The 115,343-nt window shown below is 33.5% G+C and carries 108 protein-coding genes, 3 tRNA genes, 1 pseudogene and 1 riboswitch (1 of these 113 running past the window's edge); of the genes and pseudogenes, 65 read left to right on the top strand and 47 right to left on the bottom strand.

The genetic code is table 11. The features are described from left to right. A protein-coding gene (rnhB, locus tag RM538_RS07360) for a ribonuclease HII (protein ID WP_311332766.1) crosses the window boundary here: on the bottom strand, positions 1–456 show its 5' portion. It extends 144 nt beyond the left edge of the window; only the first 456 of its 600 coding nucleotides appear in the window; the start codon lies at positions 454–456; its stop codon lies off the left edge, out of view. Between the two features lie 240 nt (positions 457–696). Between rnhB and RM538_RS07355 the strand changes: the two genes are divergently transcribed. Continuing rightward, complete coding sequence (locus RM538_RS07355) at positions 697–2,592, top strand: putative porin (RefSeq protein WP_311332765.1); 1,896 nt, start codon at positions 697–699, stop codon at positions 2,590–2,592. Positions 2,593–2,788: 196 nt separating this feature from the next. Here the strand turns inward: RM538_RS07355 and RM538_RS07350 are convergent, their stop codons facing one another. From RM538_RS07350 to RM538_RS07325, 6 genes are all read right to left on the bottom strand, one after another. After that, on the bottom strand, positions 2,789–4,456 hold the full coding sequence (locus RM538_RS07350; protein ID WP_311332764.1) for a hypothetical protein: 1,668 nt from the start codon (positions 4,454–4,456) through the stop codon (positions 2,789–2,791). 31 nt (positions 4,457–4,487) lie between these two features. Further along, on the bottom strand, positions 4,488–5,012 hold the full coding sequence (locus tag RM538_RS07345; protein ID WP_311332763.1) for a hypothetical protein: 525 nt from the start codon (positions 5,010–5,012) through the stop codon (positions 4,488–4,490). After that, complete coding sequence (locus RM538_RS07340; protein WP_311332762.1) at positions 5,009–6,259, bottom strand: DUF6638 family protein; 1,251 nt, start codon at positions 6,257–6,259, stop codon at positions 5,009–5,011. The genes RM538_RS07345 and RM538_RS07340 overlap by 4 nt, the downstream gene beginning before the upstream one ends. A 144-nt stretch (positions 6,260–6,403) precedes the next feature. Then, positions 6,404–8,359, bottom strand: coding sequence for an AAA family ATPase (locus tag RM538_RS07335; protein WP_311332761.1), 1,956 nt, complete (start codon positions 8,357–8,359; stop codon positions 6,404–6,406). Positions 8,360–8,361: 2 nt separating this feature from the next. Further along, a complete protein-coding gene (locus RM538_RS07330; RefSeq protein WP_311332760.1) occupies positions 8,362–9,411 on the bottom strand; it encodes a hypothetical protein in 1,050 nt (349 codons plus the stop codon). Between the two features lie 113 nt (positions 9,412–9,524). Then, the gene (locus RM538_RS07325; protein ID WP_311332759.1) at positions 9,525–10,865 is read right to left on the bottom strand and encodes a coiled-coil domain-containing protein; all 1,341 of its coding nucleotides are present in this window, start codon (positions 10,863–10,865) and stop codon (positions 9,525–9,527) included. 234 nt (positions 10,866–11,099) lie between these two features. Between RM538_RS07325 and RM538_RS07320 the strand changes: the two genes are divergently transcribed. Then, on the top strand, positions 11,100–12,650 hold the full coding sequence (locus RM538_RS07320; protein WP_311332758.1) for a M20/M25/M40 family metallo-hydrolase: 1,551 nt from the start codon (positions 11,100–11,102) through the stop codon (positions 12,648–12,650). 31 nt (positions 12,651–12,681) lie between these two features. Here RM538_RS07320 and RM538_RS07315 read toward each other — a convergent pair whose 3' ends face one another. Continuing rightward, complete coding sequence (locus RM538_RS07315) at positions 12,682–14,058, bottom strand: T9SS type A sorting domain-containing protein (protein WP_311332757.1); 1,377 nt, start codon at positions 14,056–14,058, stop codon at positions 12,682–12,684. Between the two features lie 161 nt (positions 14,059–14,219). Next, positions 14,220–15,473 carry a methionine adenosyltransferase gene (metK, locus tag RM538_RS07310; protein ID WP_311332756.1) on the bottom strand — a complete coding sequence of 418 codons (1,254 nt, stop codon included), beginning with the start codon at positions 15,471–15,473 and terminating at the stop codon, positions 14,220–14,222. 384 nt (positions 15,474–15,857) lie between these two features. After that, positions 15,858–15,966: riboswitch (SAM riboswitch) on the top strand. 110 nt (positions 15,967–16,076) lie between these two features. Between metK and RM538_RS13455 the strand changes: the two genes are divergently transcribed. The 12 genes and pseudogenes from RM538_RS13455 to RM538_RS07255 all read left to right on the top strand — a co-directional run bounded on the left by RM538_RS13455 (position 16,077) and on the right by RM538_RS07255 (position 28,549). Then, complete coding sequence (locus RM538_RS13455) at positions 16,077–17,075, top strand: alpha/beta fold hydrolase (protein WP_432279799.1); 999 nt, start codon at positions 16,077–16,079, stop codon at positions 17,073–17,075. Between the two features lie 40 nt (positions 17,076–17,115). Next, positions 17,116–18,198, top strand: a pseudogene (locus tag RM538_RS13450) (homoserine dehydrogenase family protein); the annotation flags it as partial. Between the two features lie 11 nt (positions 18,199–18,209). Then, positions 18,210–18,629, top strand: coding sequence for an OsmC family protein (locus RM538_RS07300; protein ID WP_311332755.1), 420 nt, complete (start codon positions 18,210–18,212; stop codon positions 18,627–18,629). Beyond that, positions 18,626–19,792 (top strand): trans-sulfuration enzyme family protein, encoded by a 1,167-nt coding sequence (locus tag RM538_RS07295; protein WP_311332754.1) that lies wholly within the window; start codon positions 18,626–18,628, stop codon positions 19,790–19,792. Before RM538_RS07300 ends, RM538_RS07295 begins: the two co-directional genes overlap by 4 nt. Beyond that, complete coding sequence (locus RM538_RS07290; RefSeq protein WP_311332753.1) at positions 19,792–20,808, top strand: homocysteine S-methyltransferase family protein; 1,017 nt, start codon at positions 19,792–19,794, stop codon at positions 20,806–20,808. The genes RM538_RS07295 and RM538_RS07290 overlap by 1 nt, the downstream gene beginning before the upstream one ends. Further along, complete coding sequence (gene metH / locus RM538_RS07285) at positions 20,808–23,501, top strand: methionine synthase (protein ID WP_311332752.1); 2,694 nt, start codon at positions 20,808–20,810, stop codon at positions 23,499–23,501. The genes RM538_RS07290 and metH overlap by 1 nt, the downstream gene beginning before the upstream one ends. 45 nt (positions 23,502–23,546) lie before the next feature. Beyond that, positions 23,547–24,503 (top strand): methylenetetrahydrofolate reductase [NAD(P)H], encoded by a 957-nt coding sequence (gene metF / locus RM538_RS07280; RefSeq protein ID WP_311332751.1) that lies wholly within the window; start codon positions 23,547–23,549, stop codon positions 24,501–24,503. A gap of 43 nt (positions 24,504–24,546) precedes the next feature. Then, the gene (locus tag RM538_RS07275) at positions 24,547–24,960 is read left to right on the top strand and encodes an RrF2 family transcriptional regulator (protein WP_311332750.1); all 414 of its coding nucleotides are present in this window, start codon (positions 24,547–24,549) and stop codon (positions 24,958–24,960) included. 70 nt (positions 24,961–25,030) lie between these two features. Next, complete coding sequence (locus RM538_RS07270; RefSeq protein ID WP_311332749.1) at positions 25,031–25,657, top strand: phosphoadenosine phosphosulfate reductase domain-containing protein; 627 nt, start codon at positions 25,031–25,033, stop codon at positions 25,655–25,657. A 52-nt stretch (positions 25,658–25,709) separates the two neighbouring features. Beyond that, positions 25,710–26,654, top strand: a complete 945-nt coding sequence (locus RM538_RS07265; protein WP_311332748.1) for a pyridoxal-phosphate dependent enzyme — start codon at positions 25,710–25,712, stop codon at positions 26,652–26,654. A 36-nt stretch (positions 26,655–26,690) separates the two neighbouring features. Next, positions 26,691–27,800 carry an acyloxyacyl hydrolase gene (locus RM538_RS07260; RefSeq protein WP_311332747.1) on the top strand — a complete coding sequence of 370 codons (1,110 nt, stop codon included), beginning with the start codon at positions 26,691–26,693 and terminating at the stop codon, positions 27,798–27,800. After that, positions 27,800–28,549, top strand: a complete 750-nt coding sequence (locus RM538_RS07255; RefSeq protein WP_311332746.1) for a head GIN domain-containing protein — start codon at positions 27,800–27,802, stop codon at positions 28,547–28,549. The genes RM538_RS07260 and RM538_RS07255 overlap by 1 nt, the downstream gene beginning before the upstream one ends. On the opposite strand, the gene gldA is transcribed toward RM538_RS07255, so the two are convergent. Beyond that, positions 28,536–29,456 (bottom strand): gliding motility-associated ABC transporter ATP-binding subunit GldA, encoded by a 921-nt coding sequence (gldA, locus tag RM538_RS07250; RefSeq protein WP_311332745.1) that lies wholly within the window; start codon positions 29,454–29,456, stop codon positions 28,536–28,538. The genes RM538_RS07255 and gldA overlap by 14 nt on opposite strands. A gap of 247 nt (positions 29,457–29,703) precedes the next feature. Here gldA and RM538_RS07245 point away from each other — a divergent pair, with 247 nt between their 5' ends. Then, a complete protein-coding gene (locus RM538_RS07245; RefSeq protein WP_311332744.1) occupies positions 29,704–30,786 on the top strand; it encodes a chorismate mutase in 1,083 nt (360 codons plus the stop codon). A 215-nt stretch (positions 30,787–31,001) separates the two neighbouring features. Beyond that, positions 31,002–32,381 carry an FG-GAP-like repeat-containing protein gene (locus RM538_RS07240; protein ID WP_311332743.1) on the top strand — a complete coding sequence of 460 codons (1,380 nt, stop codon included), beginning with the start codon at positions 31,002–31,004 and terminating at the stop codon, positions 32,379–32,381. A 35-nt stretch (positions 32,382–32,416) separates the two neighbouring features. Here RM538_RS07240 and RM538_RS07235 read toward each other — a convergent pair whose 3' ends face one another. Then, entirely contained in the window at positions 32,417–32,872 is a 456-nt protein-coding gene (locus tag RM538_RS07235; RefSeq protein ID WP_311332742.1) for a hypothetical protein, read from the bottom strand. 85 nt (positions 32,873–32,957) lie between these two features. Here RM538_RS07235 and rsgA point away from each other — a divergent pair, with 85 nt between their 5' ends. The 10 genes from rsgA (at position 32,958) to rlmN (ending at position 44,134) form a co-directional block, all read left to right on the top strand. Beyond that, complete coding sequence (gene rsgA / locus RM538_RS07230) at positions 32,958–33,905, top strand: ribosome small subunit-dependent GTPase A (protein WP_311332741.1); 948 nt, start codon at positions 32,958–32,960, stop codon at positions 33,903–33,905. Beyond that, a complete protein-coding gene (gene dtd / locus RM538_RS07225) occupies positions 33,905–34,357 on the top strand; it encodes a D-aminoacyl-tRNA deacylase (protein WP_311332740.1) in 453 nt (150 codons plus the stop codon). The genes rsgA and dtd overlap by 1 nt, the downstream gene beginning before the upstream one ends. 38 nt (positions 34,358–34,395) lie before the next feature. Beyond that, positions 34,396–36,294 (top strand): DUF3858 domain-containing protein, encoded by a 1,899-nt coding sequence (locus tag RM538_RS07220; protein WP_311332739.1) that lies wholly within the window; start codon positions 34,396–34,398, stop codon positions 36,292–36,294. A gap of 2 nt (positions 36,295–36,296) precedes the next feature. After that, positions 36,297–38,327 carry a DUF3858 domain-containing protein gene (locus RM538_RS07215; protein ID WP_311332738.1) on the top strand — a complete coding sequence of 677 codons (2,031 nt, stop codon included), beginning with the start codon at positions 36,297–36,299 and terminating at the stop codon, positions 38,325–38,327. A gap of 3 nt (positions 38,328–38,330) precedes the next feature. Next, complete coding sequence (locus RM538_RS07210; protein WP_311332737.1) at positions 38,331–38,657, top strand: nucleotide pyrophosphohydrolase; 327 nt, start codon at positions 38,331–38,333, stop codon at positions 38,655–38,657. Beyond that, positions 38,657–38,899 carry a hypothetical protein gene (locus RM538_RS07205; RefSeq protein WP_311332736.1) on the top strand — a complete coding sequence of 81 codons (243 nt, stop codon included), beginning with the start codon at positions 38,657–38,659 and terminating at the stop codon, positions 38,897–38,899. Before RM538_RS07210 ends, RM538_RS07205 begins: the two co-directional genes overlap by 1 nt. After that, positions 38,896–40,128 carry a 3-phosphoshikimate 1-carboxyvinyltransferase gene (locus RM538_RS07200; RefSeq protein WP_311332735.1) on the top strand — a complete coding sequence of 411 codons (1,233 nt, stop codon included), beginning with the start codon at positions 38,896–38,898 and terminating at the stop codon, positions 40,126–40,128. Before RM538_RS07205 ends, RM538_RS07200 begins: the two co-directional genes overlap by 4 nt. A gap of 78 nt (positions 40,129–40,206) precedes the next feature. Beyond that, entirely contained in the window at positions 40,207–41,256 is a 1,050-nt protein-coding gene (queA, locus tag RM538_RS07195; protein ID WP_311332734.1) for a tRNA preQ1(34) S-adenosylmethionine ribosyltransferase-isomerase QueA, read from the top strand. Between the two features lie 127 nt (positions 41,257–41,383). Continuing rightward, a complete protein-coding gene (locus tag RM538_RS07190; protein WP_311332733.1) occupies positions 41,384–43,036 on the top strand; it encodes a T9SS type A sorting domain-containing protein in 1,653 nt (550 codons plus the stop codon). A 57-nt stretch (positions 43,037–43,093) separates the two neighbouring features. Further along, positions 43,094–44,134 (top strand): dual-specificity RNA methyltransferase RlmN, encoded by a 1,041-nt coding sequence (gene rlmN / locus RM538_RS07185; protein ID WP_311332732.1) that lies wholly within the window; start codon positions 43,094–43,096, stop codon positions 44,132–44,134. A 46-nt stretch (positions 44,135–44,180) separates the two neighbouring features. On the opposite strand, the gene RM538_RS07180 is transcribed toward rlmN, so the two are convergent. Next, positions 44,181–45,041 carry a T9SS type A sorting domain-containing protein gene (locus RM538_RS07180; protein ID WP_311332731.1) on the bottom strand — a complete coding sequence of 287 codons (861 nt, stop codon included), beginning with the start codon at positions 45,039–45,041 and terminating at the stop codon, positions 44,181–44,183. Between the two features lie 102 nt (positions 45,042–45,143). On the opposite strand from RM538_RS07180, the gene RM538_RS07175 reads away from it, so the two are divergent. The 7 genes from RM538_RS07175 (at position 45,144) to dnaG (ending at position 53,527) form a co-directional block, all read left to right on the top strand. Continuing rightward, a complete protein-coding gene (locus RM538_RS07175) occupies positions 45,144–45,290 on the top strand; it encodes a hypothetical protein (protein ID WP_311332730.1) in 147 nt (48 codons plus the stop codon). Further along, positions 45,253–47,823, top strand: a complete 2,571-nt coding sequence (locus tag RM538_RS07170; protein WP_311332729.1) for an alkaline phosphatase family protein — start codon at positions 45,253–45,255, stop codon at positions 47,821–47,823. Before RM538_RS07175 ends, RM538_RS07170 begins: the two co-directional genes overlap by 38 nt. Positions 47,824–47,928: 105 nt before the next feature. Then, positions 47,929–48,906 carry a polyprenyl synthetase family protein gene (locus tag RM538_RS07165; RefSeq protein ID WP_311332728.1) on the top strand — a complete coding sequence of 326 codons (978 nt, stop codon included), beginning with the start codon at positions 47,929–47,931 and terminating at the stop codon, positions 48,904–48,906. Between the two features lie 94 nt (positions 48,907–49,000). Then, positions 49,001–49,564: an RNA polymerase sigma factor gene (locus tag RM538_RS07160; protein ID WP_311332727.1), complete on the top strand. Its 564-nt coding sequence runs from the start codon at positions 49,001–49,003 to the stop codon at positions 49,562–49,564. Then, positions 49,551–50,315: a hypothetical protein gene (locus tag RM538_RS07155; protein WP_311332726.1), complete on the top strand. Its 765-nt coding sequence runs from the start codon at positions 49,551–49,553 to the stop codon at positions 50,313–50,315. Before RM538_RS07160 ends, RM538_RS07155 begins: the two co-directional genes overlap by 14 nt. Before the next feature lie 48 nt (positions 50,316–50,363). Continuing rightward, entirely contained in the window at positions 50,364–51,437 is a 1,074-nt protein-coding gene (locus RM538_RS07150) for a hypothetical protein (protein WP_311332725.1), read from the top strand. A 131-nt stretch (positions 51,438–51,568) separates the two neighbouring features. Beyond that, complete coding sequence (dnaG, locus tag RM538_RS07145; protein WP_311332724.1) at positions 51,569–53,527, top strand: DNA primase; 1,959 nt, start codon at positions 51,569–51,571, stop codon at positions 53,525–53,527. A gap of 6 nt (positions 53,528–53,533) precedes the next feature. Here the strand turns inward: dnaG and RM538_RS07140 are convergent, their stop codons facing one another. Continuing rightward, positions 53,534–54,166, bottom strand: a complete 633-nt coding sequence (locus RM538_RS07140) for a response regulator transcription factor (RefSeq protein WP_311332723.1) — start codon at positions 54,164–54,166, stop codon at positions 53,534–53,536. 152 nt (positions 54,167–54,318) lie between these two features. Further along, entirely contained in the window at positions 54,319–55,107 is a 789-nt protein-coding gene (nadE, locus tag RM538_RS07135) for an NAD(+) synthase (RefSeq protein WP_311332722.1), read from the bottom strand. A 109-nt stretch (positions 55,108–55,216) separates the two neighbouring features. Here nadE and gldB point away from each other — a divergent pair, with 109 nt between their 5' ends. The 3 genes from gldB to RM538_RS07120 are packed head-to-tail and all read left to right on the top strand — an operon-like array spanning position 55,217 to position 56,878. Further along, positions 55,217–56,176 (top strand): gliding motility lipoprotein GldB, encoded by a 960-nt coding sequence (gldB, locus tag RM538_RS07130; RefSeq protein WP_311332721.1) that lies wholly within the window; start codon positions 55,217–55,219, stop codon positions 56,174–56,176. Beyond that, entirely contained in the window at positions 56,176–56,511 is a 336-nt protein-coding gene (gldC, locus tag RM538_RS07125) for a gliding motility protein GldC (protein WP_311332720.1), read from the top strand. Before gldB ends, gldC begins: the two co-directional genes overlap by 1 nt. Positions 56,512–56,515: 4 nt before the next feature. Further along, positions 56,516–56,878: a GTPase gene (locus RM538_RS07120; RefSeq protein ID WP_311332719.1), complete on the top strand. Its 363-nt coding sequence runs from the start codon at positions 56,516–56,518 to the stop codon at positions 56,876–56,878. 5 nt (positions 56,879–56,883) lie between these two features. On the opposite strand, the gene RM538_RS07115 is transcribed toward RM538_RS07120, so the two are convergent. Genes RM538_RS07115 through RM538_RS07105 form a run of 3 tightly spaced genes read right to left on the bottom strand, consistent with a single transcriptional unit; the run spans position 56,884 to position 59,096 of the window. Beyond that, positions 56,884–57,699 (bottom strand): sulfotransferase family protein, encoded by an 816-nt coding sequence (locus RM538_RS07115; protein WP_311332718.1) that lies wholly within the window; start codon positions 57,697–57,699, stop codon positions 56,884–56,886. 12 nt (positions 57,700–57,711) lie between these two features. Further along, complete coding sequence (yihA, locus tag RM538_RS07110) at positions 57,712–58,320, bottom strand: ribosome biogenesis GTP-binding protein YihA/YsxC (protein WP_311332717.1); 609 nt, start codon at positions 58,318–58,320, stop codon at positions 57,712–57,714. Positions 58,321–58,331: 11 nt separating this feature from the next. Next, on the bottom strand, positions 58,332–59,096 hold the full coding sequence (locus RM538_RS07105; protein WP_311332716.1) for an alpha/beta fold hydrolase: 765 nt from the start codon (positions 59,094–59,096) through the stop codon (positions 58,332–58,334). Positions 59,097–59,405: 309 nt separating this feature from the next. On the opposite strand from RM538_RS07105, the gene mraZ reads away from it, so the two are divergent. From mraZ to RM538_RS07035, 14 genes are all read left to right on the top strand, one after another. Then, the gene (gene mraZ, locus RM538_RS07100; RefSeq protein ID WP_311332715.1) at positions 59,406–59,876 is read left to right on the top strand and encodes a division/cell wall cluster transcriptional repressor MraZ; all 471 of its coding nucleotides are present in this window, start codon (positions 59,406–59,408) and stop codon (positions 59,874–59,876) included. Further along, positions 59,863–60,759: a 16S rRNA (cytosine(1402)-N(4))-methyltransferase RsmH gene (gene rsmH / locus RM538_RS07095; protein WP_311332714.1), complete on the top strand. Its 897-nt coding sequence runs from the start codon at positions 59,863–59,865 to the stop codon at positions 60,757–60,759. The genes mraZ and rsmH overlap by 14 nt, the downstream gene beginning before the upstream one ends. A 3-nt stretch (positions 60,760–60,762) precedes the next feature. After that, positions 60,763–61,080 carry an FtsL-like putative cell division protein gene (locus RM538_RS07090; RefSeq protein ID WP_311332713.1) on the top strand — a complete coding sequence of 106 codons (318 nt, stop codon included), beginning with the start codon at positions 60,763–60,765 and terminating at the stop codon, positions 61,078–61,080. Between the two features lie 4 nt (positions 61,081–61,084). After that, positions 61,085–63,088, top strand: a complete 2,004-nt coding sequence (locus tag RM538_RS07085) for a penicillin-binding protein (RefSeq protein WP_311332712.1) — start codon at positions 61,085–61,087, stop codon at positions 63,086–63,088. Beyond that, positions 63,085–64,551, top strand: a complete 1,467-nt coding sequence (locus RM538_RS07080; RefSeq protein WP_311332711.1) for a UDP-N-acetylmuramoyl-L-alanyl-D-glutamate--2,6-diaminopimelate ligase — start codon at positions 63,085–63,087, stop codon at positions 64,549–64,551. The genes RM538_RS07085 and RM538_RS07080 overlap by 4 nt, the downstream gene beginning before the upstream one ends. Before the next feature lie 3 nt (positions 64,552–64,554). Further along, positions 64,555–65,787 carry a phospho-N-acetylmuramoyl-pentapeptide-transferase gene (mraY, locus tag RM538_RS07075; RefSeq protein WP_311332710.1) on the top strand — a complete coding sequence of 411 codons (1,233 nt, stop codon included), beginning with the start codon at positions 64,555–64,557 and terminating at the stop codon, positions 65,785–65,787. Between the two features lie 34 nt (positions 65,788–65,821). Further along, a complete protein-coding gene (murD, locus tag RM538_RS07070; RefSeq protein ID WP_311332709.1) occupies positions 65,822–67,156 on the top strand; it encodes a UDP-N-acetylmuramoyl-L-alanine--D-glutamate ligase in 1,335 nt (444 codons plus the stop codon). Positions 67,157–67,168: 12 nt separating this feature from the next. Next, positions 67,169–68,407 carry an FtsW/RodA/SpoVE family cell cycle protein gene (locus RM538_RS07065; protein ID WP_311332708.1) on the top strand — a complete coding sequence of 413 codons (1,239 nt, stop codon included), beginning with the start codon at positions 67,169–67,171 and terminating at the stop codon, positions 68,405–68,407. Between the two features lie 80 nt (positions 68,408–68,487). Beyond that, positions 68,488–69,516: an undecaprenyldiphospho-muramoylpentapeptide beta-N-acetylglucosaminyltransferase gene (gene murG / locus RM538_RS07060; RefSeq protein WP_432279798.1), complete on the top strand. Its 1,029-nt coding sequence runs from the start codon at positions 68,488–68,490 to the stop codon at positions 69,514–69,516. Further along, on the top strand, positions 69,516–70,865 hold the full coding sequence (murC, locus tag RM538_RS07055) for a UDP-N-acetylmuramate--L-alanine ligase (protein ID WP_311332859.1): 1,350 nt from the start codon (positions 69,516–69,518) through the stop codon (positions 70,863–70,865). Before murG ends, murC begins: the two co-directional genes overlap by 1 nt. Beyond that, the gene (locus RM538_RS07050) at positions 70,858–71,571 is read left to right on the top strand and encodes a cell division protein FtsQ/DivIB (RefSeq protein WP_311332707.1); all 714 of its coding nucleotides are present in this window, start codon (positions 70,858–70,860) and stop codon (positions 71,569–71,571) included. Before murC ends, RM538_RS07050 begins: the two co-directional genes overlap by 8 nt. Before the next feature lie 4 nt (positions 71,572–71,575). Next, positions 71,576–72,901: a cell division protein FtsA gene (ftsA, locus tag RM538_RS07045; RefSeq protein ID WP_311332706.1), complete on the top strand. Its 1,326-nt coding sequence runs from the start codon at positions 71,576–71,578 to the stop codon at positions 72,899–72,901. A gap of 52 nt (positions 72,902–72,953) precedes the next feature. Then, a complete protein-coding gene (gene ftsZ, locus RM538_RS07040) occupies positions 72,954–74,984 on the top strand; it encodes a cell division protein FtsZ (RefSeq protein ID WP_311332705.1) in 2,031 nt (676 codons plus the stop codon). Between the two features lie 105 nt (positions 74,985–75,089). Then, on the top strand, positions 75,090–75,485 hold the full coding sequence (locus RM538_RS07035; protein WP_311332704.1) for a hypothetical protein: 396 nt from the start codon (positions 75,090–75,092) through the stop codon (positions 75,483–75,485). Between the two features lie 49 nt (positions 75,486–75,534). Here the strand turns inward: RM538_RS07035 and RM538_RS07030 are convergent. Both RM538_RS07030 and RM538_RS07025 read right to left on the bottom strand, forming a co-directional pair. Next, positions 75,535–75,608, bottom strand: a tRNA-Arg gene (locus RM538_RS07030). A gap of 30 nt (positions 75,609–75,638) precedes the next feature. Continuing rightward, positions 75,639–76,088, bottom strand: coding sequence for a GatB/YqeY domain-containing protein (locus RM538_RS07025; protein WP_311332703.1), 450 nt, complete (start codon positions 76,086–76,088; stop codon positions 75,639–75,641). Between the two features lie 99 nt (positions 76,089–76,187). On the opposite strand from RM538_RS07025, the gene RM538_RS07020 reads away from it, so the two are divergent. The 3 genes from RM538_RS07020 (at position 76,188) to RM538_RS07010 (ending at position 78,365) form a co-directional block, all read left to right on the top strand. Continuing rightward, positions 76,188–76,718: a DUF8685 domain-containing protein gene (locus tag RM538_RS07020; RefSeq protein WP_311332702.1), complete on the top strand. Its 531-nt coding sequence runs from the start codon at positions 76,188–76,190 to the stop codon at positions 76,716–76,718. An 11-nt stretch (positions 76,719–76,729) separates the two neighbouring features. Further along, positions 76,730–77,440, top strand: coding sequence for a Bax inhibitor-1/YccA family protein (locus RM538_RS07015; RefSeq protein ID WP_311332701.1), 711 nt, complete (start codon positions 76,730–76,732; stop codon positions 77,438–77,440). A 91-nt stretch (positions 77,441–77,531) separates the two neighbouring features. Beyond that, positions 77,532–78,365, top strand: a complete 834-nt coding sequence (locus RM538_RS07010) for a zinc-dependent peptidase (RefSeq protein WP_311332700.1) — start codon at positions 77,532–77,534, stop codon at positions 78,363–78,365. On the opposite strand, the gene RM538_RS07005 is transcribed toward RM538_RS07010, so the two are convergent. From RM538_RS07005 to RM538_RS06975, 7 genes are all read right to left on the bottom strand, one after another. Beyond that, a complete protein-coding gene (locus RM538_RS07005; RefSeq protein WP_311332699.1) occupies positions 78,362–79,324 on the bottom strand; it encodes a YpdA family putative bacillithiol disulfide reductase in 963 nt (320 codons plus the stop codon). The genes RM538_RS07010 and RM538_RS07005 overlap by 4 nt on opposite strands. Positions 79,325–79,387: 63 nt before the next feature. Then, complete coding sequence (gene rpe, locus RM538_RS07000; protein ID WP_311332698.1) at positions 79,388–80,047, bottom strand: ribulose-phosphate 3-epimerase; 660 nt, start codon at positions 80,045–80,047, stop codon at positions 79,388–79,390. Positions 80,048–80,221: 174 nt separating this feature from the next. Continuing rightward, a complete protein-coding gene (locus RM538_RS06995) occupies positions 80,222–81,085 on the bottom strand; it encodes a sigma-70 family RNA polymerase sigma factor (protein WP_311332697.1) in 864 nt (287 codons plus the stop codon). A gap of 183 nt (positions 81,086–81,268) precedes the next feature. Beyond that, entirely contained in the window at positions 81,269–82,468 is a 1,200-nt protein-coding gene (locus RM538_RS06990) for a glutamate-5-semialdehyde dehydrogenase (protein WP_311332696.1), read from the bottom strand. A gap of 16 nt (positions 82,469–82,484) precedes the next feature. Then, positions 82,485–83,255 (bottom strand): glutamate 5-kinase, encoded by a 771-nt coding sequence (gene proB, locus RM538_RS06985; protein WP_311332695.1) that lies wholly within the window; start codon positions 83,253–83,255, stop codon positions 82,485–82,487. Positions 83,256–83,275: 20 nt separating this feature from the next. Next, complete coding sequence (gene proC, locus RM538_RS06980) at positions 83,276–84,076, bottom strand: pyrroline-5-carboxylate reductase (protein ID WP_311332694.1); 801 nt, start codon at positions 84,074–84,076, stop codon at positions 83,276–83,278. A gap of 267 nt (positions 84,077–84,343) precedes the next feature. Continuing rightward, entirely contained in the window at positions 84,344–84,802 is a 459-nt protein-coding gene (locus tag RM538_RS06975; RefSeq protein ID WP_311332693.1) for a hypothetical protein, read from the bottom strand. A gap of 95 nt (positions 84,803–84,897) precedes the next feature. Here RM538_RS06975 and RM538_RS06970 point away from each other — a divergent pair, with 95 nt between their 5' ends. Beyond that, positions 84,898–85,830 (top strand): peptidylprolyl isomerase, encoded by a 933-nt coding sequence (locus tag RM538_RS06970; RefSeq protein ID WP_311332692.1) that lies wholly within the window; start codon positions 84,898–84,900, stop codon positions 85,828–85,830. A gap of 68 nt (positions 85,831–85,898) precedes the next feature. After that, a complete protein-coding gene (locus tag RM538_RS06965) occupies positions 85,899–86,426 on the top strand; it encodes a YfiT family bacillithiol transferase (RefSeq protein ID WP_311332691.1) in 528 nt (175 codons plus the stop codon). 112 nt (positions 86,427–86,538) lie between these two features. Here the strand turns inward: RM538_RS06965 and RM538_RS06960 are convergent, their stop codons facing one another. After that, complete coding sequence (locus RM538_RS06960) at positions 86,539–87,093, bottom strand: thioredoxin family protein (protein WP_311332690.1); 555 nt, start codon at positions 87,091–87,093, stop codon at positions 86,539–86,541. A gap of 104 nt (positions 87,094–87,197) precedes the next feature. On the opposite strand from RM538_RS06960, the gene RM538_RS06955 reads away from it, so the two are divergent. Both RM538_RS06955 and RM538_RS06950 read left to right on the top strand, forming a co-directional pair. Continuing rightward, entirely contained in the window at positions 87,198–87,509 is a 312-nt protein-coding gene (locus tag RM538_RS06955) for a phosphoribosylpyrophosphate synthetase (RefSeq protein ID WP_311332689.1), read from the top strand. After that, entirely contained in the window at positions 87,499–87,837 is a 339-nt protein-coding gene (locus tag RM538_RS06950; protein WP_432279797.1) for a tRNA-binding protein, read from the top strand. The genes RM538_RS06955 and RM538_RS06950 overlap by 11 nt, the downstream gene beginning before the upstream one ends. On the opposite strand, the gene RM538_RS06945 is transcribed toward RM538_RS06950, so the two are convergent. The 9 genes from RM538_RS06945 to RM538_RS06905 form a co-directional block, all read right to left on the bottom strand. Then, the gene (locus RM538_RS06945) at positions 87,838–89,004 is read right to left on the bottom strand and encodes an MFS transporter (RefSeq protein ID WP_311332857.1); all 1,167 of its coding nucleotides are present in this window, start codon (positions 89,002–89,004) and stop codon (positions 87,838–87,840) included. Between the two features lie 78 nt (positions 89,005–89,082). Further along, positions 89,083–90,702 carry a SulP family inorganic anion transporter gene (locus RM538_RS06940; protein ID WP_311332688.1) on the bottom strand — a complete coding sequence of 540 codons (1,620 nt, stop codon included), beginning with the start codon at positions 90,700–90,702 and terminating at the stop codon, positions 89,083–89,085. Positions 90,703–90,770: 68 nt separating this feature from the next. Then, a complete protein-coding gene (locus RM538_RS06935; RefSeq protein WP_311332687.1) occupies positions 90,771–91,463 on the bottom strand; it encodes a lycopene cyclase domain-containing protein in 693 nt (230 codons plus the stop codon). Between the two features lie 6 nt (positions 91,464–91,469). After that, positions 91,470–91,919 carry a sterol desaturase family protein gene (locus RM538_RS06930; RefSeq protein WP_311332686.1) on the bottom strand — a complete coding sequence of 150 codons (450 nt, stop codon included), beginning with the start codon at positions 91,917–91,919 and terminating at the stop codon, positions 91,470–91,472. 3 nt (positions 91,920–91,922) lie between these two features. Further along, a complete protein-coding gene (locus RM538_RS06925) occupies positions 91,923–92,765 on the bottom strand; it encodes a phytoene/squalene synthase family protein (RefSeq protein WP_311332685.1) in 843 nt (280 codons plus the stop codon). A gap of 1 nt (position 92,766) precedes the next feature. Next, a complete protein-coding gene (locus RM538_RS06920; RefSeq protein ID WP_311332684.1) occupies positions 92,767–94,224 on the bottom strand; it encodes a phytoene desaturase family protein in 1,458 nt (485 codons plus the stop codon). 55 nt (positions 94,225–94,279) lie between these two features. Next, complete coding sequence (locus tag RM538_RS06915; RefSeq protein WP_311332683.1) at positions 94,280–95,182, bottom strand: MerR family transcriptional regulator; 903 nt, start codon at positions 95,180–95,182, stop codon at positions 94,280–94,282. A gap of 158 nt (positions 95,183–95,340) precedes the next feature. Continuing rightward, a tRNA-Leu gene (locus RM538_RS06910) sits at positions 95,341–95,424 on the bottom strand. 35 nt (positions 95,425–95,459) lie between these two features. Continuing rightward, positions 95,460–95,532, bottom strand: a tRNA-Lys gene (locus RM538_RS06905). Between the two features lie 151 nt (positions 95,533–95,683). Here RM538_RS06905 and RM538_RS06900 point away from each other — a divergent pair. Next, positions 95,684–96,205 (top strand): shikimate kinase, encoded by a 522-nt coding sequence (locus tag RM538_RS06900; RefSeq protein ID WP_311332682.1) that lies wholly within the window; start codon positions 95,684–95,686, stop codon positions 96,203–96,205. Here the strand turns inward: RM538_RS06900 and RM538_RS06895 are convergent. Both RM538_RS06895 and RM538_RS06890 read right to left on the bottom strand, forming a co-directional pair. Further along, positions 96,197–96,700, bottom strand: coding sequence for a phosphoribosyltransferase family protein (locus RM538_RS06895; protein ID WP_311332681.1), 504 nt, complete (start codon positions 96,698–96,700; stop codon positions 96,197–96,199). The two genes, RM538_RS06900 and RM538_RS06895, sit on opposite strands and share 9 nt — an antisense overlap. Before the next feature lie 26 nt (positions 96,701–96,726). Further along, positions 96,727–97,101, bottom strand: a complete 375-nt coding sequence (locus RM538_RS06890) for an RNA-binding S4 domain-containing protein (protein WP_311332680.1) — start codon at positions 97,099–97,101, stop codon at positions 96,727–96,729. Between the two features lie 80 nt (positions 97,102–97,181). Between RM538_RS06890 and RM538_RS06885 the strand changes: the two genes are divergently transcribed. After that, positions 97,182–98,084, top strand: a complete 903-nt coding sequence (locus RM538_RS06885; protein WP_311332679.1) for an FKBP-type peptidyl-prolyl cis-trans isomerase — start codon at positions 97,182–97,184, stop codon at positions 98,082–98,084. Positions 98,085–98,191: 107 nt separating this feature from the next. Here the strand turns inward: RM538_RS06885 and RM538_RS06880 are convergent, their stop codons facing one another. Next, the gene (locus RM538_RS06880) at positions 98,192–99,145 is read right to left on the bottom strand and encodes a transketolase family protein (protein WP_311332678.1); all 954 of its coding nucleotides are present in this window, start codon (positions 99,143–99,145) and stop codon (positions 98,192–98,194) included. An 84-nt stretch (positions 99,146–99,229) separates the two neighbouring features. Next, positions 99,230–100,075 (bottom strand): transketolase, encoded by an 846-nt coding sequence (locus RM538_RS06875; RefSeq protein ID WP_311332677.1) that lies wholly within the window; start codon positions 100,073–100,075, stop codon positions 99,230–99,232. A 173-nt stretch (positions 100,076–100,248) separates the two neighbouring features. On the opposite strand from RM538_RS06875, the gene tgt reads away from it, so the two are divergent. From tgt to RM538_RS06845, 6 genes are all read left to right on the top strand, one after another. After that, positions 100,249–101,379, top strand: a complete 1,131-nt coding sequence (gene tgt, locus RM538_RS06870; RefSeq protein ID WP_311332676.1) for a tRNA guanosine(34) transglycosylase Tgt — start codon at positions 100,249–100,251, stop codon at positions 101,377–101,379. Then, positions 101,379–102,458 (top strand): LptF/LptG family permease, encoded by a 1,080-nt coding sequence (locus RM538_RS06865; RefSeq protein WP_311332675.1) that lies wholly within the window; start codon positions 101,379–101,381, stop codon positions 102,456–102,458. Before tgt ends, RM538_RS06865 begins: the two co-directional genes overlap by 1 nt. Further along, positions 102,445–103,347: a DMT family transporter gene (locus RM538_RS06860; protein ID WP_311332674.1), complete on the top strand. Its 903-nt coding sequence runs from the start codon at positions 102,445–102,447 to the stop codon at positions 103,345–103,347. Before RM538_RS06865 ends, RM538_RS06860 begins: the two co-directional genes overlap by 14 nt. A gap of 56 nt (positions 103,348–103,403) precedes the next feature. After that, complete coding sequence (locus RM538_RS06855) at positions 103,404–104,357, top strand: acetyl-CoA carboxylase carboxyltransferase subunit alpha (RefSeq protein ID WP_311332673.1); 954 nt, start codon at positions 103,404–103,406, stop codon at positions 104,355–104,357. A 167-nt stretch (positions 104,358–104,524) separates the two neighbouring features. Next, positions 104,525–106,081, top strand: a complete 1,557-nt coding sequence (dnaB, locus tag RM538_RS06850) for a replicative DNA helicase (RefSeq protein WP_311332672.1) — start codon at positions 104,525–104,527, stop codon at positions 106,079–106,081. A gap of 177 nt (positions 106,082–106,258) precedes the next feature. Continuing rightward, on the top strand, positions 106,259–107,446 hold the full coding sequence (locus RM538_RS06845) for an asparagine synthetase B (protein WP_432279800.1): 1,188 nt from the start codon (positions 106,259–106,261) through the stop codon (positions 107,444–107,446). A 6-nt stretch (positions 107,447–107,452) separates the two neighbouring features. Here RM538_RS06845 and RM538_RS06840 read toward each other — a convergent pair whose 3' ends face one another. The 7 genes from RM538_RS06840 to thrS all read right to left on the bottom strand — a co-directional run bounded on the left by RM538_RS06840 (position 107,453) and on the right by thrS (position 114,885). Further along, complete coding sequence (locus RM538_RS06840) at positions 107,453–109,162, bottom strand: caspase family protein (protein ID WP_311332670.1); 1,710 nt, start codon at positions 109,160–109,162, stop codon at positions 107,453–107,455. A 5-nt stretch (positions 109,163–109,167) separates the two neighbouring features. Then, a complete protein-coding gene (locus RM538_RS06835; protein ID WP_311332669.1) occupies positions 109,168–110,505 on the bottom strand; it encodes a hypothetical protein in 1,338 nt (445 codons plus the stop codon). Between the two features lie 64 nt (positions 110,506–110,569). Beyond that, positions 110,570–111,517, bottom strand: coding sequence for an OmpA family protein (locus RM538_RS06830; RefSeq protein ID WP_311332668.1), 948 nt, complete (start codon positions 111,515–111,517; stop codon positions 110,570–110,572). A gap of 116 nt (positions 111,518–111,633) precedes the next feature. After that, on the bottom strand, positions 111,634–111,978 hold the full coding sequence (gene rplT / locus RM538_RS06825; protein WP_311332667.1) for a 50S ribosomal protein L20: 345 nt from the start codon (positions 111,976–111,978) through the stop codon (positions 111,634–111,636). A 118-nt stretch (positions 111,979–112,096) separates the two neighbouring features. Beyond that, on the bottom strand, positions 112,097–112,294 hold the full coding sequence (rpmI, locus tag RM538_RS06820) for a 50S ribosomal protein L35 (RefSeq protein WP_311332666.1): 198 nt from the start codon (positions 112,292–112,294) through the stop codon (positions 112,097–112,099). 71 nt (positions 112,295–112,365) lie between these two features. Further along, positions 112,366–112,878: a translation initiation factor IF-3 gene (gene infC, locus RM538_RS06815; RefSeq protein ID WP_311332856.1), complete on the bottom strand. Its 513-nt coding sequence runs from the start codon at positions 112,876–112,878 to the stop codon at positions 112,366–112,368. A 60-nt stretch (positions 112,879–112,938) separates the two neighbouring features. Continuing rightward, positions 112,939–114,885: a threonine--tRNA ligase gene (thrS, locus tag RM538_RS06810; protein ID WP_311332665.1), complete on the bottom strand. Its 1,947-nt coding sequence runs from the start codon at positions 114,883–114,885 to the stop codon at positions 112,939–112,941. Positions 114,886–115,343 lie beyond the last annotated feature (458 nt).

Raw genomic sequence — 115,343 nt, 5'->3', positions numbered from 1 at the left:
ATCTATTTTTTCCATAAAGGCATCACGCTCTGTCTTTGCTAAGATAGATGCGGCGGCAATATGTAAATACTTACCGTCTCCTTTTATAACTGTTTGGTGAGGAATATTGAGAACTGGTTTAAATCTATTACCATCTACAGCAATATATTGAGGGCTTGGGGTTAATTTTTTGATAGCGCGATGCATTCCCAAAATAGAAGCATTTAAAATATTTATACTGTCAATTTCGCCCATCATTACATGTACAATATAGTAGCTTACTGCTTCGGCTTCGATGATGGTTCTTAGCTCTAGACGCTTTTTTTCGGTGAGTTGTTTGGAATCTGTTAAAAAAGGATGAGTAAAATTATCTGGTAATATTACAGCGGCGGCTGTTACAGGGCCAGCTAGACAGCCACGGCCAGCTTCATCAGTCCCGCACTCTATAAGGTCATTATTTATTTTAAGTTGTAGCATGTTTAGGCAAAGTACAAAAAGTTGTAATTCTTTATTTTAAATGCAAAATAAAAAGTTAGTTCTCACCTTTTGTGTTTTTTATAAATCCATCACTTTGAGTATCCCAAACTAGCTTCTGGTTGTATCGAGAAGCAGAATTTTAGTTGTTAAATATGTTATCTATATAATATATAACAACCGTCACAAATTCTACGTTACAATTAAAACGAAATAAATACCTTTGTAAGGTTACCATAACTTATGATGAAACACATTTTTCTTTCAATTTTACTACTTGGTGTTGTTGCAGAGCTTTTTTCTCAAAACCCAACACCTTCAAAAGAGAGAGAGAAACCTCCCATTGAGTTATATAAAATAATCTCGTCAAAACGTGATACCACTTTTCTAGACACTACACTATCAGCAAAAAAGGCTTATAAATACAATTATTTACGCAAGGATGATTTTGAGTTGCTTCCATTTGCTAATGTGGCACATACATATAATTCTTTAGCCTATAGTTTTTCAGAAACTAACTTGAAACCACTATTTGTAGCAAGAGCAAAAGCTTTTAATTACAAGGATATTGAGGATGTGCAATACTTTAGTGTGCCTACACCTTTATCCGAGCTATATTTTAAAACTGCTTTTAGTCAAGGACAACAACTAGATGCATTTTTTACAACCAACCTTTCTAGAAATTTTAATTTTTCATTGGCTTATAAAGGAGTACGCTCTTTAGGGCAGTATCAAAGCAATTTAACAAGCTCAGGTAATTTACGCTTTACTACAAATTACCAAACAAGAAATGGAAGGTATAACATGCGAGCCCACATTACCGCACAGGATATGACTAATGAGGAATATGGAGGCTTGGACGAAAATTCACTTACGCTATTTATTAATGACGATCCAGATTTTGAAGATAGAGGTAGGCTTGATGTGAATTTTGAAGACGCCGAAAACAGATTAGAAGGAGTGCGCTATTACCTAGAACACGAATATAAACTGGTAAATGCAAAGGACTCATTAAACTATACCTCTCTTGCCATTGGGAATATTTTGAGTTATGAAACTAGTTTTTATAGATATAGACAAGACACCCCTTTTAGTGGTTTTGGCGAATCGTATCAAATAAGTGACTTAAGAGACCGTGTTGACTTAGACGATTTTAATTCTAAGGGTTATGTACGTTTTGATAATGATATTTTAGGAACCATATCAGGTTTTATTGGTTATACAGATTATAATTACGGGTATAATTCGGTTTTAATTTTAGATGAAGGTAGAATAGGGAATAGGCTCTTAGGAAACTTAGTTTCAGCTGGGGCAAGCTATAAAAAGCAATATCGAGGTTTTGAATTGTATGGAGAAGGAGCCATTAATATTTCTGGAGATTTTGATGGTAATTACTTGCTGGGTAGTGCTGCCTTTGCATTGGATAAAGAAAATGCTGCGAAAGCTTCTATTAAAATACACTCTACTGCACCTAACTTTAATTTTTTACTGTATCAAAGTGACTATGTAAATTATAATTGGCAAAATAACTTTGATAATGTAAAAACGCAAGAACTCAAGTTTGAACTAAAATCCAAAAAGTTATTAGATGCCACAGTAAGTTACACAGGGATTGATGATTACACCTATTTTGGACTCACACAAGCAAATGACTCTACTCCAACACCACAGCAGTTTGCTGGTCGTGTAGACTATCTTAAAGTAAAGGCAGAAAAAGAATTTAGATACGGTAAGTTTGGACTAGCAAACACCATTTTATATCAACAAGCCGTAAGTGGGGAAGAAGTGTTTAAAGTGCCACAACTTGTAACTAGAAATACTTTGTTTTATGAAGATGAATGGTTTAAAAAAGCATTGTTTTTACAAACAGGAATCACTTTTAAATACTTTACAGAGTATAACCTAAACGCCTACGACCCAGTCTTAGCAGAGTTTTACGTGCAAAATCAACAAGAACTTGGAGGCTTCCCACTAGTAGATATCTTTTTTAATGCCAAAGTACGCCAGACACGTATCTTTTTTTCTTATGAGCATGTAAATAGCTTATTTACCAGTAAAAACGAATACTTCTCTGCACCGGGTTATCCCTACCGTGATGGGGTAATACGTTTTGGACTAGTTTGGAACTTCTTTTTGTAGGGCGCTAGAAATTTTTATAATTTAATACTATCCTTATCTTTTTCTAAGGTAATTACAGGAGTAATTTTTTTCTTATTTGTATTGAATTTCTCATAACCATTCATAAAATAAAGTATTCCTATAATTCCGAAAATGCCAAATAAAGTTATTATTATCCTTAGTTTATCAGAAGTGCTCATTTTCATTGATTAATGCATTACAAACTATCCCCTTCCACTTCAACAGGTATGACTTCTTGCATCTTTTTTAGCATCAAGCTGTCAATTTCTTTAAAAGGGTTTATATCAAGGTCCATGCGGTTAGGGTAAAGCTGTTCATCAGTAAGCCCTTCGCTTGTTTTCCAAGTTTCTCCCAACTGATTTAAAATAGTCGTCTCCCATTGTGATGGATGTTTTGCATCTACCCATATTACATCTCGATATTCTACATCAATTAAGGCAAGGTCTGGCGTAGCAGCACCATCAAATTTTTTACTGTCTTCTCGCTTTGCAGCTATGGTACTGAGCACAAAAAGGCGTTTACGACCTGCAATTTCTTTAACAAAAGGTCTAAACTCTACAGGCTTATTTACAGACCAATCGTATTCCTTTTTAGACTCTACCACTTTAAGCGGCATAGCAGAGACACCGGCCATTCCTTCTTTTTTTGCTGCATGATTGTAGTAATATAATTTGTCGGTTCCGTCTGCGGGGACCATAACGCTAAAGGACAAGCTAGTACGTTCTTCGCCAATAGGTTCTAACCCAAACCAATGGTAAAGCCCACTATAGGCATCTGCATCCATACTATCAAAATTAAAATCGGTTACAAAAGGCTGCTGATTTTCATCATCTTTTAAATCTGGAATTTTTACAGCGGTTTCCATATTCCAAGGAAGTGGGTCTGTAAAACCACCTAAAAACTGTAAGGATTGCGCTTGTAACCTTGATACTTGTTCGGCAAGTGTATTTTGCTTTGTTAAAAATGGATAGTCATTTATTTTAGAAGCTGGTACATAGGTTCCTTTTCCAATACTAATGCGCTCCATATAATCTGCAAAATCGTGTTCACCAGGTTCAATGATCATCACACCGCCATAGGTTGGGTAGGGGAAGAAAAAGCCTTTCCATCTAATAAGGCTAACCACTTGTACCCATTTGCCAGAGTCGTTTTTCATATAAAAAACCTCGCTAGGTTCTAAAGTAAATAACTGAAAAAAGTTAAAACGTTGTACTACCGCATTGTAGGTATTTCGGCTAAAAGCAAGAGATTCTCCAATAGCAAAAGTCACAGGTACTCTATTAGTATCACTAAATCTAGGAAAAGGTGATATGCTTTCTACACTAAAAATTTCTTCGGTATTATCATTTACTCGCTGCCACATATACTCTTTAGCTGGTTGTACAGCCATTGTCCATTTGTTTGAGCTATCTACACGTACTAATTGTGGAGGAGAAACTTCTTGCGTTTCTCCAATAGACTCATACGCCATTGTAACAATGTTGTTGTAGGGTTGTATGCGCTCGTTTTGAGTAAGAGGGAGTTCGTGTATTTCTACTAAATTGAGGTTGTTAAACACATTATAAGTTTGCATGTATTGATATAGCTGTACTTTCCAGCCAAAAAACCAAAGCGTTACAAAAAAGGCACCAATACCTAACAGAATTAATATTCGCTTTCCTGCGTTTAAGGCACTTCTAAATTTTGAAAGTGTGAATCCTAAAAATAACCCGGCAATTAATATGATAAAAATGTACTTTCTTAAAAAAAGTAACGCGGGTTGATAATCATCTCGTAAAAAGAATAATAAAAGCAATAGTACAATTGCACCAATAATAATGATGCGTTTTTGTTTTCCTCCTTTTTGCCAGTATTTTTTTATCATTTTTTATCTTTTAAATTTTACTCCTCCCTTATCATTTAATCATCCCTTTGTCTTTTAGCCTATCTCTAGCCGATTTTTTTGGCGTTTCTTCAACTTGCTTTTCAATTTTTTCGGGTTCTGGTTGTTCGTCTATGTCAAATTTTTCTTGAATGTCTTCACTAAGTTCTTCTATATAATCTTTTCCCTTTTCAAGTGTAATTATCATATTCTCTTTTTTTGTCTTTTCTCTAGCAATAATAAAAAACGAAGCGACATAGGTTCCTATTAAAGTGCCTACAATTGCCGAAGCAAAGTATTGAATAAGGAACACATTTATAGGTGTTACAAAGCTTACAATTGCAGCGCCAATCACAAAAAACAAGGTTACCCAAACTAAACGAATTAAAAAATTCTGTTGGTATAAAAAACCCTTAGTTTCTCCGGGTTGCATTTGGAGTTCTTTGGTGTGTGTTAACTTATTAAAAAAACGATACACACTATTATTTTTAGACTCTCGCCAATACAAAACAATCCCAAAAAGGATGGCTAAAACAAATACTATAATCTCTAGTGTCATACGCTAAAATTTTTGTTATTGTCTAAGATACAGTTTATTACCCACTCTTGGTAACTAGGTCGCCAGGATACGTATGTTTCATAAAACTTGTCTTTATCAAACCAATATAAATGCAGCGGGTCTACTGGCATTACTTTACTTAACAATTTCCATATTAGTTCTTTTTGTTCTTCTGTCAAACTAGAATGTGGTTGGTGCAATGCTTTAAAATAGGTTTTGTTTACTACCGTTGTAAACTGTAAGTCACGCTCTACAATCACTCGCTGAAAATACTGCTCAACGCAAGAAATTTGTTTTTGTGTTTCGGTATCTAATGTGTTTAAATATTTTTTGAAAAGAAATGGACTATCTAAAATTTCTTTTAGTGGATGCTCTGTATCTTTTAAGTGTCTAGTGAATAAATGATTTTTTATACGCTGATATCGTTTTGTTTTTGAAGTTTTTTTAAAATCCTTAGAGATAATAAAATAATCTGTAAGGGTTTCTAGTAATTCATCATGCTCAATATGATACAATACCACATCATGCACAGCATCTTTTATTGCTTTGTTGAAGGTTTCTTTAGACTCAAAAACCAAAACATCTTTTACAAAATCACGTAAGATAAAAACACCACCAAATGCTTTTGTATAAAAAGAACTAATGTTAAGTGTTAGTGGTTCTAATTGTAATTTCCTTTTTCTTAAATCTCCATAGGTCTTTGCAGAATCTAAAAGTTGTTTATGGAGTTTTGTATTAATAAAGTTATTGTCTTTATTAAACTCTTTAATAAGTTGTAATTGTTCTGCCTGTGTCTTGTCAATGTCATTAAGAAGTTTAAAACTAAGCTCTATTTTTTTGTAACGTAGTAAATCTAAAGGATCATAGTAGGCATCAATGTTTTGATCTAGTAATACACAAATTCCAGAATCTTTAGTAATGTCTTTTATCTCTCGTTTATAGGCAACAAAAACAGTACGCATTACATCTCTATCAAAACTATGAAAAGGCATATGTACAGGCCTTGCTTCTTGATCTGGAGATATAATAATTGCATTGGCATTAGCTTCGCCAATATTTAAATAAAAATTGTCATTTTTTTCTTCAGCAATTTCTGGACTCCAACCCATCGCATCAATAGAGAAGGAGGTAAGTTTTGTTTCTTTTACTCCAAGCATAGCAAGGCAGCCGTTATAGCGTTTTGCTAACGACCCCGTGACGAGTACTAACTCATCACCGTGTAATTTTGCTGCTTTTAGTTTATCCATGTTCACCCCCTGCGAGGCAGGTGTCTTTTTTTATTTTAAGATGCAGAATCAAGTTTAGTATGATAAAGCTTCTTTATAGTTCTCGATACTTCCCGAATAAATTCGGCACACTCGAACTTACGATTGTTACTATTTTTACTTTCCTTACTCCTCAAAATGCTTTCTAGCTTCTAGCTGTACATTCATTTCATGAACACGCTGGTCTACTTTTCTCTTAAAGTCGGTATCTGCTATAGTTGCTACATTATCAAGATAGCGTACCACTTCTTGTCTTCTTATGTCAGAAAAGTTTAAGCCTTTCATGTTCTCTTTCATTAACTGCTGAAGCATACCAAATTTCGTATCATAGTCTTTTTTGAAATAAAGCTCAGCATCTTCAAACCAGTCTTTTGGTAAATCAAAATCTGTTAACCGAAGCGATATTGCACTTTGTATATTTCTAATATCTCTTGAAGAGAAAAACGGAAATGCTTTTTGTATTCCTTTATACAATTCAGCATAAAACAAATGTTCATTGTCTTTATGTTTCTTTTCGGTTTGTTCAAAAATTTCTAATACGCGCTCCTCTGTGGGTTTGTCTGCTTGCTGTAAAATTTCTCCCAAGTTTTTTGCTAGACCTTGTTCAGATAAATATGTGTAATCTGAAGGGTTTTTCATATTTACAAAATTGGGCATAGTATCTTCAAAATTGCGCCACCATAAATAGTCTTGGTCCACAAAATCTGGAATGGTACGGGCACCATCTATTTTAAAACGCCCTTGTACTCTAGAGATAACTGCTTTGTCAAGCATCTCTGGCAAGTTGGTAAAAAGTCCAATGGAGCTATTACCATAATTTACAGCATACGCTCCTTCTGTGTAGCGTAAAAACACGCCAATTACTTCTTTAACCCCAGCTGATACTCCCTGTTGAGTTCTCTCTTGTAAATTGTTTTCGGCATCGTCAATAGGAGCAAAAATAAGCTTACTTGGGTCTTGCATAGGTTTCATCCATTGTACCATTTTTTCGGCAGAGCCTCCTTGAAAGGTAGATATCAAGGTATCTGGCATAGGGTGAAATAAAAACGGAATATCTAAGTGGTCACAATGCTCCTTAAGTTTGGTTGCAATAGCTGCTATCAACATACTTTTTCCAGTTCCTGGAATTCCATAGCCCATAAAAACAGGCATAAAACCGCCCAGTTCCTGAAATGGGTTTTTCTTTGCTTCAAAATCGTAACTAAGCATACGCTCTGTTAATCTTCTAGCAAAATGCTTCGCATCACGATTTCCTACAATTTCTTCAAACTGAATTTTATTAAATTCAACACTAACAGCGGTGCCCTCAAATACATTTTCCCAGCCAGAAACGGCAAAATCGCTTTTTTCAAGTTTATAGGTTCTATCGGTTATACTTTCGGTATATTCTAAGGTGCCTAAGCGAAGCTGAATTTCAGTAATTAACGCTTCAAAAAACACTACTGTAAAATCTAAAACGTCTTGGTCGCTCGTAATAATTTCGGGATGATTCAGGTATTTATCATAATAAAATAACAAACATGAAATTCCTTTTAAAGGGCTCATAAAAGATACCTCCGGAATACCTGCAAATTTTTGCTGCAACACACTTAAATCATCTGATGCTGATGGTTTTAAATCATGAAGAATTTTATATGCGCTTCCATAAAGCATAAACGCAGTAGCTGTATGCATTTTAGAATCAAATTCTCTTCTGTCTGAAGTATCAAGACTAGACTTGCGTTCGTTTAATGCAGAAAGTCCCGAAGCATCATAATAATTATCTCTAAGCCAAAGCCCTAAATTAATCCCTTCTTGAACTGCATAGAGGGTTTGGTTAAGGTGTAAAGGAATAGCAAGCGAATCTGGAACCAACCTTTTTTTAAGTGCTAAAATACTTTTTGAAACTGAAATTACACTTGATGTAGCATTTCCTGTAGCTTTTGAAAGATACAAGAGAATAGAATCGTCTTTTGGGTTTTTATCTCGGCTTTTTGCTTTATAACCTTGCTCCCATTGCACCCCTTTTAAGTAAGAGGTAGCTTCATCACGTAGTGTTGCTAATTCTGAAAGTTTTATAGGAAAAGTTGAGTTGTGTTCCATAATTAAAGGGTTAATGCTGCTATTTCAATGGGGTCTTCGGTTAATGTATTAATGTGTTCTGGGATGTCGTCATATAATAACTGTATTACTCTGTGAGAGGTAAACACATACTTTTTTGGTCTTTTTACTTCCCAGTTTTGTAAATAAGTAGTGCTAAAAAAACCTCCTTCTTCAATAGTTCCAACAGATTTTGCTTCGTCTACGGTAAATGACATTGCATAGGAAGATAAGTCTAGTGTTTTAGTACTCATTGCTTTTAAAAGGGCATGGGTAACTACAAGTTCATCTTTAGCAAAGATGGTATGTAATGGACCTAAGTCTATTATTCGCAAACGCTTAGGCCACATTTTTGATAGTTTTTTATCAATTGCGAACGCCATCATATCTGCAGGCATTTGTCTATCGGCTACTGTTTCTAGTACATCATATATTTTTTCTTTGTAATCTTCAAGCTTCTCTTTGTATAAATCAAAATAGAGAAAACATATATAAGGCCTGTTATAAGTAACATCATAAAATGACCAGCTAGTAAGATATTGTGCTTCTTTGGTGTTAATATCTATTACTTTTCCTTGTACAAAACGCTTAAAAATAAGTCGCTCGTCAACAGTTGTGTAGTATACTATAGATGCTGCTTTTTGCAACTTATCTTTAGAGACAGGTTCTTTATACTTAAGTAGTGATTCTAAAAAATCTTTTTTTAAACTTTCAACAGGAGGTAATTTTTTAATATGCTCATTCCGTAAAGCTAAATCATTAATGAGATATCTAAACTCTAGGTAATTAGGATATCCAGATTCAGTTAAGTCTATCTTCATTTTCTCCTCTTCATCGTATAAATATTTTATTCTGAAGGCTTCCAACGAATAGACCAATAACTCACAGTACTGTTTTATATAAGTGATTTCTTGATCGCTACAAATATCCTTTTCATGTAATGCATCTACTAATTCATTAAAGGCATGCGTAACCAATTTAAAATACACCTCGTATTGCTCTTTTGTTTCAAGAACAGCACTATCTAGGGGTGTAACAATTTGATTAATGGACATTATTTGTAGTTGTTATTTTGTCTGGTCGAAAGTAAGTAAACTGTATTATGATAGACCTCACAGGTTTTAAAAACTGTGAGGTATTTTTAACTTATTTAATTTTGTGTTTTTAATTACCCTAACAAGTCATCATCTCCAGAGGGAGTTGTTTTTTCTGGAGTAGGGTTGTCATCTCCAGCTGGTGCATTCCCATCGCTTGCATAGTATTCCTCAAAAATTTCTTTCATGTCAATACCATATCGGTCTGCAAATTCTTCTTGAATTTTTGCATCCTTTTGCCTAATTTCTTGAAGTGATTCTGCATAGCTAGAATACACACCTTGCATTACTTTTTCGTGAACAGGGATGTTATCCATCATTTCTTGTCGTGCTTTTGCACTCGCGGTATGCATCGCAGCAAGTGTCTGCCCAATATGTTCATCTGTTTTTACACCTAAGTGCTCTAAGATAGCGGCAAATTCTTGGTCTGTTCTGGCCTTAAGAGCTACTACATATCCATCGTAATACTTTAAACGTTCATCGGTGTCGCTTTTAAGTTTCGCACGATGTGTTTGTAAATTACTACGTAACGAGGTCAATACTTTTATGGTAAGGTTATGTTTGTGCACAAAACTATCCTTACTTGCAGCAAGGGTTGTGTAGGCATTTTTAAGACCTTCTAGCTCTTCTACTTTTTGTTCGATTTCTGTTACTTTACCAATAGCTTCAGAATAGGCCGTAGATTGCTTGTCTGCAATTTCTTCAAGCGCTTGTCTAGCTTGCTTTAATAAAGCGTATTGCTCTTCTAGTTTATCTTCTGTTTCTTTCTTTTTTTCAAGCGCCTTTGTATGGTTTTTACTTGCTTCTACAATGGCAACTTGTAATTTGTCTTCTACTTCTTTTATCTCTACCTCACGATTTTTTAAACGAGTAACAGCAGCTTGACTCTTGTAAGAAAGTTCATTAAGTAATGTTTGTACATCAGCACTTTCAATACGTTCTTGGAACATTTGCTTTGCTTTCATATCAGCTCCCTCACGTACTTTTTTTGCCGCTTCCAATTCTGCTTGACGCTTTTTAATACGTGCTTTGCGTCCCCAAAGATTATTCCACCAATTGTCTTTTACATTTTCTGCATCTTCTAGAGCTTGTTGCGCCCGCTCTAATCCTTTTTGTGCATTATCAATTACTTTTTGCTCATCTGCATTAAGGGTAGAAAATTTTTCAAAGATAATTCCTACTTCGTCTTGGTAGTCGGTAAGGTCTTTAATGGCATCTAGGAGCGATGTTCTGTCCTTTTCTGCCATCCCTACAACATCGTCAAGGGTTGCGTTTAATATTTTTTGTCGTGCCTCTGGGTCATCTTCGGTGGCAAGCTTAGACTTCATTTGGTCAACAGCTTTCCCCCAGTTTACTTCTACTTTTTCTTGTTTTGAGTTAGACTCGGTTTCTAATAAATCAAAATCATCAGACATAGTGGTGCCTTTTTATATGGTTAGCAAAATCTTTGAAATCCCAAGTATGGAATGTGTGTTCAATTTCGGAAAAATCTTTGAGTTAGAAAACCCAATTCTGAAAAGTTCTGCAATATTAGTCGTAGAGGGGTTCCTTTTGTTACTAAATATTCAATTTCTCTTGTAAAATATGGTATTCTGAAGAGGATTAATTGTAAATTTAGATATTCTATAACCACAAAAAACTTTCAGAAAATGAAACTAAACTTACACTTTCTTGTAGCTCTAATGTTTATTGTCTCTTTTACAGTAACTGCTCAGGATACTAAAACTATTGTAGATGCAATCGTAAAAGAAGCCAATGAAAATTCTCAACTTGAAGAATTAGCACATGAGCTCCTAGATGAAATTGGACCTAGACTTGTTGGAACTCCACAAATGAAGGACGCCGCAGATTGGGCACTTGAGAAATATAAATCTTGGGGTATTAATGCAGAAATCCAAAACTATGGTACTTGGCGTGGCTGGGAGCGTGGAATTACACATATTGATATGGTTTCACCAAGAGTACAATCTTTAAAGGGAACCCAGTTAGCTTGGAATCCTAGTACGGGTCCAAATGGTGTTACAGCTGGCCTTATAACGATGCCAACTTTTAAAGACTCTATAGCTTTTACAAAGTGGCTTCCAAGTGTAAAAGGTAAATTTGTTATGGTTTCTATGAACCAACCTACTGGACGTCCAGATTATAATTGGGAAGAGTTTGCTACAGAAGAATCTTTTACTAAAATGAAAGAAAATCGTGAAGCACAAACTAAAGAATGGAGAGAAAATATAAATAGAACAGGCTATAATAGTCGTACAATTATAGCTGCTTTAGAAGATGCTGGTGCCGCTGGTATTGTTGCTTCTAATTGGTCTCGTGGCTTTGGAGTGAATAAAATTTTTAGTGCTAGAACAAAAAAAATACCAACCGTAGATATAGAGCTTGAAGACTATGGGATGTTGTACCGTCTGGTTGAAAGTGGTAAAAGTCCTAAAATAAAAGTTGTTGCTGAGTCTAAAGAATTAGGAACTGTACCAACATTTAATACCATTGCAGAGATAAAAGGAAACGAAAAGCCAGACGAATACGTAATTCTTTCTGCACATTTTGACTCTTGGGATGGAGGAACAGGTGCTACAGATAATGGTACTGGAACTATAATTATGATGGAAGCGGCTAGAATTTTAAAGAAAATATATCCTAACCCAAAAAGAACTATTATAGTTGGGCTTTGGGGGAGCGAAGAACAAGGGCTTAACGGTTCTAGAGCTTATGTTGAAGATAATCCAGAAATTGTTGAAGGTGTTCAGGCTGTATTTAATCAAGATAATGGTACAGGTAGAGTAGTGCGAATGAGTGGGGGAGGTTTTTTAAACTCTTACGAATATCTATCACGCTGGCTTAGTGCTGTACCAAATGATATTACAAAACATATAGAAACTACTTTTCCTGGGACGCCAGCTAGAGGAGGCTCAGATTATGCTTCGTTTCAAGCAGCAGGAGCTCCTGCCTTTAGTTTAAGTTCTTTAAACTGGTCCTATTGGAATTATACATGGCATACTAATAGGGATACTTACGATAAAATTATTTTTGATGATGTGCGAAACAATGCAATACTCACAGCAGTATTAGCTTACATGGCAAGTGAAGACCCAGAAAAGTCTTCTCGAGTTAAGAGAATAATGCCTGTAAATAATAGAACGGGAAAACAAAGAGAATGGCCTTCGCCACGATCTCCACAACGTGAAGGAGGAAACTAAAACAAAAAAGCCGCTCAATTGAGCGGCTTTTTTATTTTTTGATTATCTTTTTTGTTATAGAACTATCATCTGTTTCTACTGTTATAAAATAAATGCCTGTAGATAGTTTGCTCATATCTATACTTAGAGTGTATTTTCCTTTTTTTACCACTTCTCCCTGTAAATTATGTATTGTGAAGTTTGTAAAAGCATAGTTAGAAATAGTAGTAACATATAAAAAATTTGCAACTGGATTGGGAAAAACCCCTATGCTATTTTCTAGTGTGTCCTCAACACCTAATTCACTACAGTTTTCACTAAAAACAAGTGTATTGTCTACATCCCAATTATTATAAGGAAATCCTCCTTGTTGTATTGCTTGTACATCATCTACTTGAATACAGCTTAAATTGGGAGTATTAAAAACATCAAAAATTTGTAACATATCGTTTGCTCCGTTTTGTATATTAAGTCCAGATATTTGTGTATCATTAAGACGAGCAGACCAAAGTGCTGTCATTTGAGTTAAATCTATCTCACCTGTAATAGGGTTTTCTCGAATATTAAGCTGCTCTACAGTAGTAGGAATTGTAATTTGAGTAATTAAATTGTTTACACAGCTAAGCAATGTAATATTTGGGTTTACTGCCTCATCAACATGTAGCTCTGTAAGAAAATTATCTGCACAAGAAATACCTGCTAGCAAAGGATTATTTGTGATATCGGGAAGTTCTGTAAATTGATTTCCAGAAATATTAAAACTCATTAAATTAATGTTATTAGAAATATCTAATGTAGTTAAACTGTTTTCCTGGATTGAAATACTCTCAAGATTAATATTTTGAGAAATATCCATATCGTTAAGATTATTATTTCTTATTGTTAGTCTTTTTAAGTTAACATTACTTGATACTGAAATTGAATTTAAAGTATTGCTAGAAACATTTAATACCTCTAGGTTAGGATTTTGAGAAATATCAATAGAAGTTAACAGGTTATTAGAGCAACTTAATTCAATTAGGTTGGGATTATCCCCAAGATTTATTGACGTTATTTCATTGCTAGGACATCCTATGTATTCTAAAAGTGTATTTTGACTTACATCTAAACTAGTAAGGTCATTAACTCCAACAGATAAATAGTTTAAGTTCACGAAATGTTCTATTCCCTCTACTGAGGTTATATTATTAACATTTGAAAAACAAAGTACTTGTATAAGCTCTGCCTCCATCATATCTATTTCCCCATCGTCATTAAAATCTGCATCTATTAAAGAGGGGTCGTCACAATCACCTGTAAAAGAGACACAAGGCGAGTTTACCAATGCATCCTTAAAATTGGGGTCTGGAAAGTTTATAATCTGGGCACAAAGTGGCTGCTCCCAGATAAAAAATATAATTAGTAAAGGATATAGTTTTTTAAAATTCATAATAATTACTTCCTCGTTTTAAAACCATTTTTTGCACAGTATAAACATCTTGGTAGTCTTTTTCTATATTGTACAATCCAGATTGTAAGGTATTAATTAATTGTGGATTGTAATAAAAAAGCCGCTCAATTGAGCGGCTTTTTATAATTAAATATTCAATTTTATAAACTAAATGCTTCTTTTACAGCAGTTACATAGTCTAGTTTTTCCCAGGTAAATAATTCTACCTCTTTTTCAATTTTACCATTGTATGGACTCTCAAATGTCTTTGTAATAGTCTCAGGTTTTCTACCCATATGTCCATAAGCAGCTGTTTCTTGATAGATTGGATTTCGGAGTTTTAATCTACTTTCAATTGCTGCAGGTCTCATATCAAAAATAGCAGCTACTTTTTTTGCTATTTCACCATCAGTTACATCGACTTTTGCAGTTCCGTAGGTGTTTACCAAAATGGAAGTAGGCTCTACCACACCAATTGCATACGATACTTGTACCAATACTTCATCACACAATCCAGCAGCTACTAAATTTTTTGCAATATGTCTAGATGCATAGGCGGCACTTCTATCTACTTTACTTGGGTCTTTTCCACTAAAAGCACCTCCACCATGCGCACCTTTTCCGCCGTATGTATCTACAATAATTTTACGTCCTGTTAAGCCAGTATCTCCATGAGGGCCTCCAATTACAAATTTTCCTGTTGGGTTAATATGATATGTAATGTCGTCTGTAAATAAATCTTGTACGTATTGTGGCAATTGTGCCTTTACTCGAGGGATTAAAATGGCTACAATATCTTTTTTAATTTTTGCAAGCATAGCATCGTCTGCGTCAAAATCATCATGCTGTGTAGAGACTACAATGGCTACGATTCTTTGAGGTACATTATCATCACTATACTCAATTGTTACTTGACTTTTAGAATCAGGTCTTAGATATGGAATTTTAGTTCCTTCTCTTCTAAGTGCCGCAAGTTCAATTAAAATTTTGTGTGAAATATCTAATGCCAGCGGCATATAATTTTCGGTTTCTTTTGTTGCGTAGCCAAACATCATACCTTGGTCACCAGCTCCTTGCTCTTCTTTGCTTGCTCTATCAACTCCTTGGTTAATGTCTTGCGATTGCTCGTGAATTAAAGAAATAACACCACAAGAGTCACCACTAAACTGGTAAGCTCCTTTTGTGTAGCCAATTTTATTAATAACATCTCTTGCAATGTTTTGTACGTCAAGATAGGTGTCACTTTTTACTTCTCCTGCAAGCACTACTTGTCCAGTAGTAACTAGCGTTTCGCAAGCTACTTTAGATTCAGGGTCGAAAGCTAAAAAATTATCTAATAAAGCATCACTAATTTGGTCTGCTACTTTGTCTGGGTGTCCTTCAGAAACACTTTCTGAAGTAAATAAATACGCCATAAAATGGTTTAAATTTTAAAATTATGTTTTAGGCGATTTGACGAAAACGTCGAAAGGAGTTTACACTGCCTTTAGCATTTTTATCCCAAACTTGATTTGGAATCTCAGCTTCGGTTTTTTCGAACCTGAAGAGGTTGCAATCAGTCAAATCTATCCTCTGTAAAATTTCAGCGACAAAAATAGGGAAACAAGTTTATATACAAAATGGAAAGTCTGTTTATATTATGTTAATATGAATAATTATCTTTTAAATAAATAATTAAAGATTATTTTTCATTAAAAACGCATAGAATAGTGTTTATTTAGAAAAAAAATCTAAAAAGCTTGGATAGTTCAATTTTAATTTTGAATATTTGTGCTCACAAAGTTCAAAACTTTATTGAAGCGTTATCAAGAAAGGTGGAGGGATTAGACCCTTAGAAACCTTAGCAACCTCCTGACTTATCGGGGAAGGTGCTACATTCTACTAAATTTGTATTTAGATAGATAACAAAAAACAAAAGGAACATATTCTTGTTCACTTTTCTCGATATCATTTTAATATTAGTTAACCCAGTAGCAGTTACTTAAAGCTATTAGAATACTGCTGTTTTTTTAAATAAAATGATAGAGACATTAAACATTCCATATTATAAAACCAGAAATGGTGCAAGATATCAAAGTATACCTTTGAGTTATCAAGTTTTTGGACAACCCATTGGTGAAGCTCCTATTGTACTGGTAAATCATGCATTAACAGGAAATAGTAATGTAACTGGCGCTAATGGTTGGTGGCGTCAAATTATTGGGGAGAATCAAATTATTGACACCGCTAACTATACCGTACTTTCTTTTAATGTGCCTGGTAATGGTTACGATGGTTTTGTAATTGAAAACTATAAAGATTTTGAGATATATGATATTACCAAACTATTTCTAAAAGGACTTGAAATATTAAAAATAAAATCACTTTTTGCTGTTATAGGAGGGTCTCTAGGAGGATGTATTGCTTGGCAAATGGCTGTATTAAGACCAAAATTGATTGAACACTTAATTCCAATTGCATCAGACTGGAAAGCTACAGATTGGCTAATTGCTCAATGTAGAGTGCAGAAGCAGATTTTAAATAACTCTATAACTCCAATCGAAGATGCCAGAGCACATGCAATGACATTTTATAGAACCCCACAATCGTTGTCTTCAAAATTTAATAGAAGTATAAACGAAAACTTATACCTCTACAATGTTGAAAGCTGGCTGTTACATCATGGAGAACGGCTTTCAAAAAGGTTTAAACTAGCTTCTTATAAGTTATTGAATCACCTGTTAACCACACACAATATTGCTAGAGAAACGGGAAATTTTCTAGCTAGTGTAAAAGAGATTGAAAGTGATATTCATTTAGTTGGAATTGATACCGATGGGTTTTATGTAAATAGTGAAATAGTTACTGCTTATGAAGTATTACAGCTAGTAAAAAGTAATGTGAGTTATTATAAAATAGCTTCTATTCATGGGCATGATGCTTTTTTAATAGAATACAATCAATTAAGAAAAATATTGGCAATGGTTTTTAACAATAAGACTATAAAAAAACAAAAGTATGAGTACGCAAACACTTGAAAAACCTAAATCATTAATCGATTTAGAAACTATAAAAAAGAAAAGGGTTAACATAGCTGTATTTGGTCATGGTAATGTAGGCGGGAAACTTATTGAACAAATCCAAAAAACAAGAAGAAGTATAGCAACAAGAAGAGATATTGAACTCAATATTTTTGCTATTGCAAACTCTAAAAAGGTGGTGTTGTCTTCAAATAGTTTTAATGCAGATTGGCGCTGGATTGTTTCAGAAAAAGGAAAAGGGTATACCGTTGAAGATGTAATTGCTTTTGCAAAAAAAAACAACCTTGATAACTTAATAGCTGTAGATAATACAGCTTGTTCAAAGTTTCCAGAAAACTATCCTGCATTAGTTAATAATGGGTTTAATTTGGTTTCGTCCAATAAAATTGGGAATACTACAGGATTGGAGTTTTATAAAACACTTCGCAAATTACTTTCAGAAAAGAAAAAGGAATATTTATACGAGACCAATGTAGGTGCAGGGCTTCCGTTGGTAGACACTATAAAGTTACTGCATTTATCTGGCGAAAATATTACACGAATTAAAGGTGTATTTTCTGGTTCGCTGAGCTTTTTATTTAATAGTTTTTCAGAAAAAGAAGAAACATTTAGCTCCATACTTCACAAAGTGATTTCTAATAGTTATACAGAGCCAGATCCGCGTGAAGATTTATGTGGAAATGATGTGGGAAGAAAATTGCTCATATTAGCTCGCGAACTAGATTTGCACAATGAGTTTAGTGATATTTCTATTGAAAATTTAATACCTAAAGAGCTCAGAACAGTATCAAAAGAAGAATTTTTAGATCGTATTACAGAGTTTGATGTTCCCTTCGGAATTAAAAAGAAAAATCAAAAACCAAATAATGTATTGAGATATGTTGGAGACTTACATGGTGATTTATCAAAATCTGATGGTGCTAATCTTGATGTAAAATTGGTTTCAGTTCCAAAAAACAGTATGTTGGGTCAAGTAAAAGGAAGCGATTCTATCTTTGAAATTTATACCGAAAGTTATGGTAAAAACCCAATTGTTATTCAAGGAGCTGGAGCAGGTGCTTCAGTAACTGCACGCGGTGTGTTTGGAGATATATTGCGACTAAGTGATAAACTAAACTAAACTAAATTATTATGAAAGTAACACTAGCAAGAAAAAACAATGATTATCAATTTGAGGCACTAGGTAAAACTAACACTCCAGTTCTAATAGATAATACATCGCAAGACGATGCCAAAGGAGCAAGCCCAATGGAGTTATTACTTATGGGTGTTGGCGGTTGTAGTGCGATTGATGTAATCCATATTCTAAAAAAGCAAAGGCAAGTAATCACAGACTATAAGATTGAAGTAGAAGGTGCTAGAAAGCAAATTAAAGAAGCAAAACCTTTTGAGTCAATACATGTAACTATTTTTTTAGAGGGTGATATTGTAGAGGCAAAAGCACTTAAAGCAGCATCGTTGAGCTTCGAAAAATACTGTTCGGTTTCTATTACATTAGAAGAGTCTGTAGCTGTTACCTATGCTGTTGTTTTAAACGGAAAGAAGTTATGAGTCACTTTGAAACAGAAGCCATAAGAACACAAACGCCTAGGTCATTACACCAAGAGCATTCGGTTCCCTTATATCTTACGTCTAGTTTTGTTTTTGAAGATGCCGAGGATATGCGAGCTTCTTTTTCTGAAGAAAAGCAACGTAATATTTACAGTAGGTTTACAAATCCTAATACTAGTGAATTTGTAGAAAAAATGTGTTTACTAGAAGGTGCCGAAGCCGGACATGCTTTTGCAACGGGAATGTCTGCGGTGTTTTCAACTTTTGCGGGGTTGTTAAATAGTGGCGATCATATTGTAAGTTGTCGTAGTATTTTTGGAAGTACACATACATTATTTACTAAGTATTTACCTAAATGGAATATTACAACAAGCTATTTTTCAATAGAAGCATCAGAAACTATTGAACATTATATACAGCCTAACACAAAAATACTATACGCAGAAACACCAACTAACCCTTCGGTTGCATTACTAGATTTAGAATACTTAGCTGCTATTGCAAGTAAGCACAATTTGTTACTAGTTATAGACAATTGTTTTGCAACGCCTTATTTACAACAGCCTATAAAATTTGGTGCAGACCTGGTAATACATTCGGCAACAAAATTGATTGATGGACAAGGAAGAGTACTTGGTGGGGTAACTGTTGGTAGAGCAGATTTAATAAGAGAAATTTACTTGTTTTCTCGAAATACAGGACCTGCATTATCGCCTTTTAATGCCTGGGTGTTATCAAAAAGCCTAGAAACACTTTCGGTGCGTGTAGATAAACATTGTGAAAATACTTTTAAAATAGCGTCATTTTTAGAAAACCATAAAGCAGTAAAAAGTGTGGCTTATCCTTTTTTAGCCTCTCATCCACAATATGAAATAGCAATAAAGCAAATGAAACAAGGAGGTAGTATTGTTGCTTTTGAAATAACGGGAGGTGTTGAGCAAGGCAGAAAATTTCTAGATGCAATAAAGCTTTGTTCACTTTCAGCAAACTTAGGAGATACAAGAACTATTATTACGCACCCTGCTTCTACTACACATAGTAAATTATCTGTAGAAGATAGGGCCGAAGCTGGCATTACAGATAGTCTAGTGAGAGTGTCTGTAGGTTTAGAAAATGTAGAAGACATTATAAATGATATAACTCAAGCACTAGAAAAAATTTAATGAATACTATAATTAAAGCATTACAAGAAAGAGTATTGGTTCTAGATGGTGCTATGGGTACTATGCTGCAAGCCTATAATTTTACTGAAGAAGACTTTAGAGGTGAACGGTTTAAGGACTTTAAAGTTTCATTAAAAGGAAACAACGATTTATTGTCCATTACTCAACCACAAGCAATTGCCGAAGTACATAAAAAGTACTTTGAAGCAGGTGCAGATATCGTAGAAACCAATACTTTTTCTGGGACTACTATTGCAATGGCAGATTATGAAATGGAAGATTTAGTGTACGAACTTAATTATGAGTCAGCAAGAATTGCCAAAGATGTAGCTACTATTTTTTCTAAAAAAGAACCTCGCAAACCAAGGTTTGTAGCTGGCTCAATTGGACCGACCAATAAGACAGCTAGTATGTCTCCAGATGTAAACGACCCAGCCTATAGAGCCATTTCTTTTAATGAACTTAAGATAGCTTACAGACAACAAGTAGAAGCCTTGTTAGATGGGGGAGTTGATATTTTACTTGTAGAAACTGTTTTTGATACACTTAATGCAAAAGCAGCTTTATTTGCTATAGACGAAATTAAAGAAGAGCGTAATATATATACTCCAGTAATGGTAAGCGGTACCATTACAGATGCTTCAGGAAGAACGCTATCTGGACAAACTGCCGAAGCTTTTTTGATTTCAATTTCACATATTCCTTTGTTAAGCGTTGGTTTTAATTGTGCGCTAGGAGCAAAGCAATTATTACCACACCTCGAAGTAGTAGCTAATAGAACAGAAATAGGGATTTCGGCACACCCTAATGCTGGTTTGCCAAATGCATTTGGCGAGTATGATGAGACACCAGAACAAATGGCCACACAAATAAAAACATATCTAGATAAACAATTAGTAAATATAATTGGTGGTTGTTGTGGGACATCTCCAGAGCACATAAAAGCCATTGCCCAAGTTGCAAAAAACTACCCCCCAAGACCCTTTAAAATACCTTCCGAAAAAACTATAACGTAATGCGCCTACATTCAGAAAATAAATACTTACAACTCTCCGGCTTAGAACCTTTGGTTATTACGCCAGAGAGTAATTTTATTAATGTTGGAGAACGTACTAATGTTGCAGGTTCACGAAAGTTTTTACGACTTATAAAGGAAGAAAACTATGAAGAAGCATTAACCGTTGCTAGAGACCAAGTAGAAGGAGGCGCGCAAATTATAGACATTAATATGGACGATGGTCTTATTGATGGAAAAGAAGCCATGGTGAATTTTTTAAACCTAGTAATGGCAGAGCCAGATATTGCTAAAGTTCCTGTTATGATAGATAGCTCAAAATGGGAAATTATTGAAGCAGGTTTACAAGTAGTACAAGGAAAATGTGTGGTTAATTCTATTAGTTTAAAAGAAGGAGAGCAAACTTTTATTGAGCAGGCTAAGAAGATTAAAAGGTATGGAGCAGCTGTCATTATTATGGCTTTTGATGAGGTTGGGCAGGCAGATAACTATAAAAGAAGAATAGAAATTGCAAAACGCTCCTATGATATTTTAACTACTAGAGTTGGATTTCCTGCTCAAGATATCATTTTTGACCTTAATATTTTTCCTGTTGCAACTGGGATGGATGAACATCGCAAAAATGCTATTGACTTTATTGAAGCAACTCGTTGGGTAAAAGAAAACCTACCACATTGTAGTGTAAGCGGAGGAGTGAGTAATGTATCTTTTAGTTTTCGAGGTAATAACGCGGTAAGAGAAGCGATGCATTCTGTGTTTTTATACCACGCTATAAAAGCTGGGATGAACATAGGTATCGTAAACCCAACTATGCTAGAGGTTTATGATGATATACCAAAAGAATTATTGGATTACGTAGAAGATGTAATTTTAAATAGAAGAGAAGATGCAACAGAGCGTTTATTGGATTTTGCTGAAAGTGTAAAAGGAACAACAAAAGAGCGTACGGTTGATTTATCCTGGAGAGAAGAATCGTTACAAAACAGAATTACACGATCCCTTGTAAAAGGAATAGATCAATATATTGAAGAAGATGTTGAAGAAGCTAGATTGGCATCTAGTAAACCAATTGAAGTTATTGAGGGGCATTTAATGACAGGGATGAATGTTGTTGGAGATTTGTTTGGGAGTGGAAAAATGTTTTTACCGCAAGTCGTAAAAAGTGCACGAGTAATGAAAAAAGCCGTAGCATATTTATTACCCTACATTGAGGAAGAGAAGTTAAAGAACCCTTCTTTAGATGATAGTTCTTCAGCTGGAAAAATTCTTATGGCTACTGTTAAAGGAGATGTACACGACATAGGTAAAAACATAGTTTCGGTTGTATTGGCGTGTAATAATTATGAAATAATAGATTTGGGAGTTATGGTGCCTCCAGAACAAATTATTGCACAAGCAAAACAACATAATGTGGATGTAATTGGGTTAAGTGGTTTAATTACACCATCGCTCAATGAGATGGTTTTTTTAGCAAAAGAAATGCAACGTCAAAAATTTGAGGTTCCACTTTTAATAGGAGGTGCCACTACTAGTAAAGCACATACAGCTGTAAAGATTGATCCTCAATATAAAAACGTTGTAGTTCATGTAAACGATGCTTCAAGAGCTGTAACTGTTGTGGGTGACTTACTTAAGAAAGAGACTTCTCCACAATTTAAAGAGAACTTAAAAGAAGAGTATTCGGTTTTTAGAGAAGGTTTTTTAAGAAGGCAAAAAACAAAAAAATATCTCACTATTAGAGAAGCAAGACAAAATAAATTCAAGATAGACTGGAGTAGTTCAAAAATTGTAAAACCAACTCAATTGGGTATTAAAACCATAGAGGGTTTTGATTTAGAACGACTTAAAGATTACATAGATTGGACACCATTTTTTAGAAGCTGGGATTTGCATGGTAGATATCCCAAGATTTTAAAAGATGATATTGTGGGCGAGCAAGCTTCAGAACTATTTAAGGATGCACAAGAAATGCTATCAACTATCTTTTCTGAAAAGCTGCTTATAGGCAAGGCTGTTTTTGGCTTGTTCAAAGCAAATTCAGTAAACGATGATGATATTGAAGTAATTTCTAACGAGGGACATAAACATACGTTTCACACACTTAGACAACAAAGTAAAAAAGCAAAGGATAGACCTAATATTGCATTAGCAGATTTTATTGCACCAAAACAAATAAATAAACAAGATTATATAGGATGTTTTTGTGTTTCGGCTGGTTTTGGGGCTGAGGAACTAGCAAAAAAATTTGAAGCTGTAAATGACGACTACAATAGCATTATGGTAAAAGCACTTGCCGATAGGCTAGCAGAAGCCTTTGCAGAATACTTACATAAAGAAATTAGAACCCACCATTGGGGATATGCTATAAATGAACATTTAACTAACGAAGAGTTAATACAAGAAAGCTATAAAGGTATTAGGCCAGCACCAGGCTATCCTGCATGCCCAGACCATCTTGAAAAAGAAACAATCTGGGAAGTATTAAAGGTACAAGAGCATATTGGGGTTTCATTAACCGAAAGCCTTGCGATGTGGCCAGCAGCTTCAGTTTCTGGCTACTATTTTGCAAATAAAGAAGCACGTTATTTTGGATTGGGAAAGATAAAAGAAGACCAAGTAAAGGACTTTGCAGCACGAAAAAATATTTCAGAAGAAAAGGCAACAAAATGGCTTACGCCAAATATTACAGATTAATAATACTATAAACTAAATAGAATCCTGCTTCCGCAGAAAATGAATATGAAAGTAACAGAACATATAGAAAGAGCGAACGGAAAAACACAGTTTTCATTTGAGATTTTGCCCCCATTAAAAGGAGAAAATATTCAGTCTATTTTTGATAGTATAGATCCATTAATGGAGTTTAAACCCCCTTTTATTGATGTAACCTATCATAGAGAAGAGTATATTTATAAAGAGATGAATAATGGTTTGTTGCAAAAAAAAGTTGTGAGGAAACGACCGGGTACAGTTGGTATTTGTGCAGCAATTCAAAATAAATACAATGTAGATGCTATACCTCATATTTTATGTGGGGGATTTACCAAGGAGGATACAGAGAATTTTTTAATTGATTTGGGTTTTCTAGAAATAGACAATGTAATGGCCCTTCGAGGTGATGCAGTAAAAAATGAAACTTACTTTAGTCCAGAACGACAAGGGCATATGTACGCAAGTGAACTAGTTTCACAAATACAAGCATTAAATAATGGGGTGTATCTTGAAGAAGATTTAAAAAATACAACTCCCACAAATTTTTGTATTGGAGTAGCGGGTTATCCAGAGAAACATCTAGAAGCACCAAGCTTAGATAGTGATATTCACTTTTTAAAACAGAAAATTAAAGAAGGGGCTACTTATATAGTTACCCAAATGTTTTTTGATAACAAAAAGTATTTTGAATTTGTTAAAAAATGTAGAAGTGCTGGCATTACTGTTCCAATTATTCCTGGTTTAAAACCTCTAGCAACTAAAAAGCAATTAAATATGTTACCACATCGTTTTAGTGTAGAATTGCCAGACACGTTAATAATGGAAGTGGTGAAGTGTAAGAGTAATAAAGAAGTACGAAAGGTAGGTGTTGATTGGTGTATATTACAAAGCAAAGAGCTTATTAATGCTGGAGTACCTGTACTACATTATTACTCTATGGGAAAAAGTGACAATATTAGAACTATAGCATCAAAATTGTTTTAATATTTTGTGTTTATAAAGAAATAATTACGAATTTTAACAACAAATGCTTTCAAGAAAAACTAAATACGGAATTAAAGCACTTACATTTCTTGCAAAAAGTAATGCAATAGACCCAATACCAATTTCCGTTATTGCAAAATCTGAAAATATTTCGCAAAAGTTTTTAGAAAGTATTTTGTTAACCTTACGTAAAGCTAGGGTTTTATCTTCTAAAAAAGGAAAAGGAGGTGGGTATTACTTACTTAAAAAACCAGAAGAAATTAAAATTGCAGAAGTTTATAGAGCCCTCGAAGGGCCTATTGCAATGGTTCCTTGTGTAAGTTTAAATTTTTACGAAAAATGCGATGACTGCCCAGATGAAAATAAATGCTCTGTGCATAGCCTTATGCTACAAGTACGGGACAACACGCTCTCTATTCTTGAGAAGAATACACTTGCAGATTTAATTAAAATGTAGTTTGTTTTTGTAGTTTATTATTAGTTCATATTTTTGTTTACTCTATAAAGTCTATAGGAATTATATATTTATGATTATTACTAAAAATACTATCGTTTCATTTAATGAAAATTTAAAATATGAAAGCCCTAAAGAGATAATAAATTTTATTTTATCTATTGCAAGTAATCCTATAGTTACAACTAGTTTTGGGAAGTACTCTAGCAGTTTGTTATATGCTGTAACATCTCAAAAAAAGAATGTGCCAGTTGTATGGTGTGATACAGGTTATAACACAGAGGCCACTTACAAACATGCTTCTAGATTAATTCAAGACCTTAAATTGAATGTAGATATTTTTAGTCCACAATACTCAACAGCATTTATTAATTATACACTTGGTAGTCCTACTTATGATAACCCAAAACACCAGGAGTTTTCTGAAGTTGTAAAATTAGAACCCTTTAAAAGAGCTTTAGAAAAATACAAGCCAGATATTTGGTTTACTAATATTAGACAGAAACAAACAGAGCATCGTAGCACATTAGATATTTTGAGTTTTAGTGAAACAGGAATCTTAAAAGTAAGTCCGTTTTTTTATTTCTCAGACCAAGAGTTGGAAGCTTATTGTAAAAAACACAACCTCCCTATAGAAGGAAATTATTTTGACCCTGTAAAAGCCATGAGCCACAGGGAATGTGGAATACATTTTCAGTAATTATTGTAAAATAAATCACTAAATAACTATCTTTCTTTTTTGAAACAGTACTATGATTCCATCAAAAAGAATAGTTGAAGAAGCCTATAAGAGAACTACACCTCATGTACATAAAACACCAATTTTAACATCACAATTGTTGAATGAAATATCTGGCACGCAACTTTTTTTTAAGTGTGAGAACTTTCAGAAAATGGGAGCTTTTAAAATGCGGGGGGCAATCAATGCTATTTTACAACTTTCAGAAGAAGAGAAGGGCAAAGGAGTAGTAACACATTCTTCAGGAAATTTTGCACAAGCAGTTTCTTTAGCTGCAAAACATTTAGGAATAAAAGCTTATATAGTAATGCCAAGTAATGCACCTCAAGTAAAGAAGGAAGCAGTACATGGGTATGGAGGAATAATTATAGAATCAAGACCAACATTAAAGTCCAGAGAAACAGAAGCCGCCAAAATAGTAAAAGAGAAAGGAGCAACATTTCTACATCCTTCTAACAATCTTAATGTTATATTAGGGCAAGGTACAGCTGCTATTGAGCTGCTTGAAAGCGAACCTAATTTAGATTTAATTTTTACACCTGTAGGTGGGGGAGGTCTTATCGCAGGAACAGCACTTGCTGCTACTTATTTTTCTAATAGTAATTGTAAAGTAATTGGTGGAGAACCTTATAAAGTTGATGATGCATATCGCTCTTTAAAAAGTGGTAGGATTGAAATTAATACCAATACAAATACTATTGCTGATGGTTTGCGAACTAATCTTGGAGATATTAATTTTCCCATTATTCAAAAGCATGTTGATGAAATAATAAGAGTCCAAGAAATAGAAATCATTGAATCTATGCGTCTTATTTGGGAACGTTTAAAAATAATTATCGAGCCATCTTCTGCTGTTCCTTTTGCTGCACTTCTCTCTGAAAAACAGCGGTTTAAAAATAAGAAAATTGGAATTATACTATCTGGAGGAAATGTTGACCTTTCAAATTTATCATTTTAAGTTTGTAGTCTTGTAAATTCTCCTATTTTTACGGTCGTGAAAAAAATTAGTGCCCTCATATTTTTCTGCATCTGTACCACTCTCTCGTTCTCCCAAGAAACAGAGTATAAACCTTTTTCACTTGAGGCAGATTATTTCTATGGAAGCATTTTAGAGCACAATCCTGACATTGCTCATCTCATTACAGAACATCCTGCTGGTGTTATACTATCCTATAATAGAAAAACGTATGGTTTTAATGATTGGGAGCGTAGGTATCGCTATCCAGATTGGGGTTTTACATTTACGTACCAAGATATGAAGAACTATTATCTTGGAGAAAATTATGGTCTATACGGTCATTATAACTGGTATTTTTTTGATAGAAATTTAGTAGTTAGACTAGGGCAAGGAGTTGCATACGCAACAAAACCATATGATAAAGAAACTAATTTTATTAATAATGCTTACGGTACATCTTTTATGAGTACCACATTTTTAAAAGCCAATTATGTAAAAGAAAATCTTTGGAATGGTTTAGGTTTTCATGCAGGCTTTACCATTATTCATTATTCAAATGCTAATTTAAAAGCTCCAAATAATAGTACTAATACTTTTGCATTTAATGTAGGGTTAAGTTACCAATTTGATTATGAAAATTTTCCAGAGTTTATTCCATTAGATGATACGCCTAGTAGTAACTATGCTGAAAAAATTAAGTATAATTTAGTTTTTAGGTCTGGAATTAATGAAGCAGATGTTAATGGTCTTGGACAATATCCTTTTTATATAGTATCTGGATTTGCAGATAAAAGAATAAACTATAAAAGTACTTTACAAGCTGGAGTTGATGTATTCTTTTCTACGTTTTTAGAAGAATTAATACGCTTTAGGTCCATAGCTTATCCAGAAGATGGACTTAGTGGTAATGAAGATTATAAACGTGTTGGAGTGTTTTTGGGACATGAATTACGTTTTAATAAAGTTGCCTTTGTTTCACAATTAGGATATTATGTGTATTGGCCTTATAAGTTTGAAAACAGACTTTATAATAGACTTGGGCTTAAAAGATACTTTCTAAAAGATAAAGTGTTTGGTGCTGTAACTGTTAAGGCACATGGAGCAAAAGCTGAAGCCGTAGAATTTGGAATAGGAATAAGGTTATAATGAAAAAACTATTTTACGTATTAATTTTAATTGTAGTTACTAGTTGTGACTCAGAAAAGGGAATAACTTGTTTCCAAGAAGCGGGGAGAATAGTTCAAGAAGACTTCCCAGTTGAAGATTTTGACAGACTTATTGTTTGGGAACGTATTCATTTATTTGTAAAACAAGGAAACGAGCACAAGGTTATTGTAGAAACAGGAGAGAATTTATTAAACGGTATTGAAGTTACTGTTAAAGATGGTTTGCTAGAACTAAGAAATACTAATAGATGTAACCTAGTGAGAGACTACGGGATTACAAAAATGTATATAACGGCTCCTAATATTACTAAAATACGTTCTAGTACTGGACTTCCTGTTGAAAGCATTGGTACACTTTCTTATCCAAGCTTAGTTTTACTTTCTGAAGATCAAGATAATGAAGATGAGTTTCATATAGATGGAGACTTTATCCTAGATATTAATGCGCAAAATCTTCAAATAGGCGCAAACGGTCTGTCTAACTTTTACCTTTCTGGAAATGTTGAGAATGCCAATATTGGTCTTTTTGATGGAGACAACCGTATAGAGGCCGAAAATTTAATTATTCAAAATTTAGAGTTGTTTCACAGAGGAACACAAAAAATGATTGTAAATCCACAACAATCAATTAGAGGACAAATTGTTAGTATTGGAGATGTCATTGCAAAAAATAGACCTCCCCTAGTAGAAGTTGAAGAGCTGTTTGAAGGGCGTCTTATTTTTGAGTAGTAAGCTCAACAAATAGTTGTTCTAAAGAAGTATTTTTTTGATGTAACTGGAGTATCTTAAGGCCATTATCGTGTGCAAAATCAAAAACTGAACTTCTCATATCTGCTTCAGTATCAAAATAGATTTGGTAAACAAAACCTACGCTGTTTTCTATTTTTTTTGCTTTAGGTATTTTTTGTAAAGCAATTTCTTCTACGCGGTAGTCAAACTCTACTTCAACAATTTGCTCTTTATTATTTTTAAGGTCATTTAGGTTTTTATCCAAAACAATTTTTCCTTTGTTAATAATAATTACTCTGTCACAAATAGCTTCTACTTCTTGCATAATATGAGTAGAAAGTAATACAGTTTTTCCCGGAGTTCCATCTGGGTGTGGTTTTCCAGCACTTTTTATAAGGTCTCTAATTTCTAATAATTGATTTGGATCAAGCCCAGTAGTTGGCTCATCCAGAATTAATACACTAGGATTATGTAGTAATGCATTTGCAATACCCACTCGTTGTCTATATCCTTTTGAGAGTTGTCCAATTTTCTTGTAGCACTCGGTTAAAAGACCAGTTTGGGCAACTACTTTTTCAACGTTATTCTTTGAGACCCCGTGTACTCTAGCATTAAATAGTAAATACTCTTTTACATACATTTCTAGATACAAGGGATTGTGTTCTGGTAAATAGCCAACACTTTTTTGAACTTGTTTCTTTTCTGAAAGCACATCAAATCTATTTACTCTAGCGTTTCCAGAAGTGGCTTGTAAATACGTTGTAAGAATCTTTAAAAGAGTAGATTTTCCTGCCCCATTTGGACCTAGCAAACCAACAACCTCACCTCTTTTTACATCAAAAGATATTGCGTCAAGGGCTTTTTGACTCCCGTACTCTTTTGTAATATTTGATACTTTTATAGCCATAGTTGTTACTTGAGCAAAGCTACTAAATTAATAAAGAGACTTTATAGGTTTAAGGTGCAAAAAAAATCATAAAAGGTTTTATAGCCTTTAATAATTAATTACTTTAGCACCAATGAAAATGAAAAACATGTTATTACAATTTTTATCTTGGTGGCACCAATTTACTAACTGATGCGCAACGAGATTATTGTATAATAGTATAAACTATAAAAGAGTCTCGTTGAGGCTCTTTTTTTATTTGTAAAGTATGGAGAATAGTAAAAACTTAAGAACCTGGTTAGATGCTTTTGGACTTCAACATCCGCTTGTAATTGCTGGTCCCTGTAGTGCAGAGACCGAAGCTCAAGTACTTAAAATTGCACACCAACTTAAAGAAACAGATACTACAGTTTTACGTGCAGGTATTTGGAAACCAAGAACACGCCCAGGAAATTTTGAAGGAGTAGGAGCATTGGGATTAAAATGGCTGCAAAAAGCCAAGCAAGAAACCGGGCTATTAACAACTACCGAAGTTGCAAATGCGCACCATGTAGAGTTGGCATTAAAACACGATATAGATATTTTATGGATAGGAGCAAGAACAACCGTTTCTCCATTTATTGTTCAAGAATTAGCAGATGCTTTGCAAGGAACAGATAAGCCTGTATTAATTAAAAACCCAGTAAATCCAGACCTTCCATTATGGCTTGGAGCTGTTGAGCGTTTTTATGAAGCCAATGTAAAAAACTTAGGAGTAATACATAGAGGGTTTTCTACTTATGAGAAAACTAGATACAGAAACAACCCCGAGTGGCAAATCCCAATTGATTTACAAAATAGATTTCCAGATTTACCACTTATTTTAGACCCTTCTCATATTGCAGGCCGTAGAGATATTATTTTCGATTTATGCCAGACGGCATTAGACCTTAATTATGATGGTTTAATGATAGAAACTCATTATGATCCAGATAATGCATGGAGTGATGCAAAACAACAAATTACTCCAGCCACACTAGACCAGATGACTGTAGATTTACGCATACGTAAAACTGAAAGTGAAGAAGTAGCTTTTAAAAATCAATTAAACACTTTTAGAACTCAAATAGATGTTATAGATCATAAAATTGTTGAAATGCTAGGCAAGCGTATGCAGATTGCAGACAAAATTGGAGGTATAAAAAAACAAAATAATGTTGCTATTTTACAAAACAAACGTTGGAATGAAATTTTGGGTAAAATGATACTTGATGGAGAAGAACAAAATTTAAGCGAAGAGTTTATACTACGTATATACAAGGCCATACACCAAGAGTCTATTAATCACCAAAAAAAGATTGTGAATTCATAATAAGATAAACAAGGATTATTTTCTTATATTCATATACTGTAATAAAACTCCCCTTAGTTTTAACAATAATAGTATACCTAATGCTTTAATTACCCCTCAAGACTCTACACAGATAAATAACCCACAATTAATTAACACCTTACAGCCAGGGTTATACAATATTCAAAAAAATTATGATGATGGCTCAAGTGAAGAGACTATGATTTTAAAAGAAAATGAAAATTAAATCAAGTATATATTTACTTTTTGCGATGGTATTATTATGTAGTACTTTACTAACGGGACAAACCTTTGGCCCGTTACAACTTATCTCTACTGAGGCTTTAGGGGCTAGAGATATACGCGTAGCAGATATTGATAATGACGGAGATTTAGATATTGTTACAGCTTCGATAGGTGATGATAGAATAGCTTGGTATGAAAACTTAGATGGCAATGGTACCTTTAGTGAAGCTATTTTAATAGGCTCTTTGTTTGAAACCATAACTGTTGCTGTTGCAGATTTAGATAATGATGGTGATATAGATGTACTAGGGAGTTCTATTGTTGATGATATAGTTGTTTGGTATGAAAACCTGGATGGAGCAGGGACATTTAGCACACAAAGACTACTTACTACTGTTGTAGACTTTCCGTATGATATAGAAACAGCAGATATAGATGGTGATGGCGATACAGATGTGTTTATCTCCTCGGATACTTTTGCTAGGATTTATCTCTTAAAAAACAATGGAGATGGTACTTTTGCTCCAATTGAAACTATTGTAGAAGGAAATAATGTTCCTCGTTCTTTAGTATTATACGATATAGATGGCGATTCGGATTTAGACTTGGTAAGTTCTGGTGCAAGTGCCTTTCAAGCCGCTTGGTACGAAAATATAGATGGACAAGGAACCTTTGGTACAACTAATATTATAATTCAACAAGCTTTTACTGTACAAGATATTTTTGTTAGTGATATAGATGGTGATGGCGATGGAGACTTATTGGCAGCTACCAATGCAGATAATGATGTCTCTTGGTATGCTAATGATGGTAGTGGCGTGTTTGGAGATAAACAAACCATAAGCACTAATGCAGAATCTGCTTTCTCAGTTTTTGCCGCAGATTTAGACAACGATGGTGATATGGACGTACTCTCAGCCTCATCTGTAGATGATAAAATTGCCTGGTACGAAAACTTAGATGGCAATGGTGCTTTTAGTAGTGAAAATATACTAACCCTAGAAGCAGATGGAAAAAATAAAGTTATTGCTGCAGATGTAGATAATGATGGGGATGAGGATGTATTATTTGTTTCTCAAAACAATAACACGGTTGCTTGGTTTGAGAATTTAACCGTTGTGCTTGGGGTAGCTGAGATTGAGAACACATTTTTACTGGTGTACCCTAATCCTGTAAAAGATATAGTATACATTCAAGGAAACACAGATGCCATACAAAAGGTTGAGATATATAATACATTAGGACAGTTAGTATTGCAAACCAATTATAAAAGTATAGGAGTTGATGTAAGCAATATTGCTAGTAATATATTATATCTGTCTATTTATACAGATCAAGAAGTATTAATAAAAAAAGTACTTAAAAATTAAAAAAAGCCGCTCAATGAGCGGCTTTTTTATTGCTATTATTGTTTAATTCTTTTAAAAATATATCTAGTTACATAAATTCCATTTCCATCACCTTTTCCTCCAAAGCTTTCTACACCACTATTAACAAAGGCTAGTTCCCAGCCCTCTTCTGCCATCGTATTAATTTTTGAAGTTACAATTGCATCATTAGCAGCAATATTTTGAAAACGTATTCCTCCTAGGTTATAGAAGTTTAACAATTTGGTTTCGTCAAACCCTTTAACTCTAATATCACTTCTGTCAGATTTGTTTCTTTTGCTATCTTCTTCGGTTTGGGTAGAAGTAAATTCTTTATAATCTCTTTTATCATTTACCGAAATCATTCTAGACCTACCTAATCCGTTAGGCACAATAGATTCAATAACTGTTACGGTTTCATATTCATATACCTGTGCCTCAGAAAACTGGATAAAAGAAAATAATACGAGTGCCGTTACAATAATGTTTTTCATAATTTAATTTGTTTTAGTTTTTACGTTGCCAGCAAATATAGAATAAATACGGTTTGATTAAATTAATTTTCAGATTTTTGCAGTAATGCTAGGAACTGTTTATAAATCTACTGGAAGTTGGTACACCGTAAAAGCTCAAAATGGAGTTTTTTACGAGTGCAGACTTAAAGGTAGGTTTAGAATAGACGGTATTAAAAGCACCAATCCGGTTGCGGTAGGTGATGTTGTAAATTTTAATGTAGAAACCAAAGGAGATGAAACAGTTGGTGTAATAGATAGGATTGAAGAACGTGAAAACTATATTATTAGAAAATCTGTAAACCTCTCCAAGCAAACACACATAATAGCAGCTAATATTGATGTAGCTTTTTTATTAGTCACATTAAATAACCCAACAACATTCCCAGCATTTATAGATCGTTTTTTGGTAACTGCAGAAGCCTATGATATAAAAGCTGTTTTACTTTTCAATAAAATAGACACCTATAATCAAGACGAATTGGTAGAAATAAAATACCTAGCTGCATTGTATCGAAGTATAGGATATGAGTGTATAGGTATCTCTGCAAAAACTGAAAAAAATGTAGAAAAGGTAAAGGAAATAATGAAAGGTAAAGTCTCTATGTTTTCTGGGCATAGTGGTGTTGGTAAATCTACATTAGTAAATACTATAGAACCAGCACTAGATTTAAAAATAGCTGAAATTTCTTTACAACATCAACAAGGACAACACACTACAACCTTTGCAGAGATGTTTGACTTGTCCTTTAATGCTAGAATTATAGATACTCCAGGAATACGAGGATTTGGTTTAGTCGAAATTGATAATGAAGAGTTGGGAGATTATTTTCCAGAATTTTTTAAACTAAAAGAATACTGTAAGTTTAATAATTGTTTACATATTGAAGAGCCCAAATGTGCTGTTAAAGAAGCACTAGAAAATGAAGAAATAGCTTGGTCTCGTTACCGAAGTTATCTTCAAATAATGGAAGGGGAAGACGAGCATTACCGTAAAGATAATTACCAAGAATAATGAGAATAGTTTTACAAAGAGTTAAGGAGGCTTCGGTTACAGTTTCAAATAAAAAAATTGCTAGTATAAAAGAAGGTTTCTTAATTTTATTAGGTATTGAAGATTCAGACACTCAAGAAGATATCGAGTGGTTATCTAGAAAAATTGTTAACATGCGTGTATTTTCTGATGAAAACGAACACATGAATAATGCTATTAAAGCTGTTGATGGAGCTATCTTAGTAGTAAGCCAGTTTACACTTCATGCTAGTACCAAAAAAGGGAATAGGCCCTCTTTTATAAAAGCAGCTAGACCAGAAGTTGCCATCCCACTTTATGAATCATTTATAAAACAACTAGAAGTAGAATTAGGAAAAAAAATAGAAGCCGGATCTTTTGGTGCTATGATGGATGTAGCCTTAGTTAATGATGGTCCTGTTACAATTATTATGGATTCTAAAAACAAGGAATAAAATTTTTTATATATTGCGAGCAGGGAGATTTTATTTTTATGTTTAAGTTTTTAGTAGTGTTTTTTTTAGCGTTTATTTCTACAAACGCTCAGGTTGATTTTTCAATACTTTCTATCCCATCAGAATTAAAAGAAAATGCAAATAGTGTTCTTGTTAAAGAGAATATTATAGTAGACGTTTCTGAAGAAGCCAAGATGATTGTCGAAGAGTATTCGGTGAGAACTATTTTTAATGAACTTGGAAATAGACATCTTAATGCGGTAGAGTATTACGATGAAAATTCAAAAATTAAAAAGATAGAGGCTTATATTTATGATGCGCTTGGTAATGAAATTGCACATTATAAAAAAAGAGACTTTAAAGACGTAAGTGCTGCAGATGGATTCTCCTTGTATAGTGACAACAGAGTTTTATTTCTAGATTATACCCCTACAACATATCCCTATACAATTGTATATACATCAGAAACTGAAACAGGAAATACAGCATTTATTAGACCTTGGACTCCTATTGGAGGATACGTAAGAGGTACAATGGAAAGTACATATACATTAAAGTTTGACCCAGCGAACAAGCCAAAATATAAAGCAGATAATTTAGAGGATTATTCAATTTCTATAGACGAAAAACCAACGGAGTATGTGTTTAAAGCCAAAAACATAAAAGCTATTAAATACGAAGAGCTAAGTCCAAGCTTTAATGATATAGCCCCAAGAATTTCAGTTGCACTCAATGAGTTTTATTTAGAAGGTGAAAAAGGATACGGGTCCGACTGGGAAACATTTGGCAAATGGATGAATGACCAATTGCTTTCTGGAGTTAGTGAATTACCAATAGCTACTGTAGAAAAAGTAAAAGCTCTTGTAGCAAATGAACAAACTAATGAAGCTAAAGCAAGAAAAATATATCAATACTTACAAGATAAAGTACGTTACATAAGTATTCAAATTGGCATTGGTGGATGGAAACCTATGCTTGCAAAAGATGTAGATTATCTGGGATATGGTGATTGTAAAGCACTAACAAATTATACAAAAGCATTACTAGATGCAGTTGGAGTGCCTTCTTATTATACGGTCTTATATGCTGGAAATGAAGAAAGAAATATAGATAAGGATTTTACTTCTATGCAAGGAAATCATGTTATCCTTGGCATCCCAGATGAAGACAATATTACATGGCTTGAATGTACTAGCCAAGAAGTACCATATAGTTATTTAGGTAATTTCACAGACGATAGAGATGTTTTACTAGTGACTCCACAAGGAGGAAAGATAGTAACTACAAAAAAATATACTTCAAAAGAAAATTTACAAGAACAAAAAGCAACTGTAAATTTAGACTTAGAAGGAGGAGTATCTATCAACTTTACTGGGACTTCTTGGGGTACCCAGTATGGAAATAAGTTTAAGAATAAAAATAAAACAGCTGTTGACCAAGAGAAAGAATACAAAAATAGATGGGGATACCTTAATGGTGTTTCTGTAGGTGATGTAAACTTAACTAATGATAGAGAAAATATTTCTTTTTCCGAAAACCTAAAACTTTACGTTCCCAACTACACAACAAAGGTGGGTGACGACTTCCTTCTTTGTTTAAATGTCCTTAATCAATCTCAATATATCCCTCCCAGGTATAGAGAACGAAACCAGACACTTTATTTACGTGAAGGGTATTTAGATACAGACGAAATTACTTTCAATATACCAGAAACCTACAGTATAGAAGAACTTCCAGAAGATAAAAGTATTGAGAATAAATTTGGTACTTATGAGATTTCTTTTAGTAAAAATGAAAAAAATCAAATTATTTATAAGCGTTCATTTTTATTGAATAAAGGAAGCTTTTCTAAAGAGGATTATAAAAATTATCGAAACTTTAGAAGACAAATAGCAAAACTTGATAAAACAAAAATATTACTAAAAAAAAATAATTAATAATGAAACCATCAACTTACTTAAGCATTCTATTCTTATTCTTATTTAGCTCTCAATTATCATTAAAAGCTCAAGATTATAGATATGGCAAGGTGTCTAAAGAAGAACTTCAAGAAAAAGTACACCCTATAGATTCAAATGCTAATGCAGCTATATTATATAGAGAAGTAAACACTAAGTTTGATTATAATCAAGATGATGGTTTTTATATAGTAGAAAGTTATCATGAACGAATTAAAATTTATAATAAAGATGGATATAATTGGGCAACAAAAACAATTAACTCTTACGAGTCTGATGGAAGAACAAAAGAAAAAATATATAGTTTAAAGGGCGAGACCTATTTTCTTCAGGATGGTAAAGTTGAGAGTGAAAAACTAAGAAATAACGGAATTTTTGAGGAAGAAAAAAGTAAGTTTTTAAGTCAAACAAAATTTACTATGCCCAATATAAAAGATGGTTGTATTATAGAGTATAAATATGATATTAAGTCTCCATTTATTAGTAGTATAGATTCATATAGATTCCAAGAGAAAATACCAATTAATAAAGTTAAACTAGATTTTATTGCTCCAGAATATTTTAGTTATAAGCTTCATCAAAAAGGGGCAATTCCATTTACAATTAATACAGATGGTGTTAGTAGGGACTTAAACATTAGATACAGAACAAAGCCTACTAATGGTTTTGGAAAAGCTGGGCGTGCTAAGACAGAGACAAGTCAACTTACCTTTAGAGAAAACATTTACAAAGTAGAAATTCAGGATGTGCCAGCTCTTAAGGAGGAAGCATATGCTGGTAACCTTGATAATTATAGGTCTTCTTTAAAGTTTGAACTTTCGTATACAAATTATCCTCAATCTAGTATAAACTATTACACAACAACTTGGGAGGATGTTTCAAAATCAATTTATAGATCCGAACTTTTTGGCCAACAACTAGAAAAGAATAATTATTATAAAAATGATATAGATGCTCTTATTAAAGGAGTTACAGATGATAATGAGAAATTAATTTTAATTTTTGAATATGTAAAAGGAAAAATGAATTGGAACTCTTATCTAGGTGCTGTGACAGATGAAGGAGTAAAAAATGCCTATAAAAAAAATACAGGTAATGTTGCAGATATTAACTTAATGTTAATTTCAATGCTTCGTTATGCAGGTATAAATTCAAACCCAGTTTTAACAAGTACAAAATCTAATGGTATTCCTATTTTTCCTACCAGAAGTGGATTTAATTACGTTATTGCTTCTGTAGAAGGTAAAGAAAGCGTTTTGTTATTGGATGCTACAAATAAGTTTGGTGAGCCTAATGTTCTAGAGCCTGAGATTATTAATTGGCAAGGGAGAATAATTAGAGAGGATGAAAGTTCTGCATGGGTAAGTTTATATCCTTCAAAGTCTGCTGTTAAAAGCCTACTGTTAAATGCTAAAATTTCTGATGATTTAACTATAGTAGGAGACTCAAAAGTACGTTATGATGGTCATTATGCACTATCTAGTAGAAATAGGTTTTCTAAAGTAAACAATGAAGATGTAAGAAAAGAAATTGAAAATCAAAATGGTAATGTAGAGATATTAGATCATAAATTTGAAAACTTACAAAAACTATATACCCCTGTAAATCTATCTTATAATTTTGAAACTTTAGATCTTGTTGAAGAGGTTAGTGGTAAAATTTATTTTTCACCAATGCTGTTTTTAAAAATGAATCAAAATCCATTTAAGTTAGAGGAAAGGGTTTATCCTATAGACTTTATTTATCCGAAAAGGGATAGATTTTTGATAAAATTAGAAATTCCAGAGGGTTATACTGTAGAAAGTATTCCCGAAGGAGGTTCTTTTGGACTTCCAGAAAACCTAGGTTCTTTTAGGTACTTAATATCTGAAAAAGATAATATTATTCAATTGTCTGTAGATTTAGCAATTAATTCTCCTGTTATTTCTTCTAAATTTTACTCTAATCTCAAGCAATTTTTCGAACTTGTAGTGCAAAAAGAGAATGAGAAAGTAGTTCTTACAAAGATTTAGAATATGGATATACAAGATGCTCAACAAGCAGTAGATAATTGGATAAAAGAACACGGTGTTCGTTACTTTGATGAGCTTACTAATATGGCACAACTAACCGAAGAGGTTGGTGAAGTTGCTCGAATTATCGCAAGACGCTATGGAGAACAAAGTGAGAAAGAAAGTGATAAAAATAAAGATTTAGGAGAAGAACTTGCCGATGTTGTTTTTGTAGTGCTATGCCTGGCTAATCAAACGGGAGTAGATTTACAAGATGCTTTTAATAAAAAACTCGCTATTAAAACAAAAAGAGATCATGATCGTCACCATAGCAACTCAAAACTTAAATAATGTTTAAAAGAGTTTTAGCACATAAAGGTTTTTGGAAGAGTGTTCTTATTCTGGCTATAGCATATTCAGCTTTGCTTTTTTTAATTCAATACCTTACTGCTGGTTTTTCATTAGAGTTTATAGATAATTATACTTTAACTTCTTGGTTGTTTTTATTGCTTGCAGGTAGTATTTGTGGTTTCTTTGTTACCTATGGAAAATTTTGGGGCAAACTCAAAAATGAAGACTATAAAAACAGATGATTGCGCAGGTAGGCTTTAGTTCGAATTTTATAACTACTGAAATCCAAATCTCAGGTTCTAAAAGTGAAAGCAACAGACTTTTAATTTTAAAAAGCTTATATCCAAATCTTACAATAAAAAACCTATCTATTAGTGATGACACTAAGGTGCTTCTTGCAGCATTAGAGAAAATGGACGGCGAGATAGATGTGCATCACGCAGGTACTGCAATGCGTTTTTTAACTGCTTTCTTTTCATTTAAAGAAGGAGTTACTGTTGTTTTAACTGGAAGTAAAAGAATGCAAGAACGTCCCATAAAGATTTTGGTCAATTCGTTAAGAGAAATGGGTGCAAACATAACCTATTTGAAAAATGAAGGTTATCCTCCTTTGAGGATTATAGGAAAAGAACCGCAACAGAATACAGTAAACATAGCTGCTAATGTGAGTAGTCAATATATCTCTGCATTATTGCTTGTTGCCTCTTCATTAAAGAATGGTCTAACAATTACCCTACAAGGTGAAATAACATCTACCCCTTACATTAAAATGACACTTCAGTTGTTACAACAAATAGGGTTAGATTCGACTTTTGATGGAAATACAATTTCATTATTACCAGTAAGTAAAATTCCTCAAAAAACTATTACTGTAGAATCAGATTGGAGCTCTGCTTCTTATTTTTACAGTATTATTTCTTTGGTAAAGGGAGCTTCAGTAACCCTAAAAAGTTACAAAAGAGAGAGCCTACAAGGTGATTCGGCACTTTCAGAAATTTATTCAAAGTTAGGGGTTGTTACCACAATTAATGATACTGAAAATAGCATTACACTATCTAATAATCATAAAGCTATTTCAGAAAAAATAGAGTTAGATCTATCCAACACACCAGATATTGCACAAACTATTGCGGTTACTTGTTTAGGCTTAGCAATTCCTTGCCTACTAACAGGGTTGCATACTCTAAAGATTAAAGAAACAGATAGGATAGTAGCACTTAAAATTGAACTCGAGAAACTTGGTGCAAGAGTGATTGTTACAGACAATTCATTAGAGCTTTTTCCTGAGCCTTCTTTAAATAAGAATGTTTTAATAGATACTTATAACGATCATCGTATGGCAATGGCATTTGCTCCTTTATCCAGTAAAGTTCCTTTGCAAATTAATGAGCCTATGGTAGTTACTAAATCGTATCCTAACTTTTGGAAACACCTACAAAAAATAGGTTTTTTAGTCGATTTTAAAGAATAAATGCCTATTTACTTGACAACCCCTACCTCCAGATTGTATATTTGCAACTTTTAAAGAAAATCCGCACGTATTATGGGAATGAAACTATCCAATTTTAATTTTAAATTACCACCAGAGTTATTAGCAGAATATCCTTCTCCAAATAGAGACGAAGCTCGATTAATGGTTCTTAACAGAAAAGAAGAAACTATAGAGCATAAGATGTTTAAAGATCTTATAGATTATTTTGATGAAGATGATGTATTAGTACTTAATAATACAAAAGTATTTCCTGCAAGACTATATGGTAATAAAGAGAAAACAGGAGCTCGTATTGAAGTTTTCTTATTAAGAGAGTTAAATCCTGAAACGCGTCTCTGGGACGTATTAGTAGACCCAGCTCGTAAAATTAGAATTGGTAATAAGTTATATTTTGGTGATGATGAAACTCTAGTTGCAGAGGTAATCGATAATACTACCTCTAGAGGAAGAACGTTACGTTTTTTATTTGATGGCTCTTATGAGGAGTTTAGAAATAAACTTACAGAACTTGGTGAAACCCCACTTCCTAAATATATAAAAAGAGATGTGGAACCAGAAGATGCTGACAGGTATCAAACAATTTTTGCAAAAAATGAAGGAGCAGTAGCAGCACCAACTGCTGGACTTCACTTTTCTAAGCATTTATTAAAACGTCTTGAGATAAAAGGAATCAACTTTGCAGAAGTTACCTTACATGTTGGTTTAGGAACTTTTAGTCCAGTTGAGGTAGAAGATTTATCTAAACACAAAATGGATTCTGAGGAAATGGAAATTGGTACAAATGCTGTTTCTATTATAAATAATGGATTAAAAGAGAAAAGGAGAATTTGTGCTGTAGGTACTACCGCAATGCGAGCACTAGAGAGTTCGGTTTCATCAAACCATACTTTAAATGAGTTTCAAGGATGGACTAATAAGTTTATTTTCCCTCCTTATGACTTTAGTATAGCAAATGCTATGGTAACAAACTTCCATACACCAAAATCTACGCTATTAATGATGGTTTCTGCTTTTGCAGGTCACGATTTCATTAAAAAAGCGTATGAAGAAGCCGTAAAAGAAAAGTATAGGTTTTATACCTATGGTGATGCTATGTTAATCATATAGATAATATCTTGATATAGAATTGAAAATCCTGCTATTACCTTTAGCAGGATTTTTTACATTTTAGCGATTTCTGTTTCTAATGTGTAATTATTTCTCTATTTTAGTTAATTGATTACCATATTAATACATGAAACAACTATTACTTTTAGTACTTTTTTCATCTTTTGCTTTTTCATTTGCTCAGTCTAATGAAGAGGATACGCCTTATAGTTGGAAAAACACTATAAGTACTAGAACTCCAATTATAGAACTTCCTCCTCTAGATCTAGAGCAAGTTGCAATAGAAGATAGTATCAATGACCTTGATAAAAGTCAACCATGGCGCTACGGAATCACTAGAGAAATTAATGTTGATTTAACGCAAGATGGTGCCTGGACAGAGTTGCCTAATGGTGACAAGATATGGCAAGTAGCAATTTATTCTCCAAATGCTATTAATTTAAGTTTGAACTTTAATGACTTCTATTTACCTCCAGGAACAAGAATGCACATTTTTAATGATGATAGAACCGATATTTCAAAAACATATACTTCAGATACTAATAGAGAAAGTAACCAGTTAGGTTCTTGGTTTATTAATGGTAATGTTATTTGGGTGGAATATTACCAACCTGAAAACATTTCAGAAGATGTTTCATTACAAATAGGAAGCGTTATTCACGGCTATAGAATGGGTAAGGTAAATCAATTAGCTAGAAATCGTGGTTTAAATGATTCCGGAGATTGCAATTACGACGTTAATTGTTCAATAGGGACTGATTTTGATGAAAAAAAGGATTTTGTTAAAAAGACAGTAGCATTATTAAATTTAGGAAATGGATTTTTATGCTCGGCTGCTCTTGTAAACAATACATTACAAGATAAAACTCCCTATTTATTAACTGCTAATCATTGTCTTGAAGGTAGTGACCCTGCATTTTGGAGTGTTCGATTTAACTGGATGAGTCCTAACCCTGTTTGTGGTACAGGTGAGGAAAGTGCAGATATCCAAACAAACTTTACGATGAGTGGAGCAACACTAAGAGCAAATAATTCTTTGAGTGATTTTGCATTAGTAGAGTTGTTTAATACAATACCAGATGCGTGGGACATAGTTTTCTCTGGTTGGGATAACACAGACACAGATCCAACCTATGAGGTGGGCATACATCACCCAAATGGAGATATAATGAAGATTTGCAGAGATGATAGTGGTGCAGTTAAAGAAACAGCAAATGGTACTGAAGTTTGGCTTATTGGAGGAACTAGTGTAGGTGATGGAGAAGGATGGGAGATTGGCACTACAGAAAGTGGTTCTTCAGGTTCCCCTTTGTTCGACCAAAAAGGGAGGCTTATTGGGCAGTTATATGCAGGGGAATCTTTTTGTAATGGAACAGAATCAAATAATGATTATGATATCTATGGTCGTTTTGCTATTTCTTGGAATGCTGGCAATACACCAGAGACTCGATTAAAAGACTGGTTAGATCCTAATGACTCTGGCGTAGAGTTTTTAGAAACACTTCAAAACATATTAAATGTTCAAGATGTTAGTTTAGAAGGAGTGTTAGATGTTTATCCAAACCCTACTTCAACTCAAATTACAATAATGAATAATAGATACCCTAATTTGAGTTTTAGATTATATAATACTGTTGGCCAACTAATGCAAAGTGGCAATGTGTCTAATACCTACAATACTATCTCTGTTGAAAGCTTTACAGCAGGAGTTTACTTCTTATACTTAGAAGATGGAGAAACACAAAAAAATATTACTAAGAAGATAGTAGTACAAAGATAAAATACCTCCTTACTTATTTACACCCTTAGTTTGTTATACTTACTTTTGTAATTGTTTATGAAGACAGTTAAAAAAGATATACGTGCCTTATCAAAGGAAGAATTGAGAGATTTTTTTGTTTCTATTGGCGACAAAGCATTTAGAGGTAATCAAGTGTATGAATGGTTATGGAACAAAAGCATTCATAATTTTGATGATATGACCAATATCTCAAAGGAGACTAGAGCACACCTCGAAAGTAATTTTGTGATTAATCATATTGAAGTAGATTCTATCCAAAAAAGTAACGATGGAACAATAAAAAATGCAGTAAAACTCCATGATGGATTAATTGTAGAGTCTGTTTTAATTCCTACTAAAAGTAGAACGACAGCTTGTGTGTCTTCACAAGTAGGGTGTAGTTTAGATTGTAAGTTTTGTGCTACCGCTAGTCTAAAAAGGATGCGAAACCTTAATCCTGATGAAATTTATGATCAAGTAGTTGCTATAGATAATGAGAGTAAGTTATATTATGACATACCACTTTCCAATATTGTTTTTATGGGAATGGGCGAGCCTCTTATGAACTATAAAAATGTACTTGCATCCATAGATAAAATTACCTCTTCTGAAGGTCTTGGGATGTCTCCAAAACGAATTACGGTATCCACTTCTGGTGTGCCTAAAATGATTAAAAAGCTTGCAGATGATGAAGTTAAGTTTAATTTGGCAGTATCATTACATTCTGCAATACAAGAAACTAGGGAGCAGATTATGCCATTTGCAAAAAGCTTTACTTTAGAAGATTTAAAAGACTCATTAGTATATTGGTATGAGAAGACCAAAAAGATGGTAACTTATGAGTATGTAGTTTGGAAAGATATCAATGACAGCAAAAAAGATATTGATGCTTTAGTGCAATTCTGTAATTATATTCCCTCAAAAGTTAATATAATAGAGTACAATCCAATTGATGACGGTCAATTTCAACAAGCTCCTAATAAAGTAATTGATGATTATATTTATTATTTAGAAAAAAACAGAATTCCTGTAACGGTTAGAAGAAGTAGAGGTAAAGATATTGATGCTGCCTGCGGGCAACTAGCAAACAAGCAATAAAAAAAGCGACTCAATTGAGTCGCTTTTTACTTATATGTTAAAATAATTATTTTTTAACAATTTTAAATGATTTAGCTCTACCTTCAATAGAAACTGTAGCTAAATAAACTCCACTCTCTAAAGAATTTAGATTTACTAATTCGTTTGAACTAGATAATCTTTGTGATAAAACTTGCTGTCCAAGAGTATTATGTAAAATTACATTCTCCATAGATGAAGCAGCCTTTAGGTTTAAGTTGCTGCTAGAGTCTACAAAGTACTCAAAAGATGCAAATGTATTATCATCAACTCCAAGACTTCCTTCATCTCCTACAGTAACAGGAGCATTAGGAGTTTCATCAAACGCAAAAGATTTAACAGTAACAGTACCTTCTGTAGAAGATGTTATGTTATAATCTAATTCAACCCACCCATAATGTGTATTTCCGTTGAACGCAAAAACTAACCCCATGTAAGCTACTGGGTTTGTTCCACAAAACTGGCTGTTGCTATATGCACAACCGTAAAAGTTTAAATCTCCTCTAGCACCAGGATCAGTTTGATCACTAGTATCATCTATAATATCTCCAGAAGCAAGTAAAGCTGGGTATTGAAAACCTCCAGCTGGAATTCCAATAAAAGCACCATCAACATTAGTTGTTGGAGGATCATTTGGTCCAGCTTCTCCACCAGCACGTGCCGTAAATCCAATACCGCCCGTTGCCTCAAGGAAGAAAATAGAAAAATCTATTTCAGCATCGTCATTAAGGTCAATTTGTACCGCTCCACCAGTAGCACCTCCGCCAAGTGTTAATGTTTCATCTGGAATGTCAGTAAATACAACTTGACCAGATGCTGCTCCAGCTGCTAAAATAGTAGCAGATAAAGCTCCGTAATTTTTAATTCTTTGTGTAGTAGTTTTTTTCATAAGACTAATTATTAATTATTAAGATAGTTAAACGTAAATAAATACATAACTATATCGTAAATTTACCATTATAAATCGAAAAAAAAAAATAAATATATATACATGGATAATGAAGACAAATTTCCTATTGAGGGTTCTCTTGGCATATTGGCTTTTGGCGATATAGCATTTGAGAAATGGAGAGAAGTGAAAATTGCTAACAATATTTTTAATGAAGAAGAGTATAGAGTACAAAATGAAGAAGAATAAATTATTATTAATAGGCTGGGATGCAGCAGATTGGAAAATTATTGGTCCATTATTGGCTAAAGGTCAGATGCCTCATTTGAAAAAAATTATTGACAACGGAGTTTATGGTAATATGGCTACAATGAACCCTCCATATTCTCCAATGCTTTGGTCTTCTGTAGCAACTGGAAAAACACCAGATAAACATGGTGTTTTAGGTTTTATAGAGTTATTACCAGATTTAGAGGGAGTAAGACCAGTATCTACAAATTCAAGAAAAAGCAGAGCTGTCTGGAATATTCTACACAACAAAGGATACAAAAGTAATTTAATAGGTTGGTGGCCTAGTTATCCAGCAGAGCCAATTAACGGTGTTGTCATATCAGATAAATATCAAAAAGTAAACTCCGACCCCAAAAAAAGAAAACCTTTGGATGAGAAAGCCATCCATCCATTAATCGAAAAAGAAAACTTCTTAAATTTAAGAATGTTTCCTATGGAGATTACTCAAGCTCACATTCTTCCTTTTATTCCAAGAGCTGCCGAAATAGATCAAGATGAAGATATGTTGCTTAAACCTTTTGCGAAGGTGCTTTCTCAGAATGTAACTATACAAAATGCTGTGACAAGACTATTAAGAACCACAGATTGGGACTTTACTGCAGTATATTACGATTTAATAGACCATATGTGCCACTCTTTCATGAAGTTTAGAGCACCAAAGCTTTCTAAAATAGACCAAACTAAATTTGAAATTTATAAGGATGTAGTGGATGGAGCCTACCGTTTTCAAGATATGATGCTAGGTAGAAAACTACAATTAATCGATGAGAATACTACTGTAATTGTAATGTCTGATCATGGATATGAATCTGGAAATAAAAGAATTTTAAAAATGCCAAAAGTTAATGCTGCACCAGCCATGGAGCATAGACAATTTGGTATGTTTGCTGCTATGGGGCCCAATATCAAAAAGAACACTAAAGTTTTTGGTTTAGGTTTAATAGATGTTGCACCTACCATTCTTCATCATTTTAACCTTCCAGTTGGAAAAGACATGGATGGAAACGTGATGAGGGAAATTTTTAAAGATTTTAGAGAGCCAGAATCAATCGAAAGTTGGGAAAAAGTCAAAGGTGATTTTGGTGAAGTCGATAAAACAGTTGAAGGTGAAGCTCTTTCAGACCAAGAAGCAATGGAACAACTCATTGAACTTGGTTATATAGATAAACCTGACATAGATAAAAACAAAATGATTATTAAAACTAAATGTGAACTAAAGCATAATCTTGCCACGGTCTATTTAGGTCTTAATCAACACGAAAAGGCAAAAGAAATCTTGCTAGAATTACTACAAGAAAAAGATACCGTAGATATATCAGTATACTACAAAGATTTAATAAAAATAAGCTTAACAAAAGAAAACTATTCTGAAGCTAAAAAATATTTACAATCCTTAAAGAAGGTTAAAACAGAAGTTAAATACAATTTATTTTTTATTGAATCAGAAATTTTGGATGGGGAAGGAAGAACAAAGGAAGCTCTTAACATCTTAACATCTGTAATTTCTTCTAGAGGATATATGCCAGAATTATGGAATAAAATAGGAGCACTACAATACAAACTTGGAGACTACAAATTTGCTGAGGATTCTTTTGAAAAAGCAATTTCTTTAGAGTCAGATAATGCAACTTACCACAGAAACTTAGCCGAAACTTATTATAGTTTAAAAAATTACGAAGAAGCTGTAGATTCTGCATTAACAAGTATAGAGTTAGTAAGAAATTTCCCAGCAGCTCATTTTATTCTTGCACAATCTTTAGAAAAACTTGGAGACCTAGAAAATGCAAAAAAAGCCTATTTAACAGCTGCAAGTCTTAACAATAATCTCAAAGAAAAAGAGAACCAAGCAATAGAAAATATAGAAGAAAAATTAAAACAGGTAAAATTAAACGATAAAACAGATTATAAGTATAGGGATAATCAAATAACAGTAGTTTCTGGCTTGCCTAGATCTGGGACCTCTATGATGATGCAAATGTTAAGTAATGGAGGCCTTAATCCTTTAGTAGATAATAAAAGAGAAGCAGATAAATCTAATCCAAAAGGATATTTTGAATATGAACCTGTGATGGGAATACATAAAGATAATTCTTGGCTAGGTAAAGCAAGAAATAAGTCTGTAAAAATTGTTGCTCCATTACTTAAATATATCGATACCAAGTACCGATATAAAATTATTTTCATGAAAAGAGATTTAAATGAAGTTATTAAGTCTCAATTAATAATGACAAAAAAGAATCCCGATATCTTCCCAGTAAAAATTCATAACTCTTATGTTCGATTATTAAATAATATAGAAAATTGGAAAGAAAAAGAACCAGGAGTTGAAATTATTTATGTTGATTATAAAGAAATCATAGAGAACCCAGAAGAAAATATTGAAAAAATTGAAAGCTTTTTGGGTATAGATTTAGAGAGAAGTAAAATGGAAACAGCTATAGATAAATCACTCTATAGAAATAGAAGTAAAGAGACTGAAAAGACAAAATAAGCTCTAAAGTTATAATCTCATTTTAAGGAAGCAACAAATAAAAAATGTTGCTTCTTTTTGTTTTAAGATAGTATTAACTCAAATTCATTTATTTTTGAACTACCCATGAAGATAGTTTCTAAAATTAAAGAACCCATTGAATTTGAAATGGACCTTTTTGAACGTAAGTTCTTACTTTCAATGTCTTCTAAGGTTTCTCTTCTTAATCGTATTACTCACTATGTTGTAAATAGAAAAGGAAAACAAATGCGCCCTATGTTTGTTTTTCTTATCGCAAAGATGACAGGTAATGGAGAGGTAAATGATCGTACCTATAGGGGAGCTTCAGTTATAGAGTTAATCCATACAGCAACATTAGTACACGATGATGTAGTGGATGATAGTAATAGAAGACGTGGTTTTTTTAGTATAAATGCACTTTGGAAAAATAAAATTGCGGTACTAGTTGGCGATTACTTACTATCTAAGGGATTGCTACTTTCAATAGATAATGGAGATTTTGATTTGCTGAAAATAATTTCGGTAGCTGTACGAGAAATGAGCGAGGGAGAATTACTTCAAATTGAAAAAGCTAGAAAGCTAGATATTACCGAAGAAGTCTATTACGATATTATTCGGCAAAAAACAGCAACACTTATTGCTGCATGTTGTGCTATGGGAGCACAATCTATTAATACTACAAAAGAAGAAGTAGAGCGTATGCGAAAGTTTGGAGAGCTAATAGGTATGGCATTTCAGATAAAAGATGATTTGTTTGACTATGGTGAAACCAAAATTGGAAAACCTACAGGGATTGATATTAAAGAACAAAAAATGACACTTCCTCTTATTCATGTTCTTTCTAATGCTAATCCAAAAGATAAAAAATGGCTTATTAACTCAGTTAAAAATCACAATCGTGATAAACAGAGAGTAAAAGAAGTTATTGCCTTTGTAAAAGATAATGGTGGACTTGACTATGCTACCTCAAAAATGAAACAATATCAAGAAGAGGCAATTACACTTTTAAATAATTACCCAAAAACTCCATACAAAGATGCTCTTGAGTTGATGGTTAATTATGTAATTGATAGAAAGAAATAGTATTTAAGCTATTTTCAAAACTTTATTAACCCCCCAGGCAACCTTTTTAATTTTATTTGCGTCTATATAAATAGAAACCATCGCGAAGCGACATATGAAGTTAATTTCATTACATAAAAATTATACTAAGCTCATCGCAAAAGCTAAAAAAGGAAATAGAAAAGCACAACATGAGCTGTTTCAAACTTTTTCGCCTAAGATGCTAAGTATTTGTCGCCAATATTTAAAAAATACAGACATAGCAGAAGAAGTTATGTTAAGCGGATTTTTAAAAGTGTTTACCAACCTAGATTCGTATAAATCACAAGGAAGTTTTGAAGGTTGGATACGCCGTATCATGGTAAACGAATCTATTTCTCAATTACGAAGAGAAAAGAAGTTACAATTTAATGATGCTGCAGAAATTGAAAATTCAATAGAGCATGTCGCCTATATTGAAACAGAACTAGAAGCAAACGAAATCCAGAAATTAATAGATAGTTTGCCAGAAGGATACAAAACAGTTTTTGTCTTGTATGCGTTAGAAGGATACAAACATAGTGAGATTGCAGAGTTGTTACAGATTTCAGAAAGTACTTCAAAATCTCAATTGTTTAAAGCAAGAAAGCTATTACAATCAAAAATAAAACAAAACAATAGTAGTTATGGCACCCATTAAATTAGAAGAAAATATTAGGGAGAAACTCCAAGAAAGAGAGTTGCAGCCATCTAGTGATGCATGGTCAAAGCTAGAATCTCAATTAGAAACCGAAGATGAAGGTTCAAAAAGCAAGAACAAACTTTGGTTTGCCATTGCAGCAAGTATAGCGACATTATTAATAGTTGGAGCACTTGTTTTTTCTCCTAGCAATCAAAAAACTAGTGATGTTGTTGTAGAAGACACAAACACTAAAGAGCAACAATACAATGATGAAGTTTTTAAGGAAAATACAATAGTTCAAGAAAATAATGTTGCTGAAAAAGGTATAGAAAAAGAAGAGTCAAATAATGAAGTTTTAAAACCTAACGACATACCAAGAAAGAGTCCTAAGAGTATTTCAGAAGAAAAGAAAGTAACAACGCAACAAGCTGTTGCAAGTACAGAAACTAAAGCGATAGAAACTTCTACTGAGAATATAAAAACTAAAGAAACTCCTTCTTTCATAGACACTAAAGTAACCGAAGTTGTAGCGCAAGTAAAAAATAGTGAAACTATTACTGCAGAAGAAGTTGATGTCTTGCTACTCAAAGCACAGAGAGAGATTCAAGCAGAGCGTATACTTAATGAAAGTAAAACAAAAATTGATGCAACTGCATTGCTGCAAGATGTAGAAGGTGAACTGGAACGGAGTTTTAGAGACAAGGTTTTTGAAGCCTTAGGAGAAAATTTTAATTCCATTAGAACAGCTGTTATAGAACGTAATAATTAATATTCATCAATCACGCTTTTAATCAAAAGCACTTAAAATTCGAACAACATGAAAACATTTATTTTACATGCCGCTTTGGCGGTAGCTACCCTAACTATGTCTATTGCTTACGGACAAGAAACGAAAGAGAAAACTCAAATAGAAATCCTAAAAGAGACAAAACAGCAAATTATTACTGAAGAGAAAGCTGCACTTAAAAAAGCCGTAGAACAGATAAACAGCAAATTAGAAAACAATGAAATTTCTAGTACAGAGGCTGATAATTTAAAGAACGAAGCTGCGCAAAAACATGCCCTTAATATTGAGAATAGACTTGCTATTATTGACAATAAAATTGCATTATTAGAAAGAAATGGAACGGACAACAATACTCAAGTAGGAGCTAAAGTTGAACTCTTTGCAGATGGCGACAATGAGGAAGCAGATTCTTTTTTTGGTGTTAGAGTAACAAACAATGATAGCGATGATAGAAGAAAGTACGACCGTAGAACAAAATCTTTATTCGTGTTCTCTTTTGGGCTTAATAACGTGCTAATAGATGGGCAATCCTTAGACGATTCTCCCTATAAAGTTGGAGGTAGTAGGTATGCAGAGTTAGGGCTTGCTTGGAGTACACGCGTTTTCAAAGAGAGTAACTGGTTACGGTTTAAGTATGGATTTTCTTTTCAATTTAATGGCTTAAAGCCAACAGATAATAGAGTTTTTGTAGATACTGGAGATCAAACTGAGTTGCAGACTTTTCCTGTGGATCTGGACAAGTCAAAATTTAGAATGGATAACCTTGTTTTTCCTGTTCATTTCGAGTTTGGTCCTTCAAAGAAAATTGAAGGTAAAAATTACTTCCGATACAGCACTCATGATAAATTTAAATTCGGAATTGGGGGGTATGCTGGATTTAATTTAGGAACGCGTCAAAAACTAAAGTTTGAAGAAAATAACGAAGATGTAAAACAAAAATTAAAAGCTAATTATAATACTAACAATTTTATTTATGGTTTAAGCGGATATATTGGGTATAGTGATATTTCGCTTTATGTAAAATATGACCTTAATACCATTTTTAAAAATAACCCTGTAAAGCAGCGAAACATTTCGCTAGGTGTGCGTTGGGATTGGGATTAGGTGTTATAGTATAGATTGTTTATTTTGCCTAAGGCTTCAGAAAATTTCTGAAGCCTTTTCTTGTTTTTTCACTACATATTAAAAGATAATGATTAGCTATATTTACATTTCAAAATCACCAAGCTTACAATTTGATTTCTAGAACCACCATAGATAATGTATTTGAAACTGCTCGAGTAGAAGAGGTGATAGGTGATTTTGTTCAGTTAAAAAAATCAGGCAGTAATTTTAAAGGGTTAAGTCCTTTTAGTGATGAGCGCACCCCAAGTTTTATGGTGTCGCCGGTAAAGCAGATTTGGAAAGATTTTTCAAGTGGGAAGGGTGGTAATGTGGTTGCTTTTTTAATGGAGCATGAACATTTTACATATCCTGAGGCCATTAAATATCTTGCTAATAAATATGGTATTGAAATTGAAGAGACCGAGCAAACCAATGAGCAAAAAGAACAAGCAAATGAGCGCGAAAGCTTATACCTAGTAAGTGAGTTTGCAAAAGAATATTTCCATACAACATTATTAAAAACTGAAGAAGGTAAAGCAATAGGGCTTAGCTATTTTAAAGAACGTGGTTTTACGGAAGAAACAGTAGAAAAATTTCAGTTAGGGTATTCTCCAGATTCATGGGACGCTTTTACTAGTCACGCCATTAAAAAAGGATATAAACTCGAATTCCTCGAAAAAACAGGATTAACTATTGTTAAAGAAGAAAAGCAATTTGACCGTTTTAAGGGTCGTGTGATGTTCCCAATACGTAGCATGAGTGGGCGTACACTTGGTTTTGGAGGAAGGATATTAAGGAACGATAAAAAAGCTGCAAAATACCTTAACTCTCCAGAAAGTGATATCTATCATAAAAGTAAAGTACTTTATGGTATTTATCATGCCAAGCAAAGCATTGCGAAAGAAGATAATTGTTATCTAGTTGAAGGGTATACAGATGTGATACAGTTTCATCAATCTGGGATTAAAAATGTTGTTTCCTCTTCGGGTACAGCATTAACTTCAGAGCAAATTAGATTAATTAATAGGCTTTCAAAAAATATAACAGTTCTCTTTGATGGTGATGCTGCTGGATTGCGAGCTTCGTTGCGTGGGGTAGATTTAATCTTAGAACAGGGAATGAATGTAAAAATTTGCACATTCCCAGAGGGAGAAGACCCAGATAGCTTTGCAAAAAATAATTCCCTAGAAGAACTTACACTATATCTTGAAGAAAATGCGCAGGATTTTATCAATTTTAAAGCTTCACTTCTTGCTGCTGAGGCTAAAAATGATCCCATAAAGAAAGCAGAAACTATTAGGGATATGGTAGTAAGTATCGCTAAGATTCCTGATGTAATAAAGCAAGAGGTATATCTTAAAGAGTGTTCTCGTATCATGGATATTAGCGAAGAGGTTCTCTTTAATACACTAGCACAAATTCTTCAGAAGGATAAAAGAGATGCTTCAAAAAAACAGCCATCTAAACCAATGGAGGTTGTACCACAAGAAAAAGAAGTGGTTGCTAAAGTAAATGTTCAATTTGAGTTAGAAAGAAAAATTATTGAACTTTTATTGTTGTATGGGAGCATAGAAGAAGAGTTTGAAGATTTAATTCTCGAAGCTAATGAAGAAGGTGCTATACAGTTAAAGCCAGAGAAGATAACAAGCAAAGTTTTTGAAAAAATCTATTTGGATTTACAAGATGATGAGATAGAGTTTGCAAACGAAGAGTTTAAAGAAATTTACTATCAAATTATTACTAAACTTAATCAAGAACAACACTTACAAATAGATAGTTTTGTAAACAGTCTTTCTCCAGAGCATGCTAATGTTGTTACTCATATTTTAATGGAAGAGGAAAAATATATTTTGCATGACTGGGAACGAAATGAGATTTACGTAAAAGAAAAAAAATATTCTATTGCTCAAGTTGTAAGTGAAACAATATTAAATTTTAGAAGAGAATTACTTGCCCAAAAAATTGAAGAACTTTCTCAAGAGGTAAAAGAAGAAGAAAAAACTTCTGAAAAAGAAAATAGCCTACAAGATATTGTAGACTATATTTCATTAAAAAAAGTACTTTCGGAAAAACTTCGTAGAGTTTTATAATACTAACTACCCAAATTGAAACATTCGGGATTGGTGAATTAGGTCAGCTAGGTTATCTACTTTTAGTTTTTTAAGTAGTCTTGTTTTGTATGTACTTACTGTTTTTTCGTTAATGTTAAGTGCGTTTGCAATGTCTTTGTTTCTCTTTCCTCTTGAAAGCAAATTGAGTACTTCTATTTCTCTAGAAGACAATTTTTTATAGCGACTTATAGCACTTGTTTCACCAACATTTCTACTAGTAAAAGTAGATGTTAACTCTTCATTTAAGAAAATACCGCCTTTTGCAATTTGCTTTAAGGCTTTCATAAATATTTTTGATGAAGCTGTTTTAGGTACATATCCAGCAGCTCCAGATTTGATGGATCTAAGTGCATAAATTTCCTCTGGGTGAGTAGAAAAAATTAAGACACGCATGTCTGGGAATTCATTTTTGATACCCCGTAAGGCGTTGATACCATTAATTTGAGGCATATCAATTTCCATGACTAAGATGTCTGGTGTTTCCTCATGAAGACATTTGTATAATTCTGAACCATTATTTGCCTTAGCGATTATTTTAAAATCACTAGTTTTTTTGAGCATACAACTTATACCTTTTCGGGTTATAGGATGATGGTCTGCAATTAAAATTTTCTTCATTCTATTTTTTAAATTTTAACAATATACTTCTAAAGCATAAGTTAATATTGGGGTTTTTGTAATACTTAGACTACAAATCAAAACTAAAAAAAAGAAAACTTACTTTTAATATTATTCGTCAAACTCCTAGAATACTCGTTTAAGAACCTATTTTACCTTAAATTTAGAGGTATTTCACAGATAGGAATTGGGTTCATTTTGTGCTGATTTGCTCTATTAAGTTTTAAGTACAACTCATATACTACTTTTTCACGACCTTGAAAATCTGAAGCGCTTTTATTTTCATCTTGCATTTTCATAGCCCACTCTAATTCGTCATAGCTAGCTCCAATTTGGTCTTCGTCTGTTCTACTATCACCAAAAAGACCGTCGGTTGGAGCAGCTTCTAAAATAGATTGTGGTACTTCTAGGTACTTTCCAACCTTATAAACCTCACTTTTTAGTAAGTCTGCAATAGGGCTTAAATCTACACCTCCATCACCATATTTTGTGTAAAATCCTACTCCAAAATCTTCTACCTTGTTCCCAGTTCCACAAACTAGATATCTGTGAAGTCCGGCAAAATAGTATAATGTTGTCATGCGCAATCTAGCACGGGTATTGGCTAAGCTTAAATCAAGATAGGTGTCATCATTTGTAGGTGGAATTTCGGTTTTAAACTCTTCAAAAACTGGGGTAAGGTCAACACGTACATCTGTAACATTAGCAAACCTCTTTTTAAGTTGTGCAATATGTTCTTGTGCTCTGGTGACTTGACTTTCAGCTTGATGAATAGGCATTTCTACACACAATGTTCTTAATCCGGTTTTTGCACACAAAGTAGAGGTCACGGCAGAGTCTATACCACCACTTACTCCTACAACAAAACCATCCATTTTTGCATTTACTGCATACTCTTTTAACCAGTTAATAATGTAGTGTGTTATTTTGTCTATTTGCATTTTTTGAGTTTTTAATTGTAAATAATAATACCTTTGCAATCAAAGAATAATTAGGTAAAATTTTAGAATAAAGATAAAGACTCCACGTTAAAGAGACAATTCTAGTTGTATGAAATATTTGTTATATGTAGTATTTTTTTTATTGCTTTTTTCTTGTGAAGAAAAAAGTAACCTTGATGAGGAAATAGCTAAAGTAGAGGTTGAAATAGCTATAGAACGTTTTGACAAAGAGTTTGCAGCTACTACACCAGAAACATTAACAGCAACAAAAGAGAAGTACCCTATTTTCTTTCCGAAACAATTTAATGATAGTGTATGGATACAGCGTATTGAGGACACACTTCAACAAGAATTAAACAGAGAGGTTCAAAAAGTATTTCCTAATAACGACTTTATAGAAGACGAGTTATATGATGTATTTCAACATATAAAATATTATTTTCCAGAATTTAAAGCACCTATAGTATACACAACGACTAGTGATGTAGATTACCAGAACAAAGTAATTCTGGCAGATTCTATTTTAGTTATTGGGCTAGACACTTACCTTGGAGCAGAACATTATTTCTATGAAGGAATCCCGTTATATATTTCTCAAAACCTAAAGAAAGAACAATTAGACGAAGACGTAGCGACTGCTTATGCAAAGCAACTTATTAAAGTGCCAAGTAAAAACAACTTATTGTCGCTAATGGTTTATTATGGAAAAGAATTGTACTTAAAAGATATATGGCTTCCAGAGAATACCGATGCCGAAAAAATAGGTTATACTAAAGAGCAAATGGATTGGGCAAATGATAATGAAGAATATATCTGGCGAAACTTTATTGAGAATGAGTTACTTTATAGCACTAATCAAAAGCTTCCAGCTCGCTTTATAAACCCAGCTCCTTTTTCAAAATTTTATTTAGAAATAGATAATGAATCTCCTGGAATGACAGGAAGGTTTATAGGCTGGCAGATTGTGAGAGCTTTTATGAATAATACTGATACGACGGTTAAAGAACTTATGTTAATTAATGAAGAAGAGTTATTTAACCAATCTAAATACAAACCTAAAAAGAACTAATGGCAAAGCATAATTCGCAAATACTAATAGACGTAGCACTAGACGAAAACAAAGTACCAGAAAAATTACATTGGACAGCAAAAGATGGAGGTGTAGAAAATGAAGAAGCAAAAGCGGTTTTTGTTTCTGTATGGGATCACAAAACAAAAGAGTCGCTTCGTATTGATTTATGGACTAAAGAAATGCCTCTTGATGAAATGAAAATATTTTTCCATCAAACATTAACAGCTATGGCAGATACTTTTAATCGCGCAACAAATGACCAAAAAATGACAGATACTATGAAGGATTTTTGTGATTATTTTGCCGAAAAACTAGAGTTAAAAAAAGAATAGTTTCTTGAAACTTATCTTTGTTTATAATGCCAATGCTGGCAAGATTAATGCCTTGTTAGATTCTGCCCATAAAATGGTAAGTCCAGCTACGTATAATTGTAATTTATGCGATATTACCTTCGGAATTTTTTCTGAAAATACAATTTGGAAAAACTTTAGAGAGTCCTCAGAGATAGAAATGGTCTTTCTTCATAAAGACGAATTTTTAAAGCAGTATAAGTCTAAGTGGTTGCCGAAATATGATTTTCCAGTTATTCTTTCTGAAGAGAATGGAGCTTTAGAAGTTTTTATTTCAACTGAAACACTTAATCAAATTAAAACAGCTTCAGAATTAATTAGGTTAATTGAAACTTCTTTTAGGGTATAAGTCTACTAAGACTTTATTTTTAACCAATGTGACAAATCCCTTCCAGTCATTATTTCTATTTCATTGATATCTTTAGAGACGTGATTAATTATATATTGTTTTGTTTCTCTAGTTAGAATAGGTTTTTTGTCAATAAATTTTGGACTATAGGTGTAATTTTTTAGAATAAGTAAAACCTTTTTAACCTTCTCAAAAATAGTTTTAGGATTATCATATTTGTGATGAAGCACACGTTTGTCAAAACTTTTATTAGCATTCAAATATTTTTCATCTACTTCGATAGCATCAATATCTAAAAATTCGAAAATTGAATCCAATACTTGTTGGTAGGATTTTATAAAGTCTTCAAAAAATAATAGTAATACATTTTCTTCACCAAATAATTCTTGATAAGGCTTAATTTGCATTGCGTATTTTCCTGTATCTATATAATGAATGTTATTTAACACAGCATTATTTATGTTTTCTATAGTTTCATGTCCTCTATTGTAAGTATGAGTATAATACGAGATGATGCGATCTACAGGGTTTCTCATGATGTATATAATCTTCATTTCTGGATTATACTCATAAATATCATTATGAATGTTTTTGTTGTAGTGTGGATGCTTAGAATAATTTGTTGAGCCTTCTCCGTATAGTTTTGTATTCTTTTTAAACAAAGAGTGATATGAGTCTAGTTTATCCCTCCAATTACTTTCGCTGAAAAACTGCGGTTCTTTTGGTTCACTAAAACAGATATCTGGATGTTGTGTTAAGGCGTTACAAAGGCTGGTAGTTGCAGATTTAGCAGCTCCAATAAGTAAAAAATCTACTTTCATGAGGTATGCCTATTATAATACTGCGTTAACACTCTGGTTTATCTCACCAATATAACCGAGTAGTTCATCTCGGCCCATAGCGTTAGTAGAAGAAGTAATAAAATAATTAGGTATCTCTTCCCATTGCTCTAGTAGCTTGGTTTTGTAAGCTTCAATATTTCTTGTAAGTGCATTGGGTTTAAGTTTATCGCCTTTAGTAAAAATTATAGAAAAAGGAATTTGCCCTTCGCCTAAATATTGCATAAATTCTAAATCAATAGGTTGTGGTTCATGCCTACAGTCTACTAATACAAATGCAGAAACTAATTGCTTTCTTTTTTCAAAATAGTTGGTAATAAATTTTTGAAAGGTCTTTTTGGCTTTTTTACTTACTCTAGCATATCCATATCCAGGCAAATCTACCAAATACCAATTTTTATTAATTAGAAAATGGTTAATAAGCTGTGTTTTACCTGGTCTTCCAGAAGTTTTAGCTAAACTTTTTCGCTGCATCAACATATTAATGAGTGAAGATTTGCCCACATTAGACCTGCCAATAAAAGCATATTCTGGCAACTTGTTCTTTGGGCATTTTGCAACATCGCTATTGCTCATTACAAATTCAGCAGATTTAATATGCATACTATTTTAGTCTAAAATTTACGTTCTTGTAGCCAAGCGTACAGTAAATCATTAAAGGTGTCTGGGTGTTCCATCATTGCGGCATGGCCACATTTGTCTATCCAATAAAGATTAGAGTCTGGTAGTAATTCATGAAACTCATCTGCAACTTCTGGAGGAGTTACATTATCATTTTTACCCCATATAATACAAGTAGGAGTTTTCATTGATGGTAGGTCTTTTGCCATGTTATGACGTATGGCGCTTTTAGCAATTGCAAGTGTACGTATTAGTTTATTGCGGTCATTAACTGTATCATATACATCATCTACAATTTCTTTGGTTGCAACAGTAGGGTCATAAAAAACGTTCTCAGCTTTTTTCTGAATGTAATCGCGGTCTCCTCTTTTAGGATAACTTTCTCCCATAGCACTTTCATATAATCCAGAACTTCCTGTGATTACAAGCGCTTTTATTTTTTCTGGAAATAGCTTTGTACATAATAATCCTATATGTCCACCAAGTGAATTGCCTAATAAAATAACGTCTTCATTACCAGTATGGTCAATAAAATCTTTTACATATTTAGCAAAATTCTTCACATTGGTTTTGAGAACTGTCATTTTATAGATAGGCAGCTCTGGAATTAAAATTTTGTAGCCTTTTTCAGGAAAAAAATTAGAAACCCCGTCAAAATTACTAAGCCCTCCCATAAGTCCATGTAAGATTATAATAGGAGTGCCTTCGCCCAATTCTAAATACGTAAATTTTCCCTCTTTCTTTAAAGTTTCTGCCATATATGGTTGTGTGCAATAACTCGACAAAAATACACTTTTTTTAATTGTTAAAGCTATTGGTTGTTATTCTGTGTAATTAAAATAATCAGCATCAAATTAAACTACAATGCTATAGAAACAAGTAGTCAATCTTTATAATCTTTCCTTTCAATTGCATACAAATTACTAAGTTTTTAACAAACAAAGGCACTATATACCCTTTAAATTCCGTTAGTGGTAAAACTTATCAACAAAGTGGTAAAATGTGGAATAAAGTGGTAAAACTTATTTATATTTGAATCTACAACCAATCAATACAATTAAATTGTAATGCTCAATCTTATAGGAACATACGAATGTAAAGCAGACGTCAAAGGACGTGTGATGGTTCCTAATGCGTTAAAAAAACAATTGAACCCTGCTTTAGCAGATGGTTTTGTGATTAAGCGTGCAGTTTTTCAAAATTGTCTTGAATTGTACCCAATGAAAGAGTGGAATGCGCTCATGGAAAAGATGAATGCGCTAAACAGGTTTAATAGGAAGAATGTAGATTTTATTCGTCGTTTTACAGCAGGAGTAAAAACTGTAAATCTTGATAGTACGGGGAGATTAAATATTCCTAAAGATTTAGCTGTTTTTGCAGGTATTGATAAAGAGGTTGTTGTCTCTTCGGCTATTAATATCGTTGAGATTTGGGATAAAAATAAATACGAACAAGCCATTAATGATGCTGCCAATGATTTTGCAGATCTGGCTGAAGATGTAATGGGAGATGCTAACACAATTGATGGAATATCATAATCCAGTCTTACTAAACGAAACCGTAGATGGGTTAGCAATTAATCCAGAAGGCGTATATGTAGATGTCACTTTTGGAGGAGGAGGGCACTCTCGGGAAATATTAAATAGGTTAAATGAGAATGGAAAGCTCATTGCCTTTGACCAAGATACAGATGCGCTTGAGAATGCTATCGATGACTCAAGGTTTTTATTAATAAATGAAAATTTTAGGTTTCTCAAGCGCTTTTTAAGGTTTTATGGTATTACTGAAGTAGATGGTATACTGGGAGACTTTGGTGTTTCGTCACATCAGTTTGATGTTGCAGAAAGAGGATTTTCTACTCGTTTTGAAGCTGAGCTAGATATGCGAATGAATCAAAATGATAGTTTTTCGGCCTACGATGTAGTAAATGCTTATGAAGAGGCAAAACTTAGAAGTGTTTTGTCACAATATGGAGAGTTAAGAGCTGCAGCTGGTATGGCACGAGTAATCTGTGAAGCAAGGCAAAATGAACCTATTAAGTCTAGCGAACAATTAAAAAAAGCATTAGGGAGGTTTTTACCAAAACATAAAGAGAATAAAATTTTAGCTCAAGTGTATCAAGCTATCCGTATTGAAGTAAACCAAGAGTTAGACGCATTAAAAGAGTTTTTAATGCAAAGTGTTGAGGTGTTAAAAAAGGAAGGTAGACTAAGTTTAATAAGTTACCATTCTCTTGAAGATAGGTTGGTAAAACGTTTTATGAGAAATGGAATGTTTGAAGGAGAACCAGAGAAAGACGTTTTTGGTAGAGTGGAAGTTCCGCTAAAACCTGTTGGAAAATTTATTATTCCTAGTGAAGAAGAAATTAAAACAAATAATAGAGCTAGAAGTGCGAAACTAAGAATTGCAAAAAAATTGTAACCGTTGAAAAAAAATTTTTACAACATATTAAAAGGGAAATTTCTTGTAAGCGATGATGCTTTTAGAAACTGGCGATTTATCATTTTTCTTTCATTTCTGGCGCTTATTATGATTGCTAGTTCACACTCAGCAGACAAAAAAGTGCATCGTATTGCAAAACTAAGCAATGATGTAAAGGAGCTTAAGAGTGAATACCTGGATGTGCGGAAGCAACTTATGCAATCCAAGATGGAAACCAAGATAACAAAGGCGATGGAAAAAAGAGGATTACAACCTTCTGTCCTGCCGCCTCAAGTACTAAAGATAACAACAAAAAAGTAGCGCGGTGTCTCAAAAAGAAACGAACATATTAAACCGCTTATATTTTATCGCTGGGAGTATGTTTGTCTTTGCGATACTTATAGCTATTAAGCTTGCAGATATCCAGTTTGTGGATGGCGAGAAGTATCGTGCGTTAGCTGAAAAAAATACAACTAAAAACTTCACAATCCCTGCCAATCGTGGTAATGTCTATGCAGATGATGGAAGTCTTCTTGCGAGTTCTGTGCCTAAATACGATATACGTTTTGATGCAGTTACGGTTTCTTCAGCAGATTTTAAAGAGCATTTAGTTCCGCTTTCAAAAAAACTTGGAAAATTATTCAATAGGCCTGCTTCTTATTACCAAAATCTATTCAGAAAAGCACGGGCTAATAAAAACAGGTACTTATCTGTTGCTAAAAATTTGGGCTATTCAGATTACGTACAAGTTAAAAATATGCCGCTGTTTAATAAAGGACCGTATAAGGGTGGAATTATTGTCGAGCAAAGAACAGTACGTGAACATCCAATGGGTAAAATAGGAGCGCGTCTTGTAGGTGACGAAGCAAAAAATAGACCAGGCTACTATGCAGTTGGTCTAGAAGGTGCATTCCATGAATATTTAAACGGAAAAGAAGGTCATAGGCTTAAACAAAAGATTGCAAAAGGACAATGGAAGCCTGTCTATGATGATAACGAAGTAGAGCCCCAAGATGGATACGATGTAATGTCTACAATTAATGTAAATATCCAAGATATTGCACATCACGCCTTACTTAAACAATTGGAGTATTATGAGGCAGATCACGGTAGTGTGATTGTAATGGAAGTAAAAACAGGAGAGATTAAAGCGGTCTCTAATTTAGGAAGAAGCAGAAATGGCACCTATTACGAACGCCTTAATTATGCAGTAGGAGAATCTTCGGAGCCTGGTTCTACTTTTAAAACTATTGCGATGACAGTTGCTCTAGACCAAAAAGTAATTGACACTTCTACTATAGTTGATACTGAAAAAGGAAAAATCAGAATGTATGGTCGCACTATTTCAGATTCTAAAAATGGCGGCTACGGAAAAATTTCAGCAGCGAGAGCACTAGAAGTTTCTTCAAATATCGGATTGGCTCGTCTAATTAATGAAGCTTACAAAGACAATCCCAAAAAGTTTACAGATAAGCTAAAAGACTGGGGCCTTAATAAAAGAATTGGTATTCCAATTAAAGGAGAAGGAAAGCCTGTAATTTATGAGAAAGGGGATGAGTTTTGGAGTAGAAATGCTTTGCCATCTATGTCGTATGGATATAACTTGGAGATGACGCCTTTACAGCTTTTAACCTTTTACAATGCAATTGCTAATGATGGTAAAATGGTAAAGCCATTATTTATAAAAGAGGTAAGAGCTTGGAATCAAGTAATAGAGGATTTTGATACAGAAGTAATAGACAATCAAATTGCATCAAAAGCTACGATTGGAAAAATTCAAACAATATTAGAAAACGTAGTAAAAAGAGGAACAGGTGATGGATTGTATTCTGAATATTTCTCTATGGCTGGTAAAACAGGAACAGCAAGAACAGAGTATGCCAATACTGCTGAATGGGAAAAGGATAGAAAGTACGTATCGTCTTTTGCAGGCTATTTTCCTGCAGATAATCCAAAATATTCTTGCATTGTAGTTATACACAAACCTAGTACTAAAAAGGGCTACTATGGGGCAGATGTTACTGGGCCTGTATTTAAAAGAATTGCACAAAAAATTTTTACCGACTCTCCTTTAAGAGCAGAGGTAGTAGATATAGATAAAGAAGATGAAATTATAGTAAATGACTTTGAATCATACTATGAAAAAGCTGGGAAAACTACTCAAAAAGTCCCACAGGTAAAAGGAATGGCTGGCATGGATGCAGTAGCGCTTCTGGAAAACCTTGGGTTAAAAGTAAGAGTAGTTGGGAATGGTACTGTAAAAGAACAATCCATACCAAGTGGAGCACCTATAAAAAACGGACAACAAATAGTACTTAATTTATCGTGATAGTATTAAAAGACATATTGTATAAAGTAACCTTAGAAAAAGTAGTGGGAAATACTGCTACGGCTATTAGGGAGTTACATTTTGATTCTAGAAAAATAGGATTAGATGATGTCTTTGTAGCTATTAAGGGTACTATTAGTGATGGACATGAGTATATTAAAAAAGCAGTAGATCAAGGAGCTATTGCTATTATTTGCGAGGTATTACCAGAACAAATGGTTAATGGAGTAACCTATGTTGAGGTTGCAGATAGCCAGCAAGCACTTGCAATTATGGCAGCCAATTATTACGAGAACCCTTCAGAAGAAATAATGTTAATTGGGGCTACGGGCACAAATGGTAAAACAACGATTACAACTTTATTGTATAATCTTTTTTTAGGCTTAGGCTATACTTGTGGATTACTCTCTACGGTAAAAGTTATGATAGGTGCAAAAGAGTATAAAGCTACTCATACAACGCCAGATTCACTTACCATTAATAAGTACTTAAGAGCCATGGTAGATGCTGGAATAGAGTACTGTTTTATGGAAGTGAGCTCTCATGGAATTGCCCAAAAGCGAACTGAAGCACTTAGGTTTGATGGAGGAATTTTTACAAATCTTTCTCATGATCATCTAGATTATCATAAAGATTTTGCAGAATACCGAAATGTAAAAAAACAGTTTTTTGATGATTTACCAAAGAATGCTTTTTCATTAGTAAATATAGACGATAAGAATGGGGCTTTTATGCTTCAGAATACAAACTCAAAAAAATATACCTACGCATTAAAAAGCATTGCTGATTATAAAGCACATGTACTAGAAAATCATTTTGGAGGTCTCTTGCTTAAGATAGAAAGTCATGAATTATGGGTAAAACTCATAGGCAACTTTAATGCATACAACGTTCTTGCTATCTATGCTTCAGCAAAATTACTAGATGTAGATACTATTGAATTATTACAACAACTAAGCACTCTTGAAAGCGTTTCTGGAAGATTTCAATATACTGTTTCACGAGAACAGAAAATTACGGCAATTGTGGATTATGCGCACACTCCAGATGCTTTAAAAAATGTACTAGAAACTATTAATGCGATTAGAACTGGGAATGAAGAACTTATCACGGTTGTAGGTTGTGGTGGCGATAGAGACGCTACTAAGCGTCCAAAAATGGGCAACATAGCTTCACAACTAAGTACCAAAGTAATTTTTACAAGCGATAACCCTAGGACCGAAAATCCAGATACTATAATTGAAGAAATAGAATCTGGGGTCTCTCCAGAAAACTTTAAAAAGATGCTTTCCATAACAGATAGGAAACAGGCTATTAAAACAGCATGTCAAATGGCTATGGAAAACGATATCATTTTAATTGCTGGAAAGGGGCACGAAACCTATCAAGAAATTAATGGAGAGCGATTTGACTTTGATGATTTTAAAATTGTAACCAACCTATTAACCAACCTAAAAAAGTAGCAAATGTTATACTATTTATTTGAATACTTAGAGAAAGAATTTCAGATGCCTGGAGCAAGCTTGTTTGGTTTTATAACCTTTAGAGCAGCTTTGGCAGTTATTCTCTCTTTGTTTATAGCTACTGTTTTTGGAAAAAGAATTATTAAGTTTTTGCAGCGTAAGCAAATGGGAGAAACCATTCGCGACTTAGGTTTAGCTGGACAAAACGAAAAAGCAGGAACTCCTACAATGGGTGGAGTAATAATCATTTTGGCAACTTTAATCCCTGTGTTGCTTCTAGCAAAGCTTGAAAATATTTACGTAATCATGCTAATCGTTACAACCTTATGGATGGGAACTATTGGTTTTATTGACGATTATCTTAAAAAGTTTAAAAATGACAAAGCTGGACTCCCTGGAAAATTTAAAGTAATAGGGCAAGTAGGTCTTGGGATTTTTATAGGTTCTATTATGTATTTTCATCCAGATATAACAGTAAAAAGAGAAATTGTAAATCCTGTAAATTCTACCGAAGTCATTACTCAAAATTCTCCTAGAGAATTTTATCCAGAAGAAAAAACATTACTTACTACCATCCCTTTCGTAAAGCAAAATGAATTTAATTATGAAAGCTTAATTTCTTGGGCAGGAGAAAACTATAAAGACTACATCTGGCTCATTTTTATCCCTATTGTAATATTCATTATTACAGCAGTATCAAATGGCGCTAATCTAACCGATGGTATTGATGGATTAGCTGCAGGCTCATCTGCTATAATTGCTATAACCTTAGCATTGTTTGCATGGATTTCTGGTAATGTAGTTTTTAGTGACTATCTCAATGTAATGTATATACCCAATACAGGAGAACTAACCATTTTTATAACAGCATTTGTAGGAGCGCTTATTGGATTCCTGTGGTACAATACCTATCCAGCACAAGTTTTTATGGGTGATACAGGAAGCTTAACTATAGGCGGTATTATCGCAGTAATAGCAATAGCGATTAGAAAGGAACTATTGATTCCAATTCTATGCGGAATCTTTTTAATGGAAAACCTTTCAGTTGTAATGCAAGTGAGTTGGTTTAAATACACTAAAAAGAAATACGGTGCAGGTAGAAGGATTTTTAGAATGTCGCCATTACATCATCATTATCAAGTAAAAGGATTTCATGAAAGTAAGATAGTAACACGATTTTGGATTGTTGGGATTTTTCTGGCAATTATCACAATTGTAACATTAAAAATTAGATAAAAAACCATGGCGTCTTTACGTCTTTACGAGATAAATGAGTAAGAAGCTAATAATATTAGGAGCAGGAGAAAGTGGAGTAGGGTCGGCTATTTTGGGAAAGCAAAAGGGGTTTGAAGTCTTTGTTTCAGACTTCGGAAAAATAAACGAAATATATAAACAAGTTCTTATACATCATGAATTGGACTGGGAAGAAGGAGGTCATTCAGAAGAAAAAATTTTACCAGCAGACCTTGTAATGAAAAGCCCTGGAATACCAGATACGGCAGCTATTGTGCAAAGATTAGTTGGCAAAGGAGTTCCTGTAATTTCTGAAATAGAATTTGCATCAAGGTATACAGATGCAACACTTGTTGGAATAACAGGAAGTAACGGAAAAACAACCACAGCTACCTTGGCTTATGAAATTTTAAAACAAGAATTAAACGTCGCTTTAGGTGGAAATATAGGAAAGAGTTTTGCGGGCTTGATAGCAGAGAATGGTTTTGAAAATTATGTTTTAGAGATAAGCAGTTTTCAATTAGATGGTACTGTCAATTTTGCACCAAACATTGCAGTACTAACAAACCTAAGTCCAGATCATTTAGATAGATATGAATATGATTATAAAAAGTATATCGCTTCAAAATTCAAGATTACAAAAAATCAAACTGAAGCAGACTATTTTATTTACGATGGAGATGATGAAGATATATTGGAAGGTCTAAAAAACCATCCTACTAAAGCAAAAAAATTACCTTTTTCACTTACAAAAAAAGTAACTGAAGGAGCGTATTTAAATAATAAAGAAATAATAATAACAGTTAATAATACCCAACATACTATGCCAATTGCAACATTAGGACTACAAGGACAGCACAACACAAAAAATGCTATGGCTGCGTCTACCATAGCTACACTTTTAAAGATTAGGAAATCAACCATAAGAGAGTCTTTGTCAAATTTTCATGGAGTAGAACATCGCCTTGAAAAGGTACTTAAGATTAATAACGTAATGTACATCAACGACTCTAAGGCAACCAACGTAAATGCTACTTTTTATGCCTTAGATAGTATGGAAGTTCCTACCGTTTGGATTGTAGGAGGTGTCGATAAAGGGAACGATTACACTTCGTTACTTCCGTTAGTGAATGAAAAAGTAAAAGCGATTATTTGCTTAGGGTTAGATAATGAAAAGATTAAACAGTCCTTTAGCAATGCAGTTGATATAATAGTTGAAACTGCTGGTATGCAAGAAGCAATTAAAGTCGCATATAAATTAGCCGAAAGAGGAGATAATGTATTGCTCTCTCCAGCCTGTGCAAGCTTTGATTTGTTTACTAATTATGAAGACAGAGGAAGACAGTTTAAGGAAGCAGTAAGAAATTTATAATTATAAAGTTAAGTGAGAACCGTTTTTCAAAATATTAAAGGAGATAAAGCCATTTGGGCTGTTGCAGCTTTATTGGCATTATTCTCTTTTTTACCTGTGTATAGTGCTAGTAGTAATTTAGCATACTTATATGGAGATGGAAGTACACTTCCATTTCTGTTAAAGCATTTTGCACACCTTTTGTTAGGCTTTGCTATTTTGTACGGTGTTCACAAAATACCTTATCATTACTTTAAAGGCTTATCTGTAATAGCCCTTCCCATTGTTATTATTTTATTAGTTATGACCCTTGCGCAGGGTACAACTATAGAGGGTGCTAATGCAAGTAGATGGATTAGAATTCCGTTTGTTGGAATTGGTTTTCAAACATCAACCTTAGCAGCTGTGGTGTTATTAACTTATGTTGCAAGATACCTTTCAAAGATTAAAGATAAGATTGAGTATGATGCTTCTTCTGGCTTTTCATTACTCTCAAAACCTAAAAACCTAAGCTTTAAAGAAACACTTGTACCACTTTGGTTGCCGGTATTCTTAATATTAGGACTTATACTTCCTGCTAACTTCTCTACAACAGCAATTATATTTTTAATGGTGGTAATAGTTGTTTTTGTTGGTGGATATCCATTACGGTATTTAGGAATCATTTTAGGCGTTGGGTTATTATTGTTAACGTTATTTATACTTACTGCAAAAGCATTTCCTGGAGTATTCCCAAATAGAGTTGATACATGGATTAGCAGAGTAGAGAACTTTACAGATAAAAAAGATACTGATGCAGATTACCAAATAGAAAAGGCGAAGATTGCAATTGCCTCTGGAGGTATTGCAGGATTAGGACCGGGAAAAAGTATTCAAAAAAACTTTTTACCACAATCTTCTTCAGATTTTATCTATGCTATTATTGTTGAAGAGTTTGGCTTAGTTGGAGCATTGTTTTTACTATTCTTATACATGCTCTTGTTGTTTAGGTTAGTAATTGTAGCCTATAAAGCAAGTTCCTTTTTTGGAAAACTGCTAGTTATTGGAGTTGGGCTGCCAATAGTATTTCAAGCATTAATAAACATGGCAGTAGCAGTAGAGTTATTTCCAGTAACTGGTCAAACCCTGCCTTTAATTAGTAGTGGGGGTACCTCAATCTGGATGACCTGTTTGGCATTAGGAATGGTATTAAGTGTAAGTGCAAAAAGAGAAGTGATTTTAAAAGAAGAGCAAGAAGAAAATCCTTTAGATATTTTATCTCAAACTATTTAAAAAAAGAAAGTATCAAAACAAAAAAAACATACAGGTTTATTATTAGTGGTGGAGGCACAGGAGGTCATATTTATCCTGCTGTGGCTATTGCAAATGAGCTAAAAAGTAGATTCCCCAAAGCAAAATTTTTGTTTGTTGGAGCCAAAGACCGTATGGAAATGGAAAAAGTGCCACAAGCTGGATATAAAATAAAAGGACTTTGGATTTCGGGATTGCAGCGTAGTCTCAACCTAAAAAATCTTATGTTTCCATTTAAGTTGGCATCAAGTTTACTAAAGTCTATTGGCATTATAAGAGAATTTAAACCAGATGTTGCAATAGGTACAGGTGGTTACGCAAGTGCACCTTTATTGCGAGTTGCTTCTAATAAAAAAATACCTTGTGTATTACAAGAGCAGAATAGTCATGCAGGAATTACAAATAAATGGTTGGCAGGTAAGGCAAGTAAAATTTGTGTAGCATATGATGGGATGGAAGCCTTTTTTCCTTCTGAAAAAATAATACAAACAGGAAACCCAGTTCGACAAGACTTATTGGAAATAGATAGTAAAAGAGAAGAGGCGCAACAATTTTTCAACTTAGACCCAAAGAAAAAAACAGTTTTAGTTTTAGGAGGAAGCTTAGGAGCAAGAAAAATTAATGAACTTATTAATTTTTCGCTTGGAATGTTTTTAAAACATAATATTCAAGTTATTTGGCAATGTGGGAAGCTGTATCAAGATACTTATTCTAATAAAAGCTCAGGGCTAATACAGGTGCATCCTTTTTTAAACCGAATGGATTTAGCATATGCAGCTTCAGATTTTATAATTTCTAGAGCAGGAGCACTTTCAGTTTCTGAGGTTTGTATTGTTGGAAAGCCAGTAATTTTTATTCCCTCTCCTAATGTTGCCGAAGATCACCAAACCAAAAATGCGTTGGCGTTATCGTCAAAGAATGCTGCAATTTTGCTAAAAGAAAGCGATGCCGATGCCAACTTTGAGAAGACATTTCTTCATGTTTTTAATAATGAAAATTTACAAGAAACACTTTCAAAAAATATCAAAGCATTAGCAAAACCTAATGCTACAAAAGAAATTGTAGACGAAATACAAAAACTATTAATTTGATTGAATTAGAAAACATACAAAACATCTACTTTGTTGGCATTGGCGGCATAGGCATGAGTGCCTTGGCTCGTTATTGCAAATTGCAAGGTAAAAACGTGTATGGCTATGATAAAACTCCAACCAAACTAACAAAGGCATTAATTTCAGAAGGTATTTTAGTTTCGTTTATAGATAATTCAGAAGACGTTGTTTCTTTACTTTTAGAAAAAGAAGTGACTCAAATTGTTTATACGCCTGCAATCCCAGAGTCTAATAATATTTTAAACTTCTTTATTTCAAAAGGGTTTTCAGTTGTAAAAAGAGCTAAGTTGTTAGGTGAGATAACTAGGAATACTACTTGTTTGGCAGTTGCAGGAACACATGGAAAAACAACAACTTCGGCAATTTTAGGACATTTGCTGGTTGCTTGTAATATGCCTGTAACAGCTTTTTTAGGTGGTATTGCAGAAAATTACAATTCAAACTTTATTTCTAATGGAACTTCTATTACAGTTGTCGAAGCAGATGAGTTTGATAGATCTTTCTTAACCCTAAATCCAGATATTGCGTGCATAACATCTATGGATGCAGACCATTTAGATATCTATGAAACTAATCACTCTATTGAAGATGCTTTTGTAGAATTTTCAAAATTAGTTCCAAAAAAGGAAAATGTATTGTACAAAAAAGGACTACCACTCCAAGGGCAGTCTGTGGCTGTTTTAGAACCAGCAGATTTTGAAGCTCAAAATGTACGTATAGAAAACGGCGGATATGTTTTTGATCTAAAAACTCCGAAAACAACCTTAAAGGATTTGCAATTTTACTTGCATGGACACCATAACCTCTCCAATGCTATCACAGCTTTGGGTATGGCAATTTTAGTAGGATCCCCACCTAATTGCCTTCCTAAAGCTTTATCAACTTTTAAAGGAGTACAACGTCGTTTTTCATATAAAATTAAAAGAAATGATTTAGTATTAATAGATGACTACGCACATCATCCTACTGAGATTGACGCGCTCTATCAAGCAGTAGCAGAAATGTACCCTGAAGATAAAAAAGTAATTGTTTTTCAACCACATTTATATACTAGAACCAGAGATTTTATTGATGGATTTGCTAAAAGCTTAAGTCAATTTGATGAAGTCTTATTATTGGATATTTATCCTGCTCGGGAAGAACCTATTGAAGGTGTAGATTCACAGCTTTTATTGCAAAAAATAACTGCAAAAAAACAATTGATTACTAAAGAAGAAATTTTACCAAAATTGCAGTCTTCTTCTGCTAGAATTAAACTGCTCGTAGGAGCAGGTGATATTGGAGAAGAAGTTTCTAAAATCAGTAAAAAACTAAGCAAAAATGGGTAAGTGGAATTACATAAAAATAGTTTTATTGCTGGGCTTGTTAGTCTTTTTATTTGGTTTTGCAAATAAGAGAAATCAAGCAAGAAACCTTACTAAAATAGATATTAAATTTCAAGGTGAGACACCTCCTTTTATTACCCTTGAAGCGGTTAATAAATTGTTAATACAAAATCAAGGTAGCGTTACGAACGTCAACAAAGAAACTTTAGTTTTGAAAGAGATGGAATCCCGATTATTGAAAAATCCAATGATTAGGGATGCCGACGTGTTTATAACAGTTGATGGTGTGTTAGGGGCAAAAATTGAGCAACGGAAACCTATTGCTAGAGTTGCTTCCTCGACAGATTTTTACCTTGACTTTGACGGAAAGAAGATGCCTTTGTCAAATGTATATAGCGCAAGAGTACCATTAATTACTGGTTCATCTAATACGGATTTTGAAGCCTTAATGCCCCTCCTTTTAAAGGTTAATGATGATTCTTTTATGAAAAGCATCGTTGTAGGACTAGAGGTTTTTAAAAATGGAACAGTACACCTTAGATTAAGGAAAAACGATTTAAAGGTAGAATTTGGTAACACAAAAGCTATAGATAAAAAGTTTCAAAACTTTAAGGCGTTCTATAAAAAAATGAAAGAAGATAAAAAACTGAGCTTGTATAAAAAAGTGAACCTCACTTATGGAAATCAAGTAGTAGCCACAAAAAAGTAAAACTATGGACAATGAGAACATAGCTGTTGGATTGGATATTGGAACCACCAAGATTGTTGCCATGATTGGTAAAAAGAACGAGTATGGCAAAATGGAAATTTTGGGTATTGGTAAGTCCAAAAGTTTAGGAGTACATAGAGGTGTTGTAAATAACATTACTCAAACTATTCAATCAATACAACAAGCCGTGCAAGATGCAGAGTCATCTTCGGGAATGAAAATAGAAGATGTTGTAGTAGGAATAGCAGGGCAACACATACGTAGCCTGCAGCATAGCGATTACATTACTAGGGCAAATAGTGATGAGGTAATAAATGAAGAGGATATTGACCGTTTATGTAATCAAGTTCACAAATTGGTCATGCTCCCAGGAGAAGAGATTATTCATGTACTTCCACAGGATTTTAAAGTAGATGGGCAAGCAGAGATAAAAGAACCTATAGGTATGTATGGCGGTAGGTTAGAAGCAAACTTTCATGTTGTAGTTGGTCAAGTAGCTTCTATAAAAAACATTGGTCGTTGTGTAAAAAGTGCCAATCTTGAGTTATCAGGTATTACACTAGAGCCTTTAGCTTCTTCTAATGCTGTTTTAAGCCAAGAAGAAAAAGAAGCTGGTGTTGCTTTAATTGATATAGGTGGTGGTACTACAGACCTAGCAATTTTTAAGGATGGAATTATTAGGCATACAGCTGTAATTCCGTTTGGTGGAAATGTGATTACTGAAGACATAAAAGAAGGGTGTAGCATTATAGAAAAGCAAGCAGAATTATTAAAAATAAAATTTGGTTCTGCGTGGCCCGGAGAGAATAAAGACAATGAGATAGTATCTATCCCCGGATTAAGAGGAAGAGAGCCTAAGGAAATTACCTTAAAAAATCTTTCAAAAATTATTCATGCTAGAGTAGTAGAGATTATTGAACAGGTGTATCTAGAGATTAAAAACTATGGTCATGAAGAACAAAAGAAAAAACTAATTGCTGGAATTGTATTAACAGGAGGGGGTTCTCAATTAAAGCACTTAAAACAATTAGTAGAGTATATCACAGGAATGGATACTAGAATTGGATATCCTAATGAGCACCTTGCTGGCGATAGCGATAGTGAAACAACAAGTCCAATGTATGCTACTGCTGTTGGACTGGTGCTTAATAGTTTGGAAAATTCATCAAAAGCTAAAATAAAAGTAGCTAGTGAAGAAAATGAGAGTGTAGAAGATGAAGAAATTATAGAAAAGGAAGAGACTTCTGGAACTGAAAAACCCAAAGAAAGCAAACGCTTTTTCGATAAATGGGCAGAAAAGTTTAAAGAGTTTTTAGATAATGCAGAGTAAATAAAAGATCAGTCAAAAAAATAAAATATAAACCTCACATAAAAGAAAAGATATGAGCAGCAACACAGAATTTGATAACATATCGTTCGATTTGCCCAAAAATCAATCTAATGTCATAAAGGTCATTGGAGTTGGTGGGGGCGGAAGCAATGCAATTAACCACATGTTTAATCAAGGAATTAAAGGTGTAGATTTTGTTATTTGCAACACAGACGCACAAGCACTAGAAAATAGTGGAGTGCCTATTAAAATCCAGTTAGGAGTGTCACTTACCGAAGGTCTTGGAGCAGGTGCTAACCCTATGATTGGGGAGCAATCTGCTGTAGAGAGTATGGAGGAGATTAAACGCATGCTTACTACCAATACCAAGATGATTTTTATTACCGCTGGTATGGGTGGTGGTACAGGAACTGGTGCAGCACCAATTATTGCCAAGATGGCAAAGGAGTTGGATATTTTAACAGTTGGTATTGTGACAATACCTTTCCAGTTTGAAGGAAAAATGAGAGGTGAACAAGCTCAAATTGGTGTAGAAAAATTACGTCAAAATTGTGATTCACTAATTGTAATTAACAACAATAAATTACGTGAGGTATATGGTAATTTAGGGTTTAAAGCAGGTTTCTCTAAAGCAGATGAAGTCTTAGCCACGGCTGCTCGTGGTATTGCAGAAGTTATTACACATCATTATACGCAAAACATTGACTTGCGTGACGCTAAAACAGTTTTAGCAAATAGTGGTACTGCTATTATGGGTAGTGCTAATTCAAGTGGGGCAAACAGAGCACATGAGGCAATTTCAAAAGCATTAGACTCTCCTTTATTAAATGATAATAAAATTACTGGAGCCAAAAATGTATTGTTGCTTATTGTTTCTGGTACCGAAGAAATTACTATCGATGAGATAGGTGAAATTAGTGATCACATTCAGGTTGAAGCTGGACACGGAGCGAATATTATAATGGGTGTTGGTGAAGATGAAAGCCTAGAAGGTGCTATATCTATTACGGTTATTGCAACTGGTTTTGATGCAGAACAACAAGACGATATCGTGAATACAGAAACTAAAAAGATTATTCACACACTTGAAGAAGAGCAAAAAGCAGAGCAAGACTTATCAGTAAAACAAGGAGCTACTAAAGTTACATTGCCTACAATAGATGAAACTCCAAAAAGGGAAGAAAAACCTATTATTAAACACACGCTTTTTGAAGAAGAAGTAGAAGAGGCATTACCTCCAATTACTCCTAAAGCAAAAACAAAAGAAGTTCCTTTTGAAGGATATATTGAAACATCAGAGTTACTGAAAAATATTAATGTAACCTATGATACAATTGATATTCATCATGTAGCAGAATTTGAACAATTAAGAATTAACGAAATTGATGTAAACGATTTTGTAATTGTTTCTCCAAAAACGAAAGAAGCCGAAATTGTTTCAGAAGCAGAACCTGAAGAAATCAATACTACTCAAGAAGAACCTGAAGAAGAACAAATGTTAATGTTTGATATGCCAGTTAGCACTTCATCTTCAGAAACACCTTCTGCCAAGAAGTATCAATTAGAAGAGGAAACAATGGAAGATGAAGTTGTGACCTCAAATATTGAGGATATTGAGGTAAAAGAACATGTAGAAGTTGTACCAATTACCGAAAATACTAAAGAAGGTACAAAACGTTACAGTCTTGATGATTATCAAGAGGAAGAGGACAGGTTGCTTAATGCAAAGCCAAAAACAGTTGAAACTGCTGAAGAAGAAATTGTTTTCGAAACCAAAACAATAGAGCCACTCGAAGATGAAAAAACAGAAGAAGAAACCGATCCAATGAATGCACCTATCTCAAAGTTACTGAAGGATAGAGCAGAGGAACGAAGAAAGAAAATGAAAGATTATAATTACAAGTTTAGAAATAGTGCTTCAAAGATTGATGATTTAGAAAATCAACCAGCCTACAAGCGCTTAGGTATTGATTTGGATGCTCCTAAAACAGACTCAAACATTTCTAGAACTTCTGTAAATACAGATGATGACGATGTAGATTTACGCAGTAATAACTCTTTTTTACATGATAATGTAGATTAATTGTGCTTTAAAAGCTTAGTTTTTAAACCTGTATCTAGTGGTACAGGTTTTTTTATGGAAAAGAAATTAATTGTACATTTAAGAGAAAATTTTAAAAACGCTGTTATGAGAAATTTTATACTTGGCTTTGTATTTATTGTTTTTGCTATTGGAGTGCAAGCTCAAAAAGACAATACAATTACAACCTTCGAACAAATTAACGTAGTAAATAATCATGTAGAAGAAGCTAAATATTACTACCAGAATAACTGGAAAGTATTACGTGACATGGCATTAGAAAAAGAGTATATAGATTCTTACAATTTGTTGTTTTCTGAAGAAGGAGAAGTCCCTCACTTTATTTTACTAACTAGTTATAAAAACAAAGAACAATTTGATTCTCGTGAATCTCATTTCTCTGAACTAATTGCATCTCTTGGAGATTTAAAACTATTGAACGATATACAGCCAAGTGATTTTAGGAAATCTGTTTTTGGTAGCGAGGCAATGATAGTATTATAGCTTTAAAAAAAGCAAGTTTGTAATTTTACTTGCTTTTTTTAATTATTAGTGACCGCGGAGGGATTCAAACCCCCAACCCTCAGAGCCGAAATCTGATGCGCTATTCAGTTGCGCCACGCGGCCATTAAAATACTTTTACTTTTTTAGAGAAGCTTAAATTAGTTTGCTCTTTACAAGTGTAGAAATGGTTTTACCATCTGCACGACCTGCTGTTTTACCAGATACTATGCCCATTACTTTTCCCATATCTGCCATAGATGAAGCTCCAGTTTGCGCGATAACATCTTCTACAATTTTTTCTAACTCTTCTTCACTTAACTGTGCTGGCAAAAATTGCTCTATAACTGCCGCCTCTGCTATTTCTGGTTCAGCTAAATCTGCTCTCCCTTGTTCATTATAAATTGCAGCACTATCCTTACGTTGTTTTACCAATTTTTGTAATAATTTAAGCTCTTGTGCTTCAGTTAATTCTTCTTTTGCTCCACTTTCGGTTTGTGCTAAAAGTATGGCAGATTTTACTGCTCTTAATGCCTGTAATGCTTTACTATTCTTTTCTTTCATTGCTACTTTCATAGCATCCATTACCTTTTTTTGTAAACTCATATATTGTAATTTTAAGACCCCCAAATATAGGTATTCTAAAAAAAGCTTCGGATAGAAAAACAAAAAAGTGTAATTTCACTTTTCAGAAAAATTAATGAAATGAAAAAGTTATTAGGCATAGGTTCAAGAATTGAACATTCAGAATTTGGAAAGGGTGTAGTGACCAACGTAGATGCTAAAATGTATTGGGTTACGTTTATAGATAATGGGTTGGAGACAATACCATTAGATGACGATTTTGAAATTATTGAAGCTTCAGATGATGACCTTGATACTGTTAGCTTTTATGAGGTAGAGCAAAGCCTACGGAGCATTTTAAAAAAATGGAGTGATATTACCGAAATTGTTCCCATTGCAGATAAATACAAAGGAGGTACTATGGTATTGCGCCCTAAAGATGCTAACCTTTCAATAAAAGAAATCCCTATCGATACTTTTTTCCATAAAATTGTGATGCTTCGTGACAGGCTTCGTGTTATGGAACAAAAAATTAATAGTAGTAAAGTGTTAGAAGAACAAGACAAGATAGATTTACAACAATACATTACTCGTTGTTATGGAAGTTTAACTACCTTTAATGTTCTTTTTAAAAACAACTCACAACAATTTAAAGGCGATAGCTCAAAATAATAATAATATCTATGGAAGAATTACAAACACCTGTTTTAGAACCAAAAGTAGCAGCATTAACTAGCGAAGCTCGTATCACTTTTTACCGCAAAACTTATACACACTTAACATTATCTGTATTGTTATTTATTTTGGTTGAAATGATTTTCTTTCAAATAGAGCCACTTATAAACTTTGCGCTATCACTTACGCAAGGTTGGACATGGTTATTACTTTTAGGAGGATTTATGTTTGCAACAAATTATGCCGAAAAAATGGCATTAGAAACTCAAGATAAAAACAGACAATACTTGGCATTACTTCTTTTTGTAGTTGCTGAAGCGTTTATCTTTATTCCACTTCTCTACATCGCTATCTCCTATATTGGTGATGGTGGATTACATACTATAAGTCAAGCGGGGATAATGACAGGAGCTCTATTTGTGGGCTTATCTGCAGTAACTATAATGACAAAAAAGGACTTCTCTTTTTTACGGTCTGGGTTAACAATTGCTGGTTTTATAGCTATTGGACTTATTGTTGCTGGTACATTGTTTGGCTTTAATTTAGGGCTTTGGTTTAGTGTAGGGATGATAGCATTAGCATCAGGTTCTATTCTATATCAAACTTCAAATATGGTTCATAAATACCAAGAGGACCAATATGTCGCGGCGTCTCTTGGATTGTTTGGAGCATTAATGTTATTGTTCTGGTATATACTAAGTATTTTCTCAAGGGACTAAATAGCACACTTTTTTAAAGATAGAAGCGTTAGTATGCGTATAGTTGTCCTTTTATAAATTTAACTATATTGCATATCCCAAATTTTAAATAATGTTTCTACTACAACCCAATAATGATATTGCATGGTTAGCGCCTTATGCTTATGCGGTTGTATTAGTTGGTTTTCTTTTATTTTTATTCAGGATTTTTGAGAATTGGTTCGCAGATAGATACAATAGACCATTAGTGCGCCACTACCTTACATTTAAAAAAGTATCAACTACTCAAAAAACGATACTAGAAGATGAGTTTTCATTTTACAAAAAACTCTCCCCTAAATTTAAAAGACAGTTTGAGCATAGAGTTGCTAGTTTTATTAATAGTAAAAAGTTTGTTGGTAGAGATGGAGTAGAGATTACAGATAGGATGAAAGTACTAATCGCTGCCATTGGTTGCATGTTGAGTTTTGGTAGAAAACACTATTTGTATAGTCTTATAGATTATATTTTAATTTATCCAGACTCCTTTTATAGTACAGCAAATGAAGAGTATCATGTTGGAGAATTTAATCCTGCTGGAAAGGCATTAGTGCTTTCGTGGAAAGCCTTTGAAGAAGGTTATAAAATCACTAATGATAATCTAAACCTTGGTATTCATGAATTTATGCATGCAATGCAACTTGAGTCTAAACAAAGTAGAGATATAGACTCTACAAGGTTTGCAAAGCAGTTTCAAAATATTTTAAAACGACTTACAAAACAGGAAGTAAAAGATAAACTTGACGAAACAAGATACTTTAGAGAATATGCTTTTACCAATCAGTATGAGTTTATGGCAGTATTGGCCGAATATTTTATAGAATCTCCAAGAGAATTTAATGGTCACTTCCCGGTATTATATAACCACACAAAAAAATTATTAAATTTTAATTTTGCTGGGTATTAAAGACTTTTTGAAATATGTTCTGCAATGAGATCTGCATGAATTCTAGAGTTCTCAATAAACCATTTATGAGTTTCATCACCGCCACAAATTACACCAGCTAGATACATACCTGCCACATTACTTTCCATAGTTTCAGCATTATAGATGGGTCTATTTTTTTCTTCTGAAAGTGTAATACCTAGTTTTTGTAAAAATTTGAAGTTAGGTTGATATCCTGTAAGCGCAACCACAAAGTCATTAACTAAGGTTTTTGTTCCATTTGGTGTTTTAATAATAACTTCTTTTTCTTTAATAGAAGTGATTTCAGAATTAAAAAATGCTTTAATGCTACCTTCTTCAATTCTGTTAATGATATCTGGTCTAACCCAATATTTTACACGTTCCCCAATAGCTTTTCCGCGAACTACCATTGTTACGTCCCCGCCTTTTCTCCATATTTCGAGTGCAGCGTCTACAGCACTATTACTTGCACCGACTACTATTGTTTTTTGTAAAATGTAAGGATGTGCTTCTTTGTAATAGTGACTCACTTTTGGAAGCTCTTCTCCTGGAACGTTAAGTAATTTTGGTAAATCATAAAACCCAGTACTTATAATTACCTTTTTAGCATTGTAGCGTTGTTTTTCTGAAGTAATGAGGAAGTTTTCTTCTTTTATTACATCTATTACTTTTTCGTATAGATTAATGTTAAGTTGATTTGAAGTTACTACTCTCCGGTAATACTCTAATGCTTCATCTCTATTAGGCTTGGGGTTATTGCTTATAAATGGAATGGTATCAATTTCAAGCTTTTCCGAAGTAGAAAAAAAACGCATATTTAAGGGATAGTTGTAAAGTGAATTGGTTAGCGTGCCTTTTTCTAAAACCACATAATCTATCCCTCTTTTTTTACAGGCTAAAGCACAAGCAATTCCTATAGGACCTGCACCTATAATTATTACCTCTTTTTCTACAATCATTGTACAAAGATACAAAAGGCTATACTTAAAGTTTACAAAGAACTATGCCTTAAATTTGGGTAATTAGCTTAGTAAATTCTTTAGATTTGCTATTGTTTTCGGTGGGTTTTCTGAACCAAAAACATAACTCCCTGCTACCAATACATCGGCACCAGCATCAGCTAGTTGTTTTGCGTTTTTATTAGTAACGCCACCATCAATTTCAATTTTGGTTGTAGCCCCCTTTTTGTTTATCAATTCTTTAAGGGCTTTTACTTTATTATAGGTGTTCTCTATAAAGCTTTGTCCTCCAAAACCAGGATTTACACTCATAAGGCATACTAAGTCTATATCTTGAATGGTATCTTCTAAAACTGAAATATTTGTGTGTGGATTTAAAGCCACACCTGCTTGCATTCCTTCTGCTTTGATAGCTTGAAGCGTTCTATGTAGGTGTGTGCAGGCTTCATAATGAACTGTCAAAACATTAGAGCCCAAATCTGCAAATGTTTTAATGTATCTATCGGGGTCTACAATCATCAAATGAACATCAATTGTCTTGTTAGCGTGTTTTGATATAGCTTTTAAAACAGGCATTCCAAATGAAATATTAGGAACAAATACACCATCCATAATATCTATATGAAACCAGTCTGCTTCACTTTTATTAACCATTTCTATATCTCTTTGTAGGTTAGCAAAGTCTGCTGCTAAAATGGAAGGTGCTACTAGGGTTGCGCTCATAATGAATGTGATAGTTTGTGTAAAATTACATAAATATTGGACAAAAATTCACCTTATTAAACTAAACTCTTTTATGTAAAGAAAAAACCTCCGGTAATCAGCCGGAGGTCATTCATCAATCAAAAAACGAACAGTATGATATATACTGTAAGTTGCCGTAATTAGGATGTATTATTATCCTAAATATGTTTTTAAGATTTTACTACGTGAAGTATGCTTTAATCTTCGTATTGCTTTTTCTTTAATTTGGCGAACACGTTCTCTCGTTAAATCAAAAGTTTCACCAATTTCCTCTAGAGTCATTGGGTGTTGATCGCCTAGACCAAAGTATAATCTAATTACATCTGCTTCACGTGGGGTTAACGTTTCTAGTGCTCTTTCAATCTCAGTACGTAGTGACTCATGTAATAAGCTACGATCTGGATTTGGAGATTCACCACTACGTAATACATCGTAGAGGTTAGAATCTTCACCTTCTACAAGCGGTGCATCCATAGATACGTGACGACCAGAGTTTTTCATAGACTCTTTAACGTCGTTAATTGTCATGTCTAATTCCTTCGCAATTTCTTCAGCCGAAGGTGGACGCTCATGTGCTTGCTCTAGAAAAGCAAATGTTTTATTTATCTTATTAATACTACCAATCTTATTGAGTGGTAAACGTACTATACGTGACTGTTCTGCCAATGCTTGAAGGATAGACTGTCTAATCCACCATACTGCATAGGAAATAAATTTAAAACCACGGGTTTCGTCAAAACGTTGTGCGGCTTTAATAAGGCCAAGGTTTCCTTCGTTAATTAAATCTGGGAGTGTTAACCCTTGATTTTGATATTGCTTTGCTACCGAAACTACGAAACGTAAATTAGCTTTTGTGAGTTTTTCAAGGGCGCGTTGATCCCCGGCCTTAATCTTTTGTGCTAATTCTACCTCTTCGTCTGCAGTAATTAAGTCAACTTTTCCAATTTCTTGAAGGTACTTGTCCAATGAAGCAGTTTCCCTATTGGTAACCTGCTTGGTAATTTTAAGTTGTCTCATCTATTAATTGCTAAGATTTGAGTGTGTTACTTCTTATATATAGTTATACGTAAATGATCAAGAAAAGGTTACAAAAAAGTAAATAAAAATTAAACAAACTTATTTTTAAAGTAGGTTTTGAGATTATTTATAAGAGGAAACCTTCTATATATGTTACTAGAAAGTTCCCTCATATATACTTAATTACACTCTTATTTGTCCATCTCCGTAAACATAATATTTATTGGTAACAAGTTGCTTTAGCCCTAGAGGGCCACGGTGGTGAAGTTTATCTGTACTAATTGCTAATTCTGCACCTACTCCCATTTGACCCCCATCTGTAAAACGAGTTGAGGCGTTGTGATAAACTGCTGCGCTATCTACATGCTCCATAAATTTATGTGCAGCAGTTTTACTTTTAGTCATAATAGAGCTAGAGTGTCCACCACTATATGTATTTATTTTATCTATAGCCTCTTCCATGTCTTCTACAGCACCAATTGCAATTTTTAGTGCTAAAAATTCTTCATGCCACGTCTTTTGGGTTGTAATTTCTTCTTTATCTTTTAATACTTCTTTAACTTGCTTATCTACTAGCATTGTAACGTTTAAAGCTTCTAATGTTTTAGATAAATCTGCTAACTTTTGCTCATATTTAGCACATCTTTTATCTATTAACACTTTATCTAGGGCATTACAACCAGAAATTTTATCGGTTTTAGCATTTACAATAACTTGTAATGTTTTTTCCCAATTTGCTTCAGGGTGGATATATAAAAAATTATTTCCTCTACCACTTACCAATACTGCACAAGAAGCATTTTCTTTAACAAATTTAATTAAGAGTTCCCCACCTCTTGGAACAATTAAATCTAATGGTTCACTTGGGTTTTTTAGAAACTCTTGTGTCTCACTTCTATTTAGCTGAAGCATTTTTATCCAACTAGTTTCAAGGTCATTTTCTTTTAATGCTTTATGCCAGCAATCTACCAGTACTTTATTGCTGTTAAAAGCCTCTTTCCCACCTTTTAGTAAGATTTTATTATTGGCTTTAAATGCTAAGACGGCTGCCTCAATAGTAACATCTGGTCTAGATTCATATATTATTAGAATTGTTCCAAAAGGAGCTGTCTTATTAATAATGTTTAATCCATTATCTAATTTCTTATTAGATATTTCTCGACTTACAGGATCGTCTTGACTTTTAACTTCATTAATGGCCTTTATCATACCATCAATTTTCTCATTATTTACAACAAGTCTATCATATAATGCTTGGTCATCTTTATTAAATGCTTCAAGGTCTTTTTTATTTGCTTTGAGTATCTCGTCTCTATTGTTTTCTATAATTTTTATCATAGAAGCCAATACTTCATTTTTAATTTCTTTATCTAATAATTCCATAGTGTTTATTGTTTATTTATGCGAAAAACTTTGTTCCTACTTTTTTTCCTTCTAGAATATCTATAATGATATTCTCTCTTTTACCATTTGCTATATAGGTAGGTATATTTTTTTTAGCAGATTGTTTTGCAATTTTTAATTTTGATTTCATTCCCCCACGTCCCTCTCCTTCACTCTTATTTGTTTTTTGGACGTACTTTTCCACATCTTGTTTGTAATGTACTTTTTCTAATTTTTCAGAATCATCATCTTGGGGATGACCTGTATAAAGTCCATCTGTATCTGTTAGTAGAATTAAAGTATCTGCATGTATTAATTCTGCAACAAGACTTGCAAGTTCATCATTGTCACTAAACATGGACATTGTGATGGAAACTGCATCATCTTCATTTGCAATTGGTACAATACCTTCATTCAATAACCCTTCGTAACAGTTTATCATATTTTCACGATGTTTTCCTGGGTCAAAATCTCTTTTTGTTGCAAGAACTTGTGCACATCGCATACCGTGATTGTGAAATAGACTGTAGTAGTGTCGCATCATACGTGGTTGTCCAACCGAAGAGTAAATTTGCCTTCTTATTGAACTATCTGTAGCACTACATTCGCCAAGAACTTCTTTTCCTGCTATAGCAGAACCAGAAGATACTAAAACTGGTGTGATGTCATTTTCATATAATACTGCTATCTGTCGTACTAATTCATTGAGGATAGGTCCTACTATTCGATTGTCTCTATTTGTCATTACGTTGGTTCCTACTTTTATAACCACTCGTCTTTTACTCATATCTTAGTTTGTAATTATTTTTATTTTCCGAGCTCTGTGGCTCTGTTAAATGCTGCATAGGCAGCTTCTTTAATTAACTCTTTTACGTTGTTATCCTCCATAGAATCTAGAGCAGCTTGTGTAGTACCTCCTTTAGATGCTACTCGTTCCATCCAGCTTTCTGGAGATAAACTTGACTCATTAAATAAGGTGACAGCACCTTCAAAAGTTTGTGATACTAGTACTTTTGAATCGTTTTCTGAAAACCCCATTTTTAGAGCAGCTTCTAGCATAGACTGCATAAAGTAAAAAACGTAGGCAGGGCCACTACCAGAAATACCTGTAGAGGCATTAATAAAATTCTCATTTTCTACATGAATTGCTTCTCCTGTAGTGTCAAGAAGATTTCTAATCATTAAGAGTTCTACTCTTGTAACTTCTCTGGCTTCTGTGAAAGAAGTAACCCCTTTGCCAACTTTTGCAGGGAGGTTAGGCATTGTTCTAATTACTTTTTTAACACCAAGCCCTTGCTGTATAGACTCAATGGTGATACCAGCCATTAGTGAAACAATTATTTGTTCTTGGTTAATATGCTTTTTAATAGTGGTAAAGAGTTCTTCACTATGATATGGCTTTACTGCTAAGAATATTACGTCAGATTTTGGAACGCAATCTTCAATTTTTGTAAAAATATCAAAGTAAGATACTTTGCTTAACTCTTGTGTTTTTTCCTTAGAAATATCATAAATCATAATATTTCTTCGATTGAGGTAGGGAGATTTTGCCATGCCTTCTGCGTAGGTTAATCCCATATTACCAGCCCCAATGACTAATACTTTCATATACTGGTTGTTTTATTTAGCTATATATCCGCAAGGACTATGCGGGAATGCCATATAGAATGAGAATAAGCAAGTGCTAAGCTCTTATTATGTTTTTAGCCTAGTAATACTTGGGTTTGCCAGCATTTATTAACCTTGTGTTAATTAATAATTATAGTGTGCAGAAATGACATGCTTTGTATAAATAACAGAATTTACTGCTATTATGGCATAAAATGCACTAGAAGTTACGATATGCCAAATTTGTAATTTTATCTATGACTGGTCTTATTTTATACGCTCCTCAACAATTGCCCAAGTATCCCAGATACTAGCTAGCTTTTTATTGAATACAATACTATCATTACTCTTTTCGAGTTCTTTAAATAAATCATGCATCTCACCTCGTAAGTCAGGGTAATTGTCTGTTACAGGTATCATTGCATCCCAAGCTTCTATATGGCTGTTAAAAGCTTTCGTAAAATCTTGTGGGCAGTTTTCAAAATCTAACGCTTTCATGCCAGCAACATATGTTTTTATGGTTTCAGAAAGAGATACTGTTTCACATAAGGTATTACGTTCTTTACCTAGCTTACTATCTGCATCAAGTATTTTTGTAATACATTTTTTTTCTGAAACCTCTTCTATTTGCTCTTTTGTAGTATTAATTTCAGTAACCTCATTTTTGCTTTTTTGCTTACAACTAGCTATAGACAGGATGAAAAAGAAGACTATTATATTTTTCATTGATGAACAGTTTATGATTGCCACTTAAAGATATACAATATTGTGTATCCTCGCAACTTAGCTTATTTTTGCACTTCAATTTAAAAAAAAGAAAAATGCAAGACGGTATATATGCAAAAATCACTACTGAAAAAGGAGAGATTTTAGGAAAACTAACCTATGATAAAACACCTGGAACAGTAGGTAATTTTGTGGCTTTAGCCGAAGGAAATTTGGAGAACGAAGCAAAACCACAAGGGAAACCTTATTATGATGGCTTAAAATTTCATAGAGTAATCCCTGATTTTATGATTCAAGGTGGGGACCCAGCAGGCACAGGCGCTGGAGGACCTGGGTATAAATTTGATGATGAGTTTCACCCAGATTTAAAACATGATCGCCCTGGAGTTTTTTCTATGGCAAACGCAGGACCAGGAACAAATGGAAGCCAGTTTTTTATTACACACGTTCCAACAGATTGGCTAGATAACAAACATACCGTATTTGGTTTTGTAGTTGAAGGGCAAGATACAGTAGATAGCATTGCTCAAGGAGACACTATGCAAAAGGTTGAAATTATTAGAGTAGGAGATGAAGCACGAAAATGGAATGCTGTAGAAAGCTTTAGACAATTTAATGGAGCCAAGGCAGAGAGAGAAGCTGCAGCAAAAAAAGAAGCAGAAGAAGCTTTAAAAGAACTAACTGCAGGTTTTGAAAAAACGGAAAGTGGGTTGCATTATCAAATTATTCAAAAAGGAGAGGGTGCCTCTCCAGAAAAAGGTCAAAATGTAGCGGTACATTACAAAGGTATGTTTGCAGATGGTGGGGTGTTTGATTCTTCATACAAAAGAGGGAATCCAATTGAGTTTCCTGTAGGAAAGGGAAATGTAATTGCTGGATGGGATGAAGGAATCCAATTATTAAAAGTTGGTGACAAGGCACGATTTGTAATTCCATCGCACTTAGCATATGGAGAGCAAGGAGCCGGAGGTGTAATCCCTCCTAATGCTACTTTAATATTTGATGTAGAATTAATGAAAGTTTCATAGTTTACAACTTGTTAAGAAGTTACTAGTAAAAACGCCTTTATTATAAAGGCGTTTTTTAATTTTATACTATGAATATAGAAGATTTAAAATACCCAATTGGGAAGTTTACTCCCCCTAAAGACATAAATGAAAAAGAGATACAAGAGGCAATTACTATCTTAGAAATCTTTCCTGAAAAGTTTGGTGACTTAGTAAGAAATCTTGATGACAAAAGTCTAGACACGACTTATAGACCAGAAGGTTGGACAATTAGGCAAGTAGTGCATCATGTAGCAGATAGCCACCATCATAGTTATATTCGTTTTAAATGGGCGCTTTCTGAAGATAACCCAAAAATAAAAGCTTACAATCAAGAGGAATGGTCAACTATAAAAGAAACCTATAACCTTCCAGTTGCTTGGTCGCTTACACATATTGAAGTAGTGCATCACAAAATTGTGAATTTACTACGTCAGTTTGATGAAAACGATTGGAATACAACTTTTATTCACCCTGAAAATGGTGAAACAAGTCTAAAAAAGAATGCGTTACTTTATGCTTGGCATAGTATGCATCATTACTCTCATATTGCAAATGCTTTAGAGCGAATGAAATAATCCCGGTTGCCTTTTTACTATAACTTTCTTAGTTTTTTCATGGTATATATTTTCAATAAATTTTAGCATGAAAAGAAATAAAGGTATTGGATAGAAGTAATAACTTTTATTATTATTTCCATTTTATATTACAACCAATACTAGGTTTTTGGTTTTCCCTTTGTTTATTATTATTAAGAACATTATCTAATGCCTCTCTAAGATCTCGACCATTTACTGGTATCCCATTTCCAGGTCTAGAGTTGTCAAGCTGTCCTCTATATATAAGTTTACTATCTGCATCAAATAAATAAAAATCTGGAGTACAAGCAGCATCATACTCTTTTGCAACTTTTTGGGTTTCGTCAAAAAGGTAAGGGAACGTATAATTGTGTTTTACAGCATTTTTGTGCATTTCTGCAGGGCCATCTTGCGGATATTTTTCAATATCGTTACTGCTAATAGCAACAAACCCAAACCCTAATACTCTATAATCATTAGCCAGACGGACAATTTCTTCATTTACATGTTTTACAAATGGACAATGATTACAAATAAACATCACAACAGTTCCTTTTTCTCCAAGCACATCTTTTAATGAAACAAATTCATTTGTAACTGTATCAATAAGTGTAAAGTCTGGAGCCTTAGTGCCTAAGGGAAGCATATTTGAAGGAGTAAGAGCCATATTAAGTTTTATAGATAAGTAGCATTAGTTTTTATAAAGTTACAACTATTAAAGTATTTATAAATGTTTGCTACTTTCTTCAATCTATATTAATTTTAGATATTATGGAAAAATCATACCAATCACTATCAGTAGCAATTAAAGCATTACAAGAAGAGGGATATACTGAAGATTTTAACCTCGTAGAAGAAGGAATAGAATCAAAATCTCTAAAAAAAACATGGAAAGCAGGTGACTGCAAGGTAATTAAACATTATCGTTTTGAAGGGATGAGTAGTACGGACGATAACTCAATCTTGTATGTTATAGAAACTGTTAATGGTAAAAAAGGACTTCTTGTAGATAGTTATGGAGTTTACCAAGGTTCTATTTCCCCAGAAATGATAAAAAAACTCAGGATAGACTATGATGAATGAAATATCATGGAAAGAGTTTGAAAAAATTGAAATGCGGGTTGGGACTATTATAGAAGCTCAACCATTTCCTGAAGCCATTAATCCAGCCTACAAACTATTAATAGATTTTGGGGCTGAAATTGGTGTCAAAAAATCTTCAGCACAAATAACAGGATTATATAAGCTTGAGGAGCTTATTGGGAAGCAAGTAATTTCTGTTATTAACTTTCCGAAGAAACAAATTGGTCCTTTAATGAGTGAGTGTTTAGTACTAGGAGCTGTTAACGAAAAAGATGTAACGCTACTTTCGGTTGATAAGCCTGTTGCAAATGGGTTGCGAATTCTCTAATTATTTATTTCTGAAAAGATAAAACAACCCAATAATAGGTCCTACGGCTAAGAAGCTGTATAAATGGGTAGGAATTAAGTAAACGGTACCAGCAATTTTTTCCATAAAAAAACCTTGATTTAAAAAATGTGTTAGCAATTGTATGCTTATAATAGTAATTGCGAATCCAATACAATTTACTATGGTTAAGGCAGAGCCCCTAACTTCTTGAGATGCATTTTTTGCTATTAATGTCGAAAAAAGTGGTGAGTCTGCAATAACAAAAAAGCCCCATATTAATAAGAAAATTAAGAACAATTCTTTAGGCAAGTTAAAAACCACAGAAGATAACAAACAACAAGTTGTTGAAGTTAATAATGCAATAGTTGCCAGTTTTTTTGTAGAAAAACGGCTAGAAAGTTTTCCAAAGACAACACAACCTACACTTCCTATAGCAATCACAGTAAAAGACCAAAACGAGGTTGATAAAGGTTGCTCTTTAAAATTAATATAATTGTAGGTTTCAATAATAATTGGAATAAAAAACCAAAAAGCATATAACTCCCACATATGCCCAAAATATCCAATGGCAGCAATTTTAAACTTTTTGTTTTTAAAAACTTTAAAAAGTACATTGACTTTTAATGGCTTTCCTTTTTTTCTGAAAGGACCATCGGGAATAAGTATATAAACTAATACCCCTCCCAAACTCGCTAAGATAGAAGTGCAAATTATAACCCACTTCCATGAAAACGAAACAAATGTAAATTGTAAGAAATGGGGTAATGCTGTTCCTAAAACCAAAGCTCCAACTAAAAAGCCTAGTGATTTACCCAAAGAACTATCATAATAATCTGCTGCTATTTTCATCCCTACAGGATAAATGCCTGCTAAGAAAAAACCAGTTAAAAAACGTATTAATAGTAATGTTGTAATTGTGTTTTCAGGAAAAAGTGTAATTAGGTTTATCGAACTAGCCAATATAGCAGAGAAAAAGAATACTTTAGAAGGCGAAAATCTATCTGCAATTGTAAGCAAAGCATATACTAAAGTTCCTATAATAAAACCAAATTGTACAGCAGCACTTAAATTGCCTATATCGCCTTCAGAAAGTTGAAAATTGACGATTAAATTTTCTAAAACCGAATTTCCTGCAAACCATAAAGAAGTGCAAAAAAACTGCGAAATAATAATAACTGGAAGTATGCGCTTACTTAGTTGGATAGACAGATAGATTTCAGTTAAAAGTACTGAAAAATTGTAAACCTAAACTTCACTATCCATAACATCTGTCACTACATAATACCTCGGGTCGTCTACCGAATCTTTTATAATACTTTCAAATTCTGGATTCCATTTGAGAAGTAAGGCTTTACAGTCTGGACTTAGGTGGGTTAGTGTGACTTCTTTTCCTAAGGCGACATATTTGTTGGCAATATTTCGTAAAGCCTCTACACCACTATGGTCTGTTACTTTAGATTCTATAAAATCTATTTCAATAGCTTTAGGGTCATTACTAATATCAAATTTACTGTTAAATGCCTGTGTGGAGCCAAAAAATAATGGACCCCATATTTCATACACTTTAGTACCATCCTCTTTTATTTTTTTTCTTGCTCTAATTTTGGTTGCATTTTGCCAAGCAAAAGTTAAAGCACTCATGATCACACCAGCAATTACAGCAATTGCTAAATCCTGCCATACCGTAATAGCAGAAACAGCTATTAAAACAATGGCATCACTAAGCGGTATTTTATGTAATATTCTAAAACTACTCCATGCAAAGGTTCCAATTACTACCATAAACATAACCCCAACCAAAGCCGCAATCGGGATTTGCTCTATTAAAGGAGCTCCAAACAATACAAAACAAAGTAAAGCAACGGCAGCAATCGCTCCTGAGAGTCTTCCTCTACCTCCAGAATTTACATTTATAATTGATTGACCAATCATTGCACAACCACCCATCCCTCCAAAGAGTCCATTTAAAATATTAGCGCTTCCTTGTGCAACACACTCACGGTTTCCACTTCCGCGGGTTTCAGTCATTTCATCAATTAGATTTAATGTCATTAAACTTTCAATAAGTCCTACAGCTGCTAAAATAAATGCAGTAGAAAGTATCATGCTCCAATTATCACCAATAGTATAAAACAATGTAAATATTTGATCCTGGAAGGTAGGTAACCCTCCTTGTAATCCTTCGCCACCCCCATCTCTAATAAATGAGCCTACAGTACTAACATCAATTTTTCCAAAAATTACAATTGCAGCTACTATTATAATTGCGGTTAAAGCTGCTGGTATTTTCTTAGTTAGTTTAGGTAAACCAAACATTATGACCATTGTTAGGAGAACAAGTCCTAACATAACCCAAAGATTAGTACCAGTCATGTATTGCTGGACACCATCTACATTCTCTTTAAAAAGTCCTAATTGCGATAAAAAGATAACGATGGCTAATCCGTTTACAAATCCCATCATTACAGGATGAGGTATCAATCTAACAAACTTACCTAGACGAAGTACACCAGCTAAAATCTGGATAGCCCCAACAAAGAGAAGTGTTATAAAAAGCCATTGTAAACCTAGGTTTTCTACAGGTGCAGTTAATGCTTCACCAACTTCGTTTCCCTTTTGTATTAAATGAACCATTACAACAGCCATTGCACCAGTAGCACCACTTATCATACCAGGTCTTCCTCCAAAAAGTGCAGTTACAATCCCCATCATAAAAGCACCATATAATCCCACTAAGGGATCTATTCCAGCTACAAATGCAAAAGCAACAGCTTCTGGTACTAATGCTAAAGCAACGGTAAGCCCAGAAAGAATATCATTTTTTGGGTTTTGTGTAAAGTTTTTGATGGTCTTTTGTAACAACATGGTTTTGTCTTAGAAAAGGCGCAAAGATAAAATTTTAAGAGGTAGAACTTGAATTTACTATAAGATATTTATAGTCGTTTTCTTTTGTTTTCTAATATTTCAGTAACAAAATATACAGTTAGTAACATTCCAAGTGCATAGACGCTATCTTCTATTGGTATAGTTCCCATTCTTATTCCTAGGTTTTCTGCATCATTATACCAGACTACTTGATTATCTATCCAACTACCAGTAAGTACGCCATTCACAATAAAAAAAGGTATAAGAATAACTAAAAAGGTAGGAAGAAACTTTCGTAAAAGACTTTTGTTGTAATTATAAACAATACCAAGAAGTACTATTGCGTAAAAGAAATTTATTAATGTGTACCATTTATCAAAATGGTACCAGAGTGTAATAATTAAAACACATAGCAACGAAACATAAATAATATTTGTTAGTTTTTCTGAGAAAGCAAGTTTTGGGAAAAAATGATACAAAGAATAATGTGTAAAAACACATGCATAGGGTATACAAATAAAGAATAGCCATTCTTCTACTGGGAGATGAAATAACTTAACTCCAGTAATGTATGTGTCATTAAATCCCCAAAATCCATTAGAAGTAAATACGACATCCCAAGGAATAAAAACGAGCATCATTATAAACACTCCAATAAAAAATGATCGCCATTTTTTATAAAACTGAAGTTTGGGATGAAAGCTAAAAAGAAAAGGAATAATAAACGACCCAAAATTTAACCATAAATAGAGGTTATTCATCCTATATTATTTTTTAAAATATTTAAGAGGAGGAAAAAGCATTCCGTAACATTCACCGTCTGCTTTACCAAGGTGCTTATGATGTATTTTATGAGCTCTCCTAATGCCTTTTGCATACCAGTTATTGGCATTTCTAAATAGTTTAAAACGTTGATGTATAAAAATATCATGTACCATAAAATAGGTGACTCCGTATGCAAAAATACCCAATCCTATAGGTAATCCAGCCCAGAAACCATAGTATTGCCAGCCTACAAAACATGCTATACTAACTGCTGCATAAAATATGAAGAAGAAATCATTTCGTTCCCACCAACTATTATGGTCCTTGTAATGGTGGTCCTTATGTAAAGACCATAAAAATCCATGCATTACGAATTTATGTGTAAACCAAGCCATAAACTCCATAATACAAAAGGTTGTCAAAAAAATTAAAACCCAAAGAAGATTATCCATGCTTTATCTCACTAATTTTAATTGGTATTTAACATAGCTTCGTGTAAGTAGTCCAAATTTCTCATAATTAGGTACACGAATACGTGTGTTTTTAATTTCAATTGCTGGAGTTTTTGCTAGCTTTTTAAGCAATCTTTTGTAATATCTATATGCCATAAAAACTCCAAATTTAGCCTCGGTAGGAAGGTTTAATATCCCTGCATATCCTTTTTTAAAGTCAGCCTCAATATCATCTATTATGTGTTTCTTGGATATTTCATCTAATGCGTCTAAATTAGTATTTGGAAAATAAGTTCTGCTCAAGCTTTCATAGTCTTCTTTTAAATCACGTAAAAAGTTTACTTTTTGAAAAGCAGAGCCTAAACTCATGGCAGCACCTTTAAGCTCTTCATACTTTTTAGAATTCCCTTTCACAAAAACTTTTAAACACATAAGTCCTACTACATCTGCAGAGCCATAAATATATTGTTTATACTCATCTTCAGTAGTGTAAATAGATTTTGATAAGTCTAGTCGCATACTTTTCATAAAAGCATTTATTAGCTCTTTTTCAATGTTGTACTTATGAACCGTATGTTGAAAGGAGTTAAGAATAGGATTAAGACTTATTTTATCTTTTAATGCGTCTTCTAATGAAGCTTCAAACTTATTAAATAATTCTTCTTTATTATAATCATGAAATGTATCTACAATTTCGTCTGCAAAACGTACAAACCCATAAATATTATGAATGTCCTGTCTAATAGTAGGGGCTAGCATTTTTGTAGCGAGTGAAAACGAAGTGCTGTAAGCATTAGTTACACTTTTACTACAAGATTGAGAAACGATATCGAATAATTCTTTCACTTTAGTTATTTGCTATTAATCCTGAAACTAATTTCCCTGAAATTAGGGAAGGTGGAACACCGGGTCCAGGAACAGTTAATTGTCCAGTAAAAAAGAGATTTTTTACTTTCTTGCTCTTTAATTTTGGTCTTAAAAAGGCGGTTTGCATAAGTGTATTTGCTAATCCATATGCATTTCCTTTATAAGAATTATAATCATTTATAAAGTCATTAATACAAAACGACTCCTTAAATATAACGTATTTTTTAACTTCTTGGTTTGTTAGTTTTTCAAAACGGTCTAGTATAATCTCAAAGTATTTTAACCTTAATTTTTTAGTGTCTTCAATTCCAGGAGCTAGTGGGATGAGAAAAATCCCCGCCTCTTTACCTTCTGGTGCAACATTGTTATCTGTTTTTGAAGGAAAACTAGCGTAAAAAAGTGGATTTTCAGGCCATTTAGGTGTATCATAAATGTCTTTGGCGTGTGCCTCAAAATCTACATCAAAAAATAAAGTGTGGTGCTCTACGTTTTCGAGTTTTTTGTCAAACCCTACATAAAATAAAAGCGAAGACGGTGCAAAAGTTTTTTTCTCCCAATAAGCTTCAGAGTATTGACGGTACTGACTGTCTAGTAAGGTCTCTGTGTGATGATAATCTGCACCACTTAATACAATATTTGCTTCTATAGGTTGAGAGTTTACAACTAGTCCAGTAGTTATACCATTCTTTACATTAATTTTTTCTACATTTTGATTCGTTTTAATTGTAACTCCTAGTTCTTGTGCTAGTGCCTTCATACCTTTAATAACTGAATACATCCCTTCTTTAGGATGAAAGGTACCTAGACCAAAATCTGCATAATTCATAAAGCTGTAAAAAGCAGGTGTATTAGAAGGTTTTGCTCCTAAAAAAAGTACTGGAAACTCAAGTATTGATATTATTCTAGGGTTATTAAATTCTTTTCTAACCTCTTTACTAATGGTGCTAAAAAACTGACCAATTTTTTTAATTGTAACAGGAGTTACTAGCTCTAAAGGTGATACGCCAGGTCTATATACTAAATCTTTAATAGCAATGTTGTAGTTGTCTAATGCTTTATCAATAAATTTTTTAAGTTTAATAGAACTTCCTTTTTCTTCTGCTTCAAAAGTGGCACATATTTTTTCTAGTGTATCTTCAATTGTGATATAATCATTCTCACCAAAATACACACTATAGGCCGGAGCTAATTTAATAAGCTGATAGTAGTCCGATGGTTTTTTGTTAAAATCTGCAAAGAAACGCTCAAAAACATCTGGCATCCAGTACCAAGTAGGACCAATGTCAAATGTAAAACCCTCTTTCTGTAATTGTCTTGCTCTTCCTCCAACGGTGCTATTTTTTTCATATATAGTAACACTATTACCTTGTTTAGCTAGGTATGCTGCTGCTGCTAGAGAAGAAAAGCCAGAACCAATTATTGCTATTTTTTTATTCATATTGTTTAACAAATTTACTATTTAATTAAACAATATTGTCTAATAATTGAAAACATTATGATTTTTTTAAAGTTTTGATGGTTGAAAAGAAGTCTTCAAAACCTTTTACTATCCTTACCTTTTCTGTACTTATTTCATTTTTAACTTTAGGTCCCATTAACCATACTCTTTGTTGTTCTTTACTATCGAGGATATTGATTAATTTTTCAAGAAAGTTATTTATTGGGGTAGTTTCTGGTTGTGTAGTTAAATAGCTTAAATAATAAATATTGCTTTGGTAATTTTTCAAGTTAACTAAGTTTTCTACCGGAATACTTGATCCAAGATATATGGTTTTAAAACCAGCTTTGATTAACTCATAGTTTGCATACATTAATCCTATGTCATGCATTTCTTTAAAGGGTAAGAAAAGAGCAAAAATAGGAGCATTTTTCTGTTCTTTTTTTGGTTGATCTTGGCTTGCTGCAACAATAATTTTTTGTTTAATACACTCAGAAATAAAACTTTCGTGTATTGGGTCAATAGTTCCTATTTGCCATAAAATGCCTATTTCTTTTAAAAGAGGAATAAATACTGAAATAAATATTTGTCTAAAAGTTTTTTTTGCAGCCAGCTCATCGTATGTTTTTGAGAATAATGAATTACTAAACTCAAACATAGAAGACTTAAAAGAATTGATTGCATAGGTGTCACTATCTATCTTAGAAGATTCTTTTACTAACTTGGAAATTTCATCAGGTTGAAGTTTCGCAATTTTTGAAATTTTATATCCTTGATTGTATAAGAAAGTTACATTGAGTAGTTTTTTGAAACTTTCAAGGTCATAATTTCTAATGTTGGTTTTAGTGCGTTCTGGGCTTAATAAGTTATATCTTTTTTCCCAAATACGAATAGTATGAGCTTTTACACCTGTTAGATTCTCTAAATCTTTAATACTAAACGTTGATTTTATGTACATTAAAAAAAATTATTCCGAAGGTCAATGTACTAAAATTATGCTAGAGTTTGTAACTAAGATTAGCCCAATGATATTGAAAAAGAGCTTGGGTAACAGTTAGCATAATAAATTTCATTTTTTACGAAGTTCATTTTGAGCTTATTTATTATGGTTTATAGTACCCGGGATGGGACTTGAACCCACACGCCCAAAAGGACACATGGCCCTCAACCATGCCTGTCTACCAATTCCAGCACCCGGGTAAAAAAAAAGTTAAACCTGTGGGTTTAACTTTTTGTGACCAGTCTGGGGCTCGAACCCAGGACCACCTCCTTAAAAGGGAGGTGCTCTACCAACTGAGCTAACTGGTCTTCCTTTTTTATTTACTAACAAACATCTCTGTTTTGCTAGGCGGGTGCAAATATACTATCATTAAATCTATTTTTCAAAGCAAATTTAAATTAAATTTTATGTGGTTTATTAAATCATTAAAAACAATTAGTTTAGCGCTAAAATTAATGCATGAAAATTGTACTTATTGGCTACATGGGAAGCGGGAAATCTAGTATTGGAATCGAATTATCTTCAATTTTAGGTTATAAATTTGTAGATATTGACTCCTATATTGAAAAAAAAGAGAAGCAATCTATATCTTCTATTTTTAAAACAAAGGGAGAAATATATTTCAGAAAAGTTGAGAAAGTTTATTTAGATGAAGTACTTAATGACAACTCGTCCTTAATAATAGCAACTGGAGGTGGCACACCTTGTTATGGTACAATAATGAATGAACTTAAAAAAAGTAAAGACGTTATTACTATATACCTGCAAACTGGACTAGAAGAGCTTACCAAGCGGCTTTATATAGAAAAAGAAAAAAGACCTCTTATTTCACATTTGGATAATAAAAAAGAGTTGCAAGACTTTATAAGAAAGCATTTGTTTGAAAGAAGTTATTATTACAATCAATCTGACAAAAAAGTAGTTACCGATGGTTTTTCGGTGAGGGAAATTTCAAAAAAAATAGTTCTCCAGTTATTCTAGAAAAGCACAGTCTTTTCCTTTGTCAAAGACAACCACAACATTTTCATTTAAAGAAGTAGATAAAGAAATGCCCTTATAATCTGCTTTTACAGGGTATTTTTTATGGTTTCTATCTACCAGCACAGCAGTTTTAAATTGCTTTAAGGGTACTTCAAGAAAATGTTTTACTCCGTAAATTAAAGTTGTTCCGCTATGTAAAACATCATCAACAAGTAATAGCGACTTATTTTTATAATCACTAACACCTAAACTTGTTGTAATAGGATCTGTTGGCTTTTTCTTATTAATAGTTAACTCACATAGCGTAACCTTAATAGGCGAAATTTTTTCTACTTCAGTTTTTATTTTTTTAGCTAAAATGAAACCATTCTCTTTAATACCAGCAATTACAATTTCTTTTTCAGAAACATTAGCTTCGTAAACTTGATAGGCAATTCTCTTAATTTTATGGACAATTTGTTTTTTATCTAGTATTACTGCTGAAGTGGTACTCATGTATAAACTTTTTTCAAAGATAGTAATTACTCTTCTTCTGTATTGGTAAAATCCTCAAGGTCTCTACGATCTTTTTTTGTAGGTCTTCCTTCCCCTCTTTTTCTATTATATGATTTCGAATATTGAAGCAGTTCCATACTTTCAAAGGCTTCCTTAGGAGTAGTGTCTTTTCGATACAAGTCTACTAGCTTAGCTCCTACACGGCTTTTAGGTAAATCTAGGACCTCTAATTGATAGTTAATTTGATTTTTACGCACTAATATCTCATCACCCGGAAAAACATCTCTAGCTGGCTTTACAATGGCATTATTTACTCTAACTGAACCTTTTTTACAAGCTTTAGAAGCTATACTCCTAGTTTTGTAATACCTAGTTGCCCATAAATATTTATCAATACGCATGTAATTGTTACAAAAAAACTTCGTTATTAAAGAAAGCAAAAATAACTTAAAATCGTATCTTTCGCCCTCAAAAATTTAGTATGAAAAAAGTAATTTATTTATTCGCTATTTGTCTAGCGTCACTTGTAGTCTTTAATTCATGTAATAATGATGATGATGGTCCAGAAACTGTGCCTTTGCGAGATAGAACTGAAGAAGCTACAGCTGCTCAATTAGAAATAGAAGAGTATCTAGAAACACATTTTTATAATTATGAAGATTTTGAAAATCCTTCTGCTGAATTTGATTTTAAAATTGTTTTTGATACGATTGCAGGTGAAAACGCAAATAAAATTCCATTAATTGAGCAAGTAAGCTCTAAAATGGTTAGAGATAGATTAGAAGAAGGCTTGATGTATAAGTTATACTTTTTAAAAGTAATTCAAGGTGGAGGAGAATCGCCTAATTTCCCAGATATTGTAAATAATACATATGAAGGTAGATTATTAGATAACACTCTTTTTGATTCTAGTACAATTCCAGTTCGTTTTGATTTAACAAATGTTATAAATGGTTATCAGGATATAGCTAAAGAATTTAACGGGGCAAGTAACATCATACAAAACCCAGATGGTTCTTTAGATTTTGAGGATTTTGGCGTTGGCGCTATGTTTATTCCATCTGGTCTTGGATATTTTGGTTCTGGACAAGGATCTATTATTGAACCATATGACCAATTAATTTTTACATTTCAACTTTATACCGTTGAAGCTGGTGATCAAGATAATGACGGGATCTTATCTATTAATGAAGACTTAAATAATAATGGCTTAGAAGAAGATGATGATACAGACGAAGATGGCTTGCCTAATTACTTTGATAATGATGATGATAATGATGGAATACTCACAAGTGATGAAATAGAGATAGATGATGATGGGAATATTACATTCCCAGATGCAGATGGAGATGGTACACCAGACTATCTAGATAGCGATAGTTAATAGGATTATTTATAAAAAAGTTAAAAAGCCTCTTACATTTGTAAGAGGCTTTTTAAGATTTGGTAACATCATTTTTTCTAACTAACAATGATGTGCAAAAAGGTAAATTATTTGCGAGCTATTGCTCGCCTTGCAGCTTTAACAATAGCAGAAGCATTTAAACCATATTTTTCCATTAGTTGTTCTGGGGTGCCAGACTCACCAAAGGTGTCATTAGTAGCTATAAATTCTTGTGGAGTTGGGGATTCTGTTGCTAAGACTCTCGCTACACTTTCGCCAAGACCACCTAAATAATTATGCTCTTCGGCAGTAACAATACATCTTGTTTTTGAAACGCTATCAAGTATTGCTTTATTGTCTAAAGGCTTAATTGTATGTATGTTAAGAACTTCGGCAGAAATACCTTCTTGGTGTAAAGCTTCGGCAGCTTGTAAAGCTTCCCAAACTAAATGTCCAGTCGCTACAATAGTCACATCTGTTCCTTCTTGTAAATGAACAGCTTTACCTATTTCAAATTTTTGATTTTCTTCTGTAAAATTAGCAACTTTTGGACGTCCAAAACGTAAATATACAGGGCCTTCATGCTCTGCAATAGCAAGGGTAGCTGCTTTGGTTTGGTTGTAGTCACACGTATTAATAACCGTCATTCCTGGTAACATCTTCATAAGACCAATGTCTTCAAGAATTTGGTGTGTTGCTCCATCTTCACCTAGTGTTAGACCAGCATGTGAAGCGCATATTTTCACGTTTTTACCGCTATAGGCTATACTTTGTCGTATTTGGTCATATACTCTACCAGTAGAGAAGTTTGCAAATGTTCCTGTAAAAGGAATTTTCCCGCCAATAGTCATACCAGCAGCAATACCCATCATATTGGCTTCTGCAATTCCTACTTGGAAAAAACGCTCCGGATGGTTTTCTTTAAAGGCATCCATTTTTAGAGAGCCAATTAAATCTGCACACAAGGCTACCACATTTTCATTTTTCTGCCCAAGCTCTGTTAAACCTGCACCAAAACCAGATCGAGTATCTTTTTTTCCGCTATCTATGTATTTTTTCATCGTAGTGCCCGCGAAAGCGGGTATTTTTAATTAAATGTTATTTTACTTAAGAGCTATTTCTTTTAAAAAGGACTTACGAGGTGGTTAATAGTCTCCTAAAGTTACTGGGTTTTGTTCTAATCCTAAAGCTAACTGCTCGTCATTTGGTGCTTTACCGTGCCAAGCATGAGTGTGCATCATGAAATCAACCCCATTACCCATTACTGTATGTAATAATACACAAATAGGTTTTCCGTTGTTTGTATTTGCTTTAGCAGTTTTCATTCCTTTTATAACTGCCTCAAGGTTGTTACCTTCTTTAATTTCAATTACATCCCAACCAAAAGCTTCAAACTTTTGCTTTACATTTCCTAATGGAAGTACAGTATCTGTTGATCCATCAATTTGCTGGCCATTTAAATCAATTGTAACAATCAAATTATCAACCTTATTACCTGCAGCATACATAATTGCTTCCCAGTTTTGTCCTTCTTGTAACTCACCATCACCACAAAGTGTATACACTATATGGTTGTCATTATTTAGTTTTTTTGTTTGTGCAGCACCTATTGCTACCGAAATACCTTGCCCTAAAGACCCAGATGCTACTCTAATTCCAGGTAGACCTTCGTGTGTAGTAGGATGCCCCTGTAATCTTGAGTTAATAAGTCTAAATGTGTTTAACTCTTCAATAGGAAAGTAACCAGAACGTGCCAAAACACTATAAAAAACAGGAGAAATATGTCCGTTGGATAAAAAGAAAATATCTTCATCTTTACCATCCATAGAGAACCCTTCTTTTCTATCCATTAACTCTTTAAATAGAGCTACAAAAAATTCTGCACAGCCTAATGAACCTCCAGGATGACCAGAGTTTACTTTGTGGACTTGTCTTAAAATATCTCGACGTACTTGAGTAACCAAATCCTCAAGGTGTTGTATATCTGCCATAATTGTGATGATTAAACTTCAAAAATAAACGAATAAATAGGGGAGGGCAAGACATTAAATAAGCAGTTATTAACCATTTGCGGTTTTTAGTTAACAGTTTTACAGGATTATGTTAGAATGTGGTTTTAAAAATTGCAATTCAATTATCTTTGCTCTTTTCAGAAAAAGCCCTTATGCAATTTACCTTAAAAGTAACAGATACTTCAAGCGATGCACGTGCAGGAACTATACAATTGGATCATGGACCAATTGAAACCCCGATTTTTATGCCTGTTGGAACGGTTGGTACTGTTAAGGGAGTACATCAAAAGGAGTTGCGAGAGGAAATAAATCCAGATATAATTTTGGGGAATACCTATCATTTGTATTTACGACCTCAAACTCCAATAATTGAAAAAGCTGGAGGGCTACACAAATTTATGAATTGGGATAGAAATATCTTAACCGATAGTGGTGGTTATCAAGTGTATTCACTTTCAGCAAATCGAAAAATTAAGGAGGAAGGTGTAAAGTTTAAGTCACATATAGATGGTAGTTACCATGTGTTTACACCAGAAAATGTAATGGAAATACAGCGTAGTATAGGAGCAGATATTATTATGGCTTTTGATGAATGTACACCATATCCCTGTGATTACAACTATGCAAAACGTTCCATGCATATGACGCATAGATGGCTTGAGCGTTGCCTAACACATCTCAAGAAGACTCCTTTTAAATATGATTATGAACAAACTTTTTTCCCAATTGTACAAGGAAGTACCTATAAAGACTTACGTAAGCAATCGGCAGAGTATATTGCATCTGTAGGAGCAGAGGGTAATGCTATTGGAGGATTAAGTGTTGGTGAGCCCGCAGAAGAAATGTATGAAATGACAGCTGTAGTCACAGAGATACTTCCTAAGGATAAACCACGTTATCTTATGGGAGTTGGTACACCTATTAACTTATTAGAGAATATAGCTTTAGGGATAGATATGTTTGATTGCGTAATGCCAACACGTAATGGTAGAAATGGAATGTTATTTACAGCACATGGCACCATTAATATTAAGAATAAGAAGTGGGAAGCAGACTTTTCGCCTATTGATGAAATGGGAATTACTTGGGTGGATACGGAGTATAGTAAAGCATATGTACGTCACCTTTTTACGGTAAACGAGTTATTGGGGAAACAAATATGTACAATTCATAATTTAGGTTTTTATCTTTGGCTAATGCGAGAAGCAAGAAAGCATATTATCGCTGGAGACTTCACGTCTTGGAAAAATAGTATGGTACAACAAATGGACAAGAGGTTATAATGATTAGCATACTAGATAGGTATATATTAAAGAAATACATAGGGACTTTTGCCCTACTATTATTGCTATTTATTCCTATTGGTATTACTGTTCATTTAGCTGAAAAAATAGATAAGATACTGGAGAATAATGTTCCCCTTGTTCAAGTGTTACTCTATTTTTATGATTTTACAATCTACTTTGCCAATTTACTCTTTCCTTTATTTTTGTTCTTATCAGTTATTTGGTTCACATCAAAACTTGCAAACAATACCGAAGTAATTGCTTTTTTAAGTAGTGGAGTTTCTTATTATCGTTTTTTGCGTCCTTATATGATTGGAGCAACTATAGTGTGTATTGGCGCATTTGTTTTAGGTATGTATATGGCTCCAAAAGCGAGCCAAGGCTTTAATGAATTTTCATATAAATATTTAAAGAAAGGGAAAAGAGATAGAGAGCAAACCAATGTATTTAGGCAGGTTAATGAAAACGATTATATCTATGTTAGTTTTTTTAATGTAAAGGGGAGGTATGGAAGTAATTTTACTTTGGAGCATTTTGAAGGCAATAAAATGGAATATAAAATAAGTGCTAATAATATTAAATATAATGATGAGGATAGCACTTATACCTTAAGTAATTATGTAAAAAGAACCATAGGCGAAAACGAAGATATTATAGAAAGAAAATCAAAATTGGACACCATTTTTTCTTTTGAAATGGAAGACCTAACCCCAGTTGAATACATCGCCGAAACTTTAAACTTTACAGAACTTAATGATTTTATAGCTAGAGAAAAAGCCAGAGGCTCGTCATATATAAATAGGTATGAGGTGGTTCGTTATAAACGATGGAGCTTACCTGTTTCTGCATATATACTTACTATCATTGCCGTTGCTGTTTCTTCAGTAAAGAGAAGAGGAGGAATGGGAGTAAACCTCGCTATTGGGATTGCAATAGGGATGGTATTTGTTTTCTTCGATAAAATTTTTGGGACTATGGCAGAGCAAAGTGATTTTTCACCGCTTTTCGCTACTTGGTTTCCCAATATTATTTTTGGTATTTTGGCTATCTACTTGTTACGTAATGCAAAACGCTAAGCTGCTTAATTACTTTCACTTACACTTCATAATATTTATTTGGGGATTTACGGCAGTATTAGGTGCTTTAATATCTATAGATGCTATTCCATTAGTTTGGTATAGAATGTTATTAGCTACAGGATTTATCTTTTTGTTTATAAAAGCAAGAAAAATAAACCTGAAATTTTCAAAAAAGGCACTCGCGGGTTTTTTATTAGCAGGAGTTATCATTGCAGTACATTGGTTGTTCTTTTTTGGCGCAATTAAGGTTGCCAATGTTTCAGTTACATTAGCCATAATGTCTACAGGAGCCTTTTTCACTTCTTTATTGGAGCCTATTTTTTTCAGAAGAAAAATAATCTGGTATGAAGTATTTTTTGGACTTATTGTAATTGTTGGATTGTATATAATTTTTAAAGTAGAAACTAATTATGTGCTAGGAATCATATTAGCTTTATGCTCTTCATTTCTAGGTGCATTATTTTCAGTAATTAATGGGAAGTTTGCTGTAAAATACAATGCTTCTGCTATTTCGTTTTATGAGTTACTTTTTGGGATGTTGTGTATTACAGTCTATTTAGGTTTAAACGGAAGCTATACGCCTTCTTTCTTTCAATTAAGTGTAAATGATTGGATATTGTTGCTCATTCTAGCTTCAGTATGTACAGCTTATGCCTTTATAGCTTCAGTTCACGTTATGAAATGGATTAGCCCTTATACTGTAATGTTAAGTATTAATATGGAGCCTGTTTATGGAATTGTACTCGCTTTACTCATTTTGGGAGATAGTGAAAATATGAGTCCAGCTTTTTATTATGGCGCAGCTATAATTGTTGTTACAGTAGTGTGTAACGGAATAATTAAAACGAAACTGGAAAGAAAAAAACAGAGGATTACGTCAAGCTAGTGAAATGTTTTATATTTGTAAGCTAAGACCAAAAATTAACTTCAAGCAGATAGACAATGGAATATCTTGAATTTGAATTACCTATAAAAGACTTACAAGAGCAATACGAAAAGGCTTGCCAGATTGGAGAAGAAAGCGATGTTGATGTGACCAATACCTGTAAGCAAATTGAAAAAAAACTAAAAGAAACCAAAAAGGATATATATAAAAACTTAACACCATGGCAACGTGTACAGTTGTCCCGTCACCCTAATCGTCCCTATACAATGGATTATATTAATGCCATTTGTGGGGATTCTTTTTTAGAGTTACATGGAGACCGAAACTTTAGAGATGATAAAGCTATGGTAGGTGGTCTTGGTAAAATAGGCGACCAGAGTTATATGTTTGTTGGGCAACAAAAAGGATACAATACCAAAACAAGACAATACAGAAACTTTGGTATGGCAAATCCAGAAGGGTATCGCAAAGCTTTGCGATTAATGAAGTCTGCCGAAAAGTTTAACATTCCTGTAGTTTGTTTAATAGATACTCCAGGAGCATTCCCAGGATTAGAAGCCGAAGAACGCGGGCAAGGTGAAGCAATTGCTAGAAATATCCTAGAAATGACAAGACTTAAAGTCCCAATTATTGTTGTAATTATTGGAGAAGGTGCAAGTGGAGGAGCCTTAGGAATAGGTGTTGGAGATAAAGTATTAATGTTAGAAAATACTTGGTACTCAGTTATCTCTCCAGAAAGTTGTTCGTCTATATTATGGCGAAGTTGGGAATATAAAGAGCAAGCAGCAGAAGCTTTAAAATTAACAGCTGCGGATATGAAAAAAATGAAACTAGTTGATGTTGTTGTTAAAGAACCTCTAGGAGGAGCACATAGCGATAGAGAAACTACGTTTAGAACAGTTGCCAACACAATTGAAAAACAATACAGCGAATTAAAAGACTTATCACCAAAAGATTTGGTTGAAAAAAGAATGGATAAATATTCTGAAATGGGAGTCTTTAAATCCTAAATTGAGCAATACCAATACTTCACAAAATCCGGAGTTTTTGCTTCGGATTTTTTTGTGCGTTATCAACAATATTTTTAACTTATCAACAGTTAGTTTGTTAATGAGTGGTGAACATTAGAAAGCTCAAATTTAGCCTTTGCTCTTAACAATTTATTTACATTCGCCTTATGGAAAAAGTACAGCCTAAGCCCTCATATTCCCAAAGATCCTCACAAGTTATTTCTTTGGAAAAAGGAAAATTACCCCCACAAGCTATTGATTTAGAAGAAGTTGTGTTAGGGGCAATGATGATTGATAAGAAAGGAGTAGATGAGGTAATAGATATTTTAAAGTCCGAAGTTTTCTATAAACAAGCACATCAATTTATTTTTGAGGCTATTTACAAACTCTTCGAAGATAGTCAACCCGTAGACTTATTAACCGTTTCGGAGCAATTAAAGCGAGACCAAAACCTTGATACAGCAGGAGGTGAATATTATTTAGTACAATTAACACAAAAAGTATCATCTTCTGCGCATATTGAGTTTCATGCGAGAATTATTTTGCAGAAATACATTCAGCGTAGTTTAATTAAAATTTCAAATGAAATTATTGAAGAGTCCTACGATGAAACAACCGATGTTTTTGATCTTTTAGATACAGCAGAATCTAAACTTTATGATATTACTCAAGGAAACATTAAACGTTCTTCAGAAACTGCACAACAATTAGTGATTCAAGCAAAAAAGAAGATTGAAGAAATTGCTAATCAAGAAGGACTCTCAGGTATTCCTTCAGGATTTAATAAAGTAGATAAGTTAACTTCTGGATGGCAGCCAAGTGATTTAATTATTATAGCAGCTAGGCCAGGTATGGGTAAAACTGCGTTAACATTATCGATGGCAAGAAACATTGCTGTAGAACATAATATTCCAGTAGCCTTTTTCTCATTGGAAATGTCCTCTGTGCAATTAATTACCCGTTTAATTTCTTCAGAAACTGGATTATCCTCAGAAAAACTAAGAACTGGAAACCTAGAAAAACATGAGTGGGAACAACTTAATGTGAAAGTAAAAGGACTAGAAAAAGCACCATTATTTATTGACGATACACCTTCACTTTCTATTTTTGACCTACGTGCAAAAGCAAGACGTCTATCATCCCAACACGGTATTAAACTCATTATGATAGATTACTTGCAGTTAATGACTGCTGGTGGAAGCCAAAAGGGAGGAAATAGAGAACAAGAAATATCTACAATTTCTAGAAACTTAAAAGCCCTAGCAAAAGAATTGAATGTCCCTGTTATTGCCCTATCTCAGCTATCTCGTGCTGTAGAAACTAGGGGAGGAAGTAAGCGACCTTTATTAAGTGACCTTCGTGAATCTGGAGCCATAGAGCAGGATGCAGATATTGTAAGCTTTATCTATCGCCCAGAATACTATAAAATAGAAGAGTGGGATGATGAAGAGCGCACTCCAACCGATGGTCAAGCAGAGTTTATAGTTGCAAAGCACCGTAATGGTGGTCTTGATGAAATTAGACTTCGTTTTGTTGGACATTTAGGTAAGTTTGAAAACCTTGAAACGTTTGACTTTACAAACGAGATACATTCAAAAATGAATGCCGCTGCAAATGATGATACCTTTAAACCAGATAATCTACCTTCTCCAGATGAAGCATTTGGCAGTACCATGAATGATGATGTAACGCCAAGTGATGGAGATGACGATATTCCTTTCTAGATTCCTGTGAAGACAGAAATCTATCTAAAGAGTAATAAATCCAAAATCATCAATCTAAAGTAAAACAAAGTTTGGCTCAAAATTTGTACCTTTCCAAGTATGATAAAACAGATTTTTATAGCCTTATTTCTCTTTTTTGGAAGTGTTAATGTTTTTGCGTCTTACATCCTAATTCCTATGGATGCCGAAAGCCAAAAAGAACACTTAAAAGCGTACGGTATTACCTATTGGACACTAGAAAGACAAGTGAAAGTAAAATGGTTACTTAATTACAGAGGTGGCTCTTTTCTATTGCCAGATTCCGAAGAAATAAAAAGGGAATGCCAAATTCGTGGCGTTAGTTTTGAAGTTTTATCTGATGCTAAAACAGAACAAATTTTACAAGAAATAAGCAGTCCATCAAAAAATATGGAGGCAGTTGTTTTAGAAAAGGCCCCTAAAATTGCGGTGTATTCACCAAAGGGAAATCAACCTTGGGATGATGCAGTAACAATGGTCTTAACGTATGCCGAAATACCTTATGAAACTATTTATGATGAAGAGGTAATGGGAGATGAGTTGTTGTTATATGACTGGCTTCATTTGCATCACGAAGATTTTACAGGACAATATGGAAAATTTTACAGAGCCTATAGAGCTGCACCTTGGTATATTGCCGAAAAGAAAAAGGCTGAAGATTTAGCCGCTAAAATGGGGTATAGTAAAGTTTCTGAAGCAAAAAGAGATGTTTCTCTAAAAATTAGAGATTATGTAGTAGGTGGTGGTTTTATGTTTGCAATGTGTAGTGCAACCGATAGTTTTGATATTGCATTATCAGCTTCAGATGGAGTAGATATTTGTGAGTCTATGTTTGATGGTGACCCAAGTGATCCTGGGTACCAAAGTAAGATAGATTACGCTAAAACCTTTGCTTTTAAAAACTTTACTTTAGAGAGAAATCCTATGGTCTATGAATTTTCTTCTATAGATATGACAGCGAAAAGAAGAATCCCAAAAGAGACAGACTACTTTACATTGATGGATTACTCGGCTAAGTGGGATCCTATTCCTTGTATGTTGGTACAAAATCATACCGCTTTAGTTAAAGGATTTATGGGACAAACAACATCTTATAAAAGAGATGAAGTTAAAAGTAATGTCTTAGTGATGGGAGAGAATAAAACCAATGGGGAGGCACGATATATCCATGGAATTAAAGGAAAAGGTTTCTTTACCTTTTATGGAGGACACGACCCAGAAGATTATCAGCATAGAGTAGGAGATGCTAAAACCGAATTAGCATTACATCCTAATTCTCCAGGATATCGTTTGATACTAAACAATGTGTTATTTCCGGCAGCGAAGAAAAAGAAGCAGAAGACTTAAAAATTACTATTTATTTTTAAATCGTGGCAAATTAATAAATTCATAAATGCTTTCGTCAAGGCATATTTCGTTACAAGTACCATCTAATTGTATTTTTAAAACTAATGTAGTAAAACTACTATTTCTTGGATGGTAAGAAATTTTTGCTCCTTTCCAACTAACCTCGATAGGTTCATCAGAGCAATAATCAAAAACAACATTTCCATTTTTTTTGAAAAGTCCCCATTTTCCTTCTTCATTTTTTTTATTCTTGTACTTACCATTTTTAAGGTCAATATCTTCTGCAGAGGGAATTTTATTCCACCATCCTCTTCCAAATTTTTCTCTGATGTCATCAATCTTATCTCGAGATATAAATGTTCCTCTATTAGTAATGTATTCATTTTTAATGTTAATTACTTCACCAGTACTGAAGTCTTTTCTCTCGATGGAAGATTCATTTTTGCTCACCTTATATACAAGCCTATAATAATACTCACCAAAATACAATAAGTCAAAATCAATAAACCCTTTTGCAATGGTTCTGAAGTTTTCATTAAGAATAATATTCTCCTTAAATTTTCTCAATAAAAAATGTCCATTTCTTAAAGGTTCAATAAATTCAAACTCATTTGGAATTGCTTGAAACTTACTATTTAAATTATAAAGACCATAAAATCCATTTTTTTCGGTTATAGCAGTATCATTATATGTATTTATATAGCTTGCATTAATAAGGCTTTTACCTGAAGAATTTAATATTTTATAACTGCTCCAGTCCCCAAATTTTATTTCGTAATAGTTTTTAATTGGACACCCATTGTTTTTTATTGATCCTGAAAGTTCTGGACAATCATCATCTTTGTCTTGGATACCATCATTATCTGAATCTATAAAAGAAACAATTGATGAATCTAAATTCGCCATAGGAAAGTCTCTGCTTCCTAAAAATTGGGGAGGGTTTGAGGTTTCTAGTCTTTTATATAATACATCATACACTTCTCCGGAGGAAAGTATTTCATCTCCATCTTTATCTGTATTAATATCTTCTAATACTTCTAAAAGATTATAGGTAAATACACTTACATTTTTCCCAGCAGGAGTAGTACGATTAGCACTAGTTGCAGTAAAGGCAATTTTTTTGTCTTGTTCTTCAGTTTTTGACATAAACTGCAAGTAATTCTCTTCAAATTCACCGCCACTTTTAAGAGTTTCTAACAAAGATCCAGAATGGCAGGCATCTAGAATAAAAACTTGTGCTGCTATGTTTCTTTTTTCGAGTTCCCCTAAAATCCAATCATACGATATAAGTTTATCAGCTTCACCAACATAAAAGTCTGAAGGCACCAAGTAATCTCTTACTCCATGACCACTAAAATAAAAATACAAGGTGCTAATTTCTGGATTGGGAATGTTATCTAGAAATTTTTTAAAAGCTGTAACTATTTTCTCCTTTTTTGGATCCAGTAATACCTTTACTTTGTCTTTAGTTAAGCCCCATCCCTTTGTGTTTTTTAAAAAGCCTTCAAATTTAGTGGCATCAATTCTACAAGAAGTAAAACTTATAATATTCTCTGTATCTTCATAGTGGTCAATTCCAATAATAAATGCGTATCTATTATGCAGGGGAGACAAACTAGTGACATTAGTTTCTGTTCCAACTTTAATAGATTTATCTTGAGAAGAGCAAAGCGTACTTATAAATACTAAAAGAAGTGAGAATGTTATTTTCTTCATATTTATTATTTATTTATTTTAATATAAATAGGAATGTAGATTTGCTCTTTTCCTGATTGTGTTAATTTTATTGTTGTACTTTCTCCATTTTCCTGAGACGGCGGCTTTACATTTGGTAATACTTTACTTAGTTTCTCAATAAATAAAGTGCCTCTAGATTCACTACCTAAAATGACATTTCTCTTATTTTCAGGTATGGGAGAATTAGAAACTAAAATTAAAAATTCTTCATAAGGTGTGTCTCCTGCAATTTTAAAAAAACTATCTTTTGCAGGTAAATAAAGCGTTTTGCCTTCTATGGTCTCGGCTTCATTTCTAACGATAATCTTTTTTCCAAAAGGATCTTGCCAATACTTTACATCTTCATCATAATAGAAAAAACGAACAAATTCGTAACCGTTTATTTTTACCCAAAACCGATCTCCATTTTTAAGTGCATTAGTTGTTGCAAACATAGGCAATGATACTTTTTCATCTTCATTTTCGGTTCCTACAATGACTCTTTTAGATATTTGGTTTAATGGAATCTCAATATCCGATTTATAGTTAGCCAAGGAGATAAAGCCATCAACTTCTCTATAGTAAGGTGCTGTATTAATTTTTGGAGTGCTAATAAGGTTTTCATTTATAGTATTTTCTCTTTCTTTATTAGATGCTATTACTACAGAATTTCCCCCGTTACTTTCTTCATAAACTAATTGTTCCCATGGCTCATAATACATTTTTTTCTTGAGTTCTTTGATTACTATAATTGAAGCTAGCGATAGTATTTTACTCTCAGTTGCACGGCTTATTTTTCCATTATCAAATAACTCTGCTAGGGTGTTGTAAAGTGTTTCTCCAAATTTTATAATTAGAATAAGTGTTGAGAGTATTCCTTTAGCCTCAGCTTCTTCTTTCGCAATTTCAAAAGAAGGTAAAAACCCATTAGTATAGATTCTATTTGCAGCTTGTAAATCAATTGCATACACACCAGAATATTCATTGATTATTTTATCTAAACGTAACTTTTTAATTTGTCTAAAACGTTTTATGGAGCGTAACTCACTTGATAAATTTTCAAATATATTATTCATGTGAGCTGAATATAATGTGTAGGAATCTTTAAGCTGATTATAGGTTTTTGGGGATATTTTATCCTCCTCAGACCAAATATTAATATCCTGAAGTTTTCCGTTAATATCTTCTTTATTAAGAATTAGGTTATTAATAGCTTCTGTACTCTCTAATATTTTTATCATTTCTTCAGCAATCTCTAAAGCAGAATCAGAGCTAGATTGACTGTGTAGGTTAAAATAACAAGTAGCTATAAATAATAAGCAATAAGTTTTAATTTTATTCATAATGCATGATTTCCGTAAATTTACGAAAATCATATATATGCGTCATACCCAATCATGGGTGTATTTAGTCCAAAATTCCCTCAAAATAATCTTTAGGGGGAAGGACAGTTATTTCAACCCGTCTGTTTAATTTTTTATTGGCTCTAGATGTGTTTTCTACCCTAGGCTTTGACTCTCCGTAAGCTTTTATCTCATAATCATATAAAGCATCATATCCTAATATAGCTTGTATTCTATCTTTTACACTTAAGCATCTATTTTCAGAGAGTTTTTGATTGTAGGCAGTATCGCCATCGCTATCTGTATGTCCTTCAATTAGAATGGTAGCTTTATCTACTTGTTTAATTGTGTTGGATAATTCAGTTAATGTTTCAAGAGCAGACTCTTTTACTTTATAATCGGCTATATCAAATAAAACATCTGCATTAATGTTTAGTTTAATTACACTATTTATAGCTGCAATAGCGTCAATATCAGCTCCAGCTGTTTTACTTCGGCATAGTGTTGCTATATCTGTAATACGTAAGTAATAGAAAACTGTTTCAGTATCTATGTCAAAATCATCGAGGTCTATATACGATTTACCACCTGTAATAGTTCCTACTGAAATCCAATCCTCATTATTTTCAGAAATTTCTACAGTAGCAGCTTCTCTTGAAGGGCCTACCTCAAAAATGTATATGTCTCGTCCTTTTAGGTTCATAAAACCATTATCAGTAAAAGCAACTGTAATACTTCCTTTGCAGCCTATGGAAGTAAAGTTAGGAGTTTGATAGTTTTTATAATTTGGCTCATGTAGACATTGAGTACTATCTTGAAACTGTTTAAGTGGTGCAGGATTTCCCATTTTAAAACTAACAAGAGAATCTGCAAAAGATATTTTACCTAGTGGAAGATATAGTGAGGAGTATCTATCTATTCTATATTTTTTTCCAGTTTTTTGAGCATGCATTGGTTGGCATAGGAAAGTTATACCAATAATAATTGTAAGTGTGTAGGTTAAATGCTTCATTAGTAGCTACTAATATAACCAAACTTTGATTGATACTTAATCATTATAGGCTAATAAAAAACAAAAAACCCACTCGAATGGAGTGGGTTTGTAAGCGAAATAATAGGTTATATATCTTATTTTACTTTCTTTACGATAGCCTCAAAAGCTTCTGGGTGATTCATTGCTAAATCTGCAAGTACCTTACGGTTTAACTCAATATCATTAGCTTTTAATTTCCCCATAAACTGTGAGTAAGACATTCCATGCTGGCGTGCACCCGCGTTAATACGCGTAATCCACAAAGCTCTAAATGTTCTCTTTTTTGCACGACGGTCTCTATAAGAATACTGCATCGCTTTGTCAACGGCATTCTTGGCAACTGTCCATACGTTTTTTCTTCTTCCAAAGTATCCTTTGGCTTGCTTAAGAACCTTTTTTCTTCTGGCTCTCTTTGCAACTGAATTTACTGATCTTGGCATTTCTTAATTGTTGTTTTTTGTAGCAGGCGACTTTTTTACTTGTACTTTGTACTCTTTAGCTTTAGCGAAAGAGCTGCCCAACTCCAGGGTTTTTAAATTGTTTTAACCGGTAAAACTTTTACTTTAAACGAAGCATTTGTTTTACATTGTCTTCATCGGCCTTATGCACTACTGTGTCATGGGTCAATGCAAGCTTACGTTTTTTAGACTTCTTTGTTAAGATGTGACTTTTAAACGCATGCTTTCTTTTAATTTTACCAGTACCTGTAAGCTTAAAACGCTTTTTAGCACTAGATTTTGTTTTTTGTTTAGGCATGTTTCCTTTATTTAATTATTTCGCTTTGTTTGTTATTACAAACTTTCCTTTATATGTACTCTTAATAGAGTTTATTTCTTTTTTGGTGCGATAAACATAATCATACGTTTACCTTCAAGTTTTGGCATTTGTTCCACTTTACCTATTTCTTCTAATTCTTGAGCTAATCTTAATAATAAAATCTCTCCTTGATCTTTATAAATAATAGAACGTCCTTTAAAAAACACGTATGCCTTAAGCTTTGCTCCATCTTTCAAAAACTTCTCGGCGTGTTTCTTTTTAAACTCGTAATCGTGATCGTCCGTGTTAGGGCCAAATCGTATTTCTTTAATGGTTACTTTAGTGGCTTTTGCCTTCATTGCTTTCTCGCGTTTCTTTTGCTCGTAAACAAATTTTTTGTAATCCATTACTTTACAAACCGGTGGGTTTGCATTGGGTGAAATCTCTACAAGATCTAGTTCTTGCGCTTCGGCAATCTCTAAAGCTTTACTTATAGGATAAACACCTACTTCAACATTATCACCTACAACACGTACTTCCTTAGCACGTATCTTACGGTTAATTTTGTGCTGGTCTTCTTTAATAACCCTTGCTGGGCCTCTACTTCTTTTTCTTCTTATTGCTATGACTAAAAATTATTATGGTTACACATTAAAAGATACAATAGTTGATTGAATTTCGTTGTTAATTAATTCAGAAAATTTTTCAACGGTCATCGTTCCAATATCGCCTTCACTATGTTTTCTCACAGAAACCGTACCATCTTTTTCTTCTTGCTCCCCTATTATAAGCATATACGGAAATTTATTCATCTCTGCTTCACGTATTTTTTTACCAATAGTCTCGCTACGATTATCTACAAGGGCGCGAATTTCGTTATTTTCAAGCAAATTTAAAACTTTTTCACCGTATTTTTCATATTTTTCACTTAATGACAAAATAGCAACTTGCTCTGGCATAAGCCATAATGGGAAATTACCACCCGTGTGCTCTAGTAAGATTGCTATAAAACGCTCCATACTTCCAAAAGGTGCACGGTGAATCATTATAGGTCTGTGAAGTTCATTATCACTTCCTTTATAGGTAAGATCAAAACGTTCTGGTAGGTTATAATCTACTTGTATAGTTCCTAATTGCCAGCTTCTGCCCAGAGCATCTTTTACCATAAAGTCTAACTTAGGTCCATAAAAGGCAGCTTCGCCATGTTCTACAACATAATCAAGTCCTTTAGCTTCTGCTGCTTTCAAAATAGCTTGCTCTGCTTTCTCCCAATTATCAAGATCTCCAATATATTTCTCAGGTTTATCCATATCTCTTAGAGAAACTTGAGCTGTAAAATTTTCAAAGCCTAATGAACCAAAAACGTATAATACAAGATCTATAACATTCATAAACTCTTGGTCAAGCTGGTCTGGAGTACAAAACAAGTGTGCATCATCTTGAGTAAACCCACGTACTCTGGTTAACCCATGTAACTCCCCACTTTGCTCATACCTATATACGGTACCAAACTCTGCAAAGCGTTTTGGTAAATCTTTATAAGACCAAGGCTTGCTTTTATACATCTCACAATGGTGAGGACAATTCATAGGCTTTAATAAAAACTCTTCATCCTCATTAGGAGTGTTGATAGGTTGAAAACTGTCTTCACCATATTTTGCATAATGTCCAGAAGTGACATATAATTCTTTTTGACCTATATGAGGAGAAATTACCATTTCGTAGCCTGCTTTTTTCTGTGCAGCTTTCAAAAAGTTTTCTAAACGTTCTCTAAGAGCCGCTCCTTTAGGTAACCATAGTGGTAATCCCTGTCCAACTTTTTGTGAAAAGGTAAAAAGTTCTAATTCCTTTCCTAACTTTCTATGGTCACGTTTTTTTGCTTCTTCAAGTAATTCAAGATACTCTTTAAGTTCCTTTTGCTTTGGGAAGCTTATTCCGTAAATACGAGTAAGTTGAGTGTTGTTTTCGTCACCTCTCCAGTAGGCTCCAGCAACACTCATTAATTTTACTGCTTTTACAATTCCAGTATTTGGGATATGTCCTCCTCGACATAAATCGGTAAACGTATCATGGTCACAAAAAGTAATAGTGCCATCTTCAAGGCCTTCAATAAGCTCTACCTTGTACTCGTTATTTTGTTCCTTATAATAAGCAAGTGCATCATCTTTAGATATAGCCCGCATAGAAAACTCATGCTTACCTCTTGCAATTTCTAGCATCTTGTCTTCAATAGTCTTTAAATCTTTTTCTGAAATAGAATGTTCTCCAAAATCTATATCATAATAAAAGCCATTTTCAATAGCAGGACCAATTGTAAGTTTAATACCTGGGTAAAGCTCCTCAAGCGCTTGTGCTAATATATGTGCAGAGGAGTGCCAAAAAGCCTTTTTGCCTTCATCGTTACTCCATGTATATAATATAAGTGAACCATCTTCAGTAAGTGGGGTGGTGGTTTCAATAATAGTATCATTATAAGAAGCCGAAATTACATTTCTAGCCAACCCTTCACTAATACTTCTGGCAACCTCAAAAGGAGTTGTCCCTTTTTCAAAATCTTTTACACTACCATCAGGTAAAGTAACTGCTATCATATCGCTATTAAATTAAGCCGCAAAGATAGGACGACTTTACATGTTTTACAATAATATATTGCTTAGTTATTTGTGCGTTTCTTTTACAAAGCAGTCTTGCTTTGTAAAAGCCAGGCTATTCGCTATACCTCTTTATTGCTCTTAACTGGCCATAAAGAGGATGTCGCTACTATCCTTAACGCTTTTTGCTGTTGTAAACACCTTTATTTTAGATACTTGTGAGGACATAAAAAATAACTTAAAAAAAAGATTATTTTTTTGCTTGTTCTATTAAAAAACCATTCTATATTTGCACCCGCTTTGAGAGAAAAATACTCGCAAAGTTTCATTGACAAATTGACAACAAAATATTTTAAAAATTTTTCCATAAAAAGTTGTGGAGATAAAATAAACTGTTGTACATTTGCATCCGCTAAAATGACCACTAGGAATTTTTAGTTTAAAATATTAGAACAAGA

It is taken from the genome of Patiriisocius hiemis, from assembly GCF_031846325.1.
Taxonomy (GTDB): Bacteria; Bacteroidota; Bacteroidia; order Flavobacteriales; family Flavobacteriaceae; genus Patiriisocius_A; species Patiriisocius_A hiemis.
This window is presented reverse-complemented; position numbering and strand designations above follow the sequence as displayed.

What these genes read in the sequence shown, in the direction of transcription:
- proB (WP_311332695.1), bottom strand. Translation starts at nt 83,255, where the DNA reads ATGAGTAAAAGACGAGTGGTTATAAAAGTAGGAACCAACGTAATGACA.
- RM538_RS06880 (WP_311332678.1), bottom strand. Translation starts at nt 99,145, where the DNA reads ATGAAAAAATACATAGATAGCGGAAAAAAAGATACTCGATCTGGTTTT.
- RM538_RS07275 (WP_311332750.1), top strand. Translation starts at nt 24,547, where the DNA reads ATGCTTTCAAGAAAAACTAAATACGGAATTAAAGCACTTACATTTCTT.
- mraY (WP_311332710.1), top strand. Translation starts at nt 64,555, where the DNA reads ATGTTATACTATTTATTTGAATACTTAGAGAAAGAATTTCAGATGCCT.
- RM538_RS07150 (WP_311332725.1), top strand. Translation starts at nt 50,364, where the DNA reads ATGAAAACATTTATTTTACATGCCGCTTTGGCGGTAGCTACCCTAACT.
- RM538_RS07325 (WP_311332759.1), bottom strand. Translation starts at nt 10,865, where the DNA reads ATGTCTGATGATTTTGATTTATTAGAAACCGAGTCTAACTCAAAACAA.
- RM538_RS07200 (WP_311332735.1), top strand. Translation starts at nt 38,896, where the DNA reads ATGATTGCGCAGGTAGGCTTTAGTTCGAATTTTATAACTACTGAAATC.
- RM538_RS07025 (WP_311332703.1), bottom strand. Translation starts at nt 76,088, where the DNA reads ATGAGTTTACAAAAAAAGGTAATGGATGCTATGAAAGTAGCAATGAAA.
- yihA (WP_311332717.1), bottom strand. Translation starts at nt 58,320, where the DNA reads ATGCATATTAAATCTGCTGAATTTGTAATGAGCAATAGCGATGTTGCA.
- RM538_RS06865 (WP_311332675.1), top strand. Translation starts at nt 101,379, where the DNA reads ATGATTAGCATACTAGATAGGTATATATTAAAGAAATACATAGGGACT.
- RM538_RS07330 (WP_311332760.1), bottom strand. Translation starts at nt 9,411, where the DNA reads ATGTCCATTAATCAAATTGTTACACCCCTAGATAGTGCTGTTCTTGAA.
- RM538_RS06935 (WP_311332687.1), bottom strand. Translation starts at nt 91,463, where the DNA reads ATGAATAACCTCTATTTATGGTTAAATTTTGGGTCGTTTATTATTCCT.
- RM538_RS07035 (WP_311332704.1), top strand. Translation starts at nt 75,090, where the DNA reads ATGAGAAATTTTATACTTGGCTTTGTATTTATTGTTTTTGCTATTGGA.
- rpmI (WP_311332666.1), bottom strand. Translation starts at nt 112,294, where the DNA reads ATGCCTAAACAAAAAACAAAATCTAGTGCTAAAAAGCGTTTTAAGCTT.
- RM538_RS07315 (WP_311332757.1), bottom strand. Translation starts at nt 14,058, where the DNA reads ATGAATTTTAAAAAACTATATCCTTTACTAATTATATTTTTTATCTGG.
- dnaB (WP_311332672.1), top strand. Translation starts at nt 104,525, where the DNA reads ATGGAAAAAGTACAGCCTAAGCCCTCATATTCCCAAAGATCCTCACAA.
- RM538_RS06860 (WP_311332674.1), top strand. Translation starts at nt 102,445, where the DNA reads ATGCAAAACGCTAAGCTGCTTAATTACTTTCACTTACACTTCATAATA.
- RM538_RS06950 (WP_432279797.1), top strand. Translation starts at nt 87,499, where the DNA reads ATGATGAATGAAATATCATGGAAAGAGTTTGAAAAAATTGAAATGCGG.
- RM538_RS07355 (WP_311332765.1), top strand. Translation starts at nt 697, where the DNA reads ATGATGAAACACATTTTTCTTTCAATTTTACTACTTGGTGTTGTTGCA.
- RM538_RS07155 (WP_311332726.1), top strand. Translation starts at nt 49,551, where the DNA reads ATGGCACCCATTAAATTAGAAGAAAATATTAGGGAGAAACTCCAAGAA.
- RM538_RS06990 (WP_311332696.1), bottom strand. Translation starts at nt 82,468, where the DNA reads ATGGAATTATTAGATAAAGAAATTAAAAATGAAGTATTGGCTTCTATG.
- rlmN (WP_311332732.1), top strand. Translation starts at nt 43,094, where the DNA reads ATGAAGACAGTTAAAAAAGATATACGTGCCTTATCAAAGGAAGAATTG.
- RM538_RS06960 (WP_311332690.1), bottom strand. Translation starts at nt 87,093, where the DNA reads ATGGCTCTTACTCCTTCAAATATGCTTCCCTTAGGCACTAAGGCTCCA.
- RM538_RS13455 (WP_432279799.1), top strand. Translation starts at nt 16,077, where the DNA reads ATGATAGAGACATTAAACATTCCATATTATAAAACCAGAAATGGTGCA.
- RM538_RS07210 (WP_311332737.1), top strand. Translation starts at nt 38,331, where the DNA reads ATGGATATACAAGATGCTCAACAAGCAGTAGATAATTGGATAAAAGAA.
- RM538_RS07165 (WP_311332728.1), top strand. Translation starts at nt 47,929, where the DNA reads ATGAAGATAGTTTCTAAAATTAAAGAACCCATTGAATTTGAAATGGAC.
- RM538_RS07050 (WP_311332707.1), top strand. Translation starts at nt 70,858, where the DNA reads ATGGGTAAGTGGAATTACATAAAAATAGTTTTATTGCTGGGCTTGTTA.
- RM538_RS07300 (WP_311332755.1), top strand. Translation starts at nt 18,210, where the DNA reads ATGAAAGTAACACTAGCAAGAAAAAACAATGATTATCAATTTGAGGCA.
- queA (WP_311332734.1), top strand. Translation starts at nt 40,207, where the DNA reads ATGAAACTATCCAATTTTAATTTTAAATTACCACCAGAGTTATTAGCA.
- RM538_RS07010 (WP_311332700.1), top strand. Translation starts at nt 77,532, where the DNA reads ATGTTTCTACTACAACCCAATAATGATATTGCATGGTTAGCGCCTTAT.
- metH (WP_311332752.1), top strand. Translation starts at nt 20,808, where the DNA reads ATGCGCCTACATTCAGAAAATAAATACTTACAACTCTCCGGCTTAGAA.
- RM538_RS06975 (WP_311332693.1), bottom strand. Translation starts at nt 84,802, where the DNA reads ATGAAAAATATAATAGTCTTCTTTTTCATCCTGTCTATAGCTAGTTGT.
- RM538_RS06920 (WP_311332684.1), bottom strand. Translation starts at nt 94,224, where the DNA reads ATGAATAAAAAAATAGCAATAATTGGTTCTGGCTTTTCTTCTCTAGCA.
- RM538_RS07340 (WP_311332762.1), bottom strand. Translation starts at nt 6,259, where the DNA reads ATGGATAAACTAAAAGCAGCAAAATTACACGGTGATGAGTTAGTACTC.
- proC (WP_311332694.1), bottom strand. Translation starts at nt 84,076, where the DNA reads ATGAAAGTATTAGTCATTGGGGCTGGTAATATGGGATTAACCTACGCA.
- RM538_RS07350 (WP_311332764.1), bottom strand. Translation starts at nt 4,456, where the DNA reads ATGATAAAAAAATACTGGCAAAAAGGAGGAAAACAAAAACGCATCATT.
- dtd (WP_311332740.1), top strand. Translation starts at nt 33,905, where the DNA reads ATGAGAATAGTTTTACAAAGAGTTAAGGAGGCTTCGGTTACAGTTTCA.
- RM538_RS06875 (WP_311332677.1), bottom strand. Translation starts at nt 100,075, where the DNA reads ATGGCAGATATACAACACCTTGAGGATTTGGTTACTCAAGTACGTCGA.
- RM538_RS07220 (WP_311332739.1), top strand. Translation starts at nt 34,396, where the DNA reads ATGTTTAAGTTTTTAGTAGTGTTTTTTTTAGCGTTTATTTCTACAAAC.
- RM538_RS07160 (WP_311332727.1), top strand. Translation starts at nt 49,001, where the DNA reads ATGAAGTTAATTTCATTACATAAAAATTATACTAAGCTCATCGCAAAA.
- RM538_RS06835 (WP_311332669.1), bottom strand. Translation starts at nt 110,505, where the DNA reads ATGAATAAAATTAAAACTTATTGCTTATTATTTATAGCTACTTGTTAT.
- RM538_RS07255 (WP_311332746.1), top strand. Translation starts at nt 27,800, where the DNA reads ATGAAAAAACTATTTTACGTATTAATTTTAATTGTAGTTACTAGTTGT.
- murD (WP_311332709.1), top strand. Translation starts at nt 65,822, where the DNA reads ATGAGTAAGAAGCTAATAATATTAGGAGCAGGAGAAAGTGGAGTAGGG.
- RM538_RS06890 (WP_311332680.1), bottom strand. Translation starts at nt 97,101, where the DNA reads ATGCGTATTGATAAATATTTATGGGCAACTAGGTATTACAAAACTAGG.
- RM538_RS07335 (WP_311332761.1), bottom strand. Translation starts at nt 8,359, where the DNA reads ATGGAACACAACTCAACTTTTCCTATAAAACTTTCAGAATTAGCAACA.
- RM538_RS07015 (WP_311332701.1), top strand. Translation starts at nt 76,730, where the DNA reads ATGGAAGAATTACAAACACCTGTTTTAGAACCAAAAGTAGCAGCATTA.
- RM538_RS07115 (WP_311332718.1), bottom strand. Translation starts at nt 57,699, where the DNA reads ATGAAAGTAGATTTTTTACTTATTGGAGCTGCTAAATCTGCAACTACC.
- RM538_RS07170 (WP_311332729.1), top strand. Translation starts at nt 45,253, where the DNA reads ATGAAGAAGAGTATAGAGTACAAAATGAAGAAGAATAAATTATTATTA.
- metK (WP_311332756.1), bottom strand. Translation starts at nt 15,473, where the DNA reads ATGGCGTATTTATTTACTTCAGAAAGTGTTTCTGAAGGACACCCAGAC.
- RM538_RS06965 (WP_311332691.1), top strand. Translation starts at nt 85,899, where the DNA reads ATGAATATAGAAGATTTAAAATACCCAATTGGGAAGTTTACTCCCCCT.
- gldC (WP_311332720.1), top strand. Translation starts at nt 56,176, where the DNA reads ATGGCAAAGCATAATTCGCAAATACTAATAGACGTAGCACTAGACGAA.
- RM538_RS07290 (WP_311332753.1), top strand. Translation starts at nt 19,792, where the DNA reads ATGAATACTATAATTAAAGCATTACAAGAAAGAGTATTGGTTCTAGAT.
- gldB (WP_311332721.1), top strand. Translation starts at nt 55,217, where the DNA reads ATGAAATATTTGTTATATGTAGTATTTTTTTTATTGCTTTTTTCTTGT.
- RM538_RS06840 (WP_311332670.1), bottom strand. Translation starts at nt 109,162, where the DNA reads ATGAAGAAAATAACATTCTCACTTCTTTTAGTATTTATAAGTACGCTT.
- RM538_RS07140 (WP_311332723.1), bottom strand. Translation starts at nt 54,166, where the DNA reads ATGAAGAAAATTTTAATTGCAGACCATCATCCTATAACCCGAAAAGGT.
- RM538_RS07020 (WP_311332702.1), top strand. Translation starts at nt 76,188, where the DNA reads ATGAAAAAGTTATTAGGCATAGGTTCAAGAATTGAACATTCAGAATTT.
- RM538_RS06885 (WP_311332679.1), top strand. Translation starts at nt 97,182, where the DNA reads ATGAAAAAAGTAATTTATTTATTCGCTATTTGTCTAGCGTCACTTGTA.
- RM538_RS06970 (WP_311332692.1), top strand. Translation starts at nt 84,898, where the DNA reads ATGCAAGACGGTATATATGCAAAAATCACTACTGAAAAAGGAGAGATT.
- RM538_RS07240 (WP_311332743.1), top strand. Translation starts at nt 31,002, where the DNA reads ATGAAAATTAAATCAAGTATATATTTACTTTTTGCGATGGTATTATTA.
- tgt (WP_311332676.1), top strand. Translation starts at nt 100,249, where the DNA reads ATGCAATTTACCTTAAAAGTAACAGATACTTCAAGCGATGCACGTGCA.
- RM538_RS07005 (WP_311332699.1), bottom strand. Translation starts at nt 79,324, where the DNA reads ATGATTGTAGAAAAAGAGGTAATAATTATAGGTGCAGGTCCTATAGGA.
- metF (WP_311332751.1), top strand. Translation starts at nt 23,547, where the DNA reads ATGAAAGTAACAGAACATATAGAAAGAGCGAACGGAAAAACACAGTTT.
- nadE (WP_311332722.1), bottom strand. Translation starts at nt 55,107, where the DNA reads ATGCAAATAGACAAAATAACACACTACATTATTAACTGGTTAAAAGAG.
- RM538_RS07265 (WP_311332748.1), top strand. Translation starts at nt 25,710, where the DNA reads ATGATTCCATCAAAAAGAATAGTTGAAGAAGCCTATAAGAGAACTACA.
- RM538_RS06915 (WP_311332683.1), bottom strand. Translation starts at nt 95,182, where the DNA reads ATGTACATAAAATCAACGTTTAGTATTAAAGATTTAGAGAATCTAACA.
- thrS (WP_311332665.1), bottom strand. Translation starts at nt 114,885, where the DNA reads ATGATAGCAGTTACTTTACCTGATGGTAGTGTAAAAGATTTTGAAAAA.
- gldA (WP_311332745.1), bottom strand. Translation starts at nt 29,456, where the DNA reads ATGGCTATAAAAGTATCAAATATTACAAAAGAGTACGGGAGTCAAAAA.
- RM538_RS06995 (WP_311332697.1), bottom strand. Translation starts at nt 81,085, where the DNA reads ATGAGACAACTTAAAATTACCAAGCAGGTTACCAATAGGGAAACTGCT.
- RM538_RS07180 (WP_311332731.1), bottom strand. Translation starts at nt 45,041, where the DNA reads ATGAAAAAAACTACTACACAAAGAATTAAAAATTACGGAGCTTTATCT.
- RM538_RS06845 (WP_432279800.1), top strand. Translation starts at nt 106,259, where the DNA reads ATGGATGCCGAAAGCCAAAAAGAACACTTAAAAGCGTACGGTATTACC.
- RM538_RS06940 (WP_311332688.1), bottom strand. Translation starts at nt 90,702, where the DNA reads ATGTTGTTACAAAAGACCATCAAAAACTTTACACAAAACCCAAAAAAT.
- RM538_RS07320 (WP_311332758.1), top strand. Translation starts at nt 11,100, where the DNA reads ATGAAACTAAACTTACACTTTCTTGTAGCTCTAATGTTTATTGTCTCT.
- RM538_RS07105 (WP_311332716.1), bottom strand. Translation starts at nt 59,096, where the DNA reads ATGGCAGAAACTTTAAAGAAAGAGGGAAAATTTACGTATTTAGAATTG.
- ftsZ (WP_311332705.1), top strand. Translation starts at nt 72,954, where the DNA reads ATGAGCAGCAACACAGAATTTGATAACATATCGTTCGATTTGCCCAAA.
- RM538_RS07235 (WP_311332742.1), bottom strand. Translation starts at nt 32,872, where the DNA reads ATGAAAAACATTATTGTAACGGCACTCGTATTATTTTCTTTTATCCAG.
- RM538_RS06830 (WP_311332668.1), bottom strand. Translation starts at nt 111,517, where the DNA reads ATGAAGCATTTAACCTACACACTTACAATTATTATTGGTATAACTTTC.
- rsmH (WP_311332714.1), top strand. Translation starts at nt 59,863, where the DNA reads ATGGAATATCATAATCCAGTCTTACTAAACGAAACCGTAGATGGGTTA.
- mraZ (WP_311332715.1), top strand. Translation starts at nt 59,406, where the DNA reads ATGCTCAATCTTATAGGAACATACGAATGTAAAGCAGACGTCAAAGGA.
- RM538_RS07270 (WP_311332749.1), top strand. Translation starts at nt 25,031, where the DNA reads ATGATTATTACTAAAAATACTATCGTTTCATTTAATGAAAATTTAAAA.
- RM538_RS06855 (WP_311332673.1), top strand. Translation starts at nt 103,404, where the DNA reads ATGGAATATCTTGAATTTGAATTACCTATAAAAGACTTACAAGAGCAA.
- RM538_RS07205 (WP_311332736.1), top strand. Translation starts at nt 38,657, where the DNA reads ATGTTTAAAAGAGTTTTAGCACATAAAGGTTTTTGGAAGAGTGTTCTT.
- RM538_RS07345 (WP_311332763.1), bottom strand. Translation starts at nt 5,012, where the DNA reads ATGACACTAGAGATTATAGTATTTGTTTTAGCCATCCTTTTTGGGATT.
- RM538_RS06900 (WP_311332682.1), top strand. Translation starts at nt 95,684, where the DNA reads ATGAAAATTGTACTTATTGGCTACATGGGAAGCGGGAAATCTAGTATT.
- RM538_RS06955 (WP_311332689.1), top strand. Translation starts at nt 87,198, where the DNA reads ATGGAAAAATCATACCAATCACTATCAGTAGCAATTAAAGCATTACAA.
- RM538_RS07215 (WP_311332738.1), top strand. Translation starts at nt 36,297, where the DNA reads ATGAAACCATCAACTTACTTAAGCATTCTATTCTTATTCTTATTTAGC.
- RM538_RS07295 (WP_311332754.1), top strand. Translation starts at nt 18,626, where the DNA reads ATGAGTCACTTTGAAACAGAAGCCATAAGAACACAAACGCCTAGGTCA.
- ftsA (WP_311332706.1), top strand. Translation starts at nt 71,576, where the DNA reads ATGGACAATGAGAACATAGCTGTTGGATTGGATATTGGAACCACCAAG.
- rpe (WP_311332698.1), bottom strand. Translation starts at nt 80,047, where the DNA reads ATGAGCGCAACCCTAGTAGCACCTTCCATTTTAGCAGCAGACTTTGCT.
- rsgA (WP_311332741.1), top strand. Translation starts at nt 32,958, where the DNA reads ATGCTAGGAACTGTTTATAAATCTACTGGAAGTTGGTACACCGTAAAA.
- RM538_RS07245 (WP_311332744.1), top strand. Translation starts at nt 29,704, where the DNA reads ATGGAGAATAGTAAAAACTTAAGAACCTGGTTAGATGCTTTTGGACTT.
- RM538_RS06930 (WP_311332686.1), bottom strand. Translation starts at nt 91,919, where the DNA reads ATGGATAATCTTCTTTGGGTTTTAATTTTTTTGACAACCTTTTGTATT.
- rplT (WP_311332667.1), bottom strand. Translation starts at nt 111,978, where the DNA reads ATGCCAAGATCAGTAAATTCAGTTGCAAAGAGAGCCAGAAGAAAAAAG.
- RM538_RS06895 (WP_311332681.1), bottom strand. Translation starts at nt 96,700, where the DNA reads ATGAGTACCACTTCAGCAGTAATACTAGATAAAAAACAAATTGTCCAT.
- RM538_RS07190 (WP_311332733.1), top strand. Translation starts at nt 41,384, where the DNA reads ATGAAACAACTATTACTTTTAGTACTTTTTTCATCTTTTGCTTTTTCA.
- RM538_RS07175 (WP_311332730.1), top strand. Translation starts at nt 45,144, where the DNA reads ATGGATAATGAAGACAAATTTCCTATTGAGGGTTCTCTTGGCATATTG.